Source organism: Variovorax sp. LjRoot130 (assembly GCF_964253755.1).
In the GTDB taxonomy this organism is placed as follows: Bacteria; Pseudomonadota; Gammaproteobacteria; order Burkholderiales; family Burkholderiaceae_C; genus Variovorax.
Window position 1 is genome coordinate 3518887 of sequence record NZ_CAXURM020000001.1, and the last position, 113427, is coordinate 3632313.

Annotated in this window: 101 protein-coding genes and 1 tRNA gene (1 of these 102 only partly in view); 48 read left to right on the top strand and 54 right to left on the bottom strand. The window is 67.3% G+C overall.

The genetic code is table 11. The annotated features are described in order from the left end of the window. Window positions 1-403: 403 nt before the first annotated feature. From ACSQ86_RS17490 to ACSQ86_RS17505, 4 genes are all read right to left on the bottom strand, one after another. On the bottom strand, window positions 404-547 hold the full coding sequence (locus tag ACSQ86_RS17490; RefSeq protein ID WP_309960357.1) for a hypothetical protein: 144 nt from the start codon (window positions 545-547) through the stop codon (window positions 404-406). Window positions 548-634: 87 nt separating this feature from the next. Further along, window positions 635-2251, bottom strand: coding sequence for an N-acyl-D-amino-acid deacylase family protein (locus ACSQ86_RS17495; RefSeq protein ID WP_309960355.1), 1617 nt, complete (start codon window positions 2249-2251; stop codon window positions 635-637). Between the two features lie 532 nt (window positions 2252-2783). Beyond that, entirely contained in the window at window positions 2784-4070 is a 1287-nt protein-coding gene (locus tag ACSQ86_RS17500; protein WP_436304505.1) for a type II toxin-antitoxin system HipA family toxin, read from the bottom strand. Next, the gene (locus tag ACSQ86_RS17505; RefSeq protein WP_436309308.1) at window positions 4070-4357 is read right to left on the bottom strand and encodes a helix-turn-helix transcriptional regulator; all 288 of its coding nucleotides are present in this window, start codon (window positions 4355-4357) and stop codon (window positions 4070-4072) included. Before ACSQ86_RS17505 ends, ACSQ86_RS17500 begins: the two co-directional genes overlap by 1 nt. Window positions 4358-5150: 793 nt before the next feature. On the opposite strand from ACSQ86_RS17505, the gene ACSQ86_RS17510 reads away from it, so the two are divergent. The 12 genes from ACSQ86_RS17510 to ACSQ86_RS17565 all read left to right on the top strand — a co-directional run bounded on the left by ACSQ86_RS17510 (window position 5151) and on the right by ACSQ86_RS17565 (window position 18357). Next, on the top strand, window positions 5151-6071 hold the full coding sequence (locus ACSQ86_RS17510) for a Ku protein (protein WP_436304507.1): 921 nt from the start codon (window positions 5151-5153) through the stop codon (window positions 6069-6071). Then, window positions 6068-6907, top strand: a complete 840-nt coding sequence (locus ACSQ86_RS17515) for a tetratricopeptide repeat protein (protein ID WP_436309309.1) — start codon at window positions 6068-6070, stop codon at window positions 6905-6907. Before ACSQ86_RS17510 ends, ACSQ86_RS17515 begins: the two co-directional genes overlap by 4 nt. Before the next feature lie 162 nt (window positions 6908-7069). Then, window positions 7070-7618 carry a hypothetical protein gene (locus tag ACSQ86_RS17520; RefSeq protein ID WP_436309310.1) on the top strand — a complete coding sequence of 183 codons (549 nt, stop codon included), beginning with the start codon at window positions 7070-7072 and terminating at the stop codon, window positions 7616-7618. Window positions 7619-7692: 74 nt separating this feature from the next. Then, window positions 7693-8400: a hypothetical protein gene (locus ACSQ86_RS17525; RefSeq protein WP_436309311.1), complete on the top strand. Its 708-nt coding sequence runs from the start codon at window positions 7693-7695 to the stop codon at window positions 8398-8400. A 5-nt stretch (window positions 8401-8405) separates the two neighbouring features. Beyond that, window positions 8406-9740 carry a hypothetical protein gene (locus ACSQ86_RS17530; protein WP_436309312.1) on the top strand — a complete coding sequence of 445 codons (1335 nt, stop codon included), beginning with the start codon at window positions 8406-8408 and terminating at the stop codon, window positions 9738-9740. 10 nt (window positions 9741-9750) lie between these two features. Next, a complete protein-coding gene (locus ACSQ86_RS17535; RefSeq protein ID WP_436309313.1) occupies window positions 9751-11907 on the top strand; it encodes a hypothetical protein in 2157 nt (718 codons plus the stop codon). 19 nt (window positions 11908-11926) lie between these two features. After that, window positions 11927-13030 (top strand): hypothetical protein, encoded by a 1104-nt coding sequence (locus ACSQ86_RS17540; RefSeq protein WP_436309314.1) that lies wholly within the window; start codon window positions 11927-11929, stop codon window positions 13028-13030. Window positions 13031-13039: 9 nt separating this feature from the next. Further along, the gene (locus tag ACSQ86_RS17545; protein WP_436309315.1) at window positions 13040-14710 is read left to right on the top strand and encodes an N-acetylmuramoyl-L-alanine amidase; all 1671 of its coding nucleotides are present in this window, start codon (window positions 13040-13042) and stop codon (window positions 14708-14710) included. 67 nt (window positions 14711-14777) lie between these two features. Further along, the gene (locus ACSQ86_RS17550) at window positions 14778-15503 is read left to right on the top strand and encodes a hypothetical protein (RefSeq protein WP_436309316.1); all 726 of its coding nucleotides are present in this window, start codon (window positions 14778-14780) and stop codon (window positions 15501-15503) included. A 29-nt stretch (window positions 15504-15532) separates the two neighbouring features. After that, entirely contained in the window at window positions 15533-16270 is a 738-nt protein-coding gene (locus ACSQ86_RS17555) for a D-alanyl-D-alanine carboxypeptidase family protein (protein ID WP_436309317.1), read from the top strand. A gap of 24 nt (window positions 16271-16294) precedes the next feature. After that, a complete protein-coding gene (locus tag ACSQ86_RS17560; RefSeq protein ID WP_436309318.1) occupies window positions 16295-17575 on the top strand; it encodes an OmpA family protein in 1281 nt (426 codons plus the stop codon). 8 nt (window positions 17576-17583) lie between these two features. Then, entirely contained in the window at window positions 17584-18357 is a 774-nt protein-coding gene (locus ACSQ86_RS17565; protein ID WP_436309319.1) for an amidohydrolase family protein, read from the top strand. Here the strand turns inward: ACSQ86_RS17565 and ACSQ86_RS17570 are convergent. Continuing rightward, window positions 18305-19666, bottom strand: a complete 1362-nt coding sequence (locus ACSQ86_RS17570) for a sigma-54-dependent transcriptional regulator (RefSeq protein ID WP_436309320.1) — start codon at window positions 19664-19666, stop codon at window positions 18305-18307. The genes ACSQ86_RS17565 and ACSQ86_RS17570 overlap by 53 nt on opposite strands. A gap of 645 nt (window positions 19667-20311) precedes the next feature. On the opposite strand from ACSQ86_RS17570, the gene ACSQ86_RS17575 reads away from it, so the two are divergent. From ACSQ86_RS17575 to ACSQ86_RS17585, 3 genes are all read left to right on the top strand, one after another. Then, window positions 20312-21112 carry a helix-turn-helix domain-containing protein gene (locus ACSQ86_RS17575; RefSeq protein ID WP_436309321.1) on the top strand — a complete coding sequence of 267 codons (801 nt, stop codon included), beginning with the start codon at window positions 20312-20314 and terminating at the stop codon, window positions 21110-21112. A gap of 158 nt (window positions 21113-21270) precedes the next feature. After that, window positions 21271-21684 (top strand): nuclear transport factor 2 family protein, encoded by a 414-nt coding sequence (locus ACSQ86_RS17580; RefSeq protein WP_436309322.1) that lies wholly within the window; start codon window positions 21271-21273, stop codon window positions 21682-21684. A 26-nt stretch (window positions 21685-21710) separates the two neighbouring features. Continuing rightward, on the top strand, window positions 21711-22358 hold the full coding sequence (locus tag ACSQ86_RS17585) for a hydrolase (protein WP_436309323.1): 648 nt from the start codon (window positions 21711-21713) through the stop codon (window positions 22356-22358). A gap of 160 nt (window positions 22359-22518) precedes the next feature. Here ACSQ86_RS17585 and ACSQ86_RS17590 read toward each other — a convergent pair whose 3' ends face one another. Then, entirely contained in the window at window positions 22519-23241 is a 723-nt protein-coding gene (locus tag ACSQ86_RS17590) for a hypothetical protein (RefSeq protein ID WP_436309324.1), read from the bottom strand. Between the two features lie 7 nt (window positions 23242-23248). Further along, on the bottom strand, window positions 23249-24280 hold the full coding sequence (locus ACSQ86_RS17595) for an isocitrate/isopropylmalate dehydrogenase family protein (protein ID WP_436309325.1): 1032 nt from the start codon (window positions 24278-24280) through the stop codon (window positions 23249-23251). 109 nt (window positions 24281-24389) lie between these two features. Between ACSQ86_RS17595 and ACSQ86_RS17600 the strand changes: the two genes are divergently transcribed. Beyond that, window positions 24390-25520 (top strand): 3-deoxy-7-phosphoheptulonate synthase, encoded by a 1131-nt coding sequence (locus ACSQ86_RS17600; RefSeq protein WP_436309326.1) that lies wholly within the window; start codon window positions 24390-24392, stop codon window positions 25518-25520. Window positions 25521-25558: 38 nt separating this feature from the next. Here ACSQ86_RS17600 and ACSQ86_RS17605 read toward each other — a convergent pair whose 3' ends face one another. Next, a complete protein-coding gene (locus tag ACSQ86_RS17605; RefSeq protein WP_436309327.1) occupies window positions 25559-26467 on the bottom strand; it encodes a LysR substrate-binding domain-containing protein in 909 nt (302 codons plus the stop codon). Window positions 26468-26613: 146 nt separating this feature from the next. Here ACSQ86_RS17605 and ACSQ86_RS17610 point away from each other — a divergent pair, with 146 nt between their 5' ends. Genes ACSQ86_RS17610 through ACSQ86_RS17630 form a run of 5 tightly spaced genes read left to right on the top strand, consistent with a single transcriptional unit; the run spans window position 26614 to window position 30887 of the window. After that, window positions 26614-27414, top strand: coding sequence for an ABC transporter permease (locus ACSQ86_RS17610; protein ID WP_436292728.1), 801 nt, complete (start codon window positions 26614-26616; stop codon window positions 27412-27414). Continuing rightward, on the top strand, window positions 27411-28439 hold the full coding sequence (locus tag ACSQ86_RS17615; RefSeq protein ID WP_436309328.1) for an ABC transporter ATP-binding protein: 1029 nt from the start codon (window positions 27411-27413) through the stop codon (window positions 28437-28439). The genes ACSQ86_RS17610 and ACSQ86_RS17615 overlap by 4 nt, the downstream gene beginning before the upstream one ends. A 41-nt stretch (window positions 28440-28480) precedes the next feature. Then, window positions 28481-29560 (top strand): extracellular solute-binding protein, encoded by a 1080-nt coding sequence (locus ACSQ86_RS17620; protein ID WP_436309329.1) that lies wholly within the window; start codon window positions 28481-28483, stop codon window positions 29558-29560. 6 nt (window positions 29561-29566) lie between these two features. Continuing rightward, window positions 29567-30388 (top strand): ABC transporter permease, encoded by an 822-nt coding sequence (locus ACSQ86_RS17625; RefSeq protein WP_436310285.1) that lies wholly within the window; start codon window positions 29567-29569, stop codon window positions 30386-30388. Further along, on the top strand, window positions 30339-30887 hold the full coding sequence (locus ACSQ86_RS17630; RefSeq protein WP_436309330.1) for a TIGR00725 family protein: 549 nt from the start codon (window positions 30339-30341) through the stop codon (window positions 30885-30887). Before ACSQ86_RS17625 ends, ACSQ86_RS17630 begins: the two co-directional genes overlap by 50 nt. 24 nt (window positions 30888-30911) lie before the next feature. Here the strand turns inward: ACSQ86_RS17630 and ACSQ86_RS17635 are convergent, their stop codons facing one another. Next, window positions 30912-32438, bottom strand: a complete 1527-nt coding sequence (locus tag ACSQ86_RS17635; RefSeq protein ID WP_436304514.1) for a CoA-acylating methylmalonate-semialdehyde dehydrogenase — start codon at window positions 32436-32438, stop codon at window positions 30912-30914. A 106-nt stretch (window positions 32439-32544) separates the two neighbouring features. Here ACSQ86_RS17635 and ACSQ86_RS17640 point away from each other — a divergent pair, with 106 nt between their 5' ends. Continuing rightward, complete coding sequence (locus ACSQ86_RS17640; RefSeq protein ID WP_436304515.1) at window positions 32545-33474, top strand: LysR family transcriptional regulator; 930 nt, start codon at window positions 32545-32547, stop codon at window positions 33472-33474. A 15-nt stretch (window positions 33475-33489) separates the two neighbouring features. Here ACSQ86_RS17640 and ACSQ86_RS17645 read toward each other — a convergent pair whose 3' ends face one another. Continuing rightward, entirely contained in the window at window positions 33490-34089 is a 600-nt protein-coding gene (locus tag ACSQ86_RS17645) for an isochorismatase family protein (RefSeq protein WP_436304516.1), read from the bottom strand. A 72-nt stretch (window positions 34090-34161) separates the two neighbouring features. After that, a complete protein-coding gene (locus tag ACSQ86_RS17650) occupies window positions 34162-35271 on the bottom strand; it encodes a PQQ-dependent sugar dehydrogenase (protein ID WP_436306313.1) in 1110 nt (369 codons plus the stop codon). 200 nt (window positions 35272-35471) lie between these two features. Between ACSQ86_RS17650 and ACSQ86_RS17655 the strand changes: the two genes are divergently transcribed. Continuing rightward, window positions 35472-36068, top strand: a complete 597-nt coding sequence (locus ACSQ86_RS17655) for a C40 family peptidase (protein WP_436292722.1) — start codon at window positions 35472-35474, stop codon at window positions 36066-36068. A gap of 59 nt (window positions 36069-36127) precedes the next feature. On the opposite strand, the gene lpdA is transcribed toward ACSQ86_RS17655, so the two are convergent. The 4 genes from lpdA to aceE are packed head-to-tail and all read right to left on the bottom strand — an operon-like array spanning window position 36128 to window position 42957. After that, a complete protein-coding gene (gene lpdA, locus ACSQ86_RS17660) occupies window positions 36128-37945 on the bottom strand; it encodes a dihydrolipoyl dehydrogenase (RefSeq protein WP_436309331.1) in 1818 nt (605 codons plus the stop codon). Next, entirely contained in the window at window positions 37942-38532 is a 591-nt protein-coding gene (locus tag ACSQ86_RS17665; RefSeq protein ID WP_436304518.1) for an MFS transporter, read from the bottom strand. Before ACSQ86_RS17665 ends, lpdA begins: the two co-directional genes overlap by 4 nt. Next, on the bottom strand, window positions 38529-40184 hold the full coding sequence (aceF, locus tag ACSQ86_RS17670) for a dihydrolipoyllysine-residue acetyltransferase (protein ID WP_436309332.1): 1656 nt from the start codon (window positions 40182-40184) through the stop codon (window positions 38529-38531). Before aceF ends, ACSQ86_RS17665 begins: the two co-directional genes overlap by 4 nt. Window positions 40185-40230: 46 nt before the next feature. Beyond that, a complete protein-coding gene (gene aceE, locus ACSQ86_RS17675; RefSeq protein ID WP_436304520.1) occupies window positions 40231-42957 on the bottom strand; it encodes a pyruvate dehydrogenase (acetyl-transferring), homodimeric type in 2727 nt (908 codons plus the stop codon). Window positions 42958-43174: 217 nt separating this feature from the next. Here aceE and ACSQ86_RS17680 point away from each other — a divergent pair, with 217 nt between their 5' ends. From ACSQ86_RS17680 to ACSQ86_RS17700, 5 genes are all read left to right on the top strand, one after another. Further along, window positions 43175-45718, top strand: a complete 2544-nt coding sequence (locus tag ACSQ86_RS17680; RefSeq protein WP_436304521.1) for a PAS domain S-box protein — start codon at window positions 43175-43177, stop codon at window positions 45716-45718. Next, the gene (locus ACSQ86_RS17685) at window positions 45715-46347 is read left to right on the top strand and encodes a response regulator transcription factor (protein ID WP_093108148.1); all 633 of its coding nucleotides are present in this window, start codon (window positions 45715-45717) and stop codon (window positions 46345-46347) included. Before ACSQ86_RS17680 ends, ACSQ86_RS17685 begins: the two co-directional genes overlap by 4 nt. Window positions 46348-46424: 77 nt before the next feature. Further along, window positions 46425-47282, top strand: a complete 858-nt coding sequence (gene folD, locus ACSQ86_RS17690) for a bifunctional methylenetetrahydrofolate dehydrogenase/methenyltetrahydrofolate cyclohydrolase FolD (RefSeq protein WP_093108150.1) — start codon at window positions 46425-46427, stop codon at window positions 47280-47282. Between the two features lie 34 nt (window positions 47283-47316). Beyond that, a complete protein-coding gene (locus ACSQ86_RS17695; RefSeq protein ID WP_436309333.1) occupies window positions 47317-49365 on the top strand; it encodes a M3 family metallopeptidase in 2049 nt (682 codons plus the stop codon). A 239-nt stretch (window positions 49366-49604) separates the two neighbouring features. Continuing rightward, complete coding sequence (locus ACSQ86_RS17700; RefSeq protein ID WP_436304524.1) at window positions 49605-50228, top strand: glutaredoxin family protein; 624 nt, start codon at window positions 49605-49607, stop codon at window positions 50226-50228. Window positions 50229-50325: 97 nt separating this feature from the next. Here ACSQ86_RS17700 and rpiA read toward each other — a convergent pair whose 3' ends face one another. Next, the gene (gene rpiA, locus ACSQ86_RS17705; RefSeq protein WP_436309334.1) at window positions 50326-51027 is read right to left on the bottom strand and encodes a ribose-5-phosphate isomerase RpiA; all 702 of its coding nucleotides are present in this window, start codon (window positions 51025-51027) and stop codon (window positions 50326-50328) included. Between the two features lie 40 nt (window positions 51028-51067). Between rpiA and ACSQ86_RS17710 the strand changes: the two genes are divergently transcribed. Continuing rightward, entirely contained in the window at window positions 51068-52135 is a 1068-nt protein-coding gene (locus ACSQ86_RS17710) for a quinone-dependent dihydroorotate dehydrogenase (protein WP_436309335.1), read from the top strand. Between the two features lie 13 nt (window positions 52136-52148). On the opposite strand, the gene ACSQ86_RS17715 is transcribed toward ACSQ86_RS17710, so the two are convergent. From ACSQ86_RS17715 to uvrB, 14 genes are all read right to left on the bottom strand, one after another. Continuing rightward, window positions 52149-52838, bottom strand: coding sequence for a phage holin family protein (locus ACSQ86_RS17715; RefSeq protein ID WP_436309336.1), 690 nt, complete (start codon window positions 52836-52838; stop codon window positions 52149-52151). Between the two features lie 42 nt (window positions 52839-52880). Continuing rightward, window positions 52881-53189, bottom strand: coding sequence for a glycine zipper domain-containing protein (locus ACSQ86_RS17720; protein ID WP_126837873.1), 309 nt, complete (start codon window positions 53187-53189; stop codon window positions 52881-52883). A gap of 93 nt (window positions 53190-53282) precedes the next feature. Then, a complete protein-coding gene (locus tag ACSQ86_RS17725; RefSeq protein WP_436304526.1) occupies window positions 53283-54380 on the bottom strand; it encodes an NAD(P)/FAD-dependent oxidoreductase in 1098 nt (365 codons plus the stop codon). A 33-nt stretch (window positions 54381-54413) separates the two neighbouring features. After that, complete coding sequence (locus ACSQ86_RS17730; RefSeq protein ID WP_093108166.1) at window positions 54414-54560, bottom strand: stereocilin; 147 nt, start codon at window positions 54558-54560, stop codon at window positions 54414-54416. Window positions 54561-54680: 120 nt separating this feature from the next. Continuing rightward, a tRNA-Val gene (locus ACSQ86_RS17735) sits at window positions 54681-54755 on the bottom strand. Window positions 54756-54841: 86 nt separating this feature from the next. Continuing rightward, entirely contained in the window at window positions 54842-55561 is a 720-nt protein-coding gene (gene dnaQ / locus ACSQ86_RS17740; RefSeq protein ID WP_436304544.1) for a DNA polymerase III subunit epsilon, read from the bottom strand. Then, window positions 55561-55899 carry an ISC system 2Fe-2S type ferredoxin gene (fdx, locus tag ACSQ86_RS17745; RefSeq protein WP_093108170.1) on the bottom strand — a complete coding sequence of 113 codons (339 nt, stop codon included), beginning with the start codon at window positions 55897-55899 and terminating at the stop codon, window positions 55561-55563. Before fdx ends, dnaQ begins: the two co-directional genes overlap by 1 nt. Before the next feature lie 8 nt (window positions 55900-55907). Continuing rightward, complete coding sequence (gene hscA / locus ACSQ86_RS17750; protein WP_436309337.1) at window positions 55908-57764, bottom strand: Fe-S protein assembly chaperone HscA; 1857 nt, start codon at window positions 57762-57764, stop codon at window positions 55908-55910. 96 nt (window positions 57765-57860) lie between these two features. Further along, a complete protein-coding gene (hscB, locus tag ACSQ86_RS17755; RefSeq protein WP_436304546.1) occupies window positions 57861-58379 on the bottom strand; it encodes a Fe-S protein assembly co-chaperone HscB in 519 nt (172 codons plus the stop codon). Between the two features lie 61 nt (window positions 58380-58440). Continuing rightward, the gene (gene iscA, locus ACSQ86_RS17760; protein WP_093108176.1) at window positions 58441-58764 is read right to left on the bottom strand and encodes an iron-sulfur cluster assembly protein IscA; all 324 of its coding nucleotides are present in this window, start codon (window positions 58762-58764) and stop codon (window positions 58441-58443) included. A gap of 1 nt (window position 58765) precedes the next feature. After that, window positions 58766-59179 carry a Fe-S cluster assembly scaffold IscU gene (gene iscU / locus ACSQ86_RS17765; protein WP_436292707.1) on the bottom strand — a complete coding sequence of 138 codons (414 nt, stop codon included), beginning with the start codon at window positions 59177-59179 and terminating at the stop codon, window positions 58766-58768. A gap of 22 nt (window positions 59180-59201) precedes the next feature. Then, a complete protein-coding gene (locus ACSQ86_RS17770; RefSeq protein ID WP_436309338.1) occupies window positions 59202-60422 on the bottom strand; it encodes an IscS subfamily cysteine desulfurase in 1221 nt (406 codons plus the stop codon). A gap of 82 nt (window positions 60423-60504) precedes the next feature. After that, the gene (gene iscR / locus ACSQ86_RS17775) at window positions 60505-61041 is read right to left on the bottom strand and encodes a Fe-S cluster assembly transcriptional regulator IscR (RefSeq protein WP_093108182.1); all 537 of its coding nucleotides are present in this window, start codon (window positions 61039-61041) and stop codon (window positions 60505-60507) included. A 220-nt stretch (window positions 61042-61261) separates the two neighbouring features. Further along, window positions 61262-63394, bottom strand: coding sequence for an excinuclease ABC subunit UvrB (gene uvrB / locus ACSQ86_RS17780; protein WP_436309339.1), 2133 nt, complete (start codon window positions 63392-63394; stop codon window positions 61262-61264). Between the two features lie 110 nt (window positions 63395-63504). On the opposite strand from uvrB, the gene ACSQ86_RS17785 reads away from it, so the two are divergent. The 3 genes from ACSQ86_RS17785 to ACSQ86_RS17795 all read left to right on the top strand — a co-directional run bounded on the left by ACSQ86_RS17785 (window position 63505) and on the right by ACSQ86_RS17795 (window position 66819). After that, entirely contained in the window at window positions 63505-64701 is a 1197-nt protein-coding gene (locus ACSQ86_RS17785) for an amino acid aminotransferase (RefSeq protein ID WP_436309340.1), read from the top strand. Window positions 64702-64797: 96 nt separating this feature from the next. Next, a complete protein-coding gene (locus tag ACSQ86_RS17790; RefSeq protein ID WP_093108188.1) occupies window positions 64798-66186 on the top strand; it encodes a polyhydroxyalkanoate depolymerase in 1389 nt (462 codons plus the stop codon). 12 nt (window positions 66187-66198) lie between these two features. After that, the gene (locus tag ACSQ86_RS17795; RefSeq protein ID WP_093108190.1) at window positions 66199-66819 is read left to right on the top strand and encodes an RnfABCDGE type electron transport complex subunit B; all 621 of its coding nucleotides are present in this window, start codon (window positions 66199-66201) and stop codon (window positions 66817-66819) included. A 39-nt stretch (window positions 66820-66858) separates the two neighbouring features. Here ACSQ86_RS17795 and ACSQ86_RS17800 read toward each other — a convergent pair whose 3' ends face one another. Genes ACSQ86_RS17800 through scpA form a run of 6 tightly spaced genes read right to left on the bottom strand, consistent with a single transcriptional unit; the run spans window position 66859 to window position 75215 of the window. Continuing rightward, a complete protein-coding gene (locus ACSQ86_RS17800) occupies window positions 66859-67335 on the bottom strand; it encodes a VOC family protein (protein WP_436304550.1) in 477 nt (158 codons plus the stop codon). Next, a complete protein-coding gene (bioB, locus tag ACSQ86_RS17805; RefSeq protein WP_436292845.1) occupies window positions 67332-68366 on the bottom strand; it encodes a biotin synthase BioB in 1035 nt (344 codons plus the stop codon). The genes ACSQ86_RS17800 and bioB overlap by 4 nt, the downstream gene beginning before the upstream one ends. After that, complete coding sequence (locus ACSQ86_RS17810; protein WP_436309341.1) at window positions 68366-70423, bottom strand: acetyl-CoA carboxylase biotin carboxylase subunit; 2058 nt, start codon at window positions 70421-70423, stop codon at window positions 68366-68368. Before ACSQ86_RS17810 ends, bioB begins: the two co-directional genes overlap by 1 nt. 15 nt (window positions 70424-70438) lie before the next feature. Beyond that, window positions 70439-71971: an acyl-CoA carboxylase subunit beta gene (locus ACSQ86_RS17815; RefSeq protein ID WP_436304552.1), complete on the bottom strand. Its 1533-nt coding sequence runs from the start codon at window positions 71969-71971 to the stop codon at window positions 70439-70441. Then, window positions 71968-73053, bottom strand: coding sequence for a methylmalonyl Co-A mutase-associated GTPase MeaB (gene meaB, locus ACSQ86_RS17820; protein WP_436309342.1), 1086 nt, complete (start codon window positions 73051-73053; stop codon window positions 71968-71970). Before meaB ends, ACSQ86_RS17815 begins: the two co-directional genes overlap by 4 nt. A gap of 2 nt (window positions 73054-73055) precedes the next feature. Next, entirely contained in the window at window positions 73056-75215 is a 2160-nt protein-coding gene (scpA, locus tag ACSQ86_RS17825) for a methylmalonyl-CoA mutase (RefSeq protein ID WP_436309343.1), read from the bottom strand. A 125-nt stretch (window positions 75216-75340) separates the two neighbouring features. Between scpA and ACSQ86_RS17830 the strand changes: the two genes are divergently transcribed. After that, a complete protein-coding gene (locus ACSQ86_RS17830) occupies window positions 75341-75988 on the top strand; it encodes a GntR family transcriptional regulator (protein ID WP_436309344.1) in 648 nt (215 codons plus the stop codon). Window positions 75989-76101: 113 nt separating this feature from the next. Here the strand turns inward: ACSQ86_RS17830 and dusA are convergent, their stop codons facing one another. Then, window positions 76102-77082, bottom strand: coding sequence for a tRNA dihydrouridine(20/20a) synthase DusA (gene dusA, locus ACSQ86_RS17835; protein ID WP_436309345.1), 981 nt, complete (start codon window positions 77080-77082; stop codon window positions 76102-76104). Between the two features lie 164 nt (window positions 77083-77246). On the opposite strand from dusA, the gene ACSQ86_RS17840 reads away from it, so the two are divergent. Then, entirely contained in the window at window positions 77247-79427 is a 2181-nt protein-coding gene (locus ACSQ86_RS17840) for a TonB-dependent siderophore receptor (RefSeq protein ID WP_436310286.1), read from the top strand. Window positions 79428-79444: 17 nt separating this feature from the next. On the opposite strand, the gene ACSQ86_RS17845 is transcribed toward ACSQ86_RS17840, so the two are convergent. Next, complete coding sequence (locus tag ACSQ86_RS17845) at window positions 79445-80248, bottom strand: IclR family transcriptional regulator (RefSeq protein WP_436309346.1); 804 nt, start codon at window positions 80246-80248, stop codon at window positions 79445-79447. Between the two features lie 178 nt (window positions 80249-80426). On the opposite strand from ACSQ86_RS17845, the gene ACSQ86_RS17850 reads away from it, so the two are divergent. The 4 genes from ACSQ86_RS17850 to ACSQ86_RS17865 are packed head-to-tail and all read left to right on the top strand — an operon-like array spanning window position 80427 to window position 83906. Then, window positions 80427-81194 (top strand): ABC transporter substrate-binding protein, encoded by a 768-nt coding sequence (locus tag ACSQ86_RS17850; protein WP_436304564.1) that lies wholly within the window; start codon window positions 80427-80429, stop codon window positions 81192-81194. After that, window positions 81194-81859: an ectoine/hydroxyectoine ABC transporter permease subunit EhuD gene (gene ehuD, locus ACSQ86_RS17855; RefSeq protein WP_244503894.1), complete on the top strand. Its 666-nt coding sequence runs from the start codon at window positions 81194-81196 to the stop codon at window positions 81857-81859. Before ACSQ86_RS17850 ends, ehuD begins: the two co-directional genes overlap by 1 nt. Then, window positions 81856-82611, top strand: a complete 756-nt coding sequence (locus ACSQ86_RS17860; RefSeq protein WP_093108212.1) for an amino acid ABC transporter ATP-binding protein — start codon at window positions 81856-81858, stop codon at window positions 82609-82611. The genes ehuD and ACSQ86_RS17860 overlap by 4 nt, the downstream gene beginning before the upstream one ends. Continuing rightward, window positions 82608-83906 carry an NAD(P)/FAD-dependent oxidoreductase gene (locus ACSQ86_RS17865; RefSeq protein ID WP_436309347.1) on the top strand — a complete coding sequence of 433 codons (1299 nt, stop codon included), beginning with the start codon at window positions 82608-82610 and terminating at the stop codon, window positions 83904-83906. Before ACSQ86_RS17860 ends, ACSQ86_RS17865 begins: the two co-directional genes overlap by 4 nt. Here the strand turns inward: ACSQ86_RS17865 and ACSQ86_RS17870 are convergent. Then, window positions 83903-84853 (bottom strand): LysR family transcriptional regulator, encoded by a 951-nt coding sequence (locus ACSQ86_RS17870; protein WP_436309348.1) that lies wholly within the window; start codon window positions 84851-84853, stop codon window positions 83903-83905. The two genes, ACSQ86_RS17865 and ACSQ86_RS17870, sit on opposite strands and share 4 nt — an antisense overlap. A gap of 91 nt (window positions 84854-84944) precedes the next feature. Here ACSQ86_RS17870 and ACSQ86_RS17875 point away from each other — a divergent pair, with 91 nt between their 5' ends. Beyond that, window positions 84945-86300, top strand: coding sequence for an aspartate aminotransferase family protein (locus ACSQ86_RS17875; protein ID WP_436309349.1), 1356 nt, complete (start codon window positions 84945-84947; stop codon window positions 86298-86300). 18 nt (window positions 86301-86318) lie between these two features. On the opposite strand, the gene ACSQ86_RS17880 is transcribed toward ACSQ86_RS17875, so the two are convergent. The 4 genes from ACSQ86_RS17880 to ACSQ86_RS17895 are packed head-to-tail and all read right to left on the bottom strand — an operon-like array spanning window position 86319 to window position 91277. Beyond that, window positions 86319-88493 (bottom strand): alpha/beta hydrolase domain-containing protein, encoded by a 2175-nt coding sequence (locus ACSQ86_RS17880; protein WP_436309350.1) that lies wholly within the window; start codon window positions 88491-88493, stop codon window positions 86319-86321. Between the two features lie 36 nt (window positions 88494-88529). After that, window positions 88530-89495 (bottom strand): Bug family tripartite tricarboxylate transporter substrate binding protein, encoded by a 966-nt coding sequence (locus ACSQ86_RS17885; RefSeq protein ID WP_436309351.1) that lies wholly within the window; start codon window positions 89493-89495, stop codon window positions 88530-88532. A gap of 40 nt (window positions 89496-89535) precedes the next feature. Then, a complete protein-coding gene (locus ACSQ86_RS17890; RefSeq protein WP_436309352.1) occupies window positions 89536-89901 on the bottom strand; it encodes an AtuA-related protein in 366 nt (121 codons plus the stop codon). Next, window positions 89898-91277: an acyclic terpene utilization AtuA family protein gene (locus ACSQ86_RS17895; protein ID WP_436309353.1), complete on the bottom strand. Its 1380-nt coding sequence runs from the start codon at window positions 91275-91277 to the stop codon at window positions 89898-89900. The genes ACSQ86_RS17890 and ACSQ86_RS17895 overlap by 4 nt, the downstream gene beginning before the upstream one ends. 90 nt (window positions 91278-91367) lie before the next feature. Between ACSQ86_RS17895 and ACSQ86_RS17900 the strand changes: the two genes are divergently transcribed. Further along, entirely contained in the window at window positions 91368-92279 is a 912-nt protein-coding gene (locus tag ACSQ86_RS17900; protein WP_436304572.1) for a LysR family transcriptional regulator, read from the top strand. A gap of 63 nt (window positions 92280-92342) precedes the next feature. Beyond that, window positions 92343-92873: a protein-tyrosine phosphatase family protein gene (locus tag ACSQ86_RS17905; RefSeq protein WP_436304573.1), complete on the top strand. Its 531-nt coding sequence runs from the start codon at window positions 92343-92345 to the stop codon at window positions 92871-92873. A gap of 178 nt (window positions 92874-93051) precedes the next feature. Here ACSQ86_RS17905 and ACSQ86_RS17910 read toward each other — a convergent pair whose 3' ends face one another. Beyond that, window positions 93052-96549, bottom strand: a complete 3498-nt coding sequence (locus tag ACSQ86_RS17910) for an indolepyruvate ferredoxin oxidoreductase family protein (RefSeq protein WP_436304574.1) — start codon at window positions 96547-96549, stop codon at window positions 93052-93054. 149 nt (window positions 96550-96698) lie between these two features. Here ACSQ86_RS17910 and ACSQ86_RS17915 point away from each other — a divergent pair, with 149 nt between their 5' ends. After that, window positions 96699-101081: a DEAD/DEAH box helicase gene (locus tag ACSQ86_RS17915; RefSeq protein WP_436309354.1), complete on the top strand. Its 4383-nt coding sequence runs from the start codon at window positions 96699-96701 to the stop codon at window positions 101079-101081. Between the two features lie 29 nt (window positions 101082-101110). Here ACSQ86_RS17915 and ACSQ86_RS17920 read toward each other — a convergent pair whose 3' ends face one another. Next, window positions 101111-101911: an exodeoxyribonuclease III gene (locus ACSQ86_RS17920; protein WP_436309355.1), complete on the bottom strand. Its 801-nt coding sequence runs from the start codon at window positions 101909-101911 to the stop codon at window positions 101111-101113. 250 nt (window positions 101912-102161) lie between these two features. On the opposite strand from ACSQ86_RS17920, the gene ACSQ86_RS17925 reads away from it, so the two are divergent. After that, on the top strand, window positions 102162-102557 hold the full coding sequence (locus tag ACSQ86_RS17925; RefSeq protein WP_436306315.1) for a response regulator: 396 nt from the start codon (window positions 102162-102164) through the stop codon (window positions 102555-102557). 19 nt (window positions 102558-102576) lie between these two features. On the opposite strand, the gene ACSQ86_RS17930 is transcribed toward ACSQ86_RS17925, so the two are convergent. After that, entirely contained in the window at window positions 102577-102942 is a 366-nt protein-coding gene (locus ACSQ86_RS17930) for a hypothetical protein (RefSeq protein WP_093108236.1), read from the bottom strand. Beyond that, window positions 102939-103160 carry a hypothetical protein gene (locus tag ACSQ86_RS17935; protein WP_093108238.1) on the bottom strand — a complete coding sequence of 74 codons (222 nt, stop codon included), beginning with the start codon at window positions 103158-103160 and terminating at the stop codon, window positions 102939-102941. The genes ACSQ86_RS17930 and ACSQ86_RS17935 overlap by 4 nt, the downstream gene beginning before the upstream one ends. A 263-nt stretch (window positions 103161-103423) precedes the next feature. On the opposite strand from ACSQ86_RS17935, the gene ACSQ86_RS17940 reads away from it, so the two are divergent. The 3 genes from ACSQ86_RS17940 (at window position 103424) to ACSQ86_RS17950 (ending at window position 104672) form a co-directional block, all read left to right on the top strand. Next, a complete protein-coding gene (locus tag ACSQ86_RS17940; protein WP_436294503.1) occupies window positions 103424-103639 on the top strand; it encodes a hypothetical protein in 216 nt (71 codons plus the stop codon). 272 nt (window positions 103640-103911) lie between these two features. Continuing rightward, the gene (locus ACSQ86_RS17945; protein ID WP_436304577.1) at window positions 103912-104292 is read left to right on the top strand and encodes a helicase SNF2; all 381 of its coding nucleotides are present in this window, start codon (window positions 103912-103914) and stop codon (window positions 104290-104292) included. A 125-nt stretch (window positions 104293-104417) separates the two neighbouring features. Beyond that, a complete protein-coding gene (locus ACSQ86_RS17950; protein ID WP_436304578.1) occupies window positions 104418-104672 on the top strand; it encodes a hypothetical protein in 255 nt (84 codons plus the stop codon). Window positions 104673-104694: 22 nt separating this feature from the next. On the opposite strand, the gene ACSQ86_RS17955 is transcribed toward ACSQ86_RS17950, so the two are convergent. Further along, the gene (locus ACSQ86_RS17955; RefSeq protein WP_436294506.1) at window positions 104695-105267 is read right to left on the bottom strand and encodes a hypothetical protein; all 573 of its coding nucleotides are present in this window, start codon (window positions 105265-105267) and stop codon (window positions 104695-104697) included. A gap of 28 nt (window positions 105268-105295) precedes the next feature. Further along, window positions 105296-105484, bottom strand: a complete 189-nt coding sequence (locus ACSQ86_RS17960; protein WP_244503896.1) for a hypothetical protein — start codon at window positions 105482-105484, stop codon at window positions 105296-105298. Between the two features lie 273 nt (window positions 105485-105757). Between ACSQ86_RS17960 and ACSQ86_RS17965 the strand changes: the two genes are divergently transcribed. Next, window positions 105758-106162 carry a hypothetical protein gene (locus ACSQ86_RS17965; RefSeq protein ID WP_093108248.1) on the top strand — a complete coding sequence of 135 codons (405 nt, stop codon included), beginning with the start codon at window positions 105758-105760 and terminating at the stop codon, window positions 106160-106162. An 8-nt stretch (window positions 106163-106170) separates the two neighbouring features. Here ACSQ86_RS17965 and ybaL read toward each other — a convergent pair whose 3' ends face one another. The 5 genes from ybaL to phbB all read right to left on the bottom strand — a co-directional run bounded on the left by ybaL (window position 106171) and on the right by phbB (window position 112546). Continuing rightward, window positions 106171-107862, bottom strand: coding sequence for a YbaL family putative K(+) efflux transporter (gene ybaL / locus ACSQ86_RS17970; RefSeq protein WP_436304580.1), 1692 nt, complete (start codon window positions 107860-107862; stop codon window positions 106171-106173). Window positions 107863-107914: 52 nt separating this feature from the next. Further along, window positions 107915-110161 carry a xanthine dehydrogenase family protein molybdopterin-binding subunit gene (locus tag ACSQ86_RS17975; RefSeq protein WP_436309356.1) on the bottom strand — a complete coding sequence of 749 codons (2247 nt, stop codon included), beginning with the start codon at window positions 110159-110161 and terminating at the stop codon, window positions 107915-107917. Beyond that, a complete protein-coding gene (locus ACSQ86_RS17980) occupies window positions 110158-111153 on the bottom strand; it encodes an FAD binding domain-containing protein (protein ID WP_436309357.1) in 996 nt (331 codons plus the stop codon). The genes ACSQ86_RS17975 and ACSQ86_RS17980 overlap by 4 nt, the downstream gene beginning before the upstream one ends. After that, complete coding sequence (locus ACSQ86_RS17985) at window positions 111150-111686, bottom strand: (2Fe-2S)-binding protein (protein ID WP_436304583.1); 537 nt, start codon at window positions 111684-111686, stop codon at window positions 111150-111152. Before ACSQ86_RS17985 ends, ACSQ86_RS17980 begins: the two co-directional genes overlap by 4 nt. Before the next feature lie 122 nt (window positions 111687-111808). Next, entirely contained in the window at window positions 111809-112546 is a 738-nt protein-coding gene (gene phbB / locus ACSQ86_RS17990; RefSeq protein WP_436294511.1) for an acetoacetyl-CoA reductase, read from the bottom strand. A gap of 154 nt (window positions 112547-112700) precedes the next feature. Between phbB and ACSQ86_RS17995 the strand changes: the two genes are divergently transcribed. Continuing rightward, a protein-coding gene (locus tag ACSQ86_RS17995; protein ID WP_436309358.1) for an endonuclease/exonuclease/phosphatase family protein crosses the window boundary here: on the top strand, window positions 112701-113427 show its 5' portion. 101 nt of this gene lie beyond the right edge of the window; only the first 727 of its 828 coding nucleotides appear in the window; its start codon is at window positions 112701-112703; its stop codon lies beyond the right edge, outside the window.

The window sequence follows — 113427 nt, forward strand, 5'->3', positions numbered from 1 at the left end:
GGGCGTTGTCTCCAGTTCTGGCTTTGACTTGTCGTAGAAACTGAATTCATAATTATGAAGGCCGTGCTTGCAGCAGGCTGACAGGCAGTCGGACCACCTGGTGCGAGCAAATAGAGTGTAAGAACGCGAAATGGAGTTCCAAACTCAGCCCTGATGCCCGATTGAGACGACAAATAGAGTGCCAAACGTGGATCGGCAGATCCCTCAGCGCCCGAGCCCGAATGGCTCACTAGCTTCCCTCCCCCGCGCAGAGAAACTGCACAATCGGCCGACCGCTTCAGGGCATCCTTTGCGTCCGCTCAAGGGCGGCTATGGGCCCCTAGCGGACAGTGGCCTCGCTCCAAAGCGGACGTTCGCCAGCTGCGCTTGTGGCTGGGGGGCCCCTCATCTTGAGGATAGAACGTCAGTCGTTATACGGCAGTTCGTGCACCATCTTCTCCAGCCGATCCGCGAACAGCTTCCGACGTTCATCGTCACCCTTGATTTCCTGCAACGTCGCCGCAATGCCACGACTGAACGCGTCGACCAGTCCGCGGATTGAGAGCATGACCAAGTGTTCTACATCGCTTGTTTCGGCAACCTCCGGTAGAAATTCGTCGCCGTAGCCAATCTGGCGTTTGACCAGCCGCCGGCTTCAGGCCGGGCAGCTTCCCTCGCGCGGCGTGCGCAGCAGTGGCCGGCCGGCGGCGCGCCCGGTGACTTCGCCGCCGTCCACCGCCAGCTCGCCGTTCACCAGCACCGTCGTCACGCCCTGCGACAGCAGCGTAGGCTGCGCATAGGTGGCGCGCGCCGCGTAGCGCGCCGGATCGAACACCACCACGTCGGCGTGGTAGCCGCTGCGCAGGTAGCCGCGCTTGGTCAGTCCCAGGGTGTCGGCCACTTGGCCAGTGCTGGCGCGCACGAAGCGGCCGAGCGAGATCACCTTTTCCTTCACCACATACTGGTCGTACTTGCGCGCGAACGTGCCGTAGGCGCGCGGATGGCCTTCCGACGAATCGGAGGAGGTCATCACCCACGGCCGCTTCATGAAGTTGCGCACGTCGTCGTCGGTCTGGTTGAAGGAGGCGATCGCCAGGTCGGCCTCGCGCAGCACCGCGATGGCGGCGTCCACCGGATCGCCGCCCTGCGCCACCTCGGCCAGCGTGCGGCCGATGTATTTGGTGTTCGGGCCGGCCGAGAACAGGATCGCCTCCGGCCCGCCGCGCAGGCGTAGGTTCTCGCGCATGTCCTTGCGCAGACGCTCCTGCAGCGAGGCGTCGTCGAATCGCTTGAGCATCGCGGCGCGGCCGCCGTCCACCGCCCAGCCGGGCACCAGCGCGGCCGAGAAGCGGGTGCTCGATGCGGTCCACGGGTACTGGTCGGCGGTTATCGCCAGGCCGCGCTTCTGTTCGGCCTCGATGCGGCGGATGATGTCGCCGCTCTGGCCATGCACTGCCACGCCCAGCGCCTTGATGTGGGCTACGTGCACCGGCAGCCTAGCTTCGTGCCCGATGCGGATCACCTCGTCGATCGAGCCCTTGAGGCCGATGTTGTACATGGACTCGTCGCGGATGTGGCTGTCGTACAGGCCGCCGTGGCGCGCCGCGACCTTGGCCAGCTCGATCACCTCCTCGGTGCGCGCGAAACTCTGCGGTGCATAGAAGAGCCCGGTTGACAGGCCGAGCGCGCCTTCGCACATCGCGCGCGAGACCTGGGCGCGCATGGCGTCCAGCTGCTCGGACGTCGGCGCGCGGTTGGCCTCGCCGAGCTGGCCGGCGCGCACCGGCCCGAAGCCGACGTAGATCGCGGTGTTGGTGCCGGCGCCGTTGTCCCTCAGCCGCTGCGCCTGCGCCGCGATGTCGGCGCCGCCGAAGCCGTCGCTGCCGATCACCGCGGTGGTCACGCCCTGGGTGAGGAAGGGCACGTTGAGCCAGCGGCGCGCGTCGGCATGGAACAGGTCGCGGTCGGCATGGGTGTGCGGATCGATGAAGCCCGGCGCCACCACCTGGCCGCGCGCATCGATGCGCCGCTTGGCCACGAAGCGATGCGGCGCAGCCCGGCCGACGAAGACAATGCGGTCGCCGGCAATGCCGACGTCGCCCACCTGCGGCGGCGCGTCGTCGCCGGTGAAGATGGTGCCGCCTTCGATGATTAGATCGAGCGCGACAGGTTCGTCGACGGCGCGCGCCGACACGCCGAAGGCCAGGGGCAGTAGCGCCGCCAGCACGGCGACGCTGCGACGGAGCGGGAAGCGGGAGATGGCGACGGGCATGGCGATGGAGTGCGCGTTGGAAGTGGGACGGCGCCCAGTCTAGAGGCGCCGCCGCGCGCGCGGCCATTACAAATGGACCACCGGCCATGCCCTCAGGGCATGGTCAGCACAGGCCCTCAAGCCACCATGCCGTCGCCGCCACGATGCCCATCGCGCTGCGGGTCGGCGCCGCCGGTGAGCCAGGACTGGCCGCCGAGCTGCGTGCGGACGATGGTGCTGATGCCGTGCGCCAGCTCTCCTTGCGGACGACACCATCCTCGACGAAATGATCAGCTTCGGCCACAACGTGTGGGCGCCACTCGTCAAACAGATTCCCCCCTGGGCTGCTAGTAGTGGCTAACGGTGTTAGGCATTGAGCGGTTGCGTGCAAGGGTCATTGCTTGAGGTACAGCGTCGCCCTTTAGCGAAAACAGAGAACCATGGGGAACTTCCGGTTTTGGCCGACCGCGGTCATTCACGTGTTTGGAAGAACTTAGCCTCAACCACTGTGCTGCACCTGGCGGAAAGAGTGAACCGCCCTCGCACGCAGTGCTTAGCGCAGCACCAGACGGGCTTCCTCAAGCGCCTGATGCTCGAACGCCGGCGCGAAGTCCTCGAGTTCCGCTGCGGTCAGCCCAACGTCTGCACTCACCGCAACCTCTCGCCAGCGAATCACTGCGCTGTAGACGTCCGCCAGCGCCGCATGGGCCTGCTTCAAGTTCAGGTTGAAGTAGTCGCTCCTGTCCACGAGCTGTTCAATGGACACGATGGGCCCATCAGCCTCGGAGAGCCAAGTCTTCGACTCGCGCTCCTTGTCTGGGAACGGATTGACGTCAAACGCCGGCGCAAGTCGCCAGAAGCCGCTGCCGACATGCAGAAAACCATGATTCTGTAGGTGGTCGTCGACGTTGGTGATGAGATGGTTGAAGACTATGCGGCGCCACAGCTGCTGTGCGTCCGCGACCGGGTCCCCGGAATACGCGCGCATGGCATCAACAATCTCGGTGTACGAGTGCTCGTCCTGGCGCGAGGCCTGTAGCATCGACGCGGCCGACATGTACGGGATGCGCCCGCTGTCGGCAGTGCGGTCGAATCGCTGAATAAGCGCAACCGGGACACCTTCGATGGGCTCGATGCGTGCGTGCGCCACGTCGATGCCGGCAAGGGCCGCCAGGCGCAGCGCCAGCACCTCCCCACGGGTGATGCTTCGGTCGTCGTTGATGCTCGGAAACTTGCCGATGGCCAGGAGGCCGCTCTGGTCGATGACGGTTGCCTTGGGCCGCATGCCGCCCAGGGAAGTTCCGTTGCCGCGCAGATAGCGCAGGTCCTGCGCTGTTTCCTTGCCAGTCTCCACGGCGCGACTGGCCGAGTAGAGCTTGCCCAGGTCCACGAAGGGGGGCGTGGCGCGCTTACCGGCCTCGACCGTGCGGTGGTACGTGCCTGCACCATCGCGCAGGCGCAACGCGCCAATGCGGCTGAAGTCGTCCACGGCTAGCAGCAAGTCCAGTTCGTTCAGGTCGCGCAGCTTTTCGCCCCTTTGGCGGCGCTTGGCATGGTCGCGCAGGTTGACCCGACGGCCCCAGGTGTCCGGCACGGTATCGGCAAGGGCGCAGAAGAACGGCGAATCGTCCTTAGTTGGTGCCTTGCGAAACTGGTAGCCGGTAGTCAGCTCAAGGTCAGAGGACACCTTGAAGCGGTCGGAACTAGCAAGCCACCCCTGACTATAAGCAAAGGCTGAGTTCTCCCGCCGACCCTGGCGGGTATAGGTCAGCGAGCCGATGGGGATGCCCGCCTGGCCGAGGCAGACTTCGACCGTCTCGCGAATGTCCGGGGTGGCCATCACAGCGCCCCGCTTGTTGGCTTCTTGGGCGTGCGGATGCGCTGCGGCAACTCCTCGTCCATGAGTGTGAGACCGATGTCGTCCTTGGCCGTGTCCAAGAGGTTCTCAAGCCGCGGGAGTTCGCTGAACACGTGCAGCGTCCTGGCCAGAAAGACCAAGGGGGTGTTGACACTGCCCTTCTCCATGCGGCGCACCGTCGAAAGCGATGCGCCGATGCGCACAGCCAGCGATTCTTGGGACATGCGCCGGCGCCGGCGAGCCAGGCAGATGTCGTTTCCCAGCTTCATGAGGGCGCGCTCCACCGGAAGCGGAATCGGAGAAGCGGAGGCAGAACCTCTTGGCTTATCGGTCTTATCAGAACTGTTATTCGACCTAAGCGTTCCCATGGGAGCGATTATTGCTCGCGCGGGCCCGTCACGCAAGGGCGTTGCCGTTTATCGTTCTCCACAGAGCGATTGTCTGCCTCTACCGCTCTCCCAGGAGATCTTAACCGTCCAGGGCTGGGCGACTGAGGGTCTAGCCAATTGCGCAAATGGCACTGAAAAAGTCGATGTCTCTCGCACGCCTCACGCCGCAAGGCGAGGTGCGCAACCCTTTGCCACGGTGACAGGCCAGGCCCGCACAACCCAGAGAACTGCCAAAGTGTGCGCTGCGAAAGACGGATGCGAGGGTCCGGTTTTGGCGAATTCTGATACACCAGCGACCGACAGCATCTGGCCGAACTGTGCCATAGCACGGAATGCACGAGGCGCGCCGGAAGCGAACCTGCGTTACGTTGCTCGGCACGTGCCCCTCGGCTCCAAGGTGAGCGGACGGGTTGGAATTTGCGCACTCTATTTCTTACGCCTTGCAAGCAAAGCTGCCGGAAATAGGTCGTTTTGAAACTCCCAAGCGGCTGAGATGCGAGCAGCACCAAGGCCCTCTGCGCTCGGCAACGCCTGTCGAGCTCCTTCGGCACCATATTTCGCGTGACCACCACCACCGACCGCGGCGGCGCCTCCCCTTCGCTCTGTTCGAGGACTCAGGAAAGTGGCATCCTCAGGCCAGGAGGTGCCGGCCGCACGTCCAACGGAGGTCGGCATGCCCGCTCGTTCCATCGCATCCTTGTCTCTCAGCTTCGGATTGGTCTCCATCCCGGTCAAGTTGTATTCCGCGACCGAAAGCGCCGCAACGGTCAAGTTCAACTTGCTGGCCAAGGACGGCTCTCGCCTCAAGCAGCAATATGTTTCGGAGAAGGATCAGACCACCGTCGTTCCCCGTTCGGAAATGGTCAAGGGGTACGAGTTCGAAAAGGACCGCTACGTCCTGTTCACCCCTGACGAGTTGAAGGCCGTGGAAGAAAGCGCGACCCACACGATCGACATCGTTGCCTTCATCCCGGAAATGGCGGTCGACCCCCTCCATTACGACAAGGCGTACTTCATCGCACCCGACAAGCGCGGCGCCAAGCCGTACACCCTCTTGCGCGCCGCGATGCGCAAGAGCGGCCGCTGCGCGCTCGCGAAGTGGGCCTGGAAGGGAAAGCAGTACATCGTCCAGGTCCGCGCGGCAGAGGACGGCCTGGTGCTGCAGCAACTGCTCTACGCCGAAGAGGTGCGGTCGATGAAGGACCTCGAGATCGAGGAGATCACGCCTTCCGATGCGGAGGTGAAGCTGGCGCTCCAGCTCATCGACCAGATATCCGAGGAAAGCTACGACCCGACGCAGTTCGAGGACGAAGAGAAGAAGCGAATCCTGGCAGCCATCGACGCGAAGATCGCCGGGAAGCAAATCGTCGCCGCGGAGCATCATGAGCCGGCTGTGAGCGGCCAGATCATCGACCTGACCGAGATGCTGCGCGCCAGCCTGGCACGGGGCGGCGCCGGCGGCACGAAGCGCCCGAGTCGCGTGCCGGCCGCAGAGGCAGTCACGGCACTGGCATCGAACGAACGCAAGGGCGTGAAGCGAGCGCCCAAGACCGCCGCTCCAGCCTCCCCGGCAAGCGCGCGATTGAGGAAGTGAGCAACGATCCGTCGGAGGCACCGCACACCCTGCGCAGCATTCAGGAGATGTTGGGTCTCTCCCGAAGTGCGATTGCAGGGCTGATAGCGAACGGCTTCGTGAGTCCCTCGCGCGGACCGCGCAACGAGTACCGTTTTTCCTTTCGCGATGTCGTGCTTCTGAGGACCGCCCATCAGCTGCAGGCGGCCGACATCCCGACTCGCAAGATCGTGCGCGCGCTGCAGCGACTGAAGGCGACGCTTCCTGCGGAGTTGCCGCTGACCGGACTGCGAATCACCGCGGTGGGAAACACGATTGCGGTCCATGAGCGCGACAGCCAATGGGAGGCCGAATCAGGCCAACTGCTCATGGACTTCGAGATCGCCGCAGCGCGCGGTTCAGTGGCCTTCGTGGAACACCTGCGCAGCGAAGATCCGAGCTTGGGGCAAGCTCTTGCAGACGAGCTGTTTGCACAAGGAGAAGACCTCGAAACCAGAGACTGCGAAGCCGCCGAGCTCGCCTACCGAAAGGCGTTGGCCTTCGCTCGCAACCATGCGGATGCCTATCTGAACCTCGGCGCGATGCTGTGCGAATCCGAACGGCATGCCGAAGCCGTGGCTCTCTACGACGAAGCCCTCGCCCACTGCCCGCGTGAGGCGCTGCTGCATTTCAATCGCGCCGTGGCGCTGGAAGATCTGGGGCAGTTGACCGACGCGCTCCAATCCTACGAGCGCTGCCTGCAGCTCGACCCCTCCCTTGGCGACGCACATTTCAATGCCGCCAGGTTGCATGACCATCTCGGCCACAAGCAGGAGGCCATTCGGCACTTCAGTGCCTATCGACGCCTCCAGAAATAGCTGCGAATAGCTGCGGCGAAGCGAAGTTCGCGTTGCCGCGCCCATCGTGAGCCCGGGCGAAGCTGTTTTCGCTTCCCCTCCCCCGAAACCCCGGTCGATCAGCGATCTTGGCGTGGCACGGCCTATGCGAATAGGCGTCCAGTTCCGCCAGAAAGGCCGACCATGAACCGGATGCTGCTGGGCTACAGCCCCGACTTCGACATCTTCGAGGACACGAAAGGCACAGCGCTCGCGCCGAGCCGCGCGAGCCGCAAGGCAGTGGTCTTCGACACCGAGACCACGGGGCAGGCCGCCGAGTTGCTCAACGCCGCGGGCAGACCGGGCTTCGGCGCGACGCTCGGCCGCCTGGTCCGCGCAACGGCCGGCGGCGCGATCGACGACGCTGTCGCGACCGAGCTCGTCGCGCTGCTGCAGTCCGCAGCCCGGCGGGCGATGCCTGCCGTGAACGCACCCACCAGCCTCGATGCCAGCTCGGCTTCGACGCGCATGGGCCGGTTCTTCGGCATCGAACTGGAAGGCCTCAGCCCGGAGGACCAGGAGTTCGAGGCGGCCCGGCGCTTCGTCCAGCTCGCGAAGGAGGCTGCACGCCAGGCATCGGCGGCCCCATCCAACTTCACGCCTGCCGCTGTCGCGCAATGGGCCGTCACGCGCGCAGCCCGCCGCTACGCGCCGGGCTGGCGCGCGCCGGCGCGGGCGCGGGCGCGGGCGTGATCGTGCCGAACCCCTGATCCGCAGGGACCACTGTCGAGGCCTTTGCGCCTTTCCCCTCATCCAAGGAGACCGCTATGCATGACATCGATCGCACCCAGATGGAATACAGCCCCGAGCTGTCCAGCTTCGAAACCGGGCAGTACGAGTTCGGCCAGCAGGAATGGTCGGGCGAGAGCTACGGCGAAAGCTATGGGGAGACGTACGGCGAGACCGTGCTGAACGAAGCCGAGGAGACCGAGCTCGCCAGCGAGCTGCTCGAAGTGACGAACGAAGCCGAGCTCGACCGCTTCCTCGGCAACCTGCTCGGTCGCGCCGCGCGCGCGGTCGGCTCGGCCGTGCGCTCGCCGATCGGCCAGGCAGTGGGCGGCGTGCTCAAGGGCGTGGCCAAGAAGGCGCTGCCGCTGGCCGGCGGCGCACTCGGCGGCTACCTCGGGGGTCCACTGGGCGCCAAGATCGGCAGCGGCCTGGCATCGGCGGCCGGCAGCGCACTGGGCCTCGAGGCCGAGACGCTCGAACAGGAGGACCGCGAGTTCGAAGGCGCCAAGCAGTTCGTGCGGCTGGCCGCGGACACGGTCAAGCAGGCCGCCGCCGCGCCGTCGTCCTCCGATCCGCGCGCCGTGGCACAGAGCGCCGCCATCTCCGCCGCGCAGCGTCTGGCGCCCGGGCTGCTCGGTGCGGCAGGCCGCGGCGGGCCGGGCGCGATGCCCGGCGGAGGAATGGGCGCAGGCCGCACCGGCCGCTGGATGCGGCGCGGCAACAAGATCGTGCTCTACGGAGTGTGACTTCCATGGCCATCAGCCCCTTCGCCGCATGGATGCTCGCGCAGGAGGCGCGCGCCCTGCTCACGCGCCTGGCCCGGGTCAAGCCCTTCGCGCTGCTGGAACCGATGCTGCCGGCCGCCGCGCTGCAGCCCGGCGCACAGGCCGCGACCGAGCGCTATCTGGTGGCAGGCCGGCGCGAGATGCGCGCGATGGTGCTGGGCTTCCTGGCGTGGCTGCGCGGCGCCCCGTCGCAGCATGCGACGGCGGCCGATGCGCAACGGCGCTTCACGATCCTGCGGCTCAAGTTCAACGCGGTGCTGACGCAGTTCGACATGTTCAACGACGTCATCTCCCAGCGCAGCGAACACGACACCGGCGTCTGGCTGTGCGGGCTCGACGTGGTGGCCGCGGACGCGCTCGCCCTGCCCGGCTACTACGAGGTGCCGCCGCTGGTGTGCTATCTCGACCGCGGCGTCGGCGCCGCGATCCGGCGCGCGCGCACGCGGCTGCCCGGCGGCGGCGAGAACCCGGTGTCGGTGATTCGCGTGCCGCGCGAGCGCATGGTCGGCAGCGGCATCGCCTCCTCGCTGATCCACGAGGTCGGCCACCAGGCCTCGGCCCTGCTCGACCTCGCCAACTCGCTGCGGCCGCTGTTGCAGGGCATGCAACGCAGCGGCGGCATCGCATGGCGGCTGTTCGAGCGCTGGATCGGCGAGATCCTGAGCGACTTCTGGTCCTGCGCCCGGCTCGGCATCTCGGCCACGCTCGGGCTGATGGGGGTGGTGAGCCTGCCGCGGGCCTTCATGTTCCGGCTGAACCTGGATGACCCCCATCCGGTGCCGTGGATTCGCGTCCGGCTCTCGTGCGCGATGGGCCAGGCGATGTATCCGCACCCGCAGTGGGAGCGGCTCGCCGCGCTCTGGAACGCGTACTACCCGCTCGAAGGCCTGGATGCGCAGCCCCGCCGGCTGTTCGCCGAGTTGCTGGCGGCGATGCCGGGCTTCGTCGGCCTGCTCGTCGATCACCGCCCGCGCACCCTGCGCGGCCGCTCATTGAAGGAAGCGCTCGGCGTGGCCGATCGCCAGCCGGCGCGGCTCGCCGCATTGTTCGAAACCTGGCGCGGCGCACCGGCGGAGCTCTACCGCGCGTCGCCCACGCTGGTGTTCGCGGTGCTCGGCCAGGCGCGCGCCAACGGGCAGCTCACCCCCGAAGAAGAAAGCCACCTGTTCGCGAAGCTGCTGACGCACTGGGCGTTGCGCAGCGCGCTCGGGGGTACCACGACCTGCGCCGGCGCCACCGCGGGCGCCGCAAGGATGTTTGCCGTGCGCTCACGGCACGAACTCGGCCTGACGGTTGTTTAAGGAGACTCACATGGCTACCAATTCCCCTGCCGCCGGCGATCTGCGCCCGGGTGGCGTGCGCTTCAGCGTTCACGACGACGGCCGGCCGGTCTCCGGCGCGACCTGCAGCCTCTACAGGCAGCTTCTCGAGGACCCGGGCAGCCCGGGCACGCCCGGCACTCCGGGCAAGAAGCGCCCCGGGGCGCCGCCCCCGTCCACCGGGCGCGAACTCTACGTCGCCACCCAGGTCTCGGGCCGCGACGGCCAGGGCCGGTTCCCGAAGCAGCCGCCGGGCTCCTACTTCGTGCTGTGCCACAACCAGGCCCTGCCCGACCCGGTGTATGTCGAGGTGGAGTCCGACTGCACGCACGAAGCCTGCATCGAGCTCGGCCTGCACGTCACGGCGACGATCACGCTGCTGCGCGACGACTGCTCGCCCAACAGCCTCGGCTTCGGCCTGGGGCGCGAGGGCGACGTGATCGAGATCCGCATCGACTACACCGACTCGGCCACGCGCGTACTGCCGGTGCAGCACCCGGCGCGCGCGCGCATCGACCCCAACAACCCGCTGGTGTCGCACCTGACCATCCCCTCGGCCGGCCTGCACGAGCTGCGTTTCGGGGTGGCCGCGCCCTACATCGCGGGCTCGCCCGGCGCACCGGCGCAGGGGGGCGATGCGCGCATCTCGGGCGTGACCACGATCGATGCCGGCGAGCGCACGCCGCAGCCGGTCTCGGGCAACCTGGGCGTCGCACTCCAGCGCACCGCCACCGTGTCGACGGCCGACCTGTCGTTCTGGCAGGGCATCCTGAACAGCACCGAGCAGATGTCGTTCAACAACTACCTGCGCTTCATGAACATGCTGTTCTGCGGCGACAACGACCTGTCGGACCTGCCCGATTTCGAGCAGGAGCGCTTCGGCCAGAAACGCATCCTGCGCGATCAGCTGCGCTTCCGGCGGCTGCTGCCCTTCACCGACTCCGACGCCTACCGCGCCGTCAAGGCGGCGACCGAAGCCTTCGTGATGGTGAACTGCGGCGTGCTGGCGCCGCGCCGGCCCTTCGACGAGGAGCGCGATCTCGCCTACCTGCAGCGGCGCGACCTGCCGGGGCCCATCGGCCGCATCGAGGACGTGTTCACCGAGGACTACCTGGTGCAGATCCTCGGCGGCGAAGCGGGCGACAAGACCCTGCCCTACCTCGCTGTCATCCGCTCCAAGCTGCCGGACATCGCGATCAAGCTGAATCCGATCGACGTCGATCCCGACCGCGTCGGCCAGTGCACCGGCATCCTGCAGGACAAGCTGGCCAACCCCTGCCTGCTGGAGCTGATCTGGTCGTATTGGCACGAGGAGGGGATGCTGGTGCAGACGATGAACAGCATCACGCGACGCTTCCAGAACGTGCGCTCGCACGAGCGCGATCCGCTGGCCAACCTCGAGATCGATCCGCTGCGCCCGCTGAACAACGTGCTGTGGGGCTTCGTGCAGGACGAGCAGCACCGCCTGAGCATCGTGCGCCGCAACTACGAGTACGACCACCACTACGGCCTCCGGCTCGAGGGCAAGGCGGTGCAGCGCATGCAGGCGGCCGACAGCCGCTCCCGCTTCCTCGAAGCCTTCCACAACCTGCTGCGCCAGTGCACCACCTTCTACAAGCAGGACGACGACACCACCGTCAAGGCCGACGCCTTCCCGGTGCTCAATGCGCTCAAGGAAGTGCACCTGATCCTCTCGCAGGGCGCGCACAACCAGTTCGGCGACCTGCCCTCCACCGCACGCATCGAGATGATGATGGAGCAGTGGATACTGGCGCGGCCGGAGTTCCGCGAGTTCCTGCCCACGCGCATCATGACCGCCTACCCCGAGCCGTGGATGGACCGGGTCGACGCGATGAAGAAGGTGCAGGGCTGGACCGACACCAGCGTGCTGCATTTCCGCAACCTCGCGATCTTCGGCGAACAGGTGCTGCTGTCGATCCGCTGGGGCCACTGGAGCGATGTGCAGGATCCGCTGCAGGCCTTCAACTGGGCGCGCTTCTTCCGCCCGCAGATCCAGGGCTACAGCCATGCGTACCGCTCCGTCACCGGGGTTGACCTGACGCTCGAATTGCCGGACGCGAAGGTCGATGCGACCTTGCCTTCGGTGCTGCTGCAGCGCCGCCTCGCGACGCAGCAGCGCGCCGCCTAGCGCGCGTGGAGATGCGGCCATGGCCGACTTCACCAGTGCGCTGTACCTCGGCCTGCGGCATGCCAGCGCGACGCTGCCGGCCTGGGAGTCGCTCACGCTCGGGCTGCCGGCGGCGCTGCGGGAGCCCGCGGGCGCCGACGCGGCCGCCACCGCCCTGGCGCACCTGCAGGGCCTGCCCGCGACGACGCTGCTGCCCTCGACGCTGCACCTGTTCTGGGACCTGCTGCGGCTCCTGGCACGGGATGCGCGCTCGGCGCTGCTGCTCGATGCGGGCGCCTATCCGATCCTGCACTGGGCGGCCGAGGGTGCAGCCGCGGCCGGCGCCGTGGTGCACCGCTTCGCCCACCACGATGCCGCCGCGCTCGACCAGCTGGCGCACGAGGTGGCACGCGCCGGGCTGCGGCCGGTGGTCGTGTGCGACGGCTTCTGCCCGGGCTGCGACCGGCCGGCCCCGCTGCACGCCTATGCGCGCATCGCGGCCCAACGCGGCGGCTCGCTGGTCATCGACGACACGCAGGCGCTGGGCGTCTTCGGTGCCGCGCCGTCGACCACCTGCCCCTACGGCCACGGCGGCGGCGGCTCGCTGTGCTGGCAGGGTCTTGCGGGCGCGCACATTGCGGTCGGCGCCTCGCTCGCCAAGGGTTTCGGCGCGCCGCTGGCCGCCCTCTCGGGCAGCGAGGCCCTGATCGCGCGCTTCCGGCGCGAGAGCGAAACGCGCCTGCATTGCAGCCCGCCGTCGGCCGCGGCCGTGCAGGCCGCGCGCCGCGCGCTGGACGCCAACGCACGCCGAGGCGAGGCCTGGCGCGCCCGGCTGCTGCGCCTGGTGCTGCGCTTGCGCGAGACGCTCGTGCGCGCCGGCCTCGCACCGGTCGGCCGGCTGCCGTTTCCGGTGCAGTCCTTCGTGTCGCGCCACGGACCGGAGCTCGCACCGCAACTGCTGCGCCGCCTGCGCGCGGGCGGCGTGCGCGCCCTGCTGACAAGCGGCTGCCAGGGCCTGGCGCCGCGCCTGAGTTTCGTCGTCACCGCGCGGCACAGCATGGCGCAGATCGATCGCGTGGCGCAGCTGCTCGCCCGCGGCGGTGGCGCATCGCCCTGCGTCCCAGCCGCGCTCGCCATTCACTGAGGAGGCGCCATGCATCACCCAGCCATCTTTGCCGAGCAGCCTTTCACAGGCATGCTCGCGACCGGACCCTCCCAGGAGGCGTTCGAGATCCTCGACGAAAGTTTTGCGCAGGAAATCGGCCGCGGCCGGGCGCCGGTGGCGCGCAGCCGCCCCGCCCGCGCCGCGACCCGCCGGCCCGCGCGGCCGCAGCGCCCGGCGCAGGCCTGGAAGCCGCCGCCGCGCCGCCCGCGCCCACCGGTGCCGTGGCCACCCATCGGCGGCGGCTATCCGCCGCCCTTCGTTGCCGAACCCTTCGGTGGCCCGTACGCCGCCCCGGGCGCCGACACGTTGCGCTGCGTGCAGGAATGCCTCGGCCGCGGAAGCGCCCCGGCGCCGCAGGCTGCGCCCGGCGCGGCGCCTGCAGACGACGCGGCCGCAGCGCCGGACGCACCTTCGGATGCACCCGCCGACGCAGCGCCGGACGCCGGCGGCGATGCCGGAGCCCCGGCCGCCGAAGAGTTCGAGTTCCACGAAACGGGCAGCGGGTTCATCGACGCGATCGGACGCATCGGAAAGGGCATCGGAAGCGGCATCGGCCAGGTAATCGGCCGTGCGGGCGAGGCGCTGCGCGATTGCAAGATCATCGACCTCACCGCGCAATCGGACCGCAGCGTGCGCAAGGGCACGCGCGATCCGAAGAGCGTCTACGCGCTGGTGCTGCACCAGATGGCCTGCTGCTTCCGGCGCCGCGATCCGATGCGCAGCTATCTGCGCATCAAGGCGCACTTCGCGATCCTGCCCGAGGGTCAGATCCTGCAGTTGCATCCGGTCTCGGCGTTGATCTGGGCCTCGCACGGCTTCAACAGCAAGAGCGTGGCGGTCGAATTCGCGGGCAACTTCCCGAACGTGAAGGGCCGCTGGTGGAAGGGCGAGACCTACGGCCGCGACCGGGTCACGCCGGCGCAGCTGGAAGCCGGGCGCTGCCTGGTGCGCCACCTGAAACGCACCATGGGCCTGCGGGTCGTGCTCGCGCACCGGCAATCGAGCAACATGCGCGAGAACGACCCGGGCCCGGACGTCTGGTATCACGTGGGCCAGTGGGCGGTCGACAACCTGGGCCTGAGCGACGGCGGGGCCGGCTTCAAGGTCGGCACGGGCCATCCCATCCCCGATGCCTGGCGCACGTGGGGCCGCGCGGGCGGCGCGGCGCGCCCTGCCCCGGAACTCGAATTCGAGTTCGCCGAGCACGAAGACGAACTGGCCTATGAGGACGAGGGCCAGGGCGAATACGAGCGCGGCGACGAGTACGAGGACGAAAGCGGCAACGAACTCTGGCGCGGCGAGCCCGAAGGCGAGGTCGTGCCGGGCCTCCTGGGCCTGGCCGCCGCGATCGCCGACCCGCGTTCCGCCGGGCCGGGCATCTACACGATCTACAAGAACGGCCAGCGGCTCTATGTCGGCCGCGCCAACCACCTGCGGCGAAGGCTGCAGCAGCACCTGTGGTGCCTGGCGCACCTGAAGATCGGTGTGGGGCGCTTCAGCGTCAAGCTGACGCCGATGCGCGGCGCGACACCGGCCCAGCTGGGCCGGGTCGAGGCGGCGGTCATCGATCGCTTCGGGCGCCGCTCGCAAGGCGGGCAGCTCGCGAACGTCAAGGCCCGCGAACTCGAACAGGAACTGGGCGGCGAGGCCTGGCGCTGAGACGCGCCCGGACGCCGGCCCCGGCCTGTTCCCACCTGTCCCCCTCTCGAATCCCAAGGAGCCCACCATGCACAAGCTCTCCTGCCCCTGCGAGAAGTGCCAGTCGCAGCGCGACCGCACATTCCCCATCGAGCGCTTCGGCGCCCGCCCCTCGTCGTCAGCGCCGCTGAGCGAATCCGAGGAGGTCGAACTCGCGATGGAATTGCTTAGCGTGTCCAGCGAAGCCGAATGGGAGCAGTTCCTCGGCAAGCTGTTCAAAGGCATCGGCCGCGGCCTCAAGAAGGTCGGCTCCTTCGTCGGCAGCAAGGTGCTGAAGCCGCTGGGCGGCGCACTCAAGGGGCTGGCGAAAAAGGCGCTGCCGCTGGTCGGTGGCGCGCTCGGCTCGTTCATCCCGATCCCCGGTGTCGGCACCGCGATCGGCACGGCGCTCGGCAGCGCGGTCAGCAAGGCGCTCGAACTGGAGTTCGGCGAGCTCGAAAGCGAGGAAGCCGAGTTCGAGATCGCACGGCGTTTTGTGCGCATGGCGGCGAGCGCGGCGCAGCAGGCGAGCGGCGCGGCGTCCGGCACCCATCCCGACGCGGCGGTGCGCGATGCGCTGCTGGCCGCCGCGCGCGCCCACGTGCCGAGCTTCGCCGCCAATGAAGCCGAACTGATCGCCGAGGCCGAGGGCGAGGCCGAAGCTGAAGGCAGCTTCGAGATGGAGGGCGAAGGCAGCTTCGAAGCCGAAAGCAGCGGCGCGATGTCGGGCCGTTGGCAGCGGCGCGGCCGCCACATCGTGCTGCACGGCATCTGAACGCACCGCGCATGTCCGAGGAGCCCGCGATGAACCATTTGCATGCCACCCGTGACGGCCAGGGCATCGTGTTCGAAGAGGAATTCAGCTTCGTCGGCTTTCCGCCGCCGGTGCGCGATGCCCTGCGCGCGAAGAACGAACGCGCCGCGATCCAGCGCGCGGCGGCGGCCGGCTTCCGCGACGAGAACACGCTCACCGACCTGGTGTTCTTCTCTCGCCACCCCGAACGCCAGGGCGCGCCGCTGCGCAGCGGCGAAGCCGGCTTCACGGCCCTCGCCGCCGAATGGGTGGCCATCCGCGACCGGCTGGTGCGCGCGACGCCGCGCCCGTCCACACCGGCACCCGCGACCCCGGCGGCGCCCGCGGCGGGCGGACCGGACATCGTCAACGTGCGCGGCATCCTGGTGGCACGTCAGATCGCGCCACGGGTCGAGGCGCTGCTCGCCGCGGCGCAGGCCGACGGCGTGCCGCTCACAGGCGGCGGCTACCGCTCGCCCGCCGAGCAGATCGCGGTGCGCAAGCAGAACTGCGGACCGACGCCCTACGACATCTATGAAAAACCGCCCAGCCAATGCACGCCGCAGACCGCCAAGCCGGGAACCTCGATGCACGAGCGCGGCCTGGCGATCGACTTCAAATACGGCTCGCAGATGCGCGAGCAATTCAGCAACACGCCCGGCTTCACCTGGCTGCAGCGCAACGCGGCGCGTTTCGGATTGAAGAGTTTTCCGAAGGAGCCGTGGCACTGGTCCACCACCGGCACCTGAGCACCGGGTGCGAGGAGACACACCATGAACGACGAAGTGCTGTTCGAGATCCTTCCGCTGCGCGGTGACGTGCAATCCAGGTCGGCGCGTCCCGGCAGCCCGAGCCGGCCGATCGTGCTGCCGACGCTCACCATCCGCGACCAGCCCTTCGTCGTGCTCGACCGCTTCGCCTTCGACGGGCCGGCGGTGCCTGCGATGCATGACCCCATCATCGAGCGCATCGCGCGACTGGTGGCGGCAAGCCGGGTATCAGGCGAGCCGATCGACACGGTCCGGCTCGTCGGACACACCGACCCCAGCGGACCGGCGACCTACAACCTCGGCCTCGCGAAGCGCCGCGCGCAGGCCGTCGAAGCGAAGCTGCGCGCGGCGATCGCCGCGCTCGGCCCGGTGCCGCCCGGCAAGCTCGACATCGTCGTGCAGACGCTGGGCGAAACGCGGCCCGTCACGTCGAACGGCACGGCCGACGGCCGCGCCATGAACCGCCGCGTCGCGGTGTTCCTGGCGACCACGTGCAACAGCTTCTTCGCGCAGTACGACCTGCGCTTCCTGCCCGGCGATCCGGTGTTCGGGATTCCTGCCCATCCGAACCTGAACGCCGCACAGAAGGCGCAGCGCAGCGCCGACGTGAGTGCGATGGTGCCCGAGCTGCTCGCGCGCCGCGACCGGCGTGCCAGCGAAGCCCTGGCCGGCCGCGTGCCGGCGGCCAGGGCTCTGCCGGCAGGTGCGTTGCGCAACAGCGCGCTGCGGCTGTCGGCGGGGCAGCTGGCGCTGTTTCGCGAGTACTTCCCGAATGGCCGCGGCGGCATCGAGTTCGGTGGCTTCCAGACCTGCTTCGAGCGCTTCGCGAACGGCCAGCTGCGCAGCCCGATCGCCGCCGACCAGGCAGCGGGCATCGGCGAGCCGAACGGCGGCTTCTTCTTTCTCTTCGCGGAGTTCGCGTTCCTGTGCATCGAGTCGGGCATCGAGGCGGCGCAGTGGACCCGGGCGCTGCGCAGCTTCGTGAAGGCGCAGGAGATCTTCATGCACGTCTACCGGCCCTCGCCGGTGTCGCCGCCGCCGGCCGTCGGCGCCGCGTTGCCCGCCTGCCCGCGCGATGCACAGGGCCGGCCGCGTGCGCGGCGCGGCCTCGACAGCTACCGCAACGCCAACTTCAAGGCGACCGGCAGCTCGCCGACGGCCGGTGCCGGCCAGTCGTCGCCGGCGCGCCGGCGTGCGCTCGCTGCCAAGTACGCACCGAAGGACCTGGCCGCGCTGCGGCGCGAGGCCCAGGCCAACATGCAGCGTGCGCAGTGCATGCCTTGAGCCGCGCGATGGTCATCGATTGCCACTGCCACGCCGGCCAGGGCGACGGACTGACAGGCCCGTGGGACACCGACGCGCCGCTCGACGCGTACCTGCGGCGTGCTACGCGTGCGGGCATCGCGCGCACGGTGCTGTTGCCGGCCTTTCATTCCGACTACGCGGCGGCCAATCTCGCGCTGTCGCGGATCGTCGCCAGTCGTCCCCAGCGCTTCATCGGCTTCGCGATGGTGCATGCCGTGCGAGACCGCGGCCGCATGCTGCCGATGCTGACGACCGCGATCGAGCGCTACAGCTTCGCGGGCATCAAGGTGCACCGGCACGACGCGGCGATCACGCGCGAGATCTGCGACGCCGCGCGCCGGCTGCGCGTGCCGGTGTTGTACGACCTTGCGGGCGAGGTGTGGGTGGCGGAGCTCCTGGCCGAGCAGTACCCGGACGTGACCTTCATCATTCCGCACCTCGGCAGCTTCGCCGACGACTGGCGCGCGCAGCTGGCCTTGATCGATCACCTGGTGCGCCATCCGAACATCCATGCAGACACCGCCGGCGTGCGGCGCTTCGACCTGCTGCAGCAGGCGGTACGGCGCGCCGGTGCGCACAAGATCCTGTTCGGCTCCGACGGGCCCTGGCTGCATCCGGGGGTGGAGCTCGCGAAGATCCGTCTCCTGCGTCTCGCCGCGGCGGACGAGGCGCTGGTGCTGGGCGGCAATCTGCTGCGACTGCTGGGCCTCAATGCATCGGCCGCTGCTGGGCCCGACGCAGCTGCAGCGCGCGGTCGGTGACGCCGAGCCGCAGCGCCGCGCGGTGCAGATTGCCGCGTTCCTGCTCGATCGCCAGCTGGATCGCGCATTCGGTCGCGGCCTGGCCGATCTCCTTCAGTCCCAGGCCCAGATCGATCGCCTCGCGCGCGGCTGCCTCGAAGCGAGCCTGCACGCCGTTGCGCGATGGTGAAGTATCGAGGGGGCGTTCGTCTTCAGGCACGTCGCCGATCGTGATCGGTCCGCTGCCGGCGTGGCGGTGGCACAGCCAGGACACGACGCGCCGCAGCTCACGCACGTTGCCCGGGTAGCCGCGCGTGATCAAGTACTGGCAGACGGGCTCGTCAAAGCCTTCGCCGCCGTCGGCGCCGTCGAAGCCGGCCTGGAAATGCGCGGCGAGCGCAAGCACGTCCTCCTTGCGCTCGGCGAGCCGCGGCGTGCGGCACACGGAGCCCGCGATGCGGTAGTAGAGATCGGCCCGGAAGCTGCCGTCGGCCACCCCCGCATCGAGATCGCGGTGGGTCGCCGACACGAGACGGAAGTTGGTGTGCTGCCAGGCGTTGCTGCCCACGCGCTTGTATTTGCCTTCCTGCACCACACGCAGCAGCTGCGCCTGCAGCGGCGGCGGCAGCTCGCCGATCTCATCGAGAAAGAGAGTCCCGCCGTCGGCCAGCGCGAAGGCACCGTCGCGCGCGTTCATCGCGCCGGTGAAGGCCCCGCGCTCATGGCCGAAGAACTCGCTGCCCGACAACTCGGGCGTGATGGTCGTGCAGTCGACGATCACCATCTCGCGCTTGCCGACCCGGCAATCCAGATCGTGGATGAGCCGCGCAATCAGCTCCTTGCCGGTCCCGCTCTCGCCCGTGATGAGCACCGGACCACGCGAGAAGATGGCCAACTCGACCACGCGCCGCAGCAGCGCACGCCATGCCGCACTGTTGCCGACCAGGGTCCGCGTGACGCGCGGGCTCTCGACGATGTCCCGCACCGTGCGCAGCCGCTCGAGGCGGGCGCACACCTGACCGGCGTCGGCCGGAAGGGTTGGCCAAGGCACCACGTCGGCCGCGCCGGCGCGCAGCAGGGCCCACAGCGCAGGAGGCGACAGGCGGCCTGGGGCGACCGCCAATACCAGCACGACGGCGTGCCGGCTGGCGAGCCGGATGTCGTCCAGGACGCGATCGTCGACCGCGCTCAATACCATCAGGCCGTACGCATCGGGCTCGGCGGGCATGGGAGCCGGACGCACTCCGGAGCGCCCGAGGACGGACAGCACGCCGTCGCGGACCGCGACCGGTACCGGATCGAAGAAATGAATCCAGACGCTGGGCAGCATGACGTCCCGCACCCGTTGACAGCCCGCACGCTGCGCTCACCCGGCGGCGACGGGCCTGCGGGCGCGAACGTTGACGATGCCTGGCAGCACTTCGGCTCGATGCATGCGGGCCTCCTCCTGTCGAGCGGAGTGACAGTGTGATGAATCGTCGATGCGGGCGGAATACGCCGGAAGCCTGTAAGGCGTTACCGACAGCGATCGAAAAATTCGTGATCGCTTGTTACGCGCGCACCTGGAGCAAAGACGAAGGAGTAGTCCAAAGTTCGCCTTCGGTCCGCTGCGATGCCAACGGTCGTGGCCAAAGGCAGCTTGGCTGCAGAACACCTAGTCCCCCGTCTGCAGGATTCAAGCCTTTCGATGGCCAGTCGGCGCTCCAGGCGAGCAGGACACGATGCGGCGTTCGGCATACGTCGAAGGTGCGGGCTGGTACGGTGCGCTGCTCCCAGGCTGCGCGCATCTCCGCAAAAGGCTTCGCGCGCTACCGAGACAGCGTTTGAGCTTTGTTGTTGTTTGGAATAGAAATCACGATACATGACCTCTCCCCAACACTCATCGCAACCATCCTCGCCCACCCGCATCGCCCGCCTGACCCCTTTGCCCGAGAACGTGCAGAGCCTGTCGGAGTCGCGGCGCGCATGGAACGGCATGCGCGTCGATATCACCGAATTCCATTGCGCAGGCCGGGTGGCTCATCACCTGTGCTACGAGACCGAAACCCGCCTCAGCGTTCTGCTGGAAGAGGTCGGCAGCCACTGCGAGCCCCGCCTGCGCGAGGACCAGCCCTGTCCGATCAGCTACATGCCCAGGCACATGCACTTCGCGCCGGCCGGCATGGAGATGTGGGGCTACAGCGCCGACACGCGCTTCGTGAAGGACGCCACCCTAAGCTTCGATCTCGCGATGCTGGGCGAGCGGCTGGCCGTGAAGTTCAACGCCGATGCGACCGCCACGCCGCGGCTGCGCTTTTCCGACGATCGCATCTGGACCCTGGTCAAGTTGCTCTCCGAGGCGGTGAACGACCCCGACCCGTCGACGCAACTCTATGGTGACGGGCTGACCGCAGCGATCACGGCGCGGCTCTTTGCCCTTCCACCGGAGCCCGGCGCGGATGAAAAAGGCCTGGCCCAATGGCAACTTCGGCGCGTCGTCGAGTATCTGGACGCGCACCTGCCCAAGCGCGTCGACCTCGCGCAGCTGGCGGCGCTGGCGGGTCTGTCGCAGTCGCACTTCAGCCGGGCATTCAAGGCCTCGACCGGGATGGCGCCCTACCGCTGGCAGCTCGACGCGCGCATCCGGCGCGCGCAGGCTCTGCTGATCGACACCCGCGCCTCGCTCGATCAGGTCGCCGAGGCCACCGGCTTTGCCGATGCGGTGCATTTCGGGCGGACATTTCGCAAACTCACCGGAGCGACGCCGGCGGCGTGGCGATACGACCGTAAGAACTGACCACGATTGCGCAGCAGATTCGGACTGCGAATCGCAGAATCGAACAGTGCCTTGCGCAAAGCGGCATGACAACATTCGCTCGACCGGACAGGCGAGTGAAATCGTACTGAGCGTTTAACGACACGCGCCTCCCGGAACCCTGATCCCGGAAGGCGGAGATGATCGATCAACAGAAGTCCACACCCCATCGGGCGACGCCGGAAACGCCCATCGACTATGACCGCCTGATGCAGGCGAACCTCGCGCGCGTGTTCGGCGAGCGCGATGCCGGGCGGCGCATCGAGGCCATCCGCGAGCTCTATGCCGATGACGCCGTGCTGCACGAGCCGCATGCCTCCGTCCGCGGCCATGCCGCAATTTCCGAAGCCGTGACTGCGTTGCTCACCAACCTGCCGCAGGGCTTCGTCTTCGCCGCGGCGGGGCCGGCTGTCGGTCATCACGGAGCCGGACGCTTGCAATGGCGCTCCGGCGCGCCCGATGGCCCCGTCGCCGTCACCGGCACGGACGTCGCCCATTTCGAGGGCAGCCTCATCCGCGCCCTCTATGTCTTTCTCGATCCCATCGGCGCCTGAGCGTCAGTTCACCCAAGGAGTTCCAATTGCCCAAGACCGGCCTCGACGCCCTGCTTCGCCCCGAAGACAGCATCCTCGTGCTTATCGATCATCAGCCGTATCAGTTCACCAACCTGAACAGCCACGAGCCGACGATGATCATCAACAACGTCATCGGCCTCGCCAAGACAGCGAAAGTCTTCAACGTGCCGACGATCCTGACCACGGTGATCGAGGAACGCGGCGGCTATTTGATCAAGGGGCTTCAGGACGTCTTTCCGGACCAGAAGCCGATCGACCGCACGTTCATCAACACCTGGGAGGACCCGAAAGTTGTCGACATCGTGAAGAAGAGCGGACGCAAGCAGCTCGTGCTGGCCGCGCTCTACACCGAGATCTGCCTCGCCATGCCGGCGATACAGGCCCTCGCCGAGGGGTACGACGTCTTCATCGTCACCGACGCCTCCGGTGGCGTCACCGCGGAAGCCCATGACATGGCCGTGCGTCGCATGGTCCAGGCCGGCGCGGTGCCGATCACATGGCTCGCCGTGCTGGGCGAATGGCAGCGTGATTGGGCGCGCGAGGAGACTGCCGCTGGCGTCGCGAGCGTCGTTCTCGAGCATGGCGGCGCCAGCGCTGTCGCCTTGGCCTGGGAGCTGCAGCTTCTCGCTGGCCGAGCTGGCGCGGGCGTCTGACATGCCCACTGCGTCAGCGCCCATCCGTATCGGGTACTGCCTGTCGCTGACTGGTCCGGTCGCGGGCAACAGCCGGTCGGCTCAGCTCGCCCATGAGATTTGACGGGAGGACGTCAACAGCCGGGGTGGGCTGCTCGGGCGTCCTGTCGAACTTTGTCTGCTACGACGACCATGCGGACGCTTCACCGGACTTCGCCAAGGCGATCTGCAACCCGATGGCGATGAAAAGAGCCGAGCCCACACCGACGCTTGCACCTACCAGCAGGTCGACGGAAAGTCCGGCCAGGCCCGCCAGGCCGGCGATCACCGCGACCCCGCCGACAACAGCCGTTGCGGCGGCCAGGACCGGATGGACCGGGGATCCCCCTGTGCGCGCCTCGCTGCCCAGCGCCACGACCGCGCTGAAACCGTAGGCCACGGTTCCCAGCAGGAACAGCACGTCGAAGAGACGCTTGAAGCCGGCGAAGGCGCCTTCCGCGCCGGGCATGAGGGCCAGTTGGGGCAAGACGAAGCCCACCATGGCGTCGACCAGCGTGAAGATCGCCAGACTCAGCAAGCCGACAACCCAGCCGGCGGTGGCCAGGCCACGGCCGCAGCGCGCCGTGTGCTGCGCCATCAGGAAAGTACCGACGGCCCAGATGAGGTCGCCGAAGATGCCCGCCATTCCCGCCGCCTTCATGGTCGCGGCGCCGGCCGCTGCACCCGCCAGCGCGGCAGCGAGGTCGAAGGGCTGAACCGGCATCGCGCCCGCGCGAGGCGACAGCACGTAGAACAGGCTGGTGACCAGAACACCCAGCGCGCCCGCGGCCATGGCCCAGCCGGCCACCCTCACCGGCGCCGCGACTGCGCGCGCCTGAGCGGCTTGGCCGGTCGGAAGTGACATCCGCTTCTCAGCCGCCGGCTATCCGGCTCACCAGCGCCTTCGTGAAAGCAGCGGTCCCGGCGCTGCCGCCCAGGTCGCCGGTGCGCACCTTGTCGATGTTCAGCGTCTCGTCGATGGCCTTGCGCAAGCGCGTCGCCAGCGCCGGCAGCTTGCAGTGGTCGAGCATCAACGCGGCAGCCAGCAGCAGCGCCGTGGGATTCGCGATGCCTTTGCCGGCAATGTCGGGCGCAGAGCCGTGCACTGCTTCGAAGATGGCCGCGTCGGCACCGATGTTGGCACCGGGCGCCATGCCCAGGCCGCCGACGAGCCCCGCCACCAGGTCGGACAGGATGTCGCCGAAGAGGTTGGTCGTGACCAGCATGTCGAACTGCCAGGGGTTGAGCACCAGTTTCATCGCACAGGCGTCGATGATGACCGTGTCGAGTTCGAACTTGCCCTTGTACTTGCGCTCGTACAGCTCGAGTCCGGTCTCCAGGAAGATGCCGGTCAGCGCCTTCATGATGTTGGCCTTGTGCACGATCGTGACCTTCTTGCGGCCGGTCGCGACGGCGGTCTCGAATGCATAGTCGAGCAGGCGGCGGCTGCCCTGGCGCGTGTTGATGCCGGTGGCCATCGCCACTGCATGCGGATCGCCGTCGATCGGCACGTAGTGCTCGTGACCGATGTACAGACCCTCGAGATTTTCGCGCACGACCATCAGGTCGACGTTGTCGAAACGGCCGCCGGGAATGATGGTGCGCGCGGGGCGCAGGTTGGCGTAGAGCTGGAACTCCTCGCGCAGGCGAACGTTCGAGGACCGGTAGCCGCTGCCCGATGGCGTTTCGAGCGGTCCCTTCAGCGCAAGACGCGTACGGCGGATGCTGTCCAGCGTGGCTGCAGGAAGCGGGTCGCCAGCCAGTTGCACGCCGGCGAGGCCGGCAACCTGGCGATCCCACTCGAAAGGCGCGTGCAAAGCATCGAGGGCGGCGAGCGTCGCATCGACGATCTCGGGGCCGATGCCGTCCCCGGCGATCAAGGTTGCGGGAATGACATCGGACATGGGGTGACTCCAGGAAGTAAAGAAGCGCTCGATTCGGCAGCGCGGACCGGGCGATTATCGACGGACAATCCGGTGGTCCCCACGCATGAACCGCGCCGCGACCGAACACATGACCAGACTTGACGACCCCCTCCATGACGCCGAGATCGGCTCCCGCGACAGCACGATCGATACCACCCGCATCGACGACGTACGCATCGGCGCCGTCCGCCCGCTGATGACGCCCGCGCTGCTGCAGGAACGCGTCCCGGTGCGCGACGACACGCTCTCGCTGGTGGAAGCCAGCCGCGCGGCGATCGCCGACGTGCTGCACGGCCGCAGCGACCGGCTCGTCGTGGTCGTGGGGCCCTGCTCGATCCACGACCACGACCAGGCGCTCGAATACGGCCATCGGCTGAAAGCCGTGGCCGACGAGCTGCAGGACGACCTGCTGATCGTGATGCGCACCTACTTCGAGAAGCCGCGCACCACGGTGGGCTGGAAGGGCTACATCAACGACCCGCACCTCGACGGCAGTTTCGCGATCAACGAAGGCCTCGAGCGGGCGCGGCGCCTGTTGCTGGAGCTGACGACGCTGGGCCTTCCTGCCGGCACGGAGTTCCTCGACCTGCTGAGCCCGCAGTTCATCGCCGACCTGATTGCCTGGGGCGCCATCGGCGCACGAACGACGGAAAGCCAGAGCCACCGGCAGCTGGCCTCGGGACTGAGCTGCCCGGTCGGCTTCAAGAACGGCACCGACGGCAGCATCAAGGTCGCGGCCGACGCGATCCTTGCGGCGCGGGCTCCGCATGCGTTCATGGGCATGACGAAGATGGGCATGGCCGCCATCTTCGAAACCCGCGGCAACGACGACTGCCACGTCATCCTGCGCGGCGGCAAGACGCCCAACTATGCCGCCGCGGATGTGGCCGCGACCTGCGAGGCGCTGCGCGCGCTGGGCCTGCGCGAGCAGGTCATGATCGACGTCTCCCACGGCAACAGCAGCAAGCAGTACCAGCGCCAGATCGACGTCGTGCACGACGTGGCCGGGCAGATCGCCGCCGGCGAGCGACGCATCGCCGGCGTGATGATCGAAAGCCACCTGGAGGAAGGCCGGCAGGACCTGGTTCCAGGCGTCGCGCTCAAGCACGGCGTGTCGATCACCGATGCATGCATCGGTTTTTCGCAGACGGTGCCGGTGCTGCAGGAACTTGCCGCGGCGGTTCGGGCGCGGCGGCGGCTCTCCGACGGACGTCGTTAAACGCAAGCTGCGGTTCGTTGCCGGCGGTCCGGGTGCCCTCAGTCCTCGGCGCCGCGCGACTTCTGCCCTTCCGCCAGCAGCCATTCCCGAAACGCGGCGAACGCGGGCAGGTTCAGGCGATCCGGCCGATAGCACAGGTAGTGGCCCTGGTCGACCGTCACCGGCGCGCCGCAGGGGCTCTGCAGCGAAGCATCCGCCAATTCCTCCTGCACCAGCAGCTTCGGCACCAGGCCGATGCCGAGCCCGTTCAGTGCGGCCTGTATCAGCGCGGAGTACTGAGCGAAGCGGGGTCCTGCGACAGTCTGTATTTCGGCCACCCCATGCTGCGACGCCCATTGCCGCCAGGCGGTCGGCGCGCCCTCGTGATGCAGCAAGGTGTGGCCGAGGATGTCGGCCGGCTGCGCGATGCGGTGCTGGCCGGCGGCCAGCGCGCGAGAGACGATCAGCACGAATTCGCGGCCCGCGATGTACTCGGAGACCACGCCCGGCCAACCGTCCGAGCCATAGCGGATGGCGGCGTCGACACCGGCAGGAATTCCGTCGGTCGGCTCCAGATGGCGACTGAAATTCAGCGTCACATGCCGGCTCCTCTGGCTGAAGGCCGGCAGCCGCGGGATCAGCCATTTGGTGAGAAAGGTCGGCACGCTCGCCAGCGTGAGAAGGCCGGCGCCGGCATCGCCGGATCGGGCCTCGAAGGTGGCGGTTTCGATCGCACGCAAGCCACCCGCGACCTTCTGCCAGTAGACCCGGCCCTGAGGGGTGAGTTGAACGCCGCGGCCGTTTTTCTGCAGCAGCGGACGACCCAGGAAGGCCTCCAGCCCGGCGACCTGCTTGCTGACCGCACTCACGGTGATGCACAGGGCGCCGGCCGCGAGCGTGATGCTCTCGTAGCGCGCCACCGCATCGAAGGCCAGCAATTCCTGGATGGTGGGGCAGTCGCGTTTCATGGTTCGGAAGATGACATGTCGGTGAAAAACACTTTCCTTCTGCTCAATCGATGTGATCCAACATTCACGCATCCGCGTGCCCCGTCTTCCTAGAATTCCGGTGCTGACACGATCTTGTGCAGCCAACACTAGAGCATCCGGAAAGTATGACCGGGCTAGCGCAAGATTGGGAGACAAGCTTGATTCGTGGCGCCGCACTGGCTTACGGCCTCTACCTGCTGCTGCCGATCGCACTGCTGGTGATCGGCAGCGCGGGCGGCAGCTGGACCAACAGCCTGCTGCCCCAGGGCGTCACCGGCCAGTGGTACGTAGACCTGTGGCAGGACAGTTCCTTCCGCAAGGCCTTCTTCAACAGCCTGGTGGTTGCGCTCTCGGCCTGCGCCATCAACACCGTGCTCTCGCTGCCGTTGGCCTATGCGCTCTACCATGGCGCGCACCGCAGCGGCAGCTTCGCGGCCCGCATCGTCAGCGCCATGCCGGTGGCGGTGCCCGCCATCACGCTCGGCTTCGGCTACGTGATCGTGTTCAACACCGACTGGCTGCCCTGGCTGGGCTCGATGCCGCTGCTGATCGCAGCGCATGCGATCAACACGCTGCCCTACCTCACCAACACGCTGCTGGCCGACCTGCGCCATCTCGGCCTGGACCGACTGGAGCAGGCTGCGGCCACGCTGGGCGCCTCGGGCTGGCAGCAGTTCGCGGGCATCGTGCTGCCGAGCCTGCGCCAGAGCCTGCTCAGCGGGCTGGTGATGGTGGCGGCGATCTCGGTCGGCGAGTTCGGCCTGTCGAACCTGCTCACCAGCTTCCAGAACCGCACCTATCCGGTGGTGCTGCTGCAGGCCTTCTACGGCGCGACCGGTTTTGCCTGCGCATCGACCGTGATCCTGCTGCTGCTGGCCAGCGCCTCGGCCTTCCTGTCTTCCTCTCTCGTGAAAAAAAGCGCATGAGCCTGGTTCTCGATCACGTCCGCTACACCTACCCCGGCAGCACGCACGGGCTCGACGACGTCTCGCTCGATGTGCGCACCGGCGAGCTGGTCGCCGTCATCGGCCCGAGCGGCTCGGGCAAGTCCACGCTCCTCAAGCTGGTGTCGGGCCTGGAGACCGGCCACGCCGGCCGCATTGCCCTGGATGGCGAGGATCTGTCCGGCAAGCCGGTACACCGGCGGCATATCGGCATGGTGTTTCAAAGCTATGCGCTGTTTCCCCATCTGAACGTGCAGGACAACGTGGCCTACGGCCTCAAACTGCGCAAGGTGGCGACCGGCGCTCGCCGCAAGCGCGCGCAGGAACTGCTGGACCTTGTCGGCCTCGGCAGCTTCGCGCAACGCGCGGTCGCGCAGCTCTCGGGCGGGCAGCAGCAGCGGGTGGCACTGGCGCGTGCGCTCGCGATCGATCCGCGCGCGCTGCTGCTCGACGAGCCGCTCTCGGCACTCGATGCCGGCGTGCGCGGCCGCCTGCGCGACGAGATTCGCGCGATCCAGCAGCGCTTCAACGCCACCACGCTCCTGGTCACGCACGACCAGGAAGAGGCGTTGACCATGGCCGACCGCGTCGCCGTGCTGCAGGACGGCCGTCTGCTGCAGATCGCCACGCCGCGCGAGATCTACGAACAGCCGGCCAGCCGCGCGGTGGCCGAGTTCGTGGGCCTGTCCACCGTGCTGCCGGCCACCGTGGCAGCGCCCGACCGCATCGACCTCGGATTCGCCCTGCTGGCGGCGGCTACGCAGGGGCGCGCAACGGGCACCTCGGTGCATGTGCTGATCCGCCCCGAGCATGTCCAGCCCGACCCGGCACCCGACGCCCTCAATCGCCTGGCGGGCCGCACCAGCGCGCAGCGCTATCTCGGCGCACTCACGCGCTACGACTTCGAGGTGTCCGGCGCCGGCAAGCCCTTTCTTGCCGAATCGCGCGCGGCCGCTTCCCAGGCCATCGCCGTCGCGCCCGAGCACATCCGGCTGCTGGACGACTGAAGCCGCCGACATCCATCCCAACCCGTACCCAGGAGCACTTCATGCAACGCAGACACCTGATCCAGGCCGCCGGCTCGCTGCCCTTGGCAGCGCTCGCCGCGCGCACCGCCTTTGCTTTCGACGGACCCGAGCTCTACGCCGGCGAAAAGGCGCTCTATGCCGAAGCGCAGAAGGAGGGCCTGTGCGTCTCCTTCGACACCGGACCCGAATGGGCCAACTGGAAATCGCTGTTCCGCGATTTCAAGAAGCGCTACCCCGACATCGAGCTGACCTACAACGACATCGGCTCCGCAGCGACCGTGGTGGCGCTCGAGAAGACCCGGCGCCGCCCGCAAGCCGACACCGCGTACTACTTTGCCGCCTCGGCCGTCGATGCCGCAAAGAAGGACGTGGTCGCGCCCTTCAAGCCCGTTTCCTTCGACAAGCTGCCGGCCGTGTTCAAGGAGCCCGAGGGGCGCTGGTTCACCATCCACACGCTCAACATCGCCTTCCTGATCAACAAGAAGCTGGTGAAGAACATCCCCGCGAGCTGGGCCGACCTGCTCAAGCCCGAGTACAAGAACACGGTGGTCTACCTCGACCCGCGCTCCACCGGCATCGGCCAGGTGCTGACTTTCGCCGCGGCCTACGCGAACGGCGGCGGCGTGGACAACGTGCAGCCCGGCACCGACTACCTCGGCAAGCTGCATTCGGCCGGCAACGTGCTTCGCGTGGAAGGCACCACGCCCTATGCCAAGTTCCTCAAGGGCGAGATTCCGATCTGGATCAGCTACGAGAACGACGGCCTGAAGGCCAAATACGTCGACGGCATGGGCGACGCGGCCGAAGTGGTGATCCCGAAGGAAGCGAGCGTGGCGGCGCCCTACGCGATCAGCTTGGTGAAGAACGGACCGAACCCGAACGCCGGCAAGCTGTGGCTCAACTTCATCATGAGCGAAGCCGGCCAGTCGCTCTTCGCGCAGGGCTTCGTGCGACCTGCGGTGCCCGGCACGCCGCTCGCGCCGGATGTCGCGGCCAGGATGCCGGCTGCGCCGCAGGTCCGTCCGCTCGATGTGGTCAAGGCCTCGGAGCGCAAGGCCGAGGTGGACCGCCTCTGGGCCCAGGCCACGGTGGGCAAGTAGGCGATGATGCGGCGCTTCGGTGCCTGGCCCGCCTGGGCCTTCATGGCGCTGTTCTTTCTGGCGCCGCTGGTGGCGCTGCTGCCCGAGGCCTTCGCCGAAGGCGGCGGCGCCTTCGCACGCCTCTTTGCCAACCCGCTTTTCTACGGCGCGCTGCGCAACACGCTCGCGCTCGGCCTGGTGGCCGGTGCGCTGTCGGCCCTGGTCGGCACCTGCATCGCGATCGAACTGGCGCGGCAGCCCGAGCCTCGCCGGCAATGGATGATGACGCTGCTGGGATTGCCGCTGGCCTTCTCCGGACTGGTGATCGCCTACGGCTTCATTCTGGCGTTCGGGCGCGCGGGCTTCGTCACGCAGTTGCTCGCCGGACTGGGCGCCGATCCGGCCGAGGTCGGAAGCTGGATCTACAGCGTGTCGGGGCTGGGCTTTGCCTATGCGTACTACCTGATTCCGCGCGTGGCGCTCTCGCTCTATCCGGTGTTCGCCAACCTCGACACGCGGCCGCTGCTGGCGGCGCGCACGCTGGGCGCCTCGCGCGCGCGGGCGTTCCGGGATACCGTGGTGCCCGAGGTCGCGCCTTCGGTGCTCTCCAATGCCTGCCTGGTGGCGGCGCTGGCGATGGGCACCTACGGTACCGCGCTGGCGCTGGTGGGAACGCAATTGAACATTCTTCCGCTGATGCTGCTGGCCCAGGTCAGCGACGGCGGGTCGGACTTCTCGATGGCAGCAGCCTTGTCGCTGGTGCTGATGGTGGTGTGTGTGATCGTGATGGGAGCAGGTGATGTCGTTACGCGCAGACGCGAACGCGGTGCTGTCGGTGCCGGTCATTGAGGCGCTCGAGCGCCTGGCGCAAAGGCAGCGGGGACCGGCGCGCCACCGGCAGCCGGTGGCCATGATCGGGCCCGGCGATGGCGGCCTGCGCGAATGCGATGCCGCCTACGCGGTGGCCTGGCATCTTGCGCGCGCGGGCATGGCCGTGATCTGCGGCGGGCGCGGCGGCGTGATGGCTGCCGCCTCGCGCGGCGCCGTCGAGGCGGGCGGCATCGCGCTCGGCATCCTGCCTGAAGAGGACGACCGCGCCGCCAACGAATGGCTCAGCGTGGCCGTGCCGACCGGCATGGGCGAGATACGCAACGCCATCATCGCGCGCAGCGGCGTGTGCCTGGTGGCGATCGGCGGCGGCATGGGAACGCTGTCGGAAATGGCGCTCGGCCTCAAATGGGGCAAGGCGGTGTTCGTGATGTACGGCGACGTCCCGCTGCCCGGCGCTGTGCCCGCCGAGAACGTGGACGAGCTGCTGGGCAGGGTCGCGGCCTGCCTGCTTGCCTGAGGATCCGAAACGGCGGAGTGCCGCTTACTTCGCCGTCGGCATCACGAACTCGGCGCCCTTGGGCGTGCTCTCGGGCCAGCGCTGCATGATCGACTTCTGCTTGGTGTAGAAGCGCACGCCTTCCTCGCCATAGGCGTGCATGTCGCCGAACAGGCTCTTCTTCCAGCCGCCGAAGCCGTGCCAGGCCATCGGCACCGGGATCGGCACGTTGATGCCCACCATGCCGACCTGGACGCGGCGCGAGAACTCGCGCGCCACGTTGCCGTCGCGCGTAAAGCAGGCGACGCCGTTGCCGAACTCGTGGGCATTGATCAGGTCCACGGCCTCCTTCAGGTCGTGCACCCGCACGCAGGAAAGCACCGGGCCGAAGATCTCTTCCTTGTAGATGCGCATCTCGGGCGTGACGTGGTCGAACAACGTGCCGCCCATCCAGAAGCCGTTGGCGCAACCCTCGCCTGCCTGCGCGGCATCGAAGCGGCGGCCGTCGACCACCAGCTTCGCGCCTTCCTTCTCGCCCTGCGCGATGTAGCCGGTGATGCGCTCATGCGCCGCGCGCGTGACGATCGGGCCCATCTCGGCCGCGAGGTTCTCGCCGTCGAGCACCTTGAGCGTCCTCGCGCGTTCGATCAGCTTCGGCATGATCTTGTCCGCCGCGTCGCCCACCAGCACCGCGACGCTGATCGCCATGCAGCGCTCGCCGGCCGAGCCGTAGCCCGCGCCGATCAACGCGTCCACCGTCTGGTCGATGTCGGCGTCGGGCATCACCACCATGTGGTTCTTGGCGCCGCCCAGTGCCTGCACGCGCTTGCCGTGGCGCGCGCCGGTCTCGTAGATGTAGTTCGCGATCGGCGTCGAGCCGACGAAGCTGATCGCCTTGACATCGGGATGCTCGATCAGCGCGTCGACCGCCTCCTTGTCGCCCTGAACGACGTTGAACACGCCGTCGGGCAGGCCCGCTTCCTTGAGCAGCTCGGCCATGCGCAGCGAGGCGCTGGGGTCGGTCGGGCTGGGCTTGAGCACGAAGGTGTTGCCGGCGGCGATCGCGACCGGGAACATCCACATCGGCACCATCACCGGGAAGTTGAAGGGCGTGATGCCGGCCACCACGCCGAGCGGCTGGCGCAGCGTCCAGTTGTCGATGCCGGTGGAGACCTGGTCGGTGTAGTCGCCCTTGAGCAATTGCGGGATGCCGCAGGCGAACTCGACGATGTCGATGCCGCGCGTGACTTCGCCCTGCGCGTCGGTGAAGACCTTGCCGTGCTCGGCCGTGATCAGATGGGCGAGCTCGTCGCGATGGCGGTTGAGCAGCTCGAGGAACTTGAACATCACACGCGCGCGGCGGATCGGCGGCGTGTCGGCCCAGGCGGGAAAGGCGGCCTGCGCGGCGGCCACCGCCGCATCGACGTCGGCGCGGTTGGCCAGCGCGACATTGCCCGTCACGGCACCGGTGGCGGGATTGAAGACGTCCTGGGTACGCGACGAAGCTCCGCCGGCACGGCGGCCCGCGATGTAGTGCGCGATCGGGGTGGGAACGGAGATCTTGGTGGTCATGGCCGGGCCGGTAGTGGAGGGAAAGGCGGCCAGTCTAGAAAGCCGCGCCGCTGTTGCCTAGGCGCTGGCGCTGAATTGATTGTTTGCCATAGTGAACAATAGAGCCATGGATGACAAAAAAGTCGAACTGCTCTGGACCCATCTGCACTGGCTGATCGTCCTGGAGCAGCAAGGCAGCTACACGGCGGCGGCGGCCAGGTTGGGCGTCAGCAAGGCGGCCATGAGCCAGCGCATCGCCGAGCTGGAGCGCGCTGCCGGCGTGCCGCTGGTGCGCCGCACCACGCGCAGCGTGCGCCTCACCGAGGCCGGCCAGCGCCTGGTCGACGACATGCGCGCGCCTTTCGAGCGGATCGCGCACAGCTTCGCCAGCGTACGCGACCTGGCCAGCGCGCCGCGCGGCCTGCTGCGGGTGACGGCGCCGGTGGCGTTCGCGCGCCAGCAGCTGGTGCCGCGCCTTGCAGACTTCCTGCGTGCCTACCCGGAAGTGCGCCTGGAGCTGGACATGTCGGATCGCCTGCGCTCGCTCGCGATGGAAGGCTTCGATCTCGCCGTGCGGCACACCGCCGCGCCGCCGGAGACGCACGTGGCGTGGATGCTGGCGCCCACCCGCTCGGTGCTGGTCGCGAGTCGCGCCTACCTGCGCCGCCGCGGCGTACCGAACCTGCCGCAGGACCTGGCGAAGCACGACTGCCTGCACTACCCGCGGACGCAGGACACGCCCGCCTGGAGCTTCGTGCGCGACGCCGATGGCGAACAGGCGACGGTGCCGGTCAGCGGCCCGTTCGCCGCCAACAACAGCGAGGCGTTGCGCGATGGGGCGGCGACAGGTCTAGGCATCGCGCTGCTGCCGGACTTCAGCGCGCAATCCGGCCTGCAGGCGGGCAGGCTGGTAGAGGTGTTGCCGCAGTGGCGGCCGGTGGGGGCCTTCGGCGAGCGCCTGTATGCGATCCGCCCCTACTCCGCCCATGTGCCGCGCGCGGTGGAGGCCTTCGTCTCCTATCTGCGAGAGGCCTTCGCGGCGGGCTTCGCGGCCTGACGCGGCCGCGCTTCGCTAGCGAATCAGCGCCAGCACTTCATCGAAGCGCGGATGCTCGGCCGTTCGCAGCCACTCGAAGCCGACCATCTCCGTGGTGACGAGTTCCGCGCCGGCGCCGGCCAGGCGGTCGAAGGCCGCATCGCGATTGCGCTCCGTGCGCGAACTGCAGGCATCGGTCACCACCCAGACTTCGAACTCGTCCTCGAGCAGATCGAGGGCGGTCTGCAGCAGGCACACGTGGGCTTCGCAGCCCGCGATCACGATGGTGTTGCGCTCTTCGGCGGCCGCCGCCTTCTGCAAGTGCTTGGGCAGACTGCGTGCATTGCCCTGGGGGGCCTTGGCAGGCGCGCGCAGCCATTCGCCCAGCCCCTCTTCCGCCGCGCTGAAATGCATCTTGGCCAGCGTGCGCTGGCACAGGGCGCGGATGTCGGCCAGGTTCTCGCCGAGCTTCGAGGGGTTTTCTTCGGTGCCCCAGACCGGCACCTCGAGCAGGCGGGCTATCCGGCCGAGCCGCACCGCGTTCTCGACCACGGCCTCCGCTTCGAAGATCGCCGGCATCAGGCGCGCCTGGTAGTCGACCAGGACCAGTTGGGATTGCGATGCATCGAGCAGCATGAGGCGGAGTCTTTCACGAAAAAGCGAGGGGGCTAGACCGTACCACCGAACAGATCGGCCCGATCGGGCCGCTCAGTTCGGCCGCAAGCGCAGCAGCTTGCCGTCGGACTCGTCCGTCAGCACATAGAGCAGCCCGTCGGGCCCCTGCTTCACATCGCGGATGCGCGCCCTGCCGTCTTCCAGCAGCTTGTGCTCGGCGACGACCTTGCCGTCCTTGAGCTCGATGCGATCCAGGTAGCCGAACTTGAGCGATCCCACGAAGAGATTCCCCTTCCAGCCCGTGCCGTAGCGATCGCTGGTCAGGAAGGCCATGCCCGAGGGCGCGATCGAAGGCACCCAGTGGTGCAGCGGCTGCTCCAGCCCGTCCTTGCGCGTGATGCCGTCGCCGATCCTGCCGCCGCCGTAGTTCTCGCCATAGGTGATCACCGGCCAGCCGTGGTTGCGGCCGGCCTCGGGGATGTTGATCTCGTCGCCGCCCTGCGGACCGTGCTCGTGCATCCAGAGCTTTCCGTCGGGCGCCAGCGCGGCGCCCTGGCCGTTGCGATGGCCATAGCTCCAGATCTCGGGCAGCGCACCGGCTCGACCGACGAAGGGGTTGTCCGCGGGCACGCTGCCGTCCTTGGCGATGCGCACGAGCTTGCCCAGGTGGTTGTCGAGCTTCTGCGCGTCTTCCTTGCGGCTGAAGCGATCGCCCAGCGTCAGGAACAGGCTGCCGTCCTTGGCCTCGACAATGCGGCAGCCGAAATGGTGGCGGCTGGCGACCTTGGGGCGCTGGCTGAAGATCACCTTCAGGCCTTCGAGACGGCTGCCGTCGGCCGACAGCTGCGCACGCGCCAGGGCCGTACTGTTGGCCGAGCCACCCGCCTCGGGTTCGGAGAAGCAGAAATAGAAGGTCCTGTTCCTGGCGAAGGCCGAGTCCACCAGCACATCCAGCAGTCCACCCTGGCCGCCGGTGGCGATGGCGGGCAGCCCGGCCACGGGCGCACCCAGCTTGCCGTCGGCACCGACGACGCGAATGCGGCCGGACTTCTCGGTCACCAGGAAGCGGCCGTCGGGAAGAAAGCCCACGCCCCAGGGATTTTCGAGACCCGAAGCGACCACCTCCGGCCGCGGCGCCGCCATCGCGACACCCACTGCGGCGATCGCTAGACCCGAGAGCAACGCAATCCGAAACCGAACCATCTTGAATACTTTCGATGAATTCATGAGAGATCCTTCGAAATGAGTGAAAGCGCACCAGGCGAAAAAGTATCACTAAAAACTTTCGCTTTACATCACGGAACAACTTATGGCTGATAACGGAGAGCTTTACATTTCATAAAATCAGCGAATGTAAAAAACGTAGCCAGGACAATGGGTTGCATGCAGAATCCCGAATCCGCATGAAATTGACATCGCTATTTGTCATCCATATCCTACGCGCCATGCGATTTCTCCTACCCGCCTGCCTCTTGATTGCATTTGCCGCCCATGCCGCACCGCAACAAGACCGTACCGAAGAACTGGATTCCCTGCTTGCCGACAAGGGGCTGATCAATCAGCTTCAGCAGGTTCGCCAAACCGTCGTCGATCGCACCTCCGATCTGGTCGTTACCGCCATCGGTTTTCTGGGCGTCCCCTACCGCCGCGGCGGCAACACGGTGGAAACCGGCTTCGACTGCAGCGGCTTCGTGCGCGCGATGTACAACCAGACGGTCGGCCACCTGCTCCCGCGCCGCGCCGAAGAACAGGCCGCCGCCACCCAGAAAATCGATCGCAGCGAACTCAAGCCCGGCGACCTCGTGTTCTTCAACACCATGCGCCGCGCGTTCAGCCATGTCGGCATCTACGTCGGTGAAGGCAAGTTCATTCACTCTCCCAAGCCCGGCGCGCAGGTCCGCGTCGAGGACATGAGTGGAAGCTACTGGCAGCGCCGCTTCAGCGGTGCCCGTCGCGTGCAGGCGGCGCAGGGCGAGATCAACGCCAATACGGGCGACTGAGTCGGAGAGTTCACCAAAAAAAACCCGCCGTCGGCGGGTTCTTTTTTTGGCGGATGCCTTCAGCGTTTGACCGGCGGCAAATCCGTGCAGTGGCCGTGCACGGCCTCCGCTGCCAAGCCGATGCTCTCGCCGAGCGTCGGATGCGGGTGGATCGTCTTGCCGATGTCGATCGCGTCAGCGCCCATCTCGATCGCCAGCGCGATCTCTCCGATCATGTCGCCGGCATGCGTGCCGACGATGCCGCCGCCGACGATGCGATGCGATTCGGCATCGAACAGCAGCTTGGTGAAGCCCTCATCGCGGCCGTTGGCGATCGCGCGACCCGAAGCCGTCCACGGGAACAGGCCCTTCTCGATCTTCACGCCTTCGGCCTTGGCCTGGTCTTCGGTAAGCCCCACCCAGGCGATCTCGGGGTCGGTGTAGGCCACGCTGGGGATCACGCGGGCGTTGAAGGCCGCGCTCGCGAGTTCCTTGTCGCCCTTCTGCTCGCCGGCGATCACCTCGGCCGCCACGTGCGCCTCGTGCACCGCCTTGTGCTCCAGCATCGGCTGGCCGACGATGTCGCCGACGGCGAAGATATGCGGCACGTTGGTGCGCATCTGGATGTCGACCGGAATGAAGCCGCGGTCGCTGACGTTCACGCCGGCCTTCTCGGCACCGATCTTCTTGCCGTTGGGGCTGCGGCCCACGGCCTGCAGCACCAGGTCGTAGAGCTGCGGCTCCTTGGGTGCCTGCTCGCCTTCGAAGCTGACGCGGATGCCGTCCTTGGTGGCCTCGGCGCCGACCGTCTTGGTCTTCAGCATGATGTTGTCGAAGCGCGGCGCGTTGAGTTTCTGCCAGACCTTGACCAGGTCGCGGTCGGCGCCCTGCATCAGGCCGTCGAGCATCTCGACCACGTCGAGCCGCGCGCCCAGCGTGGAGTAGACCGAGCCCATCTCGAGGCCGATGATGCCGCCGCCCAGGATCAGCATGCGCTTGGGATCGACGCCGAGCTCCAGCGCGCCGGTCGAATCCACCACCCGCGGGTCCTTGGGCATGAAGGGCAGATGCACGGCCTGCGAACCGGCGGCGATGACGCAGTGGCGGAACTTGACCGTCTGTGCCTTGTCGGTGGTGGCCTTGCCGTCGCCCGTGGTTTCCTGCACCTTGACGTGGTACGGATCGACGAACTCGCCGATGCCGCGCACCGTCGTCACCTTGCGCATCTTGGCCATCGCGGAGAGGCCGCCGGTGAGCTTGCCCACCACCTTGTTCTTGCGGCCGAGCAGCTTGGCGCGGTCGACCTTGGGTTCGCCGTAGCTGATGCCGAGGTCGGCGAAATGCTTGACCTCGTCGATCACCGCGGCCACGTGCAGCAAGGCCTTCGAAGGAATGCAGCCGACGTTGAGGCAGACGCCGCCCAGCGTCGCGTAGCGCTCGACCAGCACCACCTTGAGGCCGAGGTCGGCCGCGCGGAAGGCAGCGGAATAGCCGCCGGGGCCGGCGCCCAGCACCAACAGATCGCATTCGAGATCGACCGAGCCGGTGTAGCTCGACGCCACGGCGGGAGCTTGTGTGGGCGCTGGGGCCTGCTTCGGTGCCGCTGCGGCGGGTGCCGGGGCCGGCGCTGCCGGCGCGGGTGCCGGCGCAGCGGCGCCTTCCGCCACATCCAGCGTCAGCACCACCGAGCCTTCGCTCACCTTGTCGCCCACCTTCACGGCCAGCGCCTTGACGACACCGGCATGCGACGACGGGATCTCCATCGAAGCCTTGTCCGACTCCACCGTGATCAGCGACTGCTCGGCCTTCACCGTGTCGCCCACTTTCACTAGCACCTCGATCACCGCGACTTCGTCGAAATCGCCGATGTCCGGCACCTTGATTTGCTGTTCGCTCATTTGGACACCTTCAGTTTGAGTGTGAGAACGTCGATGGGGCCCGCCGAATTGCGATCGAATTCGCAGGCCGCGGCGACGCCGGCTTCCGCGATCTCGCGCGCCGAGCGCACCTTGTCGTAGGCCGCATGCATGGCGCCGAGCGCAAAGCTGCGTCCCGAGCCGATGCTCCAGAACTGCTTGAACTCGAAGACCTCGCGGTAGCTGTAGATCCCGTAGATGCCGCTCGGGTTGGCGAGCAGCATCGTGAACTGGCTCGATTCGTAGGGATCGTGCTCGTCTTCCTTGGTCTGCAGGAAGAAGGACTCCTTCAACACCGGATGCAGCAGCGTGAAGGTGCGAAAGATCTGGTCCTTGCTGCCGAAGCGCAGCGCATCCGCCGGCTGGGCTGCCAGCGCCTGCTGCAGCACCAGGAAGTGCGCGGCCGCGCCGGCGACGGCGAAGACGCTCTCGCCCTCCGCATCGGCGACCCGGAAGAGCTTCTGGTTCGCCTCGGCGTTGAACGACAGCCGCGTGTCCCCGAAGGTCACGAGCGCATCGGCCGCCATCACCACTTGACCGCCTTTACGGACGGCCACCACCGTGGTCATAGGAGAACGCGGCGGAAGTCGGCGAGGACCTGGCCCAGGTAAGCGTTGAACCGGGCGGCCGAAGCGCCATCGATGACGCGATGGTCGTACGACAGCGACAGCGGCAGGAGCAGGCGCGGCTGGAAGGCCTTGCCGTCCCACACCGGCTTCGTCGCGCTCTTGGACAGGCCGAGGATCGCGACTTCGGGCGCGTTGATGATGGGCGTGAAGTGCGTGCCGCCGATGCCGCCGAGCGAGCTGATCGAGAAGCAGCCGCCCTGCATGTCGGCCGAGCCGAGCTTGCCGTCGCGCGCCTTCTTGGCGAGCTCGCCCATTTCCTGGCTGATCTGCAGAACGCCCTTCTTGTCGGCATCCTTGAGCACCGGCACCACGAGCCCGTTGGGCGTGTCGGCCGCGAAGCCGATGTGGAAGTACTGCTTGTAGACGAGCTGGTCGCCGTCCAGGCTGGTGTTGAACTCGGGGTACTTCTTCAGCGCCGAGACCACCGCCTTGATCACGAAAGCCAGCATCGTCACCTTGACGCCGGACTTCTCGTTTTCCTTGTTGGTCGAAACGCGGAAAGCTTCGAGCTCGGTGATATCGGCTTCGTCGTTGTTGGTGACGTGCGGGATCATCACCCAGTTGCGGTGCAGGTTGGCACCGCTGATCTTCTTGATGCGCGACAGGTCCTTGCGCTCGACAGTGCCGAACTTGGTGAAGTCGACCTTGGGCCAGGGCAGCAGGCCGAGCGCTTCGCCGCCGCCCGCGGGCGCCTTGGCCGCCGAAGCCTTGGTGCTGGCCGCGCCGCTCATCACCGCGCGGGTGAAGTTCTGGACATCTTCCTGCGTGACGCGGCCCTTGGGCCCGCTGCCCTTGACTTCCTCGAGCGGCACGCCGAGTTCGCGTGCGAACTTGCGTACCGAGGGCGATGCATGCGGCAGCTTGCCGCTGGGGGCGACCGTCGGATCGTGCGCGGGCGGCGCGGCAGCCGGGGCAGCGGATACCGCCGGAGCGGCTGCCGGCGCAGGCGCCGATGCGCTCGCCGGCGCAGGCGCCGCGGCCGCCTGCGCCGGAGCGGCGGCAGCGCCGCCGCCCGAACCTTCGACCACCGCGATCAGGTCCCCGATGTTGACCGTGTCACCGACCTTGACCTTGAGTTCCTTCAGCACGCCGGCCGCGGACGACGGAATCTCCATCGAGGCCTTGTCCGACTCGACCGTGATCAGCGACTGCTCTTCCTTGATGGTGTCGCCCGGCTTCACCAGCACCTCGATCACCGCGACATCCTTGAAGTCGCCGATGTCCGGCACCTTGACCTCGACCGGGCCTGTGGCCGCGGCAGCGGCCGGAGCAGCCGCAGCCGGCGCTGGTGCAGCTGCTGCCGGCGCCGGTGCCGCGGCCGGCGGCGCGGATGCAGCAGGTGCCGCAGCTGCGCCCTCGCCTTCGAGCACCAGCACGACCGAGCCTTCCTTGACCTTGCTGCCGACCTGGACCTTGAGTTCCTTCACGACGCCGGCCTGGCTCGACGGAATTTCCATCGAGGCCTTGTCCGACTCCACCGTGATGAGCGATTGCTCGGCCTTCACCGAATCGCCCACCTTTACCAGCACTTCGATCACTGCGACTTCATCGAAATCGCCGATGTCCGGCACCTTGACTTCCACTGTTGCCATAAAAGTGTCTCCCGCCCTAGAGGCGCAGTTGATTGTTGGTTTTTGTTTACGCGTAGAGCGGGTTGATCTTTTCAGCGTTGATGCCGTACTTCTTGATCGCCTCTGCCACCTTGGCAGCCGGCACCGTGCCCTCGTCGGCCAGCGCCTTGAGCGCGGCCACCACGATGAAGTGGCGGTTGACCTCGAAGTGCTCGCGCAGCTTGTTGCGGAAGTCGCTGCGGCCGAAGCCGTCGGTGCCCAGGACTCGGTAGGTGCGGCCCTTCGGAATGAAGGGGCGGATCTGTTCGGCGTAGGCCTTCATGTAGTCGGTCGACGCCACGACCGGACCGGTGCTCGCCGAAAGCTGCTCGGCAACGAAGGGCAGGCGCGGCTCGTCGGTCGGGTGCAGCAGGTTCCAGCGATCGGCTTCCTGGCCGTCGCGGGTGAGCTCGTTGAAGCTCGGGCAGCTCCACACGGAGGCGCTCACGCCCCAGTCCTTCTCGAGGAGTTCCTGCGCCGCGATGCTCTCGCGCAGGATCGTGCCGCTGCCCAGCAGCTGCACCGTCGGCGCCTCCTTGCCCTTCGCGGCCTTGACCACCGGGGCCTGCTTGCAGAGGTACATGCCCTTGATGATCTGCTCCTCGGTGCCGGGTTGCAGGCCGGGCATCGGGTAGTTCTCGTTCAAGAGCGTCAAGTAGTAGTAGACGTTGTCCTGCTTCTCCACCATGCGCTTCAGGCCGTGGTGCAGGATCACGCCGACCTCGTGCGCGAAGGTCGGGTCGTAGCTCACGCAGTTCGGGATGGTGTTCGCGAGGATGTGGCTGTGGCCGTCTTCGTGCTGCAAGCCTTCGCCGTTGAGCGTGGTGCGCCCCGAGGTGCCGCCCAGCAGGAAGCCGCGCGCCTGCATGTCGCCCGCTGCCCAGGCCAGGTCGCCGATGCGCTGGAAGCCGAACATCGAGTAGTACACGTAGAACGGCACCATGATGCGGTTGTTGGTGCTGTACGAAGTGGCCGCGGCGATCCAGCTCGACATGCCGCCGGCCTCGTTGATGCCTTCCTGCAGGATCTGGCCGCTCTTGTCTTCCTTGTAGTACATGACCTGGTCCTTGTCGACCGGGGTGTACTGCTGGCCATCGGGGTTGTAGATGCCGATCTGGCGGAACAACCCTTCCATGCCGAAGGTGCGCGCTTCGTCAACCAGGATCGGCACCACGCGCGGACCCAGCGCCTTGTCGCGCAGCAGTTGCGTGAGGAAGCGCACGTAGGCTTGCGTGGTCGAGATCTCACGGCCCTCCGCCGTGGGCTCCATCACGGCCTTGAAGGTGTCGAGCGCCGGCACGGTGAAGCTCTCGTCGGCCTTGGTGCGGCGATGCGGCAGGTAGCCGCCGAGGGCCTTGCGGCGCTCGTGCAGGTACTTCATCTCGGGCGTGTCGTCGGCCGGCTTGTAGAACGGCAGCTCGGCGATCTGGCTGTCGGGAATCGGGATGTTGAAGCGGTCGCGGAAGGCCCTGATGTCCTCGTCGCCGAGCTTCTTGGTCTGGTGGACCGTGTTCTTGCCCTCGCCGATCTTGCCCATGCCGAAGCCCTTGACGGTCTTGACCAGCAGCACCGTGGGTTGGCCCGTGTGCTTGACGGCCGCATCGAAGGCCGCGTACACCTTCTGCGAATCGTGGCCGCCGCGGCGCAGGTTCCAGATGTCGTCGTCGCTCATCTTGGCGACCATCTCGAGCGTGCGCGGATCCTTGCCGAAGAAGTGCTTGCGCACGTAGGCGCCGTCATTGGCCTTGAACGACTGATAGTCGCCGTCGTTCGTCTCCATCATGATCTTGCGCAGCGCACCGTCCTTGTCGCGTGCCAAGAGCGGATCCCAACTGCTGCCCCAGATCAGCTTGATCACGTTCCAGCCCGAGCCGCGGAATTCGCCTTCGAGTTCCTGGATGATCTTGCCGTTGCCGCGCACCGGGCCGTCCAGACGCTGCAGGTTGCAGTTGATGACGAAGATCAGGTTGTCGAGCTTCTCGCGCGCGGCCAGGCCGATGGCGCCCAGCGATTCGACCTCGTCCATTTCACCGTCGCCGCAGAACACCCACACCTTGCGGTGCTCGGTGTTGGCGATGCCGCGGGCATGCAGGTACTTGAGGAAGCGCGCCTGGTAGATCGCCATCAGCGGGCCCAGGCCCATCGAGACGGTGGGGAACTGCCAGAACTCGGGCATCAGCTTCGGGTGCGGATAGCTCGACAGGCCCTTGCCGTCGACTTCCTGGCGGAAGTTGAGCAGTTGCTCCTCGGTCAGGCGGCCTTCGAGGTAGGCGCGTGCATAGATGCCGGGCGAAACGTGTCCCTGGATGTAGAGGCAGTCGCCGCCGTGGTTTTCGCTCTCGGCGTGCCAGAAGTGGTTGAAGCCGGCGCCGAACATGTTGGCCAGCGAGGCGAAGGAGCCGATGTGCCCCCCCAGATCGCCGCCTTCGGCGGGATGGTGGCGGTTGGCCTTCACGACCATCGCCATCGCGTTCCAGCGCATGTAGGCGCGCAGCCGCTCTTCGATCTCAAGATTGCCGGGGCAGCGTTCTTCCTGGTCGGTCTCGATCGTATTCACGTAGGCGGTGTTGGCCGAGAACGGTTTGTCGATGCTGTTCTGGCGTGCATGTTCGAGCAGTTGCTCGAGAAGGAAGTGCGCACGCTCGGGGCCTTCGCTTTCGATGACGGCCGACAGGGCGTCCATCCATTCGCGGGTTTCCTGTGCGTCCGGGTCGTTCGCGGCCGAGCCGTACAGGTTCTCGGGATTTGCCGACATGCTTGTCTCCTTTTGAGGGGGGTTGTGGCTGTAATTTAGTGCCGTATCCGGCAGCGCGCGGGAGTTTCGCACAGAAATATCCAAATTTCAAATAGTGCGTGATGATTTCTTATTATGAAATACATGAATGCTGTCAGAGGCGAAGGTGGCCTCGTTCGAAGTCATGTCACTGCACGCAACCACGGCCCGCAGCGGGCCCTTCCCCTAAACTCGCGCGATGCCCTTTTCCTCTCCGATCGCGGTCGCGCGCAGCGCTGTCAACGCGTCGCCGCTGTCCTGGTGGCGGCGCTGGTGGCGCCGGCAGACGCCGGTGCTGCAGGATGCGGTCGCGATGCTGGCGCCGCTGGCGGCGGTGCTGCTTTTTCTTGCAGCCATCGTCGCGGCCTTCTGGTATCTGCGCGCAGAAGAGGTGGAGCGCGAGCAGGAGTCGGTCAAGCGCGACGTGGAGTACGCGCAGCAACGCGTGCGCCTGCGGCTTCTGGAGCGGCAGGAGCAGCTGATGCGCCTGGCGCGCGATGCCTCCAACCGCGAGATCGACGCCACCGAATTCGCGAGCCGCTCGGAATCGCTGGTGAGCCAGTTTCCCGAGCTTCAGGCGATCAGCTGGATCGACGACCGGCGCCGCTTCAAGGCGGGCTACGCGGCGCCCAGCGTCCATCCGGCACAACAGCATGCCGTGGGCGACGTGCTGCGGCCGGGCGACATCGAGAGCAATTACGCGCTGGCGCGCGAGCTGCGCCAGCCTGTGTTCTCGCAACCGGTGGCCGGCGGCGACCCGCCGTCGATGCTTCAGCTGCACATCCCCTTCTTCGACCAGGGCCTGTTCGCGGGCATGGTGCTGGGCGAGTTTTCGATCGATGGCCTGCTGCGCTACGGCATGCCCTCCGAGGTGTCGGCGCGCTACGCGGTGTCGCTGCTGGATGCCAAGGGCGGCCTGATCGCCGGCAACACGGTTGCCAGCCCGCGCGAGGCCGAGACCCGCCTCCTGCCTTGGTCCGAACAGACCAACGAATACGAAGTCCCGGTCTCGCCGGTGGGCAACGCACTGGTGCTGCGCGCGCAGGCCTACCGCACCTCGCAGGGCGTGGTCGGCAACGGCCTCTTCTGGCTGGTGGGCGCGCTCAGCGTGCTCACAAGCTGGATGCTGATCGGCACCTGGCGCCACACGCGGCGCCGGCTTCAGGCCCAGCAGGCGCTGGTGGCCGAAACCAACTTCCGGCGCGCGATGGAGAACTCCATGCTCACCGGCATGCGCGTGCTCGATCTCGAGGGCCGCATCACCTACGTCAACGCGGCCTTCTGCCAGATGACAGGCTGGGACGAGAGCGAGCTCGTGGGCCAGACGCCGCCCTTCCCCTACTGGCTGGAATCCGATCGCGAGATCATGAACGAGCGGCTCGAGGAAGAGTTGCATGGCCGTGCGCTCCCGGGCGGTTTCCAGGTGCGCGTCAAGCGCAAAAACGGCAGCGTGTTCAACGCCCGCCTCTACGTGTCGCCGCTGATCGATGCGCGCGGCCATCAGACCGGCTGGATGACCTCGATGACCGACATCACCGAGCCCACCCGCATCCGCGAGCAGCTCTCGGCCTCCTACGAGCGCTTCACCACGGTGCTCGAGGCGCTGGACGCCTCGGTGTCGGTGGCGCCGCTCGGCAGCGAGGAACTGCTGTTCGCCAACAAGTTGTACCGGCTCTGGTTCGGCTCCGACACCGTGGGGCACCTGGGCATGGTGGCGCAGGCCGGCGTACCGGCCTCGCACGCGCACGACGACGCACTCGACGACGTCGATCCTTTCGCCGGCCTGCCGATCGACCAGCTGACCACCGCGCAGCCTGCCAACAACGAGATCTTCGTGCCCGAGCTCGGCAAGTGGCTCGAGGTGCGTTCGCGCTACCTGACCTGGGTCGACGGCCGGCTCGCGCAACTGGTGATCGCCACCGACATCACGCCGCGGCGCGATGCCGAAGACCTGTCGGCCGCGCAGGCCGACCGCGCGCAGGCCGCCAGCCGGCTGATCACCATGGGCGAGATGGCGTCCAGCGTCGCGCACGAGCTCAACCAGCCGCTGACCGCGATTACCAACTACTGCAACGGCATGATGTCGCGCATCCGCGGACAGCAGATCGATTCCGAGGCCCTGCTCGCGGCGCTCGACAAGACCTCCAAGCAGGCGCAGCGCGCGGGCCAGATCATCCAGCGCATCCGCTCCTTCGTGAAACGCAGCGAGCCGAACCGCACGCCGGCCGAGGTCTCGACCATGGTGAGCGAAGCGGTCGAGCTCGCCGGCATCGAGCTCCGCCGCCGCAACGTGCGCCTCAACCACTACGTGGCCGCGCGCCTTCCGGTGGTGCGGGTCGATCCGATCCTGATCGAGCAGGTGATGGTCAACCTGCTGAAGAACGCGGCCGAGTCGATCGACCTGGCCGACCGGCCGCTCGCGCGTCGCAGCGTCGAGCTGCGCGTGCTGCCCAAGGTCATCGACGGCCAGAACGCGGTCGAGTTCTCGGTGCAGGACACCGGCATGGGCCTCGCGCCGGAAGTGATGGATCGGCTCTACGAAGCCTTCTTCTCGACCAAGCCCGAAGGCATGGGCATCGGGCTCAACCTCTGCCGCACCATCGTCGAGTCGCACCGCGGCCGGATGAAGGCAGAGAACATCTACAATGGCCCGGATGTCGTCGGATGCCGTTTCTCCTTCTGGATTCCGGTGTTGGACGCTATTGATTCCGTAGCAAGCAACGAGGCGAAGGTACCTGCATGAGTTTGATTCCCAAGAAGGGCACGGTCTATGTCGTCGATGACGACGAGGCAGTCCGCGATTCGTTGCAATGGCTGCTCGAAGGCAAGGACTACCGGGTTCGCTGCTTCGATTCGGCCGAATCCTTCTTGTCCCGCTACGACCCGCGCGAGGTCGCCTGCCTGATCGTCGACATCCGCATGGGCGGCATGTCGGGCATCGAACTTCAAGACCGCCTGATCGAGCGCCGCTCGCCGCTGCCGATCGTCGTCATCACCGGCCACGGCGACGTGCCGATGGCAGTCGACAGCATGAAGAAAGGCGCCATGGATTTCATCCAGAAGCCCTTCAACGACGATGCGCTCGTAGCGCTGGTCGAACGCATGCTCGAACACGCGCGCGGCGCCTTCGCGCAGCACCAGCAATCGGCCAGCCGCGACGCACTGCTTTCCAAGCTCACCGGCCGCGAGGCGCAGGTGCTCGAGCGCATCGTCGCTGGCCGGCTCAACAAGCAGATCGCCGACGACCTCGGCATCAGCATCAAGACGGTGGAAGCGCACCGCGCCAACATCATGGAAAAGCTCAACGCCAACACGGTGGCCGACCTGCTCAAGATCGCCTTGGGACAGGCGGCGCCCGGCAAGGCAGCCTAGCGGCTATCGTCCCGATAGCGATACCGATCTTCGACGCCTGCGCAAGCGGGCGTTTTTACTTGGAAAATCCAAAACCGATGACAGCTCAACTGATCGACGGCAACGCCCTCTCCCGAACGCTGCGCGCCGAAGTGGCGACGCGGGCCGCGGCGCTCAAGGCCCGCGGCGTCGCGCCCGGGCTGGCCGTGGTCCTGGTCGGGGAGAACCCCGCCAGCCAGGTCTACGTGCGCAACAAGGTCAAGGCCTGCGAAGACAACGGATTGCATTCGGTGCTCGAGAAGTACCCGGCCGAGCTGAGCGAGGCCGAGCTGCTGGCGAGGGTCGAGGCGCTCAACAAGGATCCGGCGATCCACGGCATCCTGGTGCAGCTGCCGCTGCCCGCGCACATCGACGCGCAGAAGGTCATCGAGGCCATCGCCCCCGCCAAGGACGTCGACGGCTTCCACGTCGCAAGCGCCGGTGCGCTCATGACGGGCATGCCCGGCTTCTGGCCTTGCACGCCCTACGGCTGCATGAAGATGTTCGAGTCCATCGGCTATGAACTGCGCGGCAAGCACGCCGTCGTCATCGGCCGCAGCAACATCGTCGGCAAGCCCATGGCGCTGATGCTGCTCGCGAAGAACGCGACCGTCACCATCTGCCACAGCGCGACGCAGGACCTCGGCGCCATCACGCGCCAAGCCGACGTGGTGGTCGCGGCCGTCGGCAAGCGCAATGTGCTCACGGCCGACATGGTCAAGCCCGGCGCCGTGGTGATCGATGTCGGGATGAACCGCAACGACGAAGGCAAGCTCTGCGGCGACGTGGATTTCGCCGGCGTGCGCGAGGTGGCCGGCTGGATCACGCCGGTGCCCGGCGGCGTCGGCCCGATGACCATCACGATGCTGCTCGTCAACACGATCGAGGCGGCCGAACGCGCCGCCGAGGCCACTTGAACTCGAGCCCCCTGCCCGCCATCTGAACAAGACCATGACCAATCCGCTCCTCGACTTCAACGACCTCCCGCTGTTCAACCGGATCAGGCCCGAGCATGTCGCGCCCGCCGTCGATGTGCTGCTCGCCGACGCCGAGGCCGCATTGCAGGCAGCGACCACGCCCGAATTCCCGGCCGACTGGACCGCGATCGCCAAGGTGCTCGACGTCGCCTCGGAGCGTTTCAGCCGCGCCTGGGGCGCCGTGGGCCATCTCAACGCGGTCGCCGACACGCCGGAGCTGCGCGCCGCCTACAACGAAGCGATGCCCCGCGTCACCGCCTTCTGGACCCGCCTCGGCTCCGACGAGCGGCTCTATGCCAAATACAAGGCGATCGATCCGGCGACCCTGAATCCCGAGCAGCGCCAGGCGCACCTCTACGCCGTGCGCAACTTCGTGCTCGGCGGCGCCGAATTGCAGGGCGAGGCGAAGAAGCGCTTTGCGGAAATCCAGGAACGCCAGGCCGAGCTGAGCCAGAAGTTCAGCGAGAACGCGCTCGACGCGACCGATGCGTTCGCGTACTACACCCAACTCGGCGAACTCGAGGGCCTGCCGGAAGACGTGGTCAGCGCGGCGCGCGCGGCGGCCGAAGCCGAGGGCAAGGAAGGCTACAAGCTCACGCTGAAGATGCCCTCCTACCTGCCGGTCATGCAGTTCGCCAGGAGCAGCGCCCTGCGCGAGAAGCTCTATCGCGCCTACGTCACGCGCGCCAGCGAATTCGGCGATCCCGCCTTCGACAACACCGAACTGATCCGCGAGATCCTCGCGCTGCGCCAGGAGGAAGCGAAGCTCCTGGGCTATCCCAACTTCGGCGAGCTTTCCATCGTGCCCAAGATGGCGGAATCGGCCGGACAGGTCATCAAGTTCCTGCGCGATCTCGCGGCCAAGGCCAAACCCTACGGCGAGCGCGACCTGGCCGACCTGCGCGTGTTCGCGGCGCAGCAACTCGGCATCGTCGACCCGCAACCCTGGGACTGGAGCTACATCGGCGAGAAGCTCAAGGAGGCGCGCTACGCCTTCAGCGAGCAGGAGGTCAAGCAGTACTTCACCGCGCCGAAGGTCATGGCCGGCCTGTTCAAGATCGTCGAGACGCTGTTCGAGGTGTCGATCCATCGCGACAGCGCGCCCGTGTGGCATCCGAGCGTCGAGGTCTACCGCATCGAACGCGCGGGGCAGAAGGTCGGCCAGTTCTATCTCGATCCGGCGGCCCGTGCCGCCAAGCGCGGCGGCGCCTGGATGGATGATGTGCGCGCCCGCTGGCTCAGGCCCGACACCGGCACGCTGCAGACGCCGGTCGCGCAACTGGTCTGCAACTTCGCCGAGGGCGTCGACGGCAAGCCGCCGCTGCTTACGCACGACGACGTGACGACGCTGTTCCACGAGTTCGGCCACGGGCTGCACCACATGCTCACGCAGGTCAACGAGCGCGACGTCTCGGGCATCAGCGGGGTCGAGTGGGACGCCGTCGAGCTGCCGAGCCAGTTCATGGAGAACTTCTGCTGGGAGTGGGATGTTCTGGCGCACATGACCTCGCACGTCGATACCGGCGAACCGCTGCCGCGCGCGCTGTTCGACAAGATGACGGCGGCCAAGAACTTCCAGAGCGGCCTGCAGACGCTGCGCCAGATCGAGTTCTCGCTGTTCGACATGCTGCTGCACACCGAATACGACGCCGCCGGCGCCCAGCCGGGCGACGTGATGGCGCTGCTCGGCAAGGTGCGCGACGAAGTCGCGGTGATGCCTTCGCCACCCTTCAGCCGCACGCCCAACACCTTCAGCCACATCTTCTCGGGCGGCTACGCGGCCGGCTACTACAGCTACAAGTGGGCCGAGGTGCTGAGCGCCGACGCCTACGCGGCCTTCGAGGAAACCGCCGGCGCCAATGGAGAGCCGAGCATCGAGACCGGCCGCAAATACCGCCAGGCCATCCTCGAGGCCGGCGGCAGCCGCAGCGCGATGGAGTCCTTCAAGGCCTTCCGGGGCCGCGAGCCGCAGCTCGATGCGCTGCTGCGACACCAGGGAATGACAGAGGCGCAGCCGGCCTGAGATGCGTGCTCAGGGGCGAAACGCCCCAGGCGACAGTAGGGGGTGCTCGTGGAGCCGCGGGTCCAACTGATATACGGGTTCGAGGCAAGGACAAACCGACCTCTTTGCCGGACGCCGCCGCTCAATTACAACAAGGTTTCATGCGTCGTGGGTCGCGCCAGGCGCGGTGGAGCAACTGATATGGCGCGGCGCCCGCGCGGCCTGAGATACTCCGCTCCATCGGATCACGAAAGTCATCGATGAAGCTCAACGCACATCTCTCAGGCCTCGCCCTGCTGTTCGCCGCCGGCGCCGCCCTGGCGCAGCCGGTCTACCGCCATGTCGACAAGAACGGCAAGGTCACCTTCTCGGACCAGCCGCCTGCCGCCAATGCGCAACCCGCGACGCCGCGCGGCGGCAGCGCGGCGGGTGCCAGCGCCGGCCTGCCCTACGAACTGCGGCAGGTTGCGCAGCGATACCCGGTCACGCTCTACACCAGCGACGAGTGCGGGCCCTGCGGCGCGGGCCGCTCGCTGCTGGTGACACGCGGAATCCCCTTCGACGAACGGACCATCAAGAGCAACGAGGACGTGGAGGCGCTGCAGCGCTTGAGCGGCCAGGCCTCGCTGCCGCTGCTGTCCATCGGCACGCAGCAGCTCAAGGGTTTTTCGGATGCCGAGTGGTCGCAGTATCTCGACGCGGCAGGCTATCCCAAGAGCGCCCAGTTGCCAGCGAGCTACCGCAACCCGCCGGCGCAGCCCCTTGTGGCTGCCCAGCCAGCGCCTGCGGCGCAGCCCCAGCGTGCTGCGCCTGCGCCATCTACCCCGCAGCCGCCTGCTGCGACCGGCCCGACACCGAGCAATCCGGCCGGCATCAAGTTCTGAATCAATAGCCCCCACGCTCCGTCGCTTCGCGTACTCGCTGCCCCCCGAGGGGGCCGCAGGCCGCCTTGGGGCGGCCCGGCGCCGGCCTGACCCTCGCTCAGTCGAAGCGAAGCGTCTGCACGCCGGACGGCATGCCCAGCAGACACACGTTGGCCCGTTGGTGGGCGAAAACCCCCACGGTGACCACGCCGGGCCATTGATTCACTTCGCTCTCGAAGCCCAGGGGGTCGGTGATCCGGAGGCCCGTCACGTCGATGATGTGCTGGCCGTTGTCGGTGACCAGCGCCACGCCGTCCTTCTCGCGCACCTGGGCCATGCCGCCGAGCCGCGCGAACTGCCGTATCACGCGCTGCGCCGCCATCGGGATCACCTCGACCGGCAGCGGGAATGCGCCGAGCGTGTTCACGCGCTTGGAAGAATCTGCAATGCAGACGAAGCGCCTGGACTGGGCGGCGACGATCTTTTCGCGCGTGAGCGCGGCGCCACCGCCCTTGATCATGTAGCCGCGGCCGTCGATCTCGTCGGCGCCGTCGATGTACACAGCCAGTTCCTCGACCTCGTTGCTGTCGAACACCGGGATGCCCAGCGCATGCAGGCGTTCGGTCGACGCCACTGAGCTGGACACCGCGCCGCGGATGTCGCCCTTGATCGTCGCCAGCGCGTCGATGAACTTGTTCACCGTCGAGCCGGTGCCGACGCCGACGATCTCTCCCTTCACCACGTGGGCGAGCGCGGCGCGGCCGACCTGCGCCTTGAGTTCGTCCTGGGTCAGGGCCGATGCGGGAGCGGGGGAAGTCATCGGAGAGAATCCTTGGGGCTACGAAGTCCAGAATTATCCGATGTCCCTGCTGCTCCCCTCCTCTCTTTACGGTCTTGCCCGACCTTTCCTCTTCGGCTTCGATCCCGAGCACGCCCATGAGCTGACGCTCGACGCGCTGGCGCGCACGCAGAACACGCCGCTGGCCTGCGTCTATGCGGCGCCCCGCATCGAGGACCGGCGCACGCTGGCCGGCCTCTCGTTCCCGAACCGGGTCGGGCTCGCTGCCGGACTCGACAAGAACGCCCGCTGCATCGATGCCTTTGCCGCCATGGGCTTCGGCTTCGTCGAAGTCGGCACGGTCACGCCGAAGGCGCAGCCGGGCAATCCGAAGCCGCGCATGTTCCGCCTGCCGCAGCGTGACGCGCTGATCAACCGGCTCGGCTTCAATAACGAAGGGCTCGAGGCCTTCCTGGCCAACGTGCAGCGCGCGCGCTTTCGCCGCAACGACTCCAAGCGGGCGATGCTGCTGGGGCTCAACATCGGCAAGAACGCCGCGACGCCGATCGAGCGTGCAGTCGACGACTACCTCGTCTGCCTCGACGGCGTCTACCCGCATGCCGACTACGTGACGATCAACATCTCCAGCCCCAACACCGCCAATCTGCGTTCGCTCCAGAGCGACGAGGCGCTCGATGCGCTGCTCGGGGCGGTGGCGGACAAGCGCGCTGCGCTCGCCGCACGGCATGGCAAGCGGGTTCCGCTGTTCGTGAAGATCGCACCGGATCTCGACGAGGCCCAGGTTCGGGTGATCGCGGCCACGCTGCGCCGCCACGGCATGGACGGCGTGGTCGCCACCAACACCACGCTGGCGCGTGACGCGGTGGCGGGCCTGCCGCATGCGAACGAAGCCGGCGGCCTCTCGGGTGCGCCGGTCAGGGAAGCGAGCAATCGCGTGATCCGCCAGCTGCGATCGGCACTGGGCAGTGATTTTCCGATCATCGGCGTCGGCGGCATCCTGAGCGCCGCCGATGCCGAGGCCAAGATCGCCGCCGGCGCCGATCTCGTGCAGATCTACACCGGGCTGATCTACCGGGGCCCGGCGCTGGTGCGCCAGGCAGCTCAGGCACTGCGCAAGCGCGGCGCCTGAGCGTCTTCCCGGATCAGCGCATCCGCCACAGCACCGGCACGACGATGGCCGCCCAGCGCAGCAGGCGGCGCGGACCGAGCACCGCCACGGCCGCCGCGGTCACGACGCCGGTCGCCACCGGATGCTCGCGCGCGATCCGCAGCGCTGCGGCGCCGGGGGACTCGTCGTCAGGCGGCACGTCGGCCTTCTTCGACGACGCGCCCTGCAGCGTCGCGATGCGCTCGCGCTGGCGCGCGATGCGCTCGAGCAGTTCTTCGCGGCTCTGGGGCCTGGGTTCACGCGGTGGCGCTTCGGCCTCGTCGCCGAGACCGAAGCGGTCTTGAACCCATTCCCAATCGCGCTCGAACTCGCGGCGTGCGGGGCCGAAGGCTTCCGAGGTCTTGCGCAAGGTGCTCATCAACGCCACGGCCGCAACCAGCCAGAGCGCGATCCATATCGCCGCCACTGCCCAGGCGGCCGCAACGCGGTTCGGCGTCTCCCAGAAATGCACGACCACCGCCACCGACAGCAAGGCGACGGCGACCGTCGTGAGCCCGATCACCGCGATCACCAGGACCAGCATCAGCTGCAGGCGCTGCTTTTCTTCTTCCCATGCCAGCTGCAGCAGCTGGACACGGTCTTCGGCTGCCAGGGCGCCTTCGCTGGCTGCGATGCGCAGCCGGCGAAGGCGCGAGTCCAGCCCGAACAGGGACAACAGCCTCATGCGAGGCCCCCGAGGCCCTCGCGCCGGCCGAATCGGCGAGGCTCAGCGGCGACCAAGCAGCAAACCCACCAGCACACCCACCGCCAAGGCGGCACCGGCGATTTGCCACGGCTCGTCATGGGCGTAGGCATTGGCGGTGTTGGCCGCTTCACGCGCCTTCTTGGCGGCGAGCTTGCTCTTCTCGGCCGCGAGCTCGCGTGCGATCGCCAGTTTGCTGTCGATGCGCTGGCGCAGGGCCTTGATGTGCGGCAAGGTGTCGAGATCCTTGCTGGCGAGCACACCGCGAACGTCGCTGGCGATGTCTTCGGCCACGGCGTTGGCAGCCGCTTCGAGATTTGAGGATGCAGTCATTGAAATCTTCCCTCAGTGGATTGCACCGGCACCGTGCCGGCGGCTTCACGCCGGCAAGCGGCGTGGCGTTCCATGGTACATGGCCGCGCGGGTCTACGGCAGCAATGCGGCCACATGCCGGCCGATCGCGAGGCTGCTGGTGAGCCCCGGCGACTCGATGCCGAACAGATTGACCAGCCCCGGAACGCCGTGCGTGGCCGGGCCCTCGATCAGAAAATCGCGCGCCGCCTCGCCCGGGCCGGACACCTTCGGCCGGATGCCGGCGTACCCGGGGATGAGCGCGCCGTCCGGCAACGCCGGCCAGTACTTGCGCACCTCGGCATAGAAGCCGTCGCCGCGCTTCGGATCGACCACCAGGTCGTCGGGTGAATCGACCCACTGAACGTCGGGGCCGAACTTGGCCTGGCCGCCCAGATCGAGCGTCAAGTGCACGCCCAGGCCTGCCGCTTCGGGCACCGGGTAGATCAAACGACTGAAAGGCGCGCGGCCCGCCAGCGTGAAGTAGCTGCCCTTGGCGAAATGGGCCGACGGCACTGCGCTCGCAGGCAAACCGTCGAAGCGCCGTGCGAGTGCGGGCGCGGCGAGACCGGCCGCGTTCACGACGCTGTTGCAACGCAGGGCGGTGCCGTCCTGGGCCATCAAGACGACGACGCCGTCCGCGCACTCTGCGCGCACGACCGCTGACTTGAGGGCGAGGACGCCGCCCGCATGCTCGAGATCGCCCTGCAGGCTCAGCATCAGCGCATGGCTGTCGACGATGCCGGTGCTCGGCGAATGCAGAGCGGCCAGGCATTCGAGCTGCGGCTCCATCGCGCGCGCCTGCTCCCGCGTGAGCAGCACGAGATCGTCGACGTCATTGGCCCGCGCCTTGGCGGCGATCGCGTCCAATTGCGCGACCTGCGTCGGCGCCGTGGCCACGATCAGCTTGCCGCAGCGCCGGTGCGGCAGGCCGCGCTCGGCCGCGTAGTCGTAGAGCAACTGCTTGCCTTCGACGCACAGACGCGCCTTGAGCGAACCCTCGGGGTAGTAGATGCCCGCGTGGATCACCTCGCTGTTGCGGGAGCTGGTGCCGGTGCCGATGGCGCCTTCGGCCTCGAGCACGACCACCTCGCGGCCTTTGAGCGCAAGCGCTCGGGCAACGGCCAGGCCCACGACACCGGCGCCGATGACAGCGCAATCGAATTCATCCATCCGGCGAGCTTAGCGGGCCCGCGCCCGCCAGGTTCACTCCGGCTGGGCGGGGAACGGGTTTTCGGGATCCGAAGGACCGCCCGGCGGGGTGGCGGGACCTTCGTCCGGCTCGACCGGAAGCTCCGGCACGTCGGGCGGATCGGAGGTGATGGGCGTCGGAAGATCGGGACTCGTGGCCATGATCGCTTCTCCTTTCCCTAGCGTTCTACGCGCTTTGCGGCGCGCGACAAGCAGCGCACTGCCGCAGTTGGCGTCGGCACCAGCCGACACAACAAACAGCAGGATAAGGAAAAAGGAAATTGGTGGGCGGTGGAGGCTTCGAACCTCCGACCCCAGCAGTGTGAATGCTGTGCTCTACCCCTGAGCTAACCGCCCCTCGACGCCATCGGCGTCGAATCAAATGATGTCCGACGCTCGGTGCGCCAGATGGATTTTCGTGCCGTGTGGCGCGAAGCCCGCAATTATGCCACAGCGTTTCCGTCGATTTGCCGGAAAAGCGTTTGGCCTTTGCTGGATTTGTCGAGCTGCAGCAGCAGTTCTTCGTGGGCGGCGAGTTCGTGCTCGGTCGCCACCAGCACGGGCAGTTCGATGCTGCGCAGATCGATCATCACCACCGTGCCCGTGGTCGGCTCGTTCGATGCGACGTCGATCAGGAGCGCATCCTGGCCGCGCGTCAGGTTGATGTAGACGTCGGCCAGCAACTGCGCATCCAGCTTGGCGCCGTGGAAGGTGCGGTTCGAGCGGTCGACGCCGAAGCGGTCGCACAGCGCGTCCAGCGAATTGCGCTTGCCAGGGTAGACCGCCTTCGCCATCGCCAGCGTATCGGTGACTTCGCCGACGAAACTGCGCAGCGGCGGCAGGCCGGCAAGCTCGAATTCCTTGTTGAGGAAGCCGACGTCGAAGGCCGCGTTGTGGATGATCAGCTCGGCATCGCGCAAGTACTCGACGACGTCGTTCGCGAGCGTGACGAACTTCGGCTTGTCGCGCAGGAAATCGGTCGTCAGTCCGTGGACCTTGAGCGCGTCTTCGTGGCTCTCGCGCTCCGGATTGAAATAGATGTGCAGGTCGTTGCCGGTGAGCTTGCGATTGAACAGCTCCACGCAGCCGAGCTCGATGACGCGGTCGCCGTTCTCTGCCGAAAGTCCTGTGGTTTCGGTGTCCAGGACGATCTGGCGCGTCATCAGTGGTTTTCCTTGGCGTGGTTGATCGAATATTTCGGAATCTCGACCGTCAGATCGGTCTGCCCCAGTATCGCCTGACAGCTCAGCCGTGACTGCGGCTCGAGTCCCCAGGCGCGGTCGAGCAGGTCTTCCTCGCCCTCTTCCGCCTCGTTCAACGATTCGAGCCCCTTGCGCACCACGACGTGGCAGGTGGTGCAGGCGCAGCTCATCTCGCAGGCGTGTTCGATATGGATGTGGTTCTCGAGCAGCGCCTCGCAGATCGAGGTGCCGGCCGGCGCGCTGATCTCGGCGCCCTGCGGGCAATACTCGGAATGAGGAAGGATCTTGATCGTGGGCATTGAGGGTTCTAGAGAGATTCGATCTGGCGGCCCGAGAGCGCACGCGCGATGCCCGCATTCATTCGCTCGGCGGCAAAGGCTTCGGTGCCATCCGCCAATGCCTTGGTCGCGGCTTCGACGACCGCTGCGTCGTTGGCTGTTCGCGCCTCGCGCAGCGCGGCCATCAGCGCCTCGATCGCCCCGCGCTCCTCGGCGCTCAGGAGCTCGCCGTCGGCATCCAGCGCGCTCTGCGTGGCCAGCAGCATGCGGTCGGCATCCACGCGCGCCTCGACCAGCGCACGCGCCTGCATATCCTGCTCCGCGGTCGAGAAGCTTTCCTGCAGCATGGACGCGATCTGGTCGTCGGAAAGGCCGTAGGACGGCTTCACCGTGACGCTCGCTTCCACGCCGCTGCCTTGCTCCTTCGCGCTCACGCTGAGCAGCCCATCGGCATCGACTGTGAAGGTGACGCGGATGCGCGCGGCGCCCGCAGCCATCGGCGGAATCCCGCGCAGCTCGAAACGCGCGAGGCTGCGGCAATCGGCGACCAGGTCGCGCTCGCCCTGCACCACGTGCAGTGCCAATGCGGTCTGGCCGTCCTGGTAGGTCGTGAAGTCCTGCGCCATGGCCGTCGGGATGGTCTGGTTGCGTGGCACGATGCGCTCGACCAGTCCGCCCATGGTCTCGATGCCGAGCGAGAGTGGAATCACGTCGAGCAGCAGCAGGTCGTCGGCGCCGCCGTTGCCGGCGAGCTGGTTGGCCTGGATCGCGGCGCCGAGCGCGACGACTTCGTCGGGGTTCAGGTTGATCAGCGGCTCGCGGCCGAAGAATGCGGCGACGGCATGCCGAATCTGCGGCATGCGCGTGGCACCGCCGACCAGCACGATGCCCTGCAGCTCGCCCGGCTGGAGCCGGGCATCGCGCAGCGCCTTGCGCACGGCCGCGATGGTGCGTGCGGTGAGGCTGGCGGTGGCGGCCTCGAACTGCTCGCGCCGGATTTCGACGCGCAGCGGGGTGTCTGCCACGTCCGCCGCGAAAGTGGCGGATTCGGCAGCCGTCAGCGCCTCCTTGGCGGCCCGCGCGGCCACCAGCAGCATGGCCTTGTCTGTGTCGCTTTGCGCCTCGAGACCGGCTTGCGCCAGCACGAGATCGGCGAGCGCATGGTCGTAGTCGTCGCCGCCGAGCGCCGAGTCGCCGCCGGTGGCGATGACTTCGAACACGCCCTGCGTGAGCCTCAGGATCGAGATGTCGAAGGTGCCGCCGCCGAGGTCGTAGACCGCGTAGACGCCCTCGCTCGCGTTGTCCAGGCCGTAGGCGATCGCGGCCGCCGTCGGTTCGCTGATCAGGCGCAGCACGTTGAGCCCGGCAAGCTGGGCCGCATCCTTGGTGGCTTGGCGCTGGCCTTCGTCGAAGTACGCGGGCACGGTAATCACGGCGCCGTAGAGCTCGTCGTCGAAGGTGTCCTCGGCCCGATAGCGCAAGGTCGCGAGGATTTCGGCGCTCACCTCGACCGGCGACTTCTCGCCGGCCGCGGTCTGCACCTTGGCCATACCCGCATCGCCGCTCAGGCGGTAGGCCATGGCATCGCGGTTGACGATGTCCTGCACGCCGCGCCCCATCAGGCGCTTGACCGAGGTGATGACGTTGGCCGGGTCGACGGCACGCGCGGCCAGCGCATCGAAGCCGATCTGGCGGCGATCCTTGTCGAGGTAGCGCACGGCCGACGGCAGCACCACGCGGCCTTCGGCGTCGGGCAGGCATTCGGCCACGCCGCTGCGCACCGCCGCCACCAGCGAATGCGTGGTGCCGAGGTCGATGCCGACCGCGATGCGGCGCTGGTGCGGATCCGGCGCCTGGCCGGGTTCTGAAATCTGGAGCAATGGCATCAGGCCTCCCGCCGGGCCGCCCCAAGGGGGGCCCGCGCCCCCCCCTCGGGGGGCAGCGAATACACGAAGTGATGAACGTGGGGGCAATTCATCCCGCTATTGTCCCCACTGCTCGGACTTGGCTTCGATGTCCTGTGCAAAGCGCTCTATGAACATGAGGGCTCTCACCTGGCGCGCCGCGCCGGGGTAATCGCCTTTCTCGTCGATCAGCCAGTCGAGCGAGGACAGCGCACGAGCGCGGCCGACCTCGACCTCCGCGCGCAGCTTGTCGAGCGCGGCGGCGTCGCGCGCCTCATCGAGCTCCTCCCGCCATTCCATCTGCTGATGGAGGAAATCCGGGGGCATCGCCGTGTTTTTCTCGGCATCGATGGGGGAGCCGTTCAGCGCGCACAAATAGCTCGCCCGCTTGATCGGGTCCTTGAGCCGCTGATAGGCCTCATTGATGCGCACCGACCACTGCATCGCGACACGCTGTGCCGCAGCGCCCTGGGCCGCAAAGCGATCGGGGTGCGCCTCGCGCTGCAGTTCCTTCCAGCGCGCGTCCAGCGCGGCACGGTCCTGCGCAAAGCGGGCAGGCACGGCGAAAAGTTCGAAGTCGGTGTCGTTCAGGTTCATGGCGATAAAAAGCCGCCAGCACATGACATGGTGGCGGCTCGGGCGCGAAGCCGATCGGAAATCAGATGCGGAAGCTTTCGCCGCAGCCGCAGCGGTCGCGTTCGTTCGGGTTGTTGAACTTGAAGCCCTCGTTGAGGCCTTCCCGCACGAAATCCAGCTGCGTGCCGTCGATGTACGCCAGGCTCTTGGGGTCGACCAGCACTTTCACGCCATGGTCTTCGAACACGACATCTTCGGGCGCCAGTTCGTCCACGTACTCGAGCTTGTAGGCCAGGCCCGAGCAGCCCGTGGTCTTGACGCCCAGCCGCACGCCCACGCCCTTGCCCCGCTTCCCGAGGTAGCGGGTGACGTGGCGCGCGGCCGATTCGGTGAGGGTCACAGCCATGTCAGTGAGCAGCTTCCGTGCTTGCCACGGCAGCGCCGTGCTTGGCCTTGTAGTCGCTGACGGCCGCCTTGATCGCGTCTTCCGCGAGGATCGAGCAGTGGATCTTGACCGGCGGCAGCGCCAGTTCTTCGGCGATCTGCGCATTCTTCAGCGCGGCCGCTTGGTCGAGGGTCTTGCCCTTGACCCATTCGGTCACGAGGGAAGAGGACGCGATCGCCGAGCCGCAACCATAGGTCTTGAAGCGCGCGTCTTCGATCACACCGGTTTCCGGGTTGACCTTGATCTGCAGCTTCATGACGTCGCCGCACGCCGGTGCGCCGACCATGCCCGTGCCCACCGAGTCGTCGCCCTTTTCGAAGGAGCCGACGTTGCGGGGGTTTTCATAGTGGTCGATGACCTTGGATGAATATGCCATGGGTGTACCTCTCAGTCTTTGTTCAATGCGCCGACCACTGGATCGTGCTGATGTCGATGCCGTCCTGGAACATTTCCCACAGGGGGCTCAGCTCGCGGAGCTTGGCGACGTTGTGCTTGATGGTGGAGATCGCGTAGTCGATTTCTTCCGCGGTCGTGAAGCGGCCGATCGTCATGCGCAGGCTGCTGTGCGCGAGCTCGTCGCTACGGCCGAGCGCGCGCAGCACATAGCTGGGCTCCAGGCTGGCCGAGGTGCAGGCCGAACCGCTCGACACCGCCAGGCCCTTGATGCCCATGATCAGCGACTCGCCCTCGACATAGTTGAAGCTCATGTTGAGGTTGTGCGGCACGCGGTGTTCGAGGTCGCCGTTGATGAAGACCTGCTCGACGTCCTTCAGGCCGTTGAGCAGGCGCTGCTGCAAGGCACGCGCCTTGACAATGTCTTCCTTCATCTCGAGCTTGGCAAGGCGGAAAGCCTCGCCCATGCCGACGATCTGGTGGGTGGGCAGAGTGCCCGAGCGCATGCCGCGCTCATGGCCGCCGCCGTGCATCTGGGCTTCCAGCCGCACGCGCGGCTTGCGACGCACGTACAGCGCGCCGATGCCCTTGGGGCCGTAGGTCTTGTGCGAAGCCAGGCTCATGAGGTCGATCGGCAAGCTCTTGACGTCGATCTCGACCTTGCCGGTGGCCTGCGCCGCATCGACGTGGAAGATCACGCCCTTTTCGCGGCAGATGTTGCCGAGCGTCACCACGTCCTGGATCACGCCGATCTCGTTGTTCACGAACATCACGCTCGCGAGGACGGTGTCGGGGCGAATCGCGGCCTTGAAGACCTCGAGATCGAGCAGGCCGTTTTCCTGCACGTCCAGGTAGCTCACTTCGAAGCCCTGGCGCTCGAGTTCACGCATGGTGTCGAGCACGGCCTTGTGCTCGGTCTTGACCGTGATCAGGTGCTTGCCCTTGCCCTTGTAGAACTGCGCCGCGCCCTTGAGCGCGAGGTTGTTCGACTCGGTGGCGCCCGAAGTCCAGACGATTTCGCGCGGGTCGGCGCCGATCAGGTCGGCCACGTCGGCACGCGCCTTCTCGACGACCTCCTCCGCTTCCCAGCCCCAGGCGTGGCTGCGCGATGCCGGGTTGCCGAAGTGCTCTCGCAACCAGGGAATCATCGCGTCGACGACGCGCGAATCGACCGGCGTCGTCGCGCCGTAGTCGAGATAGATCGGGAAATGAGGAGTGACGTCCATGGCTGGCTCAGGCTGGCGGGGGTTTATCTTTGTCGAAACGGGGTCAAAGCGGATCGAGCGGCGCCGCGAGGCGCCCCCTCGATCACGACTTGGCGAAGACGTTGCCCAGTGCGAACACCGAATTCGGGGCGTTGACCCGGATCGGCTTGACCACCGGCTGGCTCGAAATCGCGCGCTTGACCGCCGGCTTGTTCTCGATCTGCACGCCCTTGGCGAGCTGGTCGTCCACCAGCTTCTGCAGCGTGACGGAATCGAGGAACTCGACCATGCGCTGGTTCAGCGATGCCCACAGCTCATGGGTCATGCAACGGCCGGCTTCACCCAGGCAGTTTTCCTTGCCGCCGCATTGCGTGGCATCGATGGGTTCATCGACGGAAACAATGATGTCGGCCACGGTGATATCCGCTGCCTTGCGGCCGAGCGAATAGCCGCCGCCGGGGCCGCGGGTCGACTCGACCAACTCGTGACGGCGCAGCTTGCCGAACAGCTGTTCGAGGTACGAAAGGGAAATCTGCTGCCGCTGGCTGATCGCGGCCAGCGTGACCGGACCGGTGTTCTGGCGCAGCGCCAGATCGATCATGGCTGTGACCGCAAAACGGCCTTTGGTAGTGAGACGCATCGCAAGCTCCTTTGAGTGCTTACCGTTGAAATGACACCGCGGCTGTTGTGGGCTTCGGTGACGCCGTCTCCGCCCTTCCCGACCCACTTTCCGCTGGTGATCCAGTCGGTAGGAGCCGGTTCTTCATCGCGAAGTTCGTTTGCTTGAGTAATTCGCTCAAGTATAGCAGAAGGCCCTTCGGCTTGCTCGGGTAAACCCGATTGAAAGCTCCAAATGACGATCAGGAGCCCGCCTCGCCCACGGACGGTATTGTGATGTTGTCCCTGCCGGGCGCGCCGAAAGCCTGCTCGCGCAACAACGCCAGTTGGTCGCGCACCCGGGCGGCTTTCTCGAACTCGAGGTTGCGCGCATGTTCCAGCATGAGCTTTTCCAGCCGCTTGATCTCGCGCGCGACATCCTTTTCGGACATGTCCTCGACCTTCGCGCGCTCGAGATCGCGCTTGGCGGCTTCCTTGGTCGATTTTTCGCTGTAGACGCCGTCGATCAGGTCGCGCACCTGTTTCACGATGCTGCGCGGCGTGATGCCGTGGGCCTCGTTGTGGGCGATCTGCCGCGCGCGCCGCCGCTCGGTCTCGCCGATGGCTTTGGTCATCGAGTCGGTCATGCGGTCGGCATAGAGGATGGCCTTGCCGTTCAGATTGCGCGCCGCCCGGCCGATGGTCTGGATCAGCGAACGCTCGGCGCGAAGAAAACCTTCCTTGTCGGCATCGAGGATCGCCACCAGCGACACCTCGGGAATATCGAGGCCTTCGCGCAGCAAGTTGATGCCGACCAGCACGTCGAAGGCCCCGAGGCGCAGGTCGCGCAGGATCTCGACGCGCTCTACCGTGTCGACATCGCTGTGCAGGTAGCGCACCTTGACGCCGTTGTCGCTCAGGTAGTCGGTCAACTGCTCGGCCATGCGCTTGGTGAGCGTGGTGATCAGCACGCGCTCGTTCTTGTCGACGCGCAGCCGGATTTCCTGCAGCACGTCGTCCACCTGGTGGGTAGCGGGGCGGACCTCGACTTCCGGGTCGATCAGCCCGGTCGGCCGCACCAGCTGCTCGACCACGTTGCCGGCGTTGTCCTTTTCGTATTGCGCAGGCGTAGCGGAGACGAAGATGCACTGCCGCATGCGCGTTTCGAACTCGTCGAACTTGAGCGGCCGATTGTCGAGCGCCGACGGCAGCCGGAAGCCGTATTCGACCAGCGTGGTCTTGCGCGCGCGGTCGCCGTTGTACATGCCGCCCAGCTGGCCGATCATCTGGTGGCTCTCGTCGAGGAACATCAGCGCGTCCTTCGGCAGGTAGTCGGTCAGCGTCGCGGGCGGTTCGCCCGGCGCGGCGCCCGAGAGATGGCGGGTGTAGTTCTCGATGCCTTTGCAGTGGCCGATCTCGGCCAGCATTTCGAGATCGAAGCGCGTGCGCTGCTCCAGCCGCTGCGCCTCGACCAGCTTGCCCTGGCTCACGAACTCCTTGAGCCGGCCGTCGAGCTCGATCTTGATGGTCTCGACCGCGCTCAGCACCTTGTCGCGCGGCGTCACGTAGTGGCTCGAGGGGTACACCGTGAAGCGCGGGATCTTCTGCCGGATGCGCCCCGTGAGCGGATCGAAGAGCTGCAGCGTCTCGATCTCGTCGTCGAACAGCTCGATGCGGATCGCCAGCTCGCTGTGCTCGGCCGGAAACACGTCGATCGTGTCGCCGCGCACGCGGAAGGTGCCGCGCGAAAAATCCTGCTCGTTGCGCGTGTACTGCATGCGAATCAGCCGGCCGATCACGTCGCGCTGGCCGATCTTGTCGCCGGTGCGCATGATGAAGCGCATCTGCGTGTAGTCCTCGGGCGTGCCGATGCCGTAAATCGCGCTCACCGTGGCCACGATGACGGTGTCGCGCCGCTCCAGCACGCTCTTGGTCGCCGACAACCGCATCTGCTCGATGTGCTCGTTGATCGAGCTGTCTTTCTCGATGAACAGGTCGCGCTGCGGCACGTAGGCCTCGGGCTGGTAATAGTCGTAGTAGCTCACGAAATACTCGACCGCGTTCTTCGGAAAGAACTCGCGAAACTCGCTGTAAAGCTGCGCGGCCAGCGTCTTGTTGGGCGCGAACACGATGGCCGGCCGGCCCAGCCGGGCGATCACGTTGGCCATGGTGAAGGTCTTGCCCGAGCCGGTGACGCCGAGCAGGGTCTGAAACACCTCGCCGTCCTGCACACCCTCGACCAGGCCGGCAATCGCGTTCGGCTGATCGCCTGCAGGCGGATAAGGCTGGTAGAGCTCGAACGGCGAACCGGGGAACTTGATGAATTCGCCCTGCTTTGCAGGACCGACCGGGTCGGCGTGTTGCGGCTCGGGAATGGCTTCAGTGATTTCTGGCATGGCGTGGACCCTGGGAGTTGGTGGCGCGGCCGGTAAAATTCAAGGCAACCGGAAAGCTTAAACGCTGATCCGGGGTTCCGTGCATCGATCACCCCCCAAAGGACTTTTCCATGTCAATGTTCACCGCCGTCGAGATGGCGCCGCGCGACCCGATCCTGGGCCTCAACGAGCAATTCGCCGCCGACAGCAACCCCAACAAGGTCAATCTCGGCGTCGGCGTCTACTACGACGACAACGGCAAGCTGCCGCTCTTGCAGTGCGTACAGGCGGTCGAACAGAGCATGACCAAGACGCCCACCGCGCGCGGCTATCTGCCGATCGACGGCATCGCGGCCTATGACAACGCCGTGAAGGGCCTGGTGTTCGGCGCCGACAGCGAGCCCGTGAAGTCCGGCCGCGTCGCGACCATCCAGGGCATCGGCGGAACCGGTGGCCTCAAGGTCGGCGCCGACTTCCTCAAGAAGCTCAACCCCGACGCCAAGGTGCTGATCAGCGACCCGAGCTGGGAAAACCACCGCGCCCTGTTCACCAACGCCGGCTTCCCGGTCGAAAGCTATCCCTACTACGACGCTGCCAAGCGCGGCATCGACTTCGAAGGCATGCTGGCCGCGTTGAACGCCGCCCCGGCCGGCACCATCGTCGTGCTGCACGCCTGCTGCCACAACCCGACCGGCTACGACATCACGTCGGCCCAGTGGGACCAAGTCGTCGCGGCCGTCAAGTCGAGGAAGCTTGTTGCCTTCCTCGACATGGCCTATCAGGGCTTCGGCTACGGCATCCAGGAGGACGGCGCGGCCATCGGCAAGTTCGTCGCTGCCGGCCTGGACTTCTTCGTCTCGACCTCCTTCTCCAAGAGCTTCAGCCTCTACGGCGAACGCGTCGGCGCCCTCTCGGTGCTGTGCGAAAGCAAGGAAGAAGCCGCGCGCGTGCTGAGCCAGCTCAAGGTCGCGATCCGCACCAACTACAGCAACCCGCCGACGCACGGGGGCGCCGTGGTCGCAACCGTGCTCGGCACGCCCGAACTGCGCGCGCTGTGGGAACAAGAGCTCGGCGAGATGCGCGTGCGCATCAAGGCGATGCGCCAGAAGCTGGTCGACGGCCTCAAGGCCGCCGGCGTGAAGGAAGACATGAGCTTCATCACCACGCAGATCGGCATGTTCAGCTATTCGGGCCTCAGCAAGGACCAGATGGTGCGCCTGCGCGAAGAGTTCGGCGTCTACGGCACCGACACCGGACGCATGTGCGTGGCCGCGCTCAACAGCAAGAACATCGACCACGTCTGCCAGAGCATCGCCAAGGTCATCTGATACAAATTGGCCAGACCAATTGGGTGTTTGTGCCTAGCACATTTGGTCTGCGCCGCTGATATATTGCATCGCAACATCCCATAACGCGCAGACCTCATGCTCTATCAACTCTACGAAGCACAACGCTCCCTGATGGAGCCGTTCGCCGACTTCGCGCAGGCTGCCTCCAAGCTCTACGGTCAAGGCGCCGTCTTCGGCCAGACACCGCTGGCGCAGCGCATGGCGGCCGGGTACGACCTCCTCTACCGCCTGGGCAAGGACTACGAGAAGCCCGAGTTCGACATCAAGACTGTCAAGGTCGACGGCGATGATGTGGTGATCCAGGAAGTCGTCGAGATCGAGAAGCCCTTCTGCCAGCTGCGGCGCTTCAAGCGTTTCACCGACGAGCCGCATACCCTGCAGACGCTCAAGAGCCAGCCCGTGGTGCTGATCGTGGCGCCCTTGTCGGGCCACTACGCAACGCTTTTGCGCGACACCGTGCGCACCATGCTGCAGGATCACAAGGTCTACGTCACCGACTGGGTCAATGCGCGCCTCGTCCCGTTGTCCGAAGGCGAGTTCCACCTCGACGACTACATCAACTATGTTCAGGAGTTCATCCGCCACCTGCAGGCCGAGTACGGACACTGCCACGTGATCAGCGTCTGCCAGCCCACGGTGCCGGTGCTGGCTGCGGTGTCGCTGATGGCCAGCCGCGGCGAGAAGATTCCGCTGTCGCTGACCATGATGGGCGGCCCCATCGATGCCCGCAAGTCGCCCACCGCCGTCAACAACCTGGCGATGAACAAGAGCTACGAGTGGTTCGAGAACAACGTGATCTATCGGGTGCCGGAGGGCTTTCCGGGCGTCGGCCGCCGCGTGTACCCGGGCTTTCTGCAGCACACCGGTTTCGTCGCAATGAATCCGGATCGCCATGCAAGCAGCCACTACGACTACTTCAAGGACCTGATCAAGGGCGACGACGCGAGCGCCGAGGCACACCGCAAGTTCTATGACGAGTACAACGCCGTGCTCGACATGGATGCGGACTACTACCTCGACACCATTCGCACCGTGTTCCAGGACTTCGAGCTTGTCAACGGCACCTGGGAAGTGAAGAGCCCCGAAGGCGTGCTCGAGCGCGTACGTCCGCAGGACATCCATTCGACCGGCCTGCTGACGATCGAGGGCGAGCTGGACGACATCTCGGGCTCCGGCCAGACCCGCGCCGCGCACGAACTGTGCACCGGCGTCAGCGCCGCCCATCAGCAGCACTACGAAGTCAAGGGCGCCGGCCACTACGGCATCTTCAGCGGTCGCCGCTGGCGCGAACGGGTCTACCCCGAGGTGAAGGCCTTCATCGCCGCGCACGATCAGCCGCAAAAGCGCGCCGAGCGCTCCAGCGTGACGGCCGAAGACACGGTCAAGGCCGCTGCGGCGGCCAAGCGCCCTGCCGTGGCGCGCAAGTCCGCCCCTGCGCGGCGGACGCGCGGCGCTGCGCGTTGACGATCCAGGGCCGTGTACGCGCTGGCTGCACGCATCCTTGACGCACTGCCCCAAACGCAGTGCACGCGCTGCGGCTATCCCGATTGCGCCGGGTACGCACAAGCCATTGCAGAAGGCAGTGCCGGCATCCACCAATGCCCGCCGGGAGGCGCCGAAGGCGTGGCGCGCCTGTCGCAGCTCACCGGCCAGCCGGTGCGGCCGATCGACCCGCAATTCGGCGCCGAAGGCCCACGCGCCCTGGCCGTGATCGACGAGGCCTGGTGCATCGGCTGCACGCTGTGCCTCGACGCCTGCCCGACCGACGCGATCCTCGGCATCCACAAGCGCATGCACACCGTGATCGAAACACACTGCACGGGCTGCGAACTCTGCATTCCGGCCTGCCCGGTCGACTGCATTTCGCTCGAAGTGGCGACGCCGGGCAAGAGCGGCTGGCAAGCCTGGTCGCAGGCCCAAGCCGATCAGGCACGCAAGCGCTATGAGGCGCACGGCAAGCGGCGCGAGAAGCACGACGAACCCCGGGTCGCCAAGGCACCCGAAGCTGCGCCGGACCGCAAGCGTGCCGTGATCGAAGCCGCCCTGGCACGCGCGCGCGCTGCGGCCGCTTCGCGTGCCGACGGCAAGAAAACCTGATCCTCGACGCCCTGCTGCCCTGCATGGGCGCTTGAGCGCTCAGCCTGCCGCCAGGGCCGAGAAAGCCGCTACCACTTCCGGCGGCGCCTGCACGAGTTCGATCAGCACGCCTTCGCCCGCGATCGGGAACTCCTCGTTGCCCTTGGGGTGCAGAAAACAAATGTCGAAGCCGGCCGCGCCCTTGCGGATGCCGCCCGGCGCGAAGCGCACGCCCTGGGCGCCGAGCCATCCGACGGCGGCAGGCAGATCGTCGATCCACAGGCCCACGTGATTGAGCGGCGTGGTATGGACGGCCGGCTTCTTCTCGGGATCGAGCGGCTGCATCAGGTCGACCTCGACCTTGAAAGGTCCGCTGCCGATCACGCAGATGTCCTCGTCGACGTTCTCGCGCTCGCTCTTGAAGGTGCCGGTCACTTCGAGGCCGAGCATTTCGACCCAGAGCTTCTGCAGGCGCGTCTTGTCGGGCCCGCCGATCGCGATCTGCTGGACGCCGAGCACCTTGAAAGGACGGTTCATGCACATGCTCCTTGTTCGCTGGTCCGCCGCGCCTCGAGCCCCAGCTTGCGCAGCAGTTGCACGTCGGCTTCCACGTCCGGGTTGCCGGTCACCAGCAGCTTGTCGCCATAGAAGATCGAGTTGGCGCCGGCCAGGAAGCACAGCGCCTGCACCGCTTCGCCCAACTGCTGCCGGCCGGCAGACAGCCGCACACGCGCCTTGGGCATCGTGATACGCGCCACGGCGATCATGCGCACGAAGTCCAATGGGTCGATCGGGTCGGCATCGGCCAGCGGCGTGCCCGGCACGCGCACCAGGCTGTTGATGGGCACGGACTCCGGATAAGGATCGAGATTGGCCAGCTGCGCGATCAGGCCCGCGCGGTGCACCGGCGTCTCGCCCATGCCGACGATGCCCCCGCAGCACACGCTGATGCCGGCGGCGCGCACGTGGGCCAGCGTGTCGAGCCGGTCCTGGTAGGTGCGCGTGTCGACGATGTCGCCGTAGTACTCGGGCGCGGTGTCGAGGTTGTGGTTGTAGTAGTCCAGGCCCGCGGCCTTGAGCTGCTTCGCATGCTGCGGCTCGAGCATGCCCAGCGTGGCGCAGGTCTGCAGGCCCAGGCCCTTGACTGCTTCCACCAGCACCGCCACCTTCTCGACGTCGCGGTCCTTGGGCGCGCGCCAGGCCGCACCCATGCAGAAGCGCGTGGCGCCGGCGTCCTTGGCCGCCTGAGCAGCGCGCACGACCTCGTCGACTTCCATCAGCTTCTGCGCCTTCACGCCGGTGTCGAATTCGGCGGACTGCGGACAGTAGCCGCAGTTCTCGGGGCAGCCGCCGGTCTTGACCGACAGCAGTGTGGCCAGCTCGATGTCGCCCTCGGGGAAGTGCGCACGATGCACGGTCTGGGCTTCGAACAGCAGGTCGTTGAAGGGCTTGTCGAGCAAGGCCTGCACGGCCTCGACCGGCCAGGGACCGCGCGGCGCCGCCGGCTTGGCGGCCGGCCGATGCAGGGTAACGGCTTTGGCAGCCGGAAGCAGATCGTTGACACCCATCATGCGAACTCCAGAATCACTTGATCGACCGCGAGCGATTCGCCCTTGGCGGCCGAGATGCTGCCGACCACGCCATCCTGCGTGGCGAAGAGCACGTTTTCCATCTTCATGGCCTCGATCACCGCAAGCTTCTCGCCGGCCTGCACCTGCTGGCCCGGCTGCACCGAGACCTCGACCAAAAGGCCCGGCATCGGCGACATCAGGAACTTGCTGAGGTCCGGCGGCGCCTTGTAGGGCATGAGCTTCGACAAGCGCGACCCCAGCGGCGAGAGCACGATCGCTTCGATCTGTGTGCCGTTGTGCGAAACGCGCAGCGCCAGCGGATTCTTGCCGGCACCCCGCTCGACCTGCGCGGTAAAGGCGCGGCCGTTCACCGTGCCCTCGACACGGACGCTGCCGAGCGGCGCCTGGCTGTCGATCTTGTAGCTGTGGGCACCCACCGCGACCGCGCTGGAACCCGTCTGCCCGTGGAAGTCGTTGACCGTGACGGGCGTGTGCACATGCTGCCCCTTCGCATCGAGCACGACCGCCACGAACTGCTCGCCCACTTTCACACTGTGCCCCTCGAGCTGCCCGCTGATGCCCGAGGCGCGCGCGCGGTAGCGCCGGTGCATGTAGGCTGCCAGCGCGACCAGGAAATCCGGATCGTCGTGCGGCACGTCCTCGGCATGGAAACCCTTGCCGTAGTGCTCGGCGATGAAGCCGGTGTTGAATTCGCCGCTCACGAACTTGGGATGCGCGAGCAGCGCGGCCTGGAACGGGATGTTGCTGCCGATGCCGCGGATCACGAAGCCGTTGAGCGCCTCGCGCATCAGCGCGATCGCATGGTTGCGGTCGCGCCCGTGCACGATCAGCTTGGCGATCATCGAGTCGTAGAACATCGGGATCTCGCCGCCGTCGTAGACGCCGGTGTCGACCCGCACGCCGCCGTAGGCGCTCGAAGCCGGGCGCTCCGCGGCGAACAGCGTCTCCTTCGGCGGCTGGAAGCGCACCAGCCGTCCGGTCGACGGCAGGAAATTGCGGAACGGATCTTCGGCGTTGATGCGGCACTCGATGGCCCAGCCGTTGCGCTGTACCTCTTCCTGCGCCAGCGGCAGCTTCTCGCCCGCGGCCACGCGGATCATGAGCTCGACCAGGTCCAGCCCGGTGATCGCCTCCGTCACCGGATGCTCCACCTGCAGCCGCGTGTTCATCTCGAGGAAGTAGAAGCTCTGGTCCTTGCCGACCACGAACTCCACCGTGCCTGCGCTCTGGTAGTTCACCGCCTTGGCGAGTGCCACCGCCTGCTCGCCCATGGCCTTGCGCGTGGCCTCGCTGATGAAAGGCGACGGCGCCTCTTCGATCACCTTCTGGTGGCGCCGCTGGATCGAGCACTCGCGCTCGTTGAGGTAGATCACGTTGCCCTGCGCGTCGCCGAGCACCTGGATCTCGATGTGGCGCGGCTCCTCGACGAACTTTTCGATGAACACGCGGTCGTCGCCGAAGCTGTTGCGCGCCTCGTTGCGGCAGGAGGTGAAGCCCTCGAAGGCGTCCTTGTCGTTGAAGGCCACGCGCAGGCCCTTGCCGCCGCCGCCGGCCGAGGCCTTGATCATCACCGGATAGCCGACCCCGCGCGCGATCTCCACCGCGCGCTCGGCCGTTTCGATCGCGTCGTTCCAACCCGGGATGGTGTTGACCTTGGCCTCGTTCGCAAGCTTCTTCGAGGCGATCTTGTCGCCCATGGCCGCGATCGAGTAGTGCTTGGGGCCGATGAAGACGATGCCCTCTTCCTCGACCTTCTTCGCGAAGCCTTCGTTCTCGGACAGGAAGCCGTAGCCCGGGTGCACGGCTTGGGCGCCGGTCTTCTTGCAGGCGGCGATGATGCGCTCGGCCTGCAGGTAGCTCTCACGGCTCGGCGAGGCGCCGATGTGCACGGCCTCATCGGCCAGCTCGACATGGCGCGCGTCCTTGTCGGCATCGGAATACACCGCGACCGTGAGGATGCCCATCTTCTTCGCGGTCTTGATAACGCGGCAAGCGATCTCGCCGCGATTCGCAATCAGGATTTTCTTGAACATGTTGTTGTCTCCGGCTCAGAGCGGGATGTTTCCGTGCTTGCGCCACGGGTTGTCGAGCTTCTTCTCGCGCAACATCACCAGGCTGCGGCAGATGCGCTTGCGCGTTTCGCTCGGCAGGATCACATCGTCGATGTAGCCGCGCGTGCCCGCCACGTAGGGATTGGCGAAGCGCGCCTTGTATTCGGCCTCGCGCGCGGCCAGCTTCTCGGGATCGTTCTTGTCCTCGCGGAAGATGATCTCCACCGCGCCCTTGGCGCCCATCACCGCGATCTCGGCACGCGGCCAGGCGAGATTGACGTCGCCGCGCAAATGCTTGGAGGCCATCACGTCGTAGGCGCCGCCGTAGGCCTTGCGCGTGATCACCGTGATCTTCGGCACCGTGCACTCGGCATAGGCATAGAGCAGCTTCGCGCCGTGCTTGATGATGCCGCCGTACTCCTGGCTGGTGCCGGGCATGAAGCCGGGCACATCGACAAAGGTGACGACCGGGATGTTGAAGGCATCGCAGAAGCGCACGAAGCGTGCAGCCTTGATCGAGGACTTGATGTCCAGGCAACCGGCCAGCACCAGCGGCTGGTTGGCGACGATGCCGACGCTCTGCCCCTCCATGCGCGCGAAGCCGATCACGATGTTCTTCGCGTAGTCGGGCTGCAGCTCGAAGAACTCGCCGTCGTCGACCACCTTCACGATCAGCTCCTTCATGTCGTAGGGCTTGTTCGGGTTGTCGGGCACCAGGGTGTCGAGCGACAGGTCGGCGCGATCGGCCGGGTCGCCGCTCGGGCGCACCGGCGCCTTCTCGCGGTTGTTGAGCGGCAGGTAGTTGTAGAGCCGGCGCAGCATCATCAGCGCCTCGACGTCGTTCTCGAAAGCCATGTCGGCCACGCCGCTCTTGGTGGTGTGCGTGGTGGCGCCACCGAGCTCCTCGGCCGTCACGTCCTCGTGGGTCACGGTCTTCACCACGTCGGGGCCCGTGACGAACATGTAGGAGCTGTCGCGCACCATGAAGATGAAGTCGGTCATGGCCGGCGAATACACCGCGCCGCCCGCGCACGGGCCCATGATCATGCTGATCTGCGGCACCACGCCGGAAGCCATCACGTTGCGCTGGAACACCTCGGCATAGCCGCCGAGTGAGGCGACGCCTTCCTGGATGCGGGCGCCGCCCGAGTCGTTGAGGCCGATGACCGGTGCGCCGACCTTCATCGCCTGGTCCATCACCTTGCAGATCTTCTCGGCATGCGCTTCGCTGAGCGCGCCGCCGAAGACGGTGAAGTCCTGGCTGAAGACGAAGACCAGGCGGCCGTTGATCATGCCGTAGCCGGTGACCACGCCGTCGCCGGGGATCTTGTTGTCGGCCATGCCGAAGTCGCTGGAGCGGTGCTCGACGAACATGTCCCACTCTTCGAAGGTGTTGTCGTCGAGCAGGAGTTCGATGCGCTCGCGCGCCGTCAGCTTGCCCTTGGCATGCTGGGCATCGATGCGCTTCCGGCCACCGCCGAGCCGCGCCTGCGCGCGCCGTTTTTCGAGTTGTTCGAGGATTTCTTTCATGTCGTCCTGTCGGAAGTGTTGAACTGCGCCCGCCCCGCCTGGGCTGCGAGCAGATTGCGTGCGGCGGTCGAGGCCGGCAGCGTGCCGGCCGCCACCTGGGCGCTGGCCTGCGGCAGCTGCTCGCGCACCTGCGGATGCTGGCGAAAAGCCTGCTTGAGCCCTGCGTCGATGCGTTCCCACATCCACGCGAGCGCCTGTTTTTCGCGGCGCGTGGCAAGCTTGCCGTTGGCGGTTTGCAGCGCCTTGAACAGCAGCACCGCGGCCCAGAAGGCGTCGATGCCGGTGCCCAGCAGCGCGCTCAGCTGGATCACCTTGGGCAGCCAGAAGCGCACTTCCGCTTCCGGCGAACCGGGCGCCGCATGGGCCGCGTGCATGTGCTGCGCGTGCGCCGGATTGCCGTGATGGCCGAAGAGCCGCAGCGCGGAAGTAATCTGGGCCTGCGCGCGCGTCGCCGCATCCTTGTCGATGTCGGCCTTGTTGATGACGACCAGGTCGGCCAGCTCCATCACGCCCTTCTTGATCGCCTGCAGGTCGTCGCCGGCATTGGGCAGTTGCAGCAGCACGAACATGTCGGTCATGCCGGAGACCGCGGTTTCGCTCTGGCCGACACCCACGGTTTCGACGATCACGATGTCGTAGCCCGCGGCTTCGCACACCAGCATCGCCTCGCGCGTCTTCTCGGCCACTCCGCCCAGCGTGCCGCTCGAGGGGCTGGGCCGGATGTAGGCGCGTTCATGGACCGACAGCTTCTCCATGCGCGTCTTGTCCCCGAGGATCGAGCCGCCCGACACCGTGGACGAAGGGTCGATCGTGAGCACCGCGACGCGATGGCCCTGCCCGATCAGATGGAGGCCCAGCGTCTCGATGAAGGTCGACTTGCCGACACCGGGCACGCCGGAGATGCCGAGCCGGAAGGACTTGCCGGTGTGCGGCAGCAGCGCCGTGAGCAGTTCGTCGGCTTGGGTGCGGTGATCGGGGCGCGTGGATTCGAGCAGCGTGATCGCCTTGGCGATGGCGCGGCGTTGCTGCGGGCCGTCCGCTGCAACCAGTGCTTCGGCTGTGACCGGAGTTCGAACCGGCATGCTCAGGCGGCAGCCGCCGCGCGAATCTGTTCCAGGACGTCCTTGGCGCTGGCCGGAATCGGCGTGCCCGGACCGTAAATGCCCTTGACGCCTGCCTCGTACAGAAAGTCGTAGTCCTGCCGCGGAATCACGCCGCCGACGAAGACGATGATGTCGTCGGCGCCCTGCTTCTTCAGCTCCTGGATGATCGCCGGTACCAGCGTCTTGTGGCCCGCCGCGAGGGTGCTCACACCCACCGCATGCACATCGTTCTCGATCGCCTGGCGCGCGCACTCCTCGGGGGTCTGAAACAGCGGCCCCATGTCGACGTCAAAGCCGAGGTCGGCGAAGGCGGTGGCGACGACCTTCGCGCCGCGGTCGTGGCCGTCCTGGCCGAGCTTGGAGATCATCACGCGCGGGCGCCGGCCCTGCTCTTCGGCGAAGGCCGCAATCTCGTGCTGCAGCGCCTCCCAGCCTTCGGCCGAGTCGTAGGCGGCGGCATAGACGCCAGTCACCTTCTGCGTGTCGGCGCGGTGCCGGCCGTAGACCTTTTCGAGCGCGTCGCTGATCTCGCCGACCGTGGCGCGCAGGCGCACCGCCTGGACGCTCAGGTCGAGCAGATTTTCCTTGCCGCTTTCTGCAGCCGCCGTGAGCGCATCGAGCGCCGCTTGCACCGCAGCGCCGTCGCGCTTCTCGCGGATCGCCTTGAGCCTGGCGATCTGGCCGTCGCGCACCTTGACGTTGTCGATCTGAAGAATGTCGTGCGTGTCCTCGGACTCGAGCTTGTACTTGTTGACGCCGACGATCACGTCCCGGCCCGAATCGATGCGCGCCTGCTTGTCGGCTGCGGCCGCCTCGATCTTGAGCTTGGCCCAACCGCTGTCCACCGCCTTGGTCATGCCGCCCATGGCCTCGACCTCCTCGATGATCGCCCAGGCGGCGTCGGCCATGTCCTGCGTGAGTTTCTCCATCATGTAGCTGCCGGACCACGGGTCGATCACGTTCGTGATGTGCGTCTCTTCCTGGATGATGAGTTGCGTGTTGCGCGCGATGCGCGCGCTGAACTCGGTCGGCAGCGCGATGGCTTCGTCGAGCGCGTTGGTGTGCAGGCTCTGCGTGCCGCCGAACACCGCCGCCATCGCCTCGATGGTGGTGCGCACCACGTTGTTGTACGGGTCCTGCTCGGTCAGGCTCCAGCCCGATGTCTGGCAATGGGTGCGCAGCATCAGGCTCTTGGGGTTCTTGGGGTTGAACTCCTTCATGATCCGGCACCACAGCAGGCGCGCCGCGCGCATCTTGGCCACCTCGAGGTAGAAGTTCATGCCGATGGCCCAGAAGAAGCTCAGGCGCCCGGCGAAGCCGTCGACGTCCAGGCCCTTGGCCAGCGCGGTCTTCACGTACTCCTTGCCGTCGGCCAGCGTGAAGGCGAGCTCGAGCGCCTGGTTGGCGCCGGCCTCCTGCATGTGATAGCCGCTGATCGAGATCGAGTTGAACTTCGGCATCTTCTGGGCCGTGTACTCGATGATGTCCCCGATGATGCGCATCGAAGGCTCGGGCGGAAAGATGTAGGTGTTGCGGACCATGAACTCCTTGAGGATGTCGTTCTGGATGGTCCCCGAGAGCTGGTCCTGCGCGACACCCTGTTCCTCGGCCGCGACGATGTAGCCCGCGAGCACCGGCAGCACCGCGCCGTTCATGGTCATCGAGACGCTGACCTTGTCGAGCGGGATCTGGTCGAACAGGATCTTCATGTCCTCCACACTGTCGATCGCCACGCCGGCCTTGCCGACGTCGCCGGTCACGCGCGGATGGTCGCTGTCGTAGCCGCGGTGCGTGGCCAGGTCGAAGGCCACGCTCACGCCCTGCCCGCCCGCGGCCAGCGCCTTGCGATAGAAGGCGTTCGACTCCTCGGCGGTCGAGAAGCCCGCGTACTGCCGGATGGTCCATGGGCGCACCGCGTACATGGTGGCTTGCGGTCCGCGCAGGTAGGGCTCGAAGCCAGGCAGCGTGTCGGTGTACTTCAGGCCCTGCAGGTCGGCGGCGGTGTAGAGCGGCTTGACGGTGATGCCGTCGGGCGTGATCCAGTTCAGCGCCGACAGGTCTCCGCCCGGAGCAGACTTGGCAGCGGCTTGGGTCCAGGCTTCGAGGGTCGCGGTTTTGAAGTTCGGTTCGGATTTGCTCATGGGCGCCGCTTTGCAAGGTCGTGCAAGTGTCGAGGAGTGTCCACGCAGGGGCGAGACAGTTCAAGGCGAGTCTAACCCATCTGTAATTATTAATTCAGAGTCCGTACTTGCGGTACATTCCGTGCATGTCCGCCCTCACCCTGACCCCGCGTGCCCTCTATGAAGAGGTGGCGGAGCTGCTGCGCCAGCGCATCTTCAACCGCGAGCTCGAGCCCGGCAGCTGGATCGACGAACTCAAGCTGGCGGAGGAATACGGCATCAGCCGCACGCCGCTGCGCGAGGCGCTGAAGGTGCTGGCGGCGGAGGGCTTGGTCACGATGAAAGTGCGGCGCGGCGCCTATGTGACCGAGGTGTCCGAGAAAGACCTGGCCGACGTCTATCACCTGCTGAGCCTGCTCGAAAGCGATGCCGCCGGCGTGGTGGCTGAACACGTTTCCGAGGCGCAGCTGGCCGAGCTGGAAGCGCTGCACGCCGAGCTCGAAGCCGCTGCCGCCCCCGGCAAGGTGGACCGCGCCCACTTCTTCGCGGTCAACGAGCGCTTCCACATGCGGCTCTTGGCCATCGCCGACAACCGCTGGCGCGACCAGATGGTGGCCGACTTGCGCAAGGTGATGAAGCTCAACCGGCACAACTCGCTGTTGAAGTCGGGCCGCATCGCCGAGTCGCTCAAGGAGCACCGCGCGATCATGGCCGCGATCCAGGCGCGCGATCCGGCTGCTGCCATGGCGCGCATGCAGCAGCACTTCAGGAACGGTTTGGAAGCCGCGACCTGAAGTCGCTCAGCAGCATCCTGCACCGCGGCAGGCGCTACGACATCGCCGAGCGCCGCGAGCTGCGCCGCACCACCATCGAGGACGTGCCCGAAGCGCGGCTGATGGCGGCCTGATCAGGCCGCCTGCGCCACAGGCTCGTGCGCGAGCGCCATCACGTCGTGCGGCGCCAGCGCCTTGAGCCTGTGGTCGCTCCACACCTGACGCCAGCGGCGCGCACCCGCGAGGCCGTTGCGCAGGCCCAGCATGTGGCGCGCGATGTTCGACCACGGCGTGCCGTGCTCGGCGGCCTCGCGCACCATGTAGTCGCACATCGCTAGCTCGACCTCTTCGCGCGTGAGCGTGGAAGGCGCTTCCTTGTAGAAGACCGCGTCCCATTCGCTGAGCCACCAGGGGTTGTGATAGGCTTCGCGCCCGATCATGACGCCGTCGAGCAGGCGCAGGTGCGCATGCATCTGCGCGTTGTCGTCGAAGCCGCCGTTGATCGAAAAAACGAGCTCGGGGAAGTCGTGCTTCAGCCGGTGCACCAGCTCGTAGCGCAGCGGCGGCACCTCGCGGTTCTGCTTGGGCGACAGGCCCTTGAGCCAGGCGTTGCGCGCATGGACGATGAAGGTGCGGCAGCCCGCCTCGCTCACCGCGCCGACGAAATCGCGCACGAACTCGTAGCTCTCGGTCTTGTCGATGCCAATGCGGTGCTTGACGGTGACCGGCACCTTCACCACGTCGACCATCGCCTTCACGCAGTCGGCCACCAGCTGCGGCTCGTTCATCAGGCAGGCGCCGAAAGCGCCGCGTTGCACGCGCTCGCTTGGGCAGCCGCAGTTGAGGTTGATCTCGTCGTAACCCCATTCCTCGCCGAGCTTGGCGCAATGCGCGAGCTCGGCCGGCTCGCTGCCGCCGAGTTGCAGCGCGACCGGATGTTCCTCGACGTTGAAACGAAGATGCCGCGGCACGTCGCCGTGCACCAGCGCGCCCGTGGTCACCATCTCGGTGTAGAGCAAGGCGCGGCGCGTCAGCAGCCGGTGAAGGTAGCGGCAGTGGCGGTCGGTCCAATCCATCATCGGTGCGACCGAGATGATCTTCTCTTTGTGATTCAACAACTTAGATGCGCTTGAAAGGCTGAAGCCCGTAGTTTCTCACGCGGTCGGGGCTCCGAATTCCCATTCCATATCGAACGATCGGCTCCAAGATTTCTCCTAAATGTGAATGATAATGATTTCTATTTGTACTACTGGGATAGAAATTGTTGAACGTCAGACTCATACCCATTGCCACAGCCAAAACCCACCGGTCGCCAAAATCTGCCTCTGCACCCCCATTCAAGCGCTCGACGCTGAGTCTGCACACCGGCGCGACGCTGCTCGTTCTATGGGCCGCCGCCCAGGGCGGCCGCGCCGAGGCGCAAGAGGCCACGAGCGAACAAAAAGCGCTGCCGGTCGTGACCGTGACCGCGTCGCAGGACGACACGTCCCAGCACCTCGATACGAAGGTAAGCAGCGGCGCCCTCGGCGCGCGGACGCAACTTGAAACGCCCTTCTCCACCACTGTGGTCAGGAACGATGACCTGGCGGAACGCCAGGTATCGAAGCTGGGCGACGTGTTCGCCCTCGACGCCTCGGTCTCCGACAACAGCGGCGCCTACAGCAGTTGGGCCAGCTACATCACGGTCCGGGGCCTGCCGCTGGATTGGCAGAACGCCTATCGGATCGACGGCAAGCCCTTCCTCAGCTATGCCATCACCCTGCCCTACGAGCACTTCGAGCAGATCGAATTGCTCAAGGGCTCGTCCGGCTTCATGTACGGCTTCGGATCGCCGGGCGGCATCGTGAACTACGTGTCCAAGAGGCCGACCGATCGGCCGGTGAGGAGCATCGAGGTCGGCTACAAGTCCGACAGCGTGTGGAGCGAGCACGTCGACCTCGGCGGGCGCTTCGGCGCCGACGACCGCTTCGGCTACCGGCTCAACGCCACGCACGAGGAAGGCAAGACCTTCAACGACGGCGGCATCCGCCGCGATTCCGTGTCGCTGGCGCTCGATGCCAGGCTGACGCGCGACCTGAGCTGGAATTTCGACGCGCTGTACCAGAAGCGCAACTCCACGGACCAGACCCCGTCGATCTTCACCGGCAGCTATGTCGGGGCACAGCTGCCCACCGCAATCCGAGGCGACAACCAGCGCCTCGTGGGGCCCGGACAGCACCTCGACACCGATCTGAAGCTCTACTCGACCGGGCTCCAGTACAAGCTGTCACCCGATTGGACGCTGAGCACCAGCTACAGCCACAGCACGGCCACACGCAGTCGCAACGAGGGCATCGCCTACCTGCTGGATCCGAGCGGCAACTACAACGACTTCCGCTCCGACAGCAGCGAGGGCCATCGCTTCGACCAATGGCAGGCGATGGCGCAAGGCGTGTTGCGCACGGGTGCCATCGAACACCAGCTGACCCTGGGCGCGTCCTGGCAGAAGCAGACCAACGACTACAGCAGCAACAGCGTCTACCAGCAGATCGGCACCGGCAACCTCTACACGCAGAACACCAACGGCTATGCCAGCGTGACCGACTTCTCGGTCTACCGCGACAGCGACATCACGCAGCGCGCGATCTTCGCCAGCGACACCGTGAAGCTGTCGGACCAGTGGTCCGCGCTGCTTGGCCTGCGCAGCACCAACTACGAGCAGAACAGCTACAGCATCGCCGGCGCCAGGTCTTCGCAATACACCAAGAGCGGCGTGGTGACGCCCACGCTGGCGCTGATGTTCAAGCCGGCGCCGGACACGACGCTCTATACCAGCTATGTCGAATCCCTCGAGCAAGGCGCTTCGGTGGGCATCACCTATGCCAACTACCGTGACCTCCTGAATCCGCTCAAGAGCAAGCAGTACGAACTGGGCATCAAGACCCAGCGCGAACGCTGGAGCGCCACGGCCGCCCTGTTCCGCATCGAACGCGGTGCCGAATACGCGAACAGCCAGAACGTCCTCGTGCAGGACGGGCAGTCCATCTACCAAGGCCTCGAACTGGGCGCCTCCACCCGCCTGGGATCGCAATGGCAGCTCGGCGGCAACCTGATGTTCCTCGACACCTCCTACCAGCGCGGCAGCGACTTTGTCGGCAACCGCGTGGCGGGTGCGCCGAACTTCGTGGCGACAGCGCAGCTGTCCTATGCGGTGCCGCAGGTGCCGGGTCTCAAGCTGTCGGCAGACGCGAAGTACACGGGCGGCACCATGCTCAACGCCTCGAACCAGCTGAAACTCGCCGGCTACACGGTCGCGAACATCGGCGCGAGCTACGCGACACGCATCGGCGGCCACGACACGACCTTCCGCGTGGCGGTCAACAACCTGACCAACAAGCGCTACTGGGAATACCAGTATGCGAACTACATCAAGCCCGGTGACCCGCGCACCCTCAGCTTGAGCGCCAAGCTGGATTTCTAGGCGTAGTGGTGGGGCGCTCAGCCGATGCCCCGCACCGACCCCGTCAGCGACCGCGCGCATTGCAGCAGCGTCGGGCCGAGCTTGCGCACGGCGTCATCCATCGTCCAGCGGCTCGTGGGCGCCACCACATGCACGGCCGCCACGGGCCGGCCGTTGCTGCCCAGCACGGGCGCCGCCACGGTCATGTCGCCGAGGAAGAGCTCCTCGCTGTTGGTGGCGAAACCCTGCAGCCTCGCCTGGCGCAGCGCCTCCAGGATGTCCTCGACCGCGGTGCGTGTGTGGGCCGTGTGGGCCACGCGATCCGAGGCCTCGATCAGCGCCAGCGCCTCGCTCTCCGGAAGCGCGCTCAGGTAGGCACGTCCGGAGGCCGTGCAATACATCGGGATCCGACTGCCGATCGGCATGTGGACGGGCACGAACTGCGCGCTGACGAAGCGGGCGACGTAGACCATGTCGAGCCCGTCCGGCTCCGTGAGGTTGGAGGTTTCCGTGGTGACCTTGGTCAGCTCCGACAGGAAGGGGTTGGCCAGGTCGATCAGCGGATCGGCCGCCAGGTAGTTGAAGCCTATTTCCATCACGCGCGGCGTGAGCTGGTAGCGCCGCGTCTGGGGATGCTTGCGCACATAGCCCAGCCGCTCCAGCGTGAAGACCATGCGCTGCGCCGAACTCTTGTTGATGTCCGTGGCTGCGGCCACTTCCGCCAGCGTCATGGTGCGCCGCCGTGCACTGAAGGCGCGCAGGACGGCCAGCCCTTTTTCCAGCGACTGGTTGAAAAGCAGGCTGCTGCTGTCGTCGGGGGCGGATTTCAGTGGGGCGTCCATCGCAGAAGAGTATAGCGACCCCATTCGAAAGAATCGATTATCGATTCACTTGATTCGACTAGTGGTTTTCATCAATTGATATGAGGTTCTTAAGAATCGACTATTGGCACGCATGTTGCATCGCATGAAGGCCGGGCTGTTCCGGCCCGCCCATTTGCATCTTCCTCAAGGAGTCCACATGAATCCCTTCGTTCGCCGCTTTCATCGCTTTGCCGCGGGTCTGTTCGCTGCAGGTGTCGTTTCGCTCGCCTGCGCCCAGGGCGCCTCGCCGACCTACAACGTGGGCGCCACGGCCACCGGCGTGCCCTTCACCTTCCTGGACGTGAAGACCAACACCATCCAGGGGATGATGGTGGACACCGTCACCGCCGTCGGCAAGGCGGGCGGCTTCGGGGTCAACGTGCAGCAGACGGTGTTCTCGGCGCTCATTCCCTCGCTCACCTCGAACAAGATCGACATCGTCTCGGCGGCCATGCTGAAGACGGCCGCGCGCCAGCAGGTGGTGGACTTCAGCGATCCGGTCTATTCCTATGGCGAAGGCCTGATCGTCAAGAGCGAGGACACGCGGGCCTATACCTCGCTGGACGAGCTCAAGGGCGAGGTGGTCGGCGCGCAGGTCGGCACGGTCTTCATCGACATGCTCACCAAGAAGGGCATCTTCAAGGAGGTGCGCAGCTACGACTCGGTGGCCGACATGACGCGCGATCTCGCGCTGGGGCGCATCAAGGCGGGCCTGGGCGACCAGCCCATCATCGCCTACCAGCTGCGGCAGAACACCTTCACCGGCGTGAAGCTGGTGGACAGCTACAAGCCGGTCAACGTCGGCGACGTGTGCCTGGTGGTGCGCAAGGGCGACACCGAGACGCTGGCCCGGATCAACAAGGCCATCGCGGCGATCAAGGCTGACGGCACCTTGCAGAAGATCGTGCAGAAGTGGGGCATCTAGTGCCCGCGTCCTTCCTCCAGCACGCCCGCGACTTCCTCCCGATCCTGCTGCAGGGCGCGGTCGTCACGGTGCAGGTGACCGTCCTCTCCTTCCTGCTCAGCAGCGTGCTCGGCCTGGCGCTGGCGCTGATGAAACTGTCGCCGGTGCGCGCCCTGTCCTGGACGGGAACGGCGGTGATCAACCTGATCCGCGGCCTGCCGATCATCGTGCAGCTCTTCTACATCTACTTCGTGCTGCCCGAGTTCGGCGTGCAGCTCACGGCCTTCCAGGCCGGCGTGATCGGGCTGGGCATCGCCTACTCGGCCTACCAGGCCGAAAACTTCCGCGGCGGCATCGAGGCCGTCGACGCGGGCCAGCGCGAGGCCGCGCAGGCCATGGGCATGCGCTCCGCGATGATCATGCGCCGCGTGATCCTGCCGCAGGCCTTTCGCATCGCGCTGCCGCCCTACGGCAACACGCTGGTCATGATGCTCAAGGACTCCTCGCTGGTCTCCACCATCACCGTGGCCGAGATGACGCGCGCCGGCCAGCTGATCGCGTCCTCGACCTTCCAGAACATGACGGTCTACACGCTGGTCGCCCTGCTCTACCTGATCATGAGCCTGCCGCTGGTCTACGGCCTTCGCCGGCTGGAGCGCCGTCTCGGCGCCGGGAGGAAAGCATGATCCGCGTCACCGAACTGGAGAAGCGCTTCGGCCAGCACCGCGTGCTGCAGGGCGTCAGCCTGCACGTCGATGCCGGCGAGGTGGTGTGCCTGATCGGCCCCTCGGGCTCGGGCAAGTCCACGGTGCTTCGCTGCATCAACGGGCTGGAGTCGTACGAAGGCGGAGAGGTGCGCGCCTTCGGCGAACGCGTCGACCGCGGCAGCAAGAACATCCACCAATTGCGCAGCCGCATGGGCATGGTGTTCCAGCGCTTCAACCTGTTCCCGCACCGCACGGTGCTGCAGAACGTGATGGAAGGCCCGGTCTACGTGCTGCGCGAAAACCCCGCGCAGGCGCGCAACGAGGCGATGGCGCTCCTGGCCAAGGTCGGGCTGGCCGAGAAGGCGCAGGCCTACCCGGCCCAGCTCTCGGGCGGCCAGCAGCAGCGCGTGGCGATCGCCCGCGCGCTGGCGATGAAGCCCGAAGCCATGCTGTTCGACGAGCCCACCTCGGCGCTCGATCCGGAACTGGTCGGCGACGTGCTCGCCGTGATGCGCGCGCTCGCGGGCGAAGGCATGACCATGATCGTGGTCACGCACGAGATGGGCTTCGCGCGCGAGGTGGCGGACCGCGTCTGCTTCCTGCACAGCGGCAGCATCGTCGAGGAAGGCCCGGCGGCGCAGGTGCTGGGCGCGCCGCGGCAGCCGCGCACGCAGGACTTCCTGCGGCGCGTGCTGCACCCGTCGGCCGCACCCGCGGAGGTTTTGCAGTGACGGACAACCGGTTCGCATCGGGCCAACAGCTTCCTCCGTCGCTCTGGGCCGCCACCGCGCCAGCCGCGCCGCCGACGCCGCGGCTCACGGAATCGCACAAGACCGACGTGCTCGTCGTCGGCGGCGGCTTCACCGGCCTGTCGACGGCGCTGCACTTGGCCGAGGCCGGCGCGCAGGTTTGCGTGCTCGAAAGCCATGAGCCGGGCTGGGGCGCCTCCGGGCGCAACGGCGGGCAGGTCAACCCGACGCTCAAGCACGATCCCGACGACCTGGTGCGTCTGTATGGCGTCGAGCGCGCGGAGCCCTTGATCGACGCCGTGTCGCGATCGGCCGACCTCGTGTTCGAGCTGATCGCACGTCACGGCATCGACTGCCAGCCGGTGCGCAGCGGCTGGGTGCAGGCCGCGTACTCTGAGCGGGAGGTGGCCGGCCTGCACGCCCGTGCCGCGCAGTGGTCACGGCGCGGCGTGACAACGGAGCTGCTGGACCGCGCCGGCGTCGCCGCCCGCCTCGGCACCGAAGCCTTTGCCGGCGGCTGGCTCGACGGACGCGCCGGGGGCATCCAGCCGCTGGCCTATACGCGCGGCCTGGTGCGCGCCGCCCAAAGTCTGGGCGCGGCGGTGCACGGCGAAACGCAGGTGACGGGGCTCGAGCGCCGCGGCGCGCTCTGGCATGCGAGCACGTCGACGGGCGCCACCGTCACAGCCGACCAGGTGGTGCTGGCGACCAACGGCTACACGGGCCCGCTGTGGCCCGGCCTCGCGCGCACCATCCTGGCCGCGAACAGCTTCATCGTCGCCACGCAGCCGATCGAAGGTGCTGCCGCCGACAAGATCCTCCCGCGCGGCGAAACGGCATCGACCTCGCAGCGCCTGCTGCTTTACTTCCGCAAGGATGCGCAGGGGCGGCTCCTGATGGGCGGGCGCGGCCACTTCGCCGATCCGCGCGGGCCGCAGGATTTCGCGCACCTGGAGCGCTCGCTCGAGCTGCTCTTTCCCCAGCTGGGGCCGCTGCGCTACGAGTACCGCTGGGCCGGCCGCATCGCGGTCACGCGCGACTTCATGCCGCACGTGCACACGCCGGCGCCGGGCGTCACGATGGCGCTCGGCTACAGCGGGCGCGGCATTGCGCTGGCGACCAGCATGGGCCGGCATCTGGCCGCGCGCCTGACCGGCGACAGCAGCAGCTTCCCCTACCCGGTGACGCCGATGCAGGCCATACCGCTGCACGGCCTCCAGCGCTTCTACGTGGCGGCAGGCGTCGCCTGGTACAGCCTGCTGGACCGGCTCTCCTAGGGCGCGTGCGCCGCCGCGAGGCAGGCCTGGAAGGCCAGCACCGCGCGCGAAGGCTTGGGCGAGCGCCGCAGCACGCTGACGAAGCGGCAGCTGTAGTTGAAACGCGCCGGCAGTACGGCCTTCATGAGGCCGCGCTGCTCGAAGGCCTGCGCATAGTGATCGGGCAGGAAGCCGAGAAAGCGCCCCGAGAGAATCAAGGTCGCGATCGCCTCCTGGTCGAAGCCGGTGGCCTTGCGCGTGAGCTTCGCGCGATGGCTGAGCTGCATGTTGGGCGAGTGGTAGCCGAGCCCGGCGAAGTGATGCTCGCGCAGCCGCGTCCAGTTCAGCTTCGCGTGGCTGCTGTCGAAGAGCGGATGCCCCGCGCCGCAGTACAGCAGCATGGTCTCGTCGAACAGATCCGCGTAGACCAGGCTCTTCGACGTACGGTGCGCCGGAATGATGCCGATCTGGAACTTGCCCTCCAGCACGCCCTGCTCGATGGCGTTGATGGACCCCACGTGCACGCTCAGGCTCACCTCGGGCGCGAGCTGCGTGAAGCGGGCGATGGCCTCGCTGATGCGCGCCTGCGGGTTGCTCGCCGTCTTGTCGAACAGCGCCACCTCGAGTTGCCCGCCCATGCGGTTGTGGATGTCGTCGATGCTGCCGCGGAAGGCGTCGACCGAGGCCAAGAGGCGCAGGGTCTCGTCGTAGACGCGCTGGCCCTCGGCGGTGAGCGAGAAGCCGGCCCGCCCGCGCCGGCACAGCACCAGGCCGAGCCGGGTTTCGAGATCCTTCACATGCCGGCTCACGGTGGAGGTGCCGATGTTGAGCTCCAGCTCGGCGGCCGCCATGCCGCCGCACTCGACCACGCTCTTGAACACCTTGAGCAGGCGCAGGTCCATGTCGCTCAGCTGGCCGAGCACGGCGCGATTCCTGGCGGCGCTTTCGCGCGGCGGTTTTACTTGCATGGATCGTCAAGTGAAGATTGATATTGCGCCATTCTCCACACTGAAGGCCGTGCGAACAATCGACGCATTCCCATCACCTCCGGAAGCGCCCATGAGCACCGCATCGACCGCCCTCGAACCGAACCCTGCCCTGCGCACCGACGCCGCCTGGCTCGACGCGCACTGGATGCCCTATACCGGCAACCGCAACTTCAAGGCCGACCCGCGCATGATCGTGGAGGCCAAGGGCGCCTATTTCACCGACGGCGACGGCCGCAAGATCTTCGACGGCCTCTCGGGCCTGTGGTGTTCGGGCCTGGGCCACGGCCGCCCCGAGATCACCGAGGCCGTGAGCCGCCAGATCGCCAAGCTCGACTACGCGCCGGCCTTCCAGCATGGCCACCCGCTCTCCTTCGAACTCGCCAACAAGCTCAAGGAACTCACGCCCGCCGGGCTCGACTACGTGTTCTTCACCGGCTCGGGTTCCGAGGCCGCGGACACCTCGCTCAAGATGGCGCGCGCCTACTGGCGCACCAAGGGCCTCGCCGGCAAGACGCGGCTGATCGGCCGCGAGAAGGGCTACCACGGCGTCAACTTCGGCGGCATCTCGGTCGGCGGCATCGGTGCCAACCGCAAGCTCTTCGGCCAGGGCGTGGAGGCGGATCATCTGCCGCACACGCAGCTCGCATCCAACGCCTTCTCGCGCGGCATGCCCGAACACGGCGCCGAACTGGCCGAGCGCCTGCTCGATCTGATCGCGCTGCACGATGCATCGAACATCGCGGCCGTGATCGTCGAGCCCTTCGCGGGCTCGGCCGGCGTGGTGATCCCGCCGCGCGGCTACCTGCAGCGGCTGCGCGAGATCTGCACCGCCCACAACATCCTCTTGATCTTCGACGAGGTCATCACCGGCTTCGGCCGCTGCGGCGCGCTCACCGGCGCGGATGCCTTCGGCGTGGTGCCGGACATCATGAACGTGGCCAAGCAGGTCACCAACGGCGCACAGCCACTGGGCGCGGTGATTGCGAGCAAGGAGATCTACGACACCTTCATGGCGGCCGGCGGCCCCGACTACATGCTCGAGTTCCCGCACGGCTACACCTACTCGGCGCATCCGGTCGCCTGCGCCGCCGGCATCGCCGCGCTCGACGTTCTGCAGAAGGAAGACATGCCCGGCCGCGCGAAGGCGCTGGCGCCGCATTTCGAGAACGCCGTGCACAGCCTCAAGGGCAGCAAGCACGTGGCCGACATCCGCAACTTCGGGCTGGCTGCCGGCCTCACGATCGCCCCCCTGCCCGGCGAGCCGGGACGCCGCCCCTACGAGATCGCGATGAACTGCTGGAAGAAGGGCTTCTACGTGCGCTACGGCGGCGACACCATCCAGCTCGCGCCGCCCTTCATCGCCGAGAAGGCCGAGATCGACCGCCTCGTCAATGCGCTGGGCGACGCGCTCGCGGAGACCGCCTGATCCGGTCGCGCGCTTCGCTCAAGGCAGCACCACAGTGCTTTGAGCCCGCGCGATTCTCCGGTCCGCGTCGCGCTGCAACAGGAAGCGCTGGGCCACCAGGCTGTTGGCCGCGCCGGTCACCGCGGTCACGAAGCCGGCCTGGTTGCCATAGAGCGATTCGATCGATGGCCGCGTGTCGCCGGCCGCGATGCGCGCCGTTTCGGTCTTGTGGAAGGGAATGAAGCTGCCCGACAGGTTCACCAGATCGACGATGCCCGGCGTGGCCACGTAGTTGAACTCGACGCTGGTGCCCAGCGGCGCCTGCACGTCGACGTTGCGGATGCCGGCCTTGGTGAGGCCGGTGCCCGGATCGACCTGCGGTACCAGGATCGCGTAGTCCTTGCCCATGTATGAGGGTGGAACCACCGTCGGGATGCCGGACTCGTCCTGCGGCCTGTACTGCGGGCCGTAGTCGAGCAGCGGAAAGCCGTTGTAGCGCGCCAGATAGTTGAAGGCCGGAATCGCCGTCGGCGCGCCGCCGCCCGCGAGCGGCCAGGTGGCGCCCGCGATGGTCGGGAACACCAGCTGGTCGGGCCGCACCAGCGTGCCGTCGGCGAGCTTCGGCACCTGGCTCGCGGGCGGGGCGAGATTCTTGACGACCCAATCCTCCAAGTCGATGAACAAGGCGCGGAAGGTATCGGCGTGGTCCGTCATCGACCCGATCGGATACACCGCCGAGGTCGGACTGAAATTGATTCCGCTCGCCAGGCTTCCCGTGCCGCTGCCGTGCTGCGTGCTCGCGTAGTAGTAGATGCGCGCATTCGCTGGTTGGACGAGGTCCGAGGCACCCAGGGCATCGGTCAACACCGGCGAGCCTTGCAATTGCCAGAACTCCGTGCCCGACAGGCCGAGGAAGAATTTCGGACAGGTGGCGGTCTCGGTGCAGCGCTTCATCACGCCGCCCGTGCGGCCCGAGATCGCGTCGGCGTAGTCGGCCGCCAGTGCGCGCGGCGCGGTCTGGCCGAAGGCACGGTGATCGGTGCGCAAGCCTCCGCCGCCGCCCGGCACCGCGAAACGCGTGTTGATGTTGGTCTGGCGCGCCGCGACATGGGCGTAGATGCCCTCGAAGACCTGCCCGCCGTCGAGCCGCTGATTGAAACCCAGGTGCAGGAAGGTCTTCATCGCATTGCCCGATTGCGAGGTGCCCTGCCCGATCGCATGGCGGATCTTGCCGGCGATCGGATTCGGGGTGCCGGCCAAATCGGCTTGCTGGCTCCTGAAGAAGGCGATCGTGTCGCGCAGCGCCGCGAGGCCGACACCCATCACCTTGGGATCCTTCGCGACGTACTGGAGCTCGTAAAGCGTGTTCGGCTGAAAGCCGCCCTTCAGACAGATGCGCGCGGGATCCGCCGTGCCCGGGAACGGGTTGTCCGTGGCGTTGCAGCTCGCGAACTTCCAGTCCGCGGCGGGGATCGCAATGCGCGGGTCGGTCTCGTTCACGCGGCGCGTCAGCAGATAGCCGGGCTGCGTGTTGTCGAGGCTCGCGGGCGCATACGCAATCATCGTGCCGTTGAAGACGCCGCCCGGCAGGCTGAGCGAAGGCGCGGCGGCCGAGGTCAGCAGCTCGGTGGCGTACGGCCCCGTGATCGACGAACCGTCCTTGTTCTTCGCGACCGGCACCGTGACCGTCAAGCGCTGCGGCGAGCTCTTCGGAACGTCGCCTTGCCAGGCCGAGAACATCCACACGTAGCCACGCTCGAAGAACACCGCATCGCTGGGATTCGCCGCGAGATTCGGCATCGTCAGGATGTTGCCGCGGTTCGGCGCGTCGTAGCGCAGCACGCCGCTGGCCTTGCTCATGTCCTTCGGCTTGAGCATCACGAAATCGGCGCTGTACTCGACCATGCCGCGCGCATTGACCGGCGCGAGATCGAGGTCCTGGATCACGGCATTCTTCGGGTCCTTCGGATCGACTTCGCCGCTGATCGTGCCGGTCAGCTGTTCGTAGGCGCCGACGCTGCCGAAGCTGCCCGGCATGTCGGTGGTGGCGCTGATCGTCAGCTTCATCTGCGCCGCCGCGGGTGCGGACGCAGGGGGCGCAACGATGCCGCCACCACCACCACCACCGCCGCCGCCACCGCAGGCCAGCGTCATCAGTGCCGCAAGCGCGGCTGCGCACAGGACGCGGCAGCGTCCATTGATTCTCATCTGCATTTTTGTCTCCTCGGCTGCCTCTTCGGACAGCGACGCTTACTCGGCCTCGATGCCCGCCGCCTTGACGATGCGCCCCCACTTCTGCGATTCGCCGTGCTGGAACTTCGCGAGCTCCTCGGGCGAGGTGGTGAACACTTCGGTACCGCTCGGCTCGTAGAACGCGGTCTTCGCAGCCTCGCTCTTCGCCGCCTTGACCAGCAGTTCGTTGAGCCGCTTGACCACCGCCGGCGGCGTCTTCGCGGGCGCATAGGCCGCGAACCAGTAGCCCATCTCGTAGCCCTTGACGCCGGCTTCCGCGATGGTCGGCACCTCCGGTGCCAGCGGCGAGCGCTGGGCGCCCGAGACGCCGAGCGCGCGCAGCTTGCCGGCCTTGACCTGCGGCAGGCCGGTCGCGGTGTCGGTGATCATCATGTCGATCTGGCCGCCCAAGAGGTCGGTCACCGCGAGCGGGTTGCTCTTGTAGGGCACATGCAGCAGCTTGATGCCGGCCAACTGCTGCAGCAGTTCGCCGGCCATGCGGCTCGAGGAGCTGCCGCTGCCGAAGCTCAGCTTGCCGGGCTCCTTCTTCGCGAGCGCGACGAACTCGGCCACCGTCTTGGCCGGCGAGTTCGGATTCACCACCATGATCTGGCCGCCCTTGCCCAAAGCGGCGATCGGGCTGAAGTCCTTCACCGGGTCGTAGGGCAGCTTCTTGAACAGGTGCTCGTTGGCGGCGTGCGTGGTGTTGGTGGTGATCAGCACCGTGTAGCCGTCGGGCGGCGCTTTCGCAACCTGCTGCGAGGCGATGAAGCCGCTGGCGCCGGCCTTGTTGTCGATCACCACCGGTTGCTTGGTTTCCGCCGTCACGCCATTGCCGAGCGCACGCGCGATCTGGTCGGTCGCGCTGCCTGCGGCAAAAGGCACGACGAAGCTGATGGGCTTGTCGGGGTAGGTCTGCGCCGCTGCGGCGCCGGCGCCCAGCAGCGCGGCGAAGGCCAGCGCGAGGGGTCGAATGCGAATCATGGTGATGTCTCCTGGATGAATGAATAAGCGAAGCGAAAGATCAGGCATCGGCCGGGCCGATCAGCAGATGCGCCAGCGAGGCAGGCACCTCGATGGGCATGTCCAGCAACAGGAAGGACAGCGCCTTGCCGTGCGCATCGAGGTTCAGCGCATCGTTGACGCCGCCGTCCAGCACATCGTCGAGCACGAAGTTCATCGCGTGCAGCTTCGGCAGCAGGAAGCGCTGCACGCGGCTCGGTTGCCGGTGGCCGAACTGCGCGGCCACGGCCTCGGGCGTGAGCTGTGCTACCAGCAAGGGATAGAGCTCCGGATGCCAGGCGATCACGCTGATGTTGGAGCGGTTGCCCTTGTCGCCGGTGCGGCCGTGGGCGGCGCGGAAGAGCGCGACCTTGTGCACCTGTGTCATGCCGCCTCCACGATCTCGAAGCGCACCGGCACCTGCTCCCGCGGCAACAGGCAGGAGCGCGTGTTGAGCCGCGGCGTGAGCGCCGTGCGCACGCCGCCGCCGCCGGCCGGGCCGCAGGTGTAGAGCGCCATCACCTCGCGCGTGAGCCGCTCGGCCTCGCCGCGCTCCTCGTGCGTCGCGGCCACGCGCAGCCGCACGTCGCGCGCGCCGCTCTCGGGCATCGCGTCCAGCATGCGGCCGGCGTCGTCCGCGAAGATGCTGATCGCGCCGATCAGGTCGACCCGCAGCGCGAGGCCCGCGAGCCGCTTGCGCAGGATGTCGGCGGCCAGCCGTGCCCGCGCCTCGGCACGCGCGCCGGCGTAGGAGATCTCGCCTTCGGCCAGCCAGCCGCCTTCGTAGCAGACGTTGACCTTGTAGTCGGCGGGCCGCGCATGGCCGCGCACGCCGGAGAGCGCGACGCGCTCGGGCCCGACGGCGCTCACCTCGGCGTCGCCGATGTCGGCCACCACGTCGGGCGTCAGGTAGGCAGCCGGGTCGTGCACCTCGTACAGCAGCTGCTCCTTGACCGTGGCCTCGCTGAGCAGGCCGCCCGTGGCATCGGCCTTGCCGATGATGCAGAGGCCGTCTGCGTCGATCTCGGCGATCGGAAAACCGATCGCCTCCAGGCCCGGCACCTCCTTGTAGCCCGGATCGGCAAAGTAGCCGCCGCAGACCTGCGCGCCGCATTCGAGCAGATGGCCGGCCATGGTGGCGCGTGCGAGCCGGTCCCAGTCGTCGGAACGCCAGCCGAAGTGCGACATGGCCGGCCCCACCGTCAGCGACGGATCGGCAACGCGCCCGCACACCACGATCTGCGCGCCGGCATCGAGCGCGGCGGCGATCGGCTCGGCGCCGATGTAGGCGTTGGCGCTGACCAGGCGCATCCGGTCCATCTCGGCACCCAGCTGTTCGCGCAGCAGCGCGCGCTGCGCGGGCGCCGACAGATCGTCGCCTTCCACCACCGCAATGCGCGGCGCGGCAACGCCGAGCTCGCGCGCCATGCGCGCGATGTGGCGGGCGGCGGCGCGCGGGTTCGCAGCACCGAAGTTGCTGACGATGCGGATGCCGTGCGCCAGGCAGCGTGCGAGCACCGGACGCAGCATCGCGTCGAGCAGCGGCTCGTAGCCCGCTTCGGGATCGGCGCGCCGGCGCAGCTGCGCCAGCGCGAGCGTCCGCTCGGCCAGGGTTTCGAAGATCAGGAAAGCGCGCTGCTCCGAGGGGCCGTGCTGCAGGCGCGCGATCAGCGTGTCCACCACCGGTCCGGCGGCATCGGTGCGGTCGCCCGAAAAGCCGGCCGCACAGCCGACCAGCAAGGGGGAAGCGGGCAAGTTGCTCATGTCTCCGATCTCGTCATGCGGTGAATGTAGGTTTTAGGGCCTCATCCGTACAATCGAAAGTTTGGATGAATTCATTCACTATTCGAATCAATGGCATCCGCCGACCTTTCCACCCGCCAGCTGCGCGCCTTTCTCGCGCTGGCCGATCTGCGCCACTTCACGCGGGCTGCAGAGGCCTGCCATCTCTCCCAGCCGGCCTTCAGCACCTTGGTCCGCGCGCTCGAGGAATCGGTGGGCACGCGCCTGTTCGACCGCAACACGCGCAGCGTGCAGCTCACGCCCGAGGGCCGGCTGTTCGAACCTTCTGCGCGCCGCCTGCTCGCCGACATGGGCCGTGCGCTCGCCGACCTGGGCGACCACGTGGAGCGGCGCAAGGGGCGCGTGCATGTCGCGGCGCTGCCCTCGCTCGCGGCCGGCTGGCTGCCGGCGCTGTTCGCGGAGTTCCGCCAGACCTGGCCGGGAATCGAGCTCGCATTGAGCGATCAGCTGTCCGATGCCTGCATCGACCTGGTGCGCGGCGGCCAGGCCGATTTCGCGCTGGCGTCGGGCAGCACGCGCGTCGCGGATGCGGCCGAGCTGCGCATGCGCGTGCTGTGCACCGATCGCTTTCACCTCGTGTGCCGAGCCGACCACCCGCTGGCTTCCGAGCCGCGGCTCACGCTGCGCAAGCTGGCGCCCTGGCCCTTCATCCACATGACGCGCAACAGCAGCGTGCGGCAGGCGCTCGAAGCCGCGCTGCATCCGCTGGCCATGAACACCGTGCTCGAGGTCGAGCAGCTCGCCACCGTGATGGGCATGGTCGAGGCCGGGCTCGGCATCAGCGTCGTCCCGACGCTCACGCTCTACCAGTTCCGGCGCGAGACGATCGCCACCCGGCCGCTTCCGATGCCCCAGCTCACGCGCCGGATCTACCTCGTGCAACGCCGCGAGGGCAGCTTGTCCGCGGCGGCACGGGCGCTGCACGACATGGTGGTGGCGCGACTGGGGTCGCTGTCGGTCTAGCAAGGCGATCTCTTTCTACAACCGCCTACGCAAATGCCAGGCAGAAGGCGCTAGGTTTGGTTCATGGACCCCTGGCAACCGAACTTCAGCTGGATCACCGAGCTGCTCGCCGTCGGCGGCAGCTTCCCCTACGACTGCGCGGAGCGGCTCGCGCGCGAGCATCGCATCCAGGCCGTGATCGACCTGCGCGGCGAAGCGATCCCCGATCCGCACGTGCTGCGCCGGCACGGCATCGCGCTGCTGCACCTGCCCACCGAGGACATGTGCGGCGTACGGATGGCAGATGTCGAGCACGGCATCCGCTTCGCGAACGAGTTTCTCGACGCGGGGCAGCGCGTGCTCGTCCATTGCGAGTACGGCATCGGCCGCTCCGCCACGCTGGCGCTGTGCCTGCTGGTGCACCGCGGCCATGCGCCGCTCGAGGCGCTCGAACTGATGAAGAGGCAGCGCCCCGTGGTGGCGCCCTCGCCGCCGCAGTTCGCATGCTGGTCGGCGTGGCTCGACGACTATCGCTTCTCCCGCGACGACGTCGACTGGCGCTTGCCGAGCTTCGACGATTTCAAGACCCTGGCCTACGGCCATCGGCCTCGCTGACAGGCAAAAAAAGGCCCGCACGAAGCGGGCCGAATGATTGCAGTCAGCAATCCCCCAGAGAACCTGGGTCGCAGTGTCGCCGCAAACGGCCCGGGTACCGCGTGAAGGATTCGGCAAAAAATACGGGCATCGATGGCGGCGGGCCGGATCGCGCGCGCACCTGAGAATTTTTCCTCGCTCAGGCGATCCTCAAGGCAGGCGCCGCACGGCTTTTCTGCGCGCCGTCCAGCGCAGCGGCCAGGCTCTCCCGGTACGTGCGGATGCTCTCGTCCTTGATGTGGCCGTAACCGCGGATCTTTTCCGCCAGGCCGGCAATGCGCGCCGCCTCGGCCAGCCGATCGGGACCCAAGCCCTCGAGCAGGCGCTCCACCAGCTGGCGGTACTCGGCGATCAGCTGCCGCTCCTGCCTGCGTTCCGCCGTGTAGCCGAAGGCATCGAAAGGCGTGCCGCGCAGCCAGCGCAGCGCACCGAGTCCCTTGAACATCGCCAGCATCCACTGCCCGTAGGCGCGCTTCATCGGCAGGCCCTGCGCATTCCGCTTCGCGAACCAGGTCGGCGCGAGATTGAACTGGAGCCGGAAATCGCCTTCGAACTGCGCGCGCAGCTCGGCCAGGAACTCCGGGCGCGTGTACAGGCGCGCCACCTCGTACTCGTCCTTGTAGGCCATGAGCTTGAAGAGGTTGCGGGCCACGGCTTCCGTCAAGCGCAGCCGCCGGCCCTCCGGCACGACCGCGCGCTCGCCAGCCTCGACGCGCCGCACGAAATCCAGGTAGCGCTTCGCGTACGACAGGCTCTGGTAGTCCTCGAGAAAACGCACGCGGGTCTCGATGATCTTCTCGAGGCCTTGCGGCCGCGTCAGCTGCACCACCGTGCCCTCGCGGCCCGACAGCTTGGCCTTCCAGGCCGGATCGTGCGCGGCCAGGCGCCCGGCGGCAAAGGCCTTCTTGTTGGCCTCGACCGCGACACCGTTGAGCTCGATGGCCCGCGTCAGCGCATCGAGCCCGACCGGCACACCGCCCCGTTGCCAGGCAAAGCCGAGCAGCAGCATGTTGGCGCCGATCGCGTCGCCCAGCAGGGCCTTGGCAGCGTCGTGCGCATCGATGGCCTGGACCTGGGCCTCGCCGGCGGCGGCCCGGAACTTCTGCAACAGCGCATCGTGGCGGAAAGGCAGGTCCGGCGAACGCGTGAACTCCGCCAAGGTCTGCAAGTGCGAGTTGACGACGAGCTGCGTGCCGCCCTCCTTCACCGTGCCCAGCACGTCGGGCAACGCACCCACCACCATGTCGGCCACGATCAGCGTGCGTGCGCGCTGCGGCTGCACGCGCACCGCATGCAGGAGCGAAGGCCGGCCGGCGATGCGGATGTGGCTCACGACCGAGCCGCCCTTCTGCGCCAGCGCGGTGAAGTCCAGCACCGACGCGCCCTTGCCTTCCAGGTGCGCCGCCATCGCGACCAGCGCGCCGATGGTGATCACGCCCGTGCCGCCGACGCCCGCGACCAGCATGTCGAAGGGCCTGTCGACCTTCGGCAGCGCGGGCAGCGGCAGCGCCCCGGCCAGCGCATGCAGATCCGGCGCGGGCGACAGGGCCGTGCTGCTCTTGCGCACCTCGCCGCCCAGCACGGTCACGAAGCTCGGGCAGAAGCCTTCGGCGCAGGAATAGTCCTTGTTGCAGCTCGATTGCTCGATCTGCCGCTTGCGCCCGAACTCGGTTTCGAGCGGCGCGACCGAGAAGCAGTTGGATTGCACGCCGCAATCGCCGCAGCCCTCGCACACGGCGGCGTTGATGAACATGCGCTTGGCCGGATCGGGGTAGCTCTTCTTCTTGCGCCGGCGCCGCTTCTCCGCCGCGCAGGTCTGGTCGTAGACCAGCACCGTGACGCCGGCGATCTCGCGCAGCTCGCGCTGGACCGCGTCCATGTCGCGCCGGTGGTGCACCTGCACCCCTTCTTCCAGCCGCACGCCGCGGTAGACCTCCGGGTCATCGGTGACCACCACGACCCGCTTCGCGCCTTCGCTCGCGACCTGCGTGCAGATCTGCGCGACGGAGATGCTGCCGTCGACCGGCTGGCCGCCGGTCATCGCGACCGCGTCGTTGAACAGGATCTTGTAGGTGATGTTCGCGCCGCTCGCGATCGCCTGGCGCAGCGCCAGGTAGCCCGAGTGGAAATACGTGCCCTCGCCCATGTTCTGGAAGATGTGCGGCATCGCGGTGAAGGGCGCATGGCCCAGCCAGTCGGCGCCCTCGCCACCCATCTGCGTCAAGCCGCCGGTGCTGCGGTCCATCCAGCTCGCCATGTAGTGGCAGCCCACGCCGGCGAGGGCCTTGCTTCCTTCCGGCACCTTGGTCGACGAGCTGTGCGGGCAGCCCGAGCAGAAGTAAGGCAGCCGGCGCATGCCGTCCGACTCGTTCGACAGCAAGGCGGGCTTCGCGAACAGGCCGGCGTCGATGCGCTCGGCGAGCGGGTCTCCGATCGATCCGAGCCAGGCGCACAAGGCCGAGGCGATCGATGCGGGGCCCAGCTGGCCCACCCACGTCAGTAGCGGCCCGCCGGCCAGATCGTGCTTGCCGCAGACCGTGGGCCGCTGTTGCTGGTTGAACACCAGCTCCTTCAGCTGCTGCTCGACCACCGAGGCCTTCTCCTCGATGACCAGCACATGGCGCAGGCCGGCGCAGAAGTCCTGCGCGCGCTGCGATTCGAGCGGGAAGCAGAGGCCCGGTTTGTAGATGCGCAGGCCAATGCACTGCAATTCGGCTTCGTCGATGCCGCAACGCTGCAGCACTTCCATCAGGTCATGGAAGGACTTGCCGACCACCATGATGCCCGCCGTCGCCTCCGGCGCAGCGACCACCAGGCGATCGATGGAGTTCAGCCGCGCGAAGGCCTTCAGCGCCTCCAGCCTCGCGGCCAGGCGCACTTCGATGGCGAGCGTCAGGAAGTCGTCGCTGCGGTAGGCCCGCGCTTCGGCGGCGCCGGGCGCCTCATCGGGCGCGGTGAACTCGGGCAACGGCGCCACCTCGATCGAACGCCCGCTCTCCACCGTTTCGGAGATGGCCTTGAATGCGACCCAGAGGCCGGCGTGCCGCGATGCGGCCCAGCCCCACAGCCCGAAGGCGTCGTACTCGTCGAGCGAGGCCGGATGGACGATCGGCATGCCCCAGCCCATCAGCGAGAGCTCGCTCGCATTCGGGATCGAGGACGAGACCGCCGCATGATCGTCGCCCACCACCACCAGCACGCCGCCCTGGCGCGTCGTGCCCGCGGCATTGCCGTGGCGCAGCGCATCGCCGGCCCGATCCAGTCCGGGGCCCTTGCCGTACCACATGCCGAAGACGCCGTCGAAGCTGCGCTCTGCATCAGCGCCCACCTGCTGGGTGCCCATCAGCGCCGTGGCGGCCAGGTCCTCGTTGATGGCGGGCAGGAAGCGGATGTCGTGCGCCTCGAGATCGGCCTCCGCGCGCCAGAGTTCGACGTCCACGCCGGCGAGCGGCGAGCCGCGGTAGCCGCTCACGAAACCTGCCGTCTTCAGGCCGTGCACTTCGTCCCATTTGCGCTGCAGGAGCAAGAGCCGCACCAGCGCCTGCGTGCCGGTCAGGAACACGCGTCCCTGAAGCGCGCTGCGGTTGTCGGCGAGCCGGTAGCTCGTTGCCGGAACCGGCTCGGGGTCGCGTTTCATGTCGTCGTTCATCGTGCGCAAAAACAAATAGTAGTCTTGCCGCGCGTCACCGGCATGGCTTCGCCCAGGAGCCGTTTTTTTTTGACTTGACATTCGCGACAAAGGCCCGAATTGACCGGATATCGCAAGCTGGCCCATCGGCCGCTACGATGTCCGTTCTGCCCGTGTCCCTCGAAGCCTTCCACCCCGCCGTCAGCGGCTGGTTCAGCCGCAGCTTCGCTGCGCCCACCGAGGCGCAGGCGGCGGCGTGGCCCGCGATCCGTGCGGGCCGCCATACGCTGGTCGCCGCGCCGACCGGATCGGGCAAGACCCTGACGGCCTTCCTCGCCGCGCTGGATGGACTGGTGCGCCAGGGCTTGAAGCCCGAGGGGCTCGCCGACGAAACCACGGTGGTCTACGTCTCGCCGCTGAAGGCGCTGTCCAACGACATCCACCTGAACCTGGAAGTGCCGCTGGCGGGCATCCGCGCCGAACTGGCCGCGCTGGGCCTGCCGGACGTCGACATCCGCAGCGCCGTGCGCACCGGCGATACGGCGCCCAGGGATCGCCAGCAGAACCTGCGCAAGCCGCCGCACATCCTGGTCACCACGCCGGAGTCGCTGTACGTGCTGCTCGGTTCGGCATCGGGCCGCAAGATGCTGTCGACCGTGCGCACGGCGATCGTCGACGAGATCCATGCGATCGCGGCCAGCAAGCGCGGCAGCCATCTGTCGCTGTCGCTCGAAAGGCTGCAATCGCTCTGCGAGAAGCCTCTGACGCGCATCGGTCTCTCCGCCACGCAGAAGCCCATCGACGAGGTCGCGCGCTTCCTGGTGGGTGCGGGCGCAGTCACCGATGGCGTTGCGGATTTCGAGATCGTCGACATCGGCTATGCCAAGGAACGCGATCTCGCGCTCGAGCTGCCGCCCGTGCCGCTCGGCGCGGTGATGTCGAACGAGCAGTGGGAGCAGGTCTATTCGCGCGTCGCCGAACTCGTGCACCTGCATCGCACCACGCTGGTCTTCGTCAACACCCGGCGCATGGCCGAACGTGCGGCGCGGCATCTGGGCGAGCGCCTCGGGAAGGAAGCGGTGGCGGCCCATCACGGCAGCCTCGCGAAGGAGGCGCGCCTCGACGCGGAGCAACGCCTCAAGCGCGGCGAACTGAAAGTGCTCGTGGCCACCGCCTCGCTGGAACTGGGCCTGGACATCGGCGATGTCGACCTGGTGTGCCAGCTGGGTTCGCCCCGATCGATCGCCACCTTCCTGCAGCGCGCCGGCCGCTCGGGCCATGCGGTGGGCGGCACGCCCAAGGCGCGCCTGTTCCCGCAGTCGCGCGACGAGCTGGTCGAATGCGCGGCCTTGCTCGATTGCATCCGCCGCGGCGAGCTCGATGCCTTGCACGTGCTGCCCGCGCCCCTCGATGTGCTGGCGCAGCAGATCGTGGCCGAGACCGCCAGCCGCGAATGGGACGAAGACGAGCTGTTCGCCCTGCTGCGCCGCGCCTGGCCCTATGCGCAGTTGAAGCGCGAGGACTACGCCGCCGTGGTGCGCATGCTGTCCGAAGGCTTCACCACCCGCAACGGACCGCGCGCCGGCTATGTGCACCGTGACGCGGTCCATCACCGCTTGCGCGAACGCAAGGGCGCGCGCCTGACCGCCCTCACCTCGGGCGGCACCATTCCCGAGACCGGCGACTACAGCGTGGTGCTCGAACCGCAGGCCCACAAGATCGGCACCGTGAACGAAGACTTCGCGGTCGAGAGCCTGGCCGGCGACGTGTTCCAGCTCGGCAACACCAGCTACCGCATCCTGCGCATCGAGCCGGGCCGCGTGCGCGTGGAAGATGCGCATGGTGCGGCGCCCAACATCCCGTTCTGGCTCGGCGAGGCGCCGGGCCGCAGCGACGAGCTCTCCTTCGGCGTCTCGCGGCTGCGCGACGAGGTCGGACAGCACGTCGCCACGCAAGGCGCCGAGGCCGCGGTGCGCCGGCTGGCGCGCGGCGTGGGACTGCACGACGAAGCCGCACGCCAGATCGTCGACCACCTCGCGCGCACCGTGGCAGCGCTGGGCGCGGTGCCGACGCAGGACCGGATCGTGATCGAGCGCTTCTTCGACGAATCGGGCGGCATGCAGCTGGTGATCCATTCGCCGTATGGAAGCCGTCTCAACCGCGCGTGGGGCCTGGCCCTGCGCAAGCGCTTCTGCCGCAAGTTCAATTTCGAGCTGCAGGCCGCGGCCACCGAGGATGCGATCGTGCTCTCGCTGTCCACCAGCCACAGCTTTGCGCTGCCGGAGGTGGCCCGCTACCTGCACTCGGCCACGGCGCTGGACGTGCTGGTGCAGGCGCTGCTGGACGCGCCGCTGTTCGGTGTGCGCTGGCGCTGGAATGCAACCACCGCACTCGCCCTGCCGCGCTTCATCGGCGGCCGCAAGGTGGCGCCGCAGCTGCAGCGCATGAAGTCCGAAGACCTGCTGGCGTCCGTGTTCCCGGACCAGGTCGCCTGCGCCGAGAACCTCGCGGGCGAACGCGAGATCCCCGAGCACCCGCTGGTCGCGCAGACCCTGGACGACTGCCTGCACGAGGCCATGGACGCCGAGGGCTGGCTGCGCCTGCTGCGTCGCATCGAAGCGGGCGAAGTGAGCGTGCTCGCGTGCGATCTTCCCGCGCCCTCGCCGCTCGCCGCGGAAGTGCTGAACGCACGGCCCTATGCCTTTCTCGACGATGCGCCGCTGGAAGAGCGCCGCACCCAGGCCGTGCAGAGCCGCCGCTACACCGATCCGGAGAGCGCGGACGACATGGGCCGGCTGGACCCGGAGGCGATCGGCAGCGTGCGCGAGGAAGCCTGGCCCGGCCCGCGCAACCCCGACGAGATGCATGAAGCGCTCAGCGGGCTCGGCGTGGTCAACGACGAGGACGTGGCCCGCAATGCGAACTGGAAAACATGGCTCGAGGCGCTCGCCGGCGCCGGCCGCGCGACGCGCCTGTCGCCTGGCCTGTGGGTCGCGGCCGAGCGCCTGGCGCTGACCCAGGCGCTCTATCCCGGCGCCGCCATGCAGCCGCTCATCGAGGCCCCTGCCGAATATGCGCAGACCTCCGGGAGCCGCGACGAGCTGCTGCGCGAGCTGCTGCAGTCGCGCCTCGGCGGGCTGGGCCCGGTCTCGGCGGACGAACTGGCGCAGCAGCTCCGGTTGCCGCTCTCAGACATCGAAGCCGCACTGCTGGGATTGCAAAGCGAAGGCCAAGTGCTGCAGGGGCGATTCACGCCCGAGGCCGACGCCCAGGAGTGGTGCGAAAGGCATCTGCTCGCACGCATCCACCGCTACACCCTCAAGCGCCTGCGGCGCGAGATCGAACCCGTGGAGCCGCGCGACTTCGCACGCTTTCTCTTCGAATGGCAGCACGTCGGCGCGGCCGCGCGTGTCAGCGGCCCGGAGGCCCTGGCCGGCGTGCTGACCCTATTGGAAGGCTACGAGGCGCCGGCCGCGCTGTGGGAGGCCGAACTGCTGCCGGCGCGCGTCAACGACTATGCCAGCGCCTGGCTCGACGACCTGTGCACCGCGGGGCGCGTGCTGTGGACGCGGCTGCGGCCGCCCGCCAACGATGGCCGCGCGGCAGGGGGTGCCGGCCAGTCGCTGCGCGCCACGCCGATCCTGCTGCTGCCGCGGCGCAGCGCAGCGCTCTGGAACGGACTCGCGCCGGCACCGGTCGACGACGCGGGACTGGGTTCGCGCGCGCAGCGCGTGGCTGCCTGGCTCGCGGCCAACGGCGCGTCATTCTTCGACGAGATCGCCGAGGGCGCACGCCTGCTGGGCACCGAGGTCGAAGACGCGCTCAGCGAACTGGTCGCGCGCGGCCGCGTGCGCTGCGACAGTTATGCGGGCCTGCGCGCATTGCTGGTTCCGGCCTCGAAGCGCGCGCCGACGCACGCGCAGCAGCAGCGCCGGCGCCGCGCCGCGCTCTTCGGCATCGAGGACGCGGGCCGCTGGCTGCTGACGCGGCAGCCGGGCTCCGCGACGACCGAAGAGCCGCCACGCGCCCTCGCGCCCGAATCCATCGAACAGGTCGCGCGCGTGCTGCTGCGCCGCTATGGCGTGGTGTGCTGGAGCATGCTCGAGCGCGAGGCCGCCTGGTTGCCGCCATGGCGCGACCTGGTGCGCAGCTACCGCCGGCTCGAAGCCCGCGGCGAGATCCGCGGCGGCCGCTTCATCGCGGGCCTGTCCGGCGAGCAGTTCGCGCTGCCCGAGGCCATCGGGCTCATGCGCCAGATGCGGCGCCGGCCGGCCGACGAAAGCCTGGTCTGCCTGTCGGCTTCGGATCCCGCCAACCTGCTCGGAACGGTCATTCCGGGCACCAAGATTCCGCGGGTCGCAGGCTCGCGTGTGCTGTACCGGGATGGCATCCCTATCGCGACCAGCGTCGCGGGCCAGGTCGAGATGCTTGCGCCCCTGAGCGCCGCGCAGCAGGACGCGGCGCGCAAGACGCTCTCGCTGGACCCCGCGCTGCATTGGGTGCATCGAACAACGGAGATCGCCGAGGAGCTTCGCCGCTGAACGCCGGCGTCGGCGAGCGCATCGCTGCTTCAGCTCTTGTCGGAGAGCCCGATCGAGGGCAGATCGAGTTCGACCCAGGCCGGCGCGTGATCGCTGGCACCAGCCCGGCCACGCACCTCGCGATCCACGTTCGCATCGATCAGCAAGGGCGCGAGCTCCGCATTGAGCAGCAGGTGGTCGATGCGCAGGCCCGCGTTGCGCGGCCAGCGGTTGCGCCAGTAGTCCCAGTAGGTGTAGATCGCCTCGTTCGGATGGCGCGCGCGGATCGCGTCGGTCCAGCCCTGCTTCAAGAGGCGCGCGAAGGCGGCACGAGCCTCCGGCTGCAGCAGCGCATCGTCGCGCCACGAGGCGGGGTTGTAGATGTCGGCATCGGTAGGCACCACGTTGAAGTCCCCGGCCAGCACCGCCGGCAGCCCGCAGGCGTAGAGCTTGCGCGCATGCGCTTCGAGCCGTCCGAACCATTCGAGCTTGTAGTCGAACTTGGGGCCGGGCTGGGGATTGCCGTTGGGCAAATACAGGCAGCCGACGACCACGCCGCCGACCACGGCTTCGAGGTAGCGGCTCTGGCTGTCTTCGCTGTTGCCGTCCAGGCCGCGGCCGGTTTCGATCGGCTCCCGGCCGCGCGCGAGGATGGCCACGCCGTTCCACGAACGCTGGCCATGAAACACAACGCCGTAGCCCGCTGCGCGAATCGCGGCCGCTGGAAAATTCTCGTCGGGCGACTTGAGCTCCTGCAGGCAGGCCACGTCCGGCCTCGACTCGGCCAGCCATTCCAGCAGGCGCGGGAGACGGCCGTTGACACCGTTGACGTTGAAGGTCGCGATCTTCATGGCGCAGGCATGGAAGGAAGAATGACGTCGGCATCATGACGTGCAAGCCGTCATCGGCCGCGTCGGAGAACATGCTCTGCTTTTCCATGTGTTGCGCCCTGTATCGCCATACACCAGAGGCGGTCATCTGATCGCGGCGCGTTCCTACAGTCCGCCCCTCGGCGCAGGACGATGCTCCCGATCCCAACGTCCCGAGAGATCGCAGATGGCCCCCCCAACCGCATGCTCGCCCAATGCTTGCAGCTTGCGGGTGCTGGTGGTCGAAGACGATCCCGATGTGCTGGAAGCCGCGCTCGAGGCCCTGGAACTCCTGGGCCACTGGGCGACCGGCGTCCGCAGCGCCGAGGGTGCGCTCACCCGCTTCCTCGAAGGCGCGTTCGACGTGCTGATGGTCGACGTCGGCCTGCCGGCCTTGTCCGGGCTGGAACTGGCCGGCAAGTTGCAGTCTCGTTGCAAGCTGCCGGTCATTTTTGCCACGGGCAGAAAGGCGCCGGACGGGCCTCTGCACAGCGCCGTCTGGCTGTGCAAGCCCTTCAGCCTCGAGCAACTGCGCGACGCACTGCGCCAGGCGTCCCAGCTCGTCGAGCTGAAGCTCGTCGACAACCCGCTCGCGCCTGCACCACGGGTCGCGGCAAGCGGCGCCTAGAAGCGGCGCTGCGAAGCACTCAAGCCGGCGGGCAGCGGTCGTAGACCAGGGCCAGATAGTCCGCGTGCTTTCGAAGGCTCTCGAGCTGCTGCACCGTGTTGCCGCGGATCGGGTCCTTCGGGTCGAACCTCACGTCGCCGTCGGGCAACAGAATGAAATGCGTTCGGCCGGACAAGCGGCCGCTGCGGTCGTCGGCATGCACGTAGCCGCAGCCCGTGCCCGTGCTCTTGTTGTAGGTCACGCCGGAGAACACGGCGAAGCGGGGTTCCGGCAGCCTGGTTTTCACCTGTGATTGGACCTGCCAGATCGGCCAATAGAACCACCACCCGCCGACGCAAGCGGCAAAGACCGAGATGCTGGCCAGAATGCAGACAATGACTCTCATGGCTTGTCCTTGTCGGGTTGCACGAACTGCATCGCGAAACGACCCAGAGGGGTCAGTTCCGTCACGGTGGCCGTGCCCGCCCGTCCCGGCGGCGCCGAGAACGTGACCTTGACCCAGCCCCCGTCCTTCAGGATGCGCAGGCTCTCGATGTCCTCTGCGGCAGTGAAGACCATCGGCAGAGGACCCTTGGCCACGCGCTGGAGCACGCTATAGGACATGTGCTGCCAGGCAGGCACGGCGAAGAGACCGACCGTGGTTTGTCTCGGAGCGTATGTCCATGTAGCCAATTGTAATTACATGTAGTACTTACAGGTTAACTTCTTTCGTGATCCATTTCACGAGTTCGCGAATCCGGCAAAAGCATGAAGTAGTGCCGAATGCGACGCGCAAGGCCCCACCCCTGCCATGGAAAGGGTCCGGCGCTTTGTGTAGTCTTTCGTGGAGCAGGAGATAACCATCGAAATGGCCCGAGCGCCATGAAATGGAGGCAGCCATGCAGGATTCGGTGACGCCCATCGACGCATCCTTCGAGCGATGGACGCAACTCTCGGACGCCTACGAGCAGCACCTGCTGCACATGAAGCAGGGTGATGAAAGCGCGCGCGCAGAAGCGATACGGCTCGCACGCGAACTGGATGCGCTGACCCGACTGCTCGGACGCAAACTCCCCGCGAACCAGTCACCCGACAAGCGCTGAGGCCTTCTTCGTCCTTCCGCGCAGCCTTCTCTGGGTCCAATTGCCCGATCCGGATCGGGGTGCCGCGTCCGGATTGTTGCCGGAACGAAAACACCGCAATTCCATTTGGCAGGGTTTCTACCTAGATTTCGGGCGCAAACTTCATCCCCACAGAGCAGCCATTCACTGTTCTGGATGAACAGGGCACCGAGCGAGGTGGCCGCCCCCGAAGGGACGGCGCCCCACCCAAGACCGGTTCGAAATCATCATCCAAACCATTGAAGGAAATTGAAATGAAGACCTCGAAGATCTTTGCCGCCGCCGCTCTCTCGCTTCTTGCTGCCGCTGGCGCCCAAGCCGAAACCTATGAAGGCGTGCATTCGCTGGTGTCGGCCAACAGCCGTGGCGACGTGAGGGCCCAAGCGGTGGCTGCCGCACGCAGCGAGAACCCGTACGCCGAAGGCGTCTCGTCCCGCGTCGCGCCGGCGCTGACCGCCTCGAGCGACCGTGCCGGCGTGCGAGCCGAAGCCGTCGCCGCCGCCCGCAGCGCCAACCCGTACGCGGAAGGCTATGCGCAAGGCGTGGCGCCGGTGCTCGCCAGCACGGTTGACCGTGCCACCGTGCGCGCCGAAGCCCGCGCCGCAGCGCGCGGCATCGACCAGCTTGCGCTGTAATCGGCTGCACTCGAGACGACAAACCGGGCCGCGAGCCCGGTTTTTTCGTGCGGCGTTGGCCGCAGGCCACTCGGCCTCGCTGAAAGAATGCCGGCGGCCCGGGAGCGCGGCACAATCTCGTCAGCATGACGCAGCAATTGCCCCACCCCGATGACCTGAGCGATGCGGAGCTCGCTGAACACGCCCATGCCTGGCGACGCCTGGCATTGCGCGGAGACCGCAGCGCGCGAGCGCCCGCGCACGCTTACGAGACTGCCTTGCGCGAACGCGTGCGCGCCTCGATGGCAGCCGAGCTGATGGCCAGCGCTGCGGCGCCCGAACCGAAACGCCCGTGGTGGCGCCGATGGTGGCCCTCGATGAGCGAGCACGTCACGTCCTGAACGGACGGCGCTTCCTCCTTCTTCAGCGGCCGCCGAGCTGCCCGAAGGAGGTGCGAAGCCCCACATAGTCGGTCGGCCCGCTGCTCTCGGGTGGATGACCGGTCGCCGACAGCCAGGCCGCGATGCTGGGCAGGCGCTTGTCGAAATAGAGCTGCAGGTGGGACCAGTTGCCGCCCTCCGTATGGGGCGCGGTCATTTCGAGCGCCTCGACCGCGATCGCGCGCAAGCTGCTCACCATCGCCAGCGAGCGCCCGTCGAGCAATTGCAGCGTCACCTCGCGACCCTGCGCCAGGATTTCATCGAGGATGCGGCGATTCACCGTGTAGTCGGGCCAGCTGCGCTTGCCGCAGGCGTCGTTCAGCTCCCTGAAGACCCAGTGCATGTTGGTGGCGAAGATCGCCGCCACCTGCCCGGCCTGCCGCAGGCTCTGCTTCGAGGCCAGGGCCTGCAGCCGCAGCGCCCACAGGATCGCGGCAAGAACGCCCAGTGTCTGGACCCATGCCGCCCATTCGGTCGAGGTCGCAGGACGGTTGAACCAGCCGACGACCACCAGTGCGACAGTGAGCGCGGCGACCGCCGCTCCGAATTTCCGCATGCTTTCCTCTGGGTCTGGGTACGCCGCCTCAGGCGCGCGGCCCGTCCTTGCCGAACAGTTTTCTTATCGCCGCAATCCCTGCCACCAATGCATTGGCGTAGGTCGCTTGCGGATCGCTCGCAGCCTCGAGCGGCAGGTATGGAAGCGCTTCTTCCATCGCGTAGTCGGTGCCCTCCATCAATACCCAATAGAACTCGCCCTCTTCGAGTTCGTGCACGGTGAGCGCGATATTTCGCAATTGCGACATGAGTTTAGGAGGGGGTCATCGAGTGAACTCATCGATCCTATTCAACGCGCGTTACAACACCTAGCCAAAACTTCACGTTTCGTCTCAAATGTGATGAACGGTAATTAAATTGGCAAGTCTTGAATACCCTCAATAGCCTGAATGTGGGTAATTTGCACCTGCCAAGCTTTTCCTACAGCGCCCGGGTGCCGCCATGCCTAAGCTGAATGCACCTCAACAACACCGCTGTGCCAAGGAGGAGACATGAAGCATTTCACCCTCGACCCCCACATGGTCGCCGCCTTCGGAGGGGCCTTCTATCCGACCGGCCATTCCATGGTGATGTTTCCCAATGCCGAGGACGCGAGCCGAGTCGGACACCAGCTGATCGACAACGGCTTCAGCGGCGACGAGGTCTACCTGATCCCTCCCAAGACCATGCTGGCCCAGATCTCGCCCACGGTCAGGGACGCGGACAACCCGCTGCCCTCGGCCGGCACCGACGGCGCCACCGTGCGCGCCTACACCAAGCTCGCGCGCGACGGCCACACCGGCCTCCTGGTCAAGACCGAGAACAGGGCCGCGGCCGAGCGCCTGATGGAGGTGGTGCGTACGGTGCCCTATTCGATCGCCGAGCGCTACTGCAGGCTGGTGATCGAGGACCTCTGAGCCAGGTCTCAGGCCGGCGCGGCGCGGCTGAGCACGGCGCGCGCCATCGACTGCGCAAGCTCGTGCTCGCCGAGGAACACGGTGGCCTCCACCTCCTCCGAGAGCAGCCGCGCCTCCTCCTCGTTGTGGCTGCGGATCACGGTCTCGATCGCGGGGTTGAGCGTGCGCGCGGTCTCGATCATCTGCCGCACATTCATCGCATCGGCGACGGCGACCACGAGCACGCGGGCCCGCGCCACATGCGCCTGGATCAGCACCGCGGGATCGGCCGCATCGCCCCAGACGGCCGCCATCCCCTCGGCGCGCAGCTTCTCCACCAGTTCGCGGTTCTGCTCCGCCACCACGAAGGGAACATCGTGGGCTGCCAGCTCGGCGGCAATGCGCCGCCCCACGCGGCCATAACCGACCAGCACGACGTGGCGCGACAGGTACTTCGCCTCGGTGCTCACCGGCAGCTCGGCCAACGGGTCGTCGCGCAGCGCCAGGCTGCGCGCAAGGGATGAACGCGCATGCAGCCATTTCTGCAGCGGACCGATCAGGCTGAACCACAGCGGATTGGTGGCGATGGAGATCAGCGCGCCGGCCAGCAGCAGGCTCTGGCCCTCGGCCGGCAGCAGCCCGAGCGAGACGCCGAGCGCAGCCAGGATGAATGAGAACTCGCCGATCTGCGCCAGGCTCGCGCTCACCGTGAGCGCCGTGCTCAAGGGATAGCGGAACAGCAGCACCAGCGCGCAGGCCGCCACGGACTTGCCCACCACGATCACCCCCACGACCGCCAACACCTGCAGCGGGCGTTCGATCAGCACGGCCGGGTTGAACAACATGCCGACCGAGACGAAGAACAGGACGGCAAAGGCGTCGCGCAGGGGCAGCGATTCCTGCGCCGCCCGATGACTGAACTCGGATTCGCGCATCACCATCCCCGCGAAGAAGGCGCCGAGCGCGAAGGACACGCCGAACAGCGCCGCCGATGCGAAGGCGATGCTGACCGCGGCCGCCACCACGCACAGCGTGAAGAGTTCGCGCGAACCGGTGCGCGTGACCTGCCACAGGATCCACGGGAACACGCGCCGCCCCACCACCAGCATCAGCACCACGAAACCACCCACCTGCAGCAGCGTGAGGCCCAGCGTCTGCCAGACCGGCGCCGCGTCGGCCACGGCCGTCTTGCCGCCCATCACGCCGGCCAGCGGCGGCAGCAGCACGAGCACCAGCACCATCGCGAGGTCTTCCACCACCAGCCAGCCGACCGCGATGCGGCCGGTGAAGGAATCGAGGAGCCCCAGGCTTTCGAGCGCGCGCAGCAGCACCACCGTGCTCGCCACCGACAAGGCGAGCCCGAACACCAGTGCGCCGCCCAGGCTCCAGCCCCACCACGTGGCCAATGCGCCACCAAGCAGCGTGGCCACCGCCATCTGCACGATCGCGCCGGGCAATGCGATCTTGCGCACCGCGAGCAGATCGTCGAGCGAGAAGTGCAGGCCGACGCCGAACATCAGCAGCATCACGCCGATCTCGGCCAGCTGCGCGGCGATCTCCGCATCCGCCACGAAGCCCGGGGTGAACGGGCCGATGATCACGCCCGCGAGCAGGTAGCCCACCAGCGCCGGCAGCCGAAGCCGCGCCGCCAGGAAGCCGAGTACCAGCGCCAGGCCGAGACCGGCCGCAACGGTATTGATCAGGGAGACGCTGTGGGGCATCGCTGCATTTTGCAAGATCGACGCCAACGCACCTGCACCTTTCAGCGCGCCGTCAATCCAGTCCCAGCACCTTGTCGAGCGTGATCGGCAGGCTGTACACGCGGCGCCCCGTCGCATGGAAGATCGCGTTGCCCACGGCCGCCGCGACGCCCACGATGCCGATCTCCCCCACGCCCTTGACGCCCAGCGGATTGACGACCTCGTCCTGCTCGTCGACGAAGATCACCTCGATCTCCCCGACGTCGGCGTTGGCAGCCAGGTGGTATTCGGCCAGGCTGTGGTTCATCACGCGGCCCAAACGGTGATCGACGAGACCCTCCTCGTGCAGCGCCATGCCGATGCCCCAGACCACGCCGCCCTCGATCTGGCTGGTGGCCGTTCTCGGATTGACGATGCGTCCGGCCGCCACCGCGCTGACGACGCGCGTGACGTGCACGCTGCCCAGGTCTTCATCCACGCGCACCTCGGCGAACACCGCCGAATGCGTGGCGCGCGCGTACTTGCGCTGCTTCATGAGATTGGGCAATGCGAGGCTCTTGGCTTCGATCTGGGCCGCACCGGCGCGCTGCATCAGCTCGCGCAGGCTGATGGAACGCGAGGGATCCACGCGCAGCCGCACCAGGCCGTTGACGAATTCGACATCCTTCAACCGCGGCTGGCGCAGCGGCGTATCGCCTTGCGCACGCGCCATGAGGAGCAGCTTGGCCGCGATCTTGAGGCAGGCGGCCTGAACCGCCGTGCCGATGGTGGCCACGGTGAAGGAGCCCCCCTGGACCGGCGCCAGCGGCAGGCTCGAATCGCCGAGGCTGAAGTCCACCTTGGCAAGCGGCAGGCCCAAGGTCGCCGCTGCGATCTGCGACATCACGGTGCCGGTGCCGGTGCCGATGTCGGTGGTGGCGCTGCCGACCTCCAGCGTGCCGTCGACCCGCAGCACGGCGCGTGCGGCGCCGTGGATCTGCATCGCGTCCCACACGCCGGTGGCCATGCCCCAGCCGATCAGCGTGCGGCCGTCACGCATCGAGCGCGGCTCGGGCTCTCGGCGCGACCAGCCGAAGCGCTCCGCGCCGCGCGCATAGCATTCGCGCAACGCCTTGCTCGAGAAGGGTTTGCCGCTTCCGGGCTCGGTCTCGGTGTAGTTGCGCACGCGCAGGGCCAGCGGGTCCAGGCCGACGGCATGCGCCAGTTCGTCCATCGCGCTTTCGAGCGCATAAACCCCTTGGGCCGCGCCGGGTGCGCGCATGTCGGTCGGCGTGAAACGGTCGAGCTCGACCACGCGATGGGCCAGCCGCAGGTTCGGCGTGTTGTAGAGCAGACCCGTCCAGCTGACGATGTTCTCGACGTAGTCCTCATTGCGCGAAGTCTCCGACACCGCCTCGTGCACGACGGAGCGCAGCCGCCCTTCGGTATCGCAGGCCAGCTTCAGCGTCTGCAGGGTCTCGGGCCGATGGCCGAAGCTGAACATCTGCTGGCGCGTGAGCACCACGCGCACCGTGCGCCGCAGCGTCAGCGCCGCCATCGCGGCCAGCACCAGCTGGTAGCCGGGCCGCAGCCCCGACCCGAAGGCCCCGCCCACGAAGGGACACAGCACGCGCACATCGCGCTTGCGCAGCTTCAGCACGCGCGCCAGGTAGGCGCGGCTGTTCTGCGCGCCCTGCGTCTTGTCGTAGATCGTGAGCCGCCCTTCGCCCTCCCAGATCGCCGTGCTGGCATGCGTTTCCATGGGGTTGTGAAACTCGGCCGGCGAGCGGTAGCGCGCCTCGATCTTGACCGGCGCTTCGTCCCAGGCATCTTCCGGTTCGCCGCGCACCTTGGGCGCGACCTGGTAGCCGAACTTGAGGCGGCTCGGCTTGCGGGCCTCGATCGCCAGCCGCTGCATGTCGCTGCGCGGCCGCTCGGCGGCGCAGTGCACCTCGATCAGCCGCGCCGCATGGCGCGCGGCCTCGAAGCTCACCGCCACGACCAGCGCCACCGGCTGCGCGTCGGAGTGGATCTGCGCATCGTGCAGCGGCCGGAACGGCGAGCCGCCGGGCGCATCCATGTCCTTGTGCAGCAGATCGAAGCGTGCCATGGGCGGCCGGTTCTCGTGGGTCAGCACCTCGATCACGCCCGGCACGGCGCGCGCCGCGCGGCTGTCGATGGAACGGATGCGGCCGCGCGCGATCGGGCTCGGCACCACCACGCCGTAGAGCAGGCCCTCGGCCGGATGCTCGGCGGCGTAGCGGGCCGCACCCGTCACCTTGGCCCGAGCGTCGACACGCGCCACCGGCGCCCCGAAGGGCAATCCGGGTTGTGCCGTCACGCACCCGCCTCCATGCCGGCCGCCTGCAGCAGCGCACGCACGACGGTACGGCGCGCCAGTTCGATCTTGAAGCCGTTGTGCTCCAGCGCCCGCGCGCCCTCGACCAGAACGGCGGCGGCCGCCTCGAACGCAGCGACACCGGGCACCTGGCCGGCCAGCAGCGCCTCGGCTTCGCACCGGCGCCAGGGCTGGTGGGCCACACCGCCGAGCGCGATGCGCGCCGACCGGATGCGCCCCTGCGCGATGTCGAGCGCGCAGGCCGCGGACACCAGCGCGAAAGCGTAGGAGCGCCGGTCGCGCAGCTTAAGATAGCAGGAATGGCGAGCGAAGGGATCGGGCGGCAGCTCGAGCGCGATGACCAGTTCGTCCGCGGCCAGCGTGGTATCGCGCTCCGGTGCATCGCCGGGCAGCCGATGGAAGTCGGCCATGGCGATGGAGCGTTCGCCCTGCGGCCCCTGCACGTGAACCACCGCTTCGAGCGCCGCCAGCGCGACGCACATGTCCGAAGGATGCACCGCAACGCACTGCTCGCTGGCGCCGAGGATCGCGTGGATGCGATTCAGCCCCTCGATCGCCGGGCAGCCGCTGCCCGGCGCGCGCTTGTTGCACGGCGTGACGATGTCGTAGAAGTAGTAGCAGCGCGTGCGCTGCAGCAGGTTGCCGCCGACGGTCGCCATGTTGCGCAGCTGCGGCGAGGCGCCGGCCAGCAGCGCCTCCGCCAGCAGGGGATAGCGGCGCTGCACTTCCGGATGCCAGGCCAGGTCGGCATTGCGCACCAGCGCGCCCACGTGGAGGCCGCCGCGTTCGGTGACGCGCACCTCGCGCAGCGGCAGGTGCGTGATGTCGACCAGCCGCGCAGGCCGGGCGACGCCTTCCTTCATGAGGTCGAGCAGATTGGTGCCGCCGGCGATGAAGCGCGCGCCGTCCACGCCGCCAATGGAGCGCAGCGCATCGGCCGCATCGGTGGCGCGGTGGTACTCGAAAGGATTCATCGCACGGCTTTCCACGCACCGGACTGCTGATGCCCCAGCACTTCGACCACCGCCCTGACGATGTTCGGATAGGCGCCGCAACGGCAGAGGTTGCCGCTCATCTGTTCGCGCACGTCGTCTTCGTTCTGCGCATGGCCCTCGCGCAGCAGGCCGACCGCCGAGCAGATCTGGCCCGGCGTGCAGTAGCCGCACTGAAAAGCATCGTGGTCGACGAAGGCCTGCTGCAGCGGATGCAGAAGGTCGCCGTGCGCCAGCCCCTCGATGGTCTGTATCGTCGCGCCCTCCTGCATCACCGCGAGCGCGAGACAGGCGTTGATCCGGCGGCCGTCCACCAGCACCGTACAGGCGCCGCACTGCCCATGGTCGCAGCCCTTCTTGGTGCCGGTCAGGCCGCAGTGCTCGCGCAGCAGGTCCAGCAGCGTGGTCCAGGCCTCGAGCCGCACCGTGCGCGCGACGCCGTTCAAGTGGAAGCGGACCGTGTGCACCTCGCAGGCGGTGCGCTCCTGCGTGCCGAGGGTGGAGGTGGCATCCATGGGCTGTGACCTTGTCGTGCGGCGGAGGCTGGCGCAGTAGGACGTGACCGCAAGCATCGTCGCCGGAAACAAGAAGACCCGCCGCGGCGGGTCTTCTTGCAACTGGCCGAAGCGTCGGCGCCTCAGTGCATGTGCAGGCCGCCGTTGACCGAGAAGTCGGCGCCCGTCGAGTAGCCGCCTTCGTCGGTCGCGAGCCACGCGATGATGGAAGCGATCTCGCTGGGCTCGCCGAGCCGCTTGACGGGAATCGTGCCCACGATCTTGTCGAGCACTTCCTGGCGGATCGCCTTGACCATGTCGGTGCCGATGTAGCCCGGGCTCACGGTGTTCACCGTCACGCCCTTGGCCGCCAGTTCCTGCGCCAGCGCCATCGTGAAGCCGTGCATGCCGGCCTTGGCGGCCGAGTAGTTGGTCTGGCCGGCCTGGCCCTTGGCGCCGTTGACCGAGCTGATGTTGATGATGCGGCCCCAGCCCTTTTCGACCATGTCCGCGACCACCTGCTTGGTGACGTTGAACATGCTGTTGAGGTTGGTCTCGATCACCGCGCTCCAGTCCTCGGGCGTCATCTTGAGGAACATGCGGTCCCGCGTGATGCCCGCGTTGTTGACCAGCACGTCGATGCTGCCGTGTTCGGCCTTGGCCTTGGTGAAGGCCTCGACCGTCGACTGCCAGTCGCCGACATTGCCGACCGACGCGTGGAACTCGTAGCCCAAGGCTTTCTGCTCGGCCAGCCACTTGGCATGGTCCCGCGTGGGACCGCAGCCGGCGATGACCGTGAAACCATCCTTGTGCAGGCGCTGGCAGATGGCGGTTCCGATGCCTCCCATGCCCCCGGTGACGTATGCGACTCTTTTGCTCATGATGTTCCTTATGTTGACGAGCCTGAACAGGCGCTGTTCACTGTAGCGAAGTTTCGCGCAGCCACCGGCTCAGGAAAACACTGACCCCTCAATGCAACGGGGTGTCACAAGCCGTCCATATACCGCGTTCGAACAGAAGGAAGGCAGGCATCCAATGAAACTCGTGACCTGGAACACCCAATGGTGCTGCGGCCTCGACGGCGTCGTGAGCCCGCAGCGCATCGTCGAGGGCGCGCGCGCCATGGGCGACTTCGACGTCCTGTGCCTGCAGGAGATCGCATCGGGCTATGGCGCCATGCCCGGCGGCCCGGGCGACCAGCCGGCCGAGCTCAGCGCGCTGCTGCCGGGCTTTCAGCTCTTCTTCGGTGCCGCGGTGGACGAGTTCGACCCCGAGGGCCGGCGCCAGCGTTTCGGCAACGTGATCGCGACCCGCCTGCCGGTGTCCCGGGTCCAGCACCACCCGCTGCCCTGGCCGGCCGACCCGGACGTGACCAGCATGCCGCGCATGTGCACCGTGCTCACGCTGACCAGCCCCAAACTCGGGCCCCTGCGCGTGATGACCACGCACCTCGAGTACTACTCGTCGAAGCAGCGCACGGCGCAGGCAAGGGCCCTGCTCGCATTGCACGCCGAGGCCTGCGAACAGGCCGCAGCGCCGCCGAAGGCCGACTACGAGGGCCCCTTCCAGCCCAAGCTGCATACGAAGGAAGTCATCCTCTGCGGCGACTTCAACATGGGCGCATCGGACCCGGCGCACGCGACGCTGCGCGAGCGCCTGCGGGATGCGTGGCCGCTGGTGCACGGCAATGCCCCCCACGCACCCACCTTCCGGCTCTTCGACCGCAGGTACGGCCCCGATCCGGTGAGCTACGACTTCGTGT

Bases quoted from the DNA above. Each gene is read 5' to 3' on its own strand.
- aceE (WP_436304520.1), bottom strand. From the start codon at position 42,957: ATGTCGGCAAATCCCGAGAACCTGTACGGCTCGGCCGCGAACGACCCG.
- ACSQ86_RS17830 (WP_436309344.1), top strand. From the start codon at position 75,341: ATGTCCGCCCTCACCCTGACCCCGCGTGCCCTCTATGAAGAGGTGGCG.
- ACSQ86_RS17510 (WP_436304507.1), top strand. From the start codon at position 5,151: ATGCCCGCTCGTTCCATCGCATCCTTGTCTCTCAGCTTCGGATTGGTC.
- dnaQ (WP_436304544.1), bottom strand. From the start codon at position 55,561: ATGACGCGCCAGATCGTCCTGGACACCGAAACCACAGGACTTTCGGCA.
- ACSQ86_RS17930 (WP_093108236.1), bottom strand. From the start codon at position 102,942: ATGAGAGTCATTGTCTGCATTCTGGCCAGCATCTCGGTCTTTGCCGCT.
- ACSQ86_RS17635 (WP_436304514.1), bottom strand. From the start codon at position 32,438: ATGACCACCAAGATCTCCGTTCCCACCCCGATCGCGCACTACATCGCG.
- ACSQ86_RS17495 (WP_309960355.1), bottom strand. From the start codon at position 2,251: ATGCCCGTCGCCATCTCCCGCTTCCCGCTCCGTCGCAGCGTCGCCGTG.
- ACSQ86_RS17575 (WP_436309321.1), top strand. From the start codon at position 20,312: ATGCGCGTCGATATCACCGAATTCCATTGCGCAGGCCGGGTGGCTCAT.
- ACSQ86_RS17800 (WP_436304550.1), bottom strand. From the start codon at position 67,335: ATGAACCGTCCTTTCAAGGTGCTCGGCGTCCAGCAGATCGCGATCGGC.
- ACSQ86_RS17945 (WP_436304577.1), top strand. From the start codon at position 103,912: ATGAAGACCTCGAAGATCTTTGCCGCCGCCGCTCTCTCGCTTCTTGCT.
- ACSQ86_RS17490 (WP_309960357.1), bottom strand. From the start codon at position 547: ATGCTCTCAATCCGCGGACTGGTCGACGCGTTCAGTCGTGGCATTGCG.
- ACSQ86_RS17680 (WP_436304521.1), top strand. From the start codon at position 43,175: ATGCCCTTTTCCTCTCCGATCGCGGTCGCGCGCAGCGCTGTCAACGCG.
- phbB (WP_436294511.1), bottom strand. From the start codon at position 112,546: ATGAGCAAAAGAGTCGCATACGTCACCGGGGGCATGGGAGGCATCGGA.
- ACSQ86_RS17550 (WP_436309316.1), top strand. From the start codon at position 14,778: ATGCACAAGCTCTCCTGCCCCTGCGAGAAGTGCCAGTCGCAGCGCGAC.
- ACSQ86_RS17605 (WP_436309327.1), bottom strand. From the start codon at position 26,467: ATGAAACGCGACTGCCCCACCATCCAGGAATTGCTGGCCTTCGATGCG.
- ACSQ86_RS17650 (WP_436306313.1), bottom strand. From the start codon at position 35,271: ATGGTTCGGTTTCGGATTGCGTTGCTCTCGGGTCTAGCGATCGCCGCA.
- hscB (WP_436304546.1), bottom strand. From the start codon at position 58,379: ATGAACCTGAACGACACCGACTTCGAACTTTTCGCCGTGCCTGCCCGC.
- ACSQ86_RS17570 (WP_436309320.1), bottom strand. From the start codon at position 19,666: ATGCTGCCCAGCGTCTGGATTCATTTCTTCGATCCGGTACCGGTCGCG.
- ACSQ86_RS17530 (WP_436309312.1), top strand. From the start codon at position 8,406: ATGGCCATCAGCCCCTTCGCCGCATGGATGCTCGCGCAGGAGGCGCGC.
- ACSQ86_RS17535 (WP_436309313.1), top strand. From the start codon at position 9,751: ATGGCTACCAATTCCCCTGCCGCCGGCGATCTGCGCCCGGGTGGCGTG.
- ACSQ86_RS17950 (WP_436304578.1), top strand. From the start codon at position 104,418: ATGACGCAGCAATTGCCCCACCCCGATGACCTGAGCGATGCGGAGCTC.
- ACSQ86_RS17980 (WP_436309357.1), bottom strand. From the start codon at position 111,153: ATGAATCCTTTCGAGTACCACCGCGCCACCGATGCGGCCGATGCGCTG.
- ACSQ86_RS17700 (WP_436304524.1), top strand. From the start codon at position 49,605: ATGAAGCTCAACGCACATCTCTCAGGCCTCGCCCTGCTGTTCGCCGCC.
- ACSQ86_RS17545 (WP_436309315.1), top strand. From the start codon at position 13,040: ATGCATCACCCAGCCATCTTTGCCGAGCAGCCTTTCACAGGCATGCTC.
- ACSQ86_RS17540 (WP_436309314.1), top strand. From the start codon at position 11,927: ATGGCCGACTTCACCAGTGCGCTGTACCTCGGCCTGCGGCATGCCAGC.
- fdx (WP_093108170.1), bottom strand. From the start codon at position 55,899: ATGCCCACGATCAAGATCCTTCCTCATTCCGAGTATTGCCCGCAGGGC.
- rpiA (WP_436309334.1), bottom strand. From the start codon at position 51,027: ATGACTTCCCCCGCTCCCGCATCGGCCCTGACCCAGGACGAACTCAAG.
- iscU (WP_436292707.1), bottom strand. From the start codon at position 59,179: ATGGCATATTCATCCAAGGTCATCGACCACTATGAAAACCCCCGCAAC.
- ACSQ86_RS17905 (WP_436304573.1), top strand. From the start codon at position 92,343: ATGGACCCCTGGCAACCGAACTTCAGCTGGATCACCGAGCTGCTCGCC.
- ACSQ86_RS17730 (WP_093108166.1), bottom strand. From the start codon at position 54,560: ATGGCCACGAGTCCCGATCTTCCGACGCCCATCACCTCCGATCCGCCC.
- ACSQ86_RS17770 (WP_436309338.1), bottom strand. From the start codon at position 60,422: ATGGACGTCACTCCTCATTTCCCGATCTATCTCGACTACGGCGCGACG.
- ACSQ86_RS17850 (WP_436304564.1), top strand. From the start codon at position 80,427: ATGAATCCCTTCGTTCGCCGCTTTCATCGCTTTGCCGCGGGTCTGTTC.
- ACSQ86_RS17895 (WP_436309353.1), bottom strand. From the start codon at position 91,277: ATGAGCAACTTGCCCGCTTCCCCCTTGCTGGTCGGCTGTGCGGCCGGC.
- ACSQ86_RS17625 (WP_436310285.1), top strand. From the start codon at position 29,567: ATGCGGCGCTTCGGTGCCTGGCCCGCCTGGGCCTTCATGGCGCTGTTC.
- ACSQ86_RS17720 (WP_126837873.1), bottom strand. From the start codon at position 53,189: ATGACTGCATCCTCAAATCTCGAAGCGGCTGCCAACGCCGTGGCCGAA.
- ACSQ86_RS17790 (WP_093108188.1), top strand. From the start codon at position 64,798: ATGCTCTATCAACTCTACGAAGCACAACGCTCCCTGATGGAGCCGTTC.
- uvrB (WP_436309339.1), bottom strand. From the start codon at position 63,394: ATGCCAGAAATCACTGAAGCCATTCCCGAGCCGCAACACGCCGACCCG.
- ACSQ86_RS17520 (WP_436309310.1), top strand. From the start codon at position 7,070: ATGAACCGGATGCTGCTGGGCTACAGCCCCGACTTCGACATCTTCGAG.
- ACSQ86_RS17810 (WP_436309341.1), bottom strand. From the start codon at position 70,423: ATGTTCAAGAAAATCCTGATTGCGAATCGCGGCGAGATCGCTTGCCGC.
- ybaL (WP_436304580.1), bottom strand. From the start codon at position 107,862: ATGCCCCACAGCGTCTCCCTGATCAATACCGTTGCGGCCGGTCTCGGC.
- ACSQ86_RS17875 (WP_436309349.1), top strand. From the start codon at position 84,945: ATGAGCACCGCATCGACCGCCCTCGAACCGAACCCTGCCCTGCGCACC.
- ACSQ86_RS17785 (WP_436309340.1), top strand. From the start codon at position 63,505: ATGTCAATGTTCACCGCCGTCGAGATGGCGCCGCGCGACCCGATCCTG.
- meaB (WP_436309342.1), bottom strand. From the start codon at position 73,053: ATGCCGGTTCGAACTCCGGTCACAGCCGAAGCACTGGTTGCAGCGGAC.
- ACSQ86_RS17640 (WP_436304515.1), top strand. From the start codon at position 32,545: ATGGATGACAAAAAAGTCGAACTGCTCTGGACCCATCTGCACTGGCTG.
- ACSQ86_RS17910 (WP_436304574.1), bottom strand. From the start codon at position 96,549: ATGAAACGCGACCCCGAGCCGGTTCCGGCAACGAGCTACCGGCTCGCC.
- ACSQ86_RS17630 (WP_436309330.1), top strand. From the start codon at position 30,339: ATGTCGTTACGCGCAGACGCGAACGCGGTGCTGTCGGTGCCGGTCATT.
- ACSQ86_RS17935 (WP_093108238.1), bottom strand. From the start codon at position 103,160: ATGTCCTATAGCGTGCTCCAGCGCGTGGCCAAGGGTCCTCTGCCGATG.
- hscA (WP_436309337.1), bottom strand. From the start codon at position 57,764: ATGCCATTGCTCCAGATTTCAGAACCCGGCCAGGCGCCGGATCCGCAC.
- ACSQ86_RS17845 (WP_436309346.1), bottom strand. From the start codon at position 80,248: ATGGACGCCCCACTGAAATCCGCCCCCGACGACAGCAGCAGCCTGCTT.
- ACSQ86_RS17860 (WP_093108212.1), top strand. From the start codon at position 81,856: ATGATCCGCGTCACCGAACTGGAGAAGCGCTTCGGCCAGCACCGCGTG.
- scpA (WP_436309343.1), bottom strand. From the start codon at position 75,215: ATGAGCAAATCCGAACCGAACTTCAAAACCGCGACCCTCGAAGCCTGG.
- ACSQ86_RS17815 (WP_436304552.1), bottom strand. From the start codon at position 71,971: ATGAAAGAAATCCTCGAACAACTCGAAAAACGGCGCGCGCAGGCGCGG.
- ACSQ86_RS17870 (WP_436309348.1), bottom strand. From the start codon at position 84,853: ATGCAAGTAAAACCGCCGCGCGAAAGCGCCGCCAGGAATCGCGCCGTG.
- ACSQ86_RS17880 (WP_436309350.1), bottom strand. From the start codon at position 88,493: ATGCAGATGAGAATCAATGGACGCTGCCGCGTCCTGTGCGCAGCCGCG.
- iscA (WP_093108176.1), bottom strand. From the start codon at position 58,764: ATGGCTGTGACCCTCACCGAATCGGCCGCGCGCCACGTCACCCGCTAC.
- ACSQ86_RS17985 (WP_436304583.1), bottom strand. From the start codon at position 111,686: ATGGATGCCACCTCCACCCTCGGCACGCAGGAGCGCACCGCCTGCGAG.
- ACSQ86_RS17665 (WP_436304518.1), bottom strand. From the start codon at position 38,532: ATGACCACGGTGGTGGCCGTCCGTAAAGGCGGTCAAGTGGTGATGGCG.
- ACSQ86_RS17615 (WP_436309328.1), top strand. From the start codon at position 27,411: ATGAGCCTGGTTCTCGATCACGTCCGCTACACCTACCCCGGCAGCACG.
- ACSQ86_RS17580 (WP_436309322.1), top strand. From the start codon at position 21,271: ATGATCGATCAACAGAAGTCCACACCCCATCGGGCGACGCCGGAAACG.
- ACSQ86_RS17645 (WP_436304516.1), bottom strand. From the start codon at position 34,089: ATGCTGCTCGATGCATCGCAATCCCAACTGGTCCTGGTCGACTACCAG.
- ACSQ86_RS17500 (WP_436304505.1), bottom strand. From the start codon at position 4,070: ATGGCCACCCCGGACATTCGCGAGACGGTCGAAGTCTGCCTCGGCCAG.
- ACSQ86_RS17610 (WP_436292728.1), top strand. From the start codon at position 26,614: ATGACCGGGCTAGCGCAAGATTGGGAGACAAGCTTGATTCGTGGCGCC.
- ACSQ86_RS17600 (WP_436309326.1), top strand. From the start codon at position 24,390: ATGACCAGACTTGACGACCCCCTCCATGACGCCGAGATCGGCTCCCGC.
- ACSQ86_RS17890 (WP_436309352.1), bottom strand. From the start codon at position 89,901: ATGACACAGGTGCACAAGGTCGCGCTCTTCCGCGCCGCCCACGGCCGC.
- aceF (WP_436309332.1), bottom strand. From the start codon at position 40,184: ATGGCAACAGTGGAAGTCAAGGTGCCGGACATCGGCGATTTCGATGAA.
- lpdA (WP_436309331.1), bottom strand. From the start codon at position 37,945: ATGAGCGAACAGCAAATCAAGGTGCCGGACATCGGCGATTTCGACGAA.
- ACSQ86_RS17965 (WP_093108248.1), top strand. From the start codon at position 105,758: ATGAAGCATTTCACCCTCGACCCCCACATGGTCGCCGCCTTCGGAGGG.
- ACSQ86_RS17655 (WP_436292722.1), top strand. From the start codon at position 35,472: ATGAAATTGACATCGCTATTTGTCATCCATATCCTACGCGCCATGCGA.
- ACSQ86_RS17695 (WP_436309333.1), top strand. From the start codon at position 47,317: ATGACCAATCCGCTCCTCGACTTCAACGACCTCCCGCTGTTCAACCGG.
- ACSQ86_RS17555 (WP_436309317.1), top strand. From the start codon at position 15,533: ATGAACCATTTGCATGCCACCCGTGACGGCCAGGGCATCGTGTTCGAA.
- ACSQ86_RS17710 (WP_436309335.1), top strand. From the start codon at position 51,068: ATGTCCCTGCTGCTCCCCTCCTCTCTTTACGGTCTTGCCCGACCTTTC.
- ACSQ86_RS17900 (WP_436304572.1), top strand. From the start codon at position 91,368: ATGGCATCCGCCGACCTTTCCACCCGCCAGCTGCGCGCCTTTCTCGCG.
- ACSQ86_RS17505 (WP_436309308.1), bottom strand. From the start codon at position 4,357: ATGAAGCTGGGAAACGACATCTGCCTGGCTCGCCGGCGCCGGCGCATG.
- ACSQ86_RS17565 (WP_436309319.1), top strand. From the start codon at position 17,584: ATGGTCATCGATTGCCACTGCCACGCCGGCCAGGGCGACGGACTGACA.
- ACSQ86_RS17685 (WP_093108148.1), top strand. From the start codon at position 45,715: ATGAGTTTGATTCCCAAGAAGGGCACGGTCTATGTCGTCGATGACGAC.
- iscR (WP_093108182.1), bottom strand. From the start codon at position 61,041: ATGCGTCTCACTACCAAAGGCCGTTTTGCGGTCACAGCCATGATCGAT.
- ACSQ86_RS17590 (WP_436309324.1), bottom strand. From the start codon at position 23,241: ATGTCACTTCCGACCGGCCAAGCCGCTCAGGCGCGCGCAGTCGCGGCG.
- bioB (WP_436292845.1), bottom strand. From the start codon at position 68,366: ATGGGTGTCAACGATCTGCTTCCGGCTGCCAAAGCCGTTACCCTGCAT.
- folD (WP_093108150.1), top strand. From the start codon at position 46,425: ATGACAGCTCAACTGATCGACGGCAACGCCCTCTCCCGAACGCTGCGC.
- ACSQ86_RS17725 (WP_436304526.1), bottom strand. From the start codon at position 54,380: ATGGATGAATTCGATTGCGCTGTCATCGGCGCCGGTGTCGTGGGCCTG.
- ACSQ86_RS17885 (WP_436309351.1), bottom strand. From the start codon at position 89,495: ATGATTCGCATTCGACCCCTCGCGCTGGCCTTCGCCGCGCTGCTGGGC.
- ACSQ86_RS17940 (WP_436294503.1), top strand. From the start codon at position 103,424: ATGGAGGCAGCCATGCAGGATTCGGTGACGCCCATCGACGCATCCTTC.
- ACSQ86_RS17560 (WP_436309318.1), top strand. From the start codon at position 16,295: ATGAACGACGAAGTGCTGTTCGAGATCCTTCCGCTGCGCGGTGACGTG.
- ACSQ86_RS17525 (WP_436309311.1), top strand. From the start codon at position 7,693: ATGCATGACATCGATCGCACCCAGATGGAATACAGCCCCGAGCTGTCC.
- ACSQ86_RS17595 (WP_436309325.1), bottom strand. From the start codon at position 24,280: ATGTCCGATGTCATTCCCGCAACCTTGATCGCCGGGGACGGCATCGGC.
- ACSQ86_RS17620 (WP_436309329.1), top strand. From the start codon at position 28,481: ATGCAACGCAGACACCTGATCCAGGCCGCCGGCTCGCTGCCCTTGGCA.
- ACSQ86_RS17955 (WP_436294506.1), bottom strand. From the start codon at position 105,267: ATGCGGAAATTCGGAGCGGCGGTCGCCGCGCTCACTGTCGCACTGGTG.
- ACSQ86_RS17920 (WP_436309355.1), bottom strand. From the start codon at position 101,911: ATGAAGATCGCGACCTTCAACGTCAACGGTGTCAACGGCCGTCTCCCG.
- ACSQ86_RS17915 (WP_436309354.1), top strand. From the start codon at position 96,699: ATGTCCGTTCTGCCCGTGTCCCTCGAAGCCTTCCACCCCGCCGTCAGC.
- ACSQ86_RS17715 (WP_436309336.1), bottom strand. From the start codon at position 52,838: ATGAGGCTGTTGTCCCTGTTCGGGCTGGACTCGCGCCTTCGCCGGCTG.